The organism is Pontivivens nitratireducens, from assembly GCF_014235845.1.
GTDB classification, from domain to species: Bacteria; Pseudomonadota; Alphaproteobacteria; order Rhodobacterales; family Rhodobacteraceae; genus Pontivivens; species Pontivivens nitratireducens.
Genome location: NZ_JACJUQ010000011.1, coordinates 55,823 through 141,636 on the forward strand (window position 1 = coordinate 55,823; position 85,814 = coordinate 141,636).

Below are 85,814 nucleotides of genomic sequence, written 5' to 3' on the forward strand. Positions count from 1 at the left end.
TTGCCGATGCGCTGCGCGTTCCCGAACGCCCGCTGGGCGACTAGCCCGCCCCGCGCAGACCATGCGACAAAACCCCGCGCAGTGTTCGAGGTGCAGGGTTTGAGTTGACCGTGACCCCCAGTCCCGTCACACACGGCGCACCAGATATGGAGGGTCCGATGCCAGATGATATCAAGCCAACCCTGGATGCTCCGGGACAGGGGCGTCTGGCCCATGCCGATGCCGATCATCCGCCGATCCCGCGCGCCAGGGTCGCGGTGATCCTGTCCAATCTGGGCACACCCGACGCTACCGATTACTGGTCCATGCGGCGTTATCTGGGGCAATTCCTGTCCGACCGCCGCGTCATCGACTATTCGCCCTGGCTGTGGCAACCGCTGTTGCAGCTGGTGATCCTGACCAAACGGCCGTTTTCCTCAGGCAAGGCCTATGCGGGCATCTGGAACAAGGAGCGTGACGAAAGCCCGCTGCTGACCATCACCCGCAGTCAGGCGGAGAAGGTGGCCGAGGTCATGAAGTCCCGCTACGGCGATGAGGTCATCGTTGATTTCGCCATGCGCTATGGCAACCCCTCAACCAAATCGGTGATCGAGCGGGTCAAGGCGCAGGGCGCGGAGCGGATCGTGTTCTTCCCGCTCTACCCGCAATATGCCGGTGCCACGACGGCCACCGCGAATGACGAGGCGTTTCGCGCGCTGATGCAGATGAAGTGGCAGCCCTACATTCGCACCGTGCCCGCCTATTATGACCACCCGAAATATATCGAGGCGTTGGCCCTCTCGATCGAGGAGACCTATGCCAAGGTGGAGAGGCGGCCCGACATTCTGGTCGTGTCCTACCACGGCATGCCCAAACGCTATCTGATGGAGGGCGACCCCTACCATTGCCAATGCCAGAAGACGACGCGCCTGCTGCGTGAACGTCTGGGCTGGGATCAGACGCAAATCGTCACCACCTTCCAGTCGAAGTTCGGACCCGAGGATTGGCTACAACCCTACACTGTCGAGCATGTCGCGCGGCTGGCCGAGGAGGGGAAGAAGAACATCGCCGTCATGGCACCTGCCTTCTCTTCCGATTGCGTCGAGACGCTGGAGGAGATCAACGAGGAGATCAAGGAGAGCTTCGAACATGCGGGCGGCGAGGTGTTCACCTATATCCCGTGTCTAAACGACGCCCCGGCGCATATCGACATGATGGCCGCCATATTGGAGCGCGAACTGGCCGGCTGGCTGGAGTGACGCCAGATCACAGAACGAAAAGCGGGAGGCACAGGTGACTGGCCTCCCCCTTCGAGTTTCATGCGAACGGCAGGGTATCGGTCAGGTTACCGGATAGCCCTGCAACAGTTTTTCACCCACGCGGATCGTGATGCGACCATCCGTAAGCACTTCGACAAGTCGCCCTTGGGCGGCAATGTAGCGGCTGAGCATTATGGTGCGGAGCATGGGGTGTCCCTTCGTTATGTTTTTGTCCTCGAGTAAGCTCAGATTAGTGAATATCGCAGACCTGTCAATTTCATACGTAATATTGTTGCGTGAAATTTGGTATGAAGGGTAGTTTTATTGCGGTGCAGTAGGCTGTCTGCCGCAGTCTGAGCAGCCGCAAAGTCTTGCGGGACAGGCTTGTACGGCGTTTCGGTCCAAATCTGACAATGCTTTTGCTTCATGTTCTGATGCGGTGCAACACGGAAAATAACTCGATCCTCGCATAGGTATGGCTTTGTGACCTGAAATTCCTTCCATGAAATCTGATATGTCCGACACAAAAGTGTGGCCCCCGCAAATGTCTGGGACGAACAGGTGGCCCGATCCTGCGACAGTTATCGCGTCAAGCGTGACGTGATGCTGTCGCTGATGGCGCGAACGCTGCCTGAGGGCTCGCGCTGGTCCGAGCCGGAGGGCGGCATGTTCGTCTGGGTGACCTTGCCTGAGGGGATGGACGCCGCCGCAATCCTGCCGCGCGCGGTCGCGGATCATGGCATCGCCTTTGTGCCCGGTCATGCGTTTCATGCGGACAGGCGCGGGCGCAACACCATGCGGTTGAGCTTCTCGCTGCCCTCCACCGACGATATTGTCGAGGGGATGCGGCGGTTGCAGGCCGCGTTGCGTTAGAGCCAGTCGCGCAGATGCGCCACCAGCGGCACATCGGCGGCAGGCATCGGCAGGTCCATGAGCGCGTCGGCGCGGACCCATTTCAGGGCCTGCCCCTCACGCCCCTGCGGGATGCCCTTCCACTTGCGACACGCGAACAACGGCATCAGCAGGTGAAACGTGTCGTAGCTGTGACTGGCGAAGGTCAGCGGGGCAAGGCAACTGGCCCAGGTGTCGATGCCCAACTCCTCCTGCAGCTCACGGATCAAGGCCACCTCGGGGGTTTCGCCCGGCTCGATCTTGCCGCCGGGAAACTCCCACAGGCCCGCCATGCTCTTGCCCTCGGGGCGCTGGGCCATCAGCACGCGCCCGTCGGGGTCGATCAGGGCGACGGCGGCCACCAGAACGGTTCTGAGCGGCTGGCTCATGACCGGTAATCCGCGTTGATGCTGATATAGTCGTGGGTCAGATCGCAGGTCCAGACGGTCGCCTGCCCGCCACCGATGCCCATGTCCACGTTGATCTCGATCTCGGGCTGTTTCATCAGGGCAGCGGCGTCTTCCTCGCGGTAATCGGGCGCGCGCCAGCCGTTTTCGGCGACCAGCATGTGACCGAAGCGGATCGTCAGGGCGTCGCGGTCCGCAGGCTCCCCCGATTTGCCGATGGCCATGACGATGCGGCCCCAGTTGGGATCCTCACCCGCGATGGCGGTCTTGACCAGCGGTGAGTTGGCGATGGAGAGCCCGACCTTGTGCGCGGAGGTGTCGGAGGCCGCGCCGGTGACGTTGACGGCGACGAACTTTGTCGCCCCCTCACCGTCGCGCACGACCTGATGGGCGAGGTCCAGCATCACGGCGTGCAGGGCGTCGGCGAACTGCTCGGCGCGCGGGTCGTCCCGGCTTTCGATCCGATCGTTTCCCGCACGCCCCGTCGCCGCGATGACGAGGCTGTCTGAGGTCGAAGTATCGCCGTCCACCGTGATGGCGTTGAACGTGCGCTGGTTATGTTCGGACAGGATGGCCTGCAACACTGGCTGTGCGATTGCGGCGTCGGTAAAGATATAGACCAGCATCGTGGCCATGTCGGGGGCAATCATGCCCGATCCCTTGGCAAAGCCGGAGATGGTGACCTCCGCCCCCAGATCGACGGTGCAGAAGGCCCCCTTCACATAAGTGTCGGTCGTCATGATCGCTGCAGCGGCGTCCGCACCCGCATCGGGGGAGAGGGTGGAGACCAGCTCATCCAGCTTGGCGGTGATGCGCTCATGCGGCAGCGGCTCACCGATCACGCCGGTGGAGGCGGGAAAGACATGGGTCGCAGGGCAACCAAGCGCGGCGGCCGTCCGCTCCGCCAATGTCTGCGTGGCGTCGAAGCCGTTCTTGCCCGTGAAGGCGTTGGAATTGCCGGAGTTCACCAGAATCGCCGCGGTGCCGGCGCTGCCATCGAACTTCGCCAGATGTTCCTGACACATCAGGACCGGGGCGGAGCGGGTGGAGGATTTGGTGAAGACGCCAGCGATGGACGCCCCGGCGCAAATCTCGGCCAGCATGACATCCAGCCTGCCGGAATAGCGCACACCGGCCGCCACTGCGGACAGGCGTACGCCGTCGATGACGGGCAGGGCGGTCGCGCCCTCAGTCGGGGCGAGCGGGCCTGCATTCGCCCGGGGGGTCCGGGGCAAGAGACGGGTGATCGTGGTCATGGTGTCCTCCCGGACGCGACTGATGCTTTGTCCGGGAGGATTGAGGTCATTCGTTCGTCAGATCAAGGGTCGTGATCGCCTCGGGCGAAATTGCGACCTCGGGCGTCGTAATGTCCGCGCCCTCACGCAGGCTGTCGATATGCGCCTGAAGCGCGTCCTGATTGAGCTGACCCACGATCTCGGGCCGGATCTGCTCCAACGGGGGCAGGGGGCTGAGCCGGGTTTCGTTCACGACGATGACGTGCCAGCCGAACTGAGTCTGCACAGGCTCCGACACGGTGCCCACCTCCAGCGACTGAACCGCCGCATCGAACTCGGGAACCATCTGGCCCGGACCGAACCAGCCCAATTCGCCACCTGTCGGGCCGGACGGGCCGGTGGAGCGTTCCTGAGCCAACGTTTCGAAGTCACCGCCGTCGTTCAGGGCCGCGACCACTTCGAGGGCCTCCTCCTCCGTCTCCAGCAGGATATGGGAGGCATTGTATTCCGTGGTGCGCGTCATCTCGGCGGTCAACGCCTCGTATGCGGAGGTGATCTTGTCCTCGGTCACGGCATCCTCAAGGACGGATGCGATCGTCTCGTTCGACAGGACGCCGCGGCGTTCGTTGTCGAGCTGGACGCGGACGCGGCGCGTCTCGGCGGCGCCGGTTTCCTTCGCGGCCTCGGCCAGAAGCTGTTGATCGATCAACTGATCGACCAGACCGGGGAACAGAACCTCGGGCGGCAAGGAACGGTAATTCTCCGGCAGGCGGTCGCGCACGGCGATGACATGGGCGACCGTGATGTCGACGCCATCGACGGTGGCGACAACAGTATCCAGATCGTAATCCGTGGTAACCTCAGGGGTTTCCTGGGCGGGGGTCGTCGTATCCTGTGCGAAGGCGGTGCCCGACAGGGTGAGGGCGAATGCAATCGCGTAAGGTGCAATCAGCTTGTTCATAAGTTCTCCGAACTGCTCGGTATCGACCGGAGCGGTCTTCCTGAAATAGAGCGCGGCAGCGGTTCAGCCCGGTGCCGGTAACGTTGACAGTGTCAGGTGCGGGACTTACATCCCGATCAGCTTTTAGGGCCAGCCGCACCGCCGCCGCGCCAACCTAGATTGTCGATCGCTGTCGGGCAACCACCCGTTGGTATCAGTTTGGTGAACGACGCGGGCGGCCTGGCCGCAGGACGAGACGCGAGGATACTCTATGCTGGGACTGGCAACGGTGGCGAAAAAGGTGTTCGGCACCGCCAATGACCGCAAGGTCAAAAGCGTGCGATCACTCGTCGATCAGATCAACGGCCACGAGGCCGCGATGCAGGCGCTGGATGACACCGCGCTGAAGGCAAAGACGCAGGACTTCATCGAGCGGCACAACGGGGGCGAGACTCTGGACGCCCTGCTGCCCGAGGCGTTCGCCGCAATGCGCGAGGGGGCCGTGCGCGCGCTGGGAATGCGCCCGTTCGACGTGCAGTTGATCGGCGGCATCTTCCTGCATCAGGGCAATATTTCCGAGATGAAGACCGGTGAGGGCAAGACGCTGATGGCGACGCTGCCCGTCTACCTAAACGCGCTGACCAAGCGGGGCGTGCATGTCGTCACCGTCAACGACTACCTCGCCCGCCGCGATGCGGAGTGGATGGCAAAGCTGTATAACTGGATGGGGCTGAGCGTCGGCGTCGTGGTCCCCGGCATGGATGAGCCGGCCAAGCAGAAGGCCTATGCCTGCGATGTCGTCTATGCGACGAACAACGAGCTGGGCTTCGATTATCTGCGCGACAACATGAAGACCAGCGTCGACCAGATGGTGCAGCGCGATCACTTCTTCGCCATCGTGGATGAGGTTGATTCGATCCTGATCGACGAGGCGCGCACGCCGCTGATCATCTCGGGCCCGACGCAGGACCGATCCGAGCTGTATATCACGCTCGACAAATTCATTCCCGATCTGACCGATGAGCATTACGAGCTGGATGAGAAAGCCCGCTCCGCCACTCTGACCGAGGAAGGCAACGAGTTTCTGGAGGACAAGCTGAAGGAAGCCGGTCTGATCGAGGGGGAGGCAACCCTCTACGATCCGGAATCCACCACCATCGTGCATCACGTCACCCAAGCCCTGCGCGCGCACAAGCTGTTCGCCCGCGACAAGGACTATATCGTCAAGAACGACGAGGTGGTGCTGATCGACGAATTTACCGGCCGCATGATGACCGGCCGCCGCATGTCCGAGGGACTGCACCAGGCGATCGAGGCGAAGGAGGGCGTCAAGATTCAGCCCGAGAACGTCACCCTCGCCTCCGTCACGTTCCAGAACTATTTCCGCCTGTACGAAAAACTCGGCGGCATGACCGGCACCGCGATGACCGAGGCCGACGAGTTCGATGAGATCTACGGGCTGGGCGTGGTGGAAATCCCCACCAACCGCCCCATCGCGCGCAAGGATTTCGACGATCAGGTCTACCGCACCGCGCGTGAAAAATACGAGGGCATTGTCAAGACCATCAAGGAGGCCCACGCCAAGGGCCAGCCGATCCTGGTAGGGACCACCTCGATCGAAAAATCGGAGCTGATCTCTCAGATGCTGACCGCAGCAGGGGTCAAGCACAACGTGCTGAACGCCCGGTTCCACGAGCAGGAGGCGTCGATCATCGCACAGGCGGGCCGTCTGGGCGCCGTGACCATCGCCACCAACATGGCCGGACGCGGCACCGACATCAAACTGGGCGGCAATTCCGAGATGATGGCCGAGGTTGAAGCCGCCGAGCAGGGCATCACCGATCCCGCCGCCATTGCCGAGCTGGAGCGAAAGCACGAGGCGACCGTTCAGGCGGAAAAGCAGAAGGTGCTCGAAGCGGGCGGTCTGTTCGTTCTGGCCACGGAACGCCACGAATCGCGCCGGATCGACAACCAGTTGCGGGGCCGTTCGGGCCGTCAGGGCGATCCGGGCCGCACGAACTTCTTCCTCAGCCTCGAAGACGATCTGATGCGCATCTTCGGCTCCGACCGGCTGGACACCATGCTGTCCAAGCTGGGCATGGGTGAGGGCGAGGCGATCATCCATCCATGGGTGAACAAGGCGCTGGAGCGCGCGCAGAGCAAGGTCGAGGGGCGCAACTTCGACATCCGCAAGAATCTGCTGAAATACGACGACGTGATGAACGACCAGCGCAAGTCGATCTTCGGTCAGCGGCGCGAAATCATGGAAGCGACCGATCTGTCCGAGACGATCGAGGAAATGCGTCACGAGGTGGTCGAGAATCTCGTCTCCGAATACATCCCGGCCCGCGCCTATGCCGATCAATGGCAGACGCAGGAATTGGCTGAGCAGGTGAAGGAGATCTTCGCGCTCGACCTGCCCATCGCCGAATGGGCCGCGGAGGAAGGCGTCGACGACGACACCATCGAGGAGCGGATTACCACGGAGGTGGACAAGGCTGCGGCCGCCAAAGCGGAAAAGCACGGTCCGGAAACCATGCGCACCGTCGAAAAGCAGATCCTGCTGCAAACCATCGACAAGGAATGGCGCGACCATCTGCTGACGCTCGACCATCTGCGCTCGGTCGTGGGTTTCCGGGGGTATGCGCAGCGCGATCCGTTGAACGAGTTCAAGACAGAGGCGTTCGAGCTGTTCCGCAATCTGCTCGAAGGTTTGCGCGTGCAGGTCACGCGGCAGTTGTTCCACATACAGATCCTGACGGAGGAAGAACGCGCGGAGATCATTGCGAAGATGCAGGCGCTGGGCGTGAACCAGCAAAATCAGGGGCGGGCCGAAGGGACCAATCCACAGTCCGCCGCCCAACCGAACCAAGTGCCGAACCAGATGCCGAATCCCATGCCGAACGCGCCGCAATCGCGCAATCAACGTGATCCGCAAAATCCCGAAACCTGGGGTGTCGTGGGGCGGAATGAGCCGTGCCCCTGCGGTTCCGGTGAGAAGTACAAGCATTGCCACGGCAAACTGTGATCCGGGGCAGGGGCCTTAGACCTCAGCGTTGACATGCAAGGGGCGGCACCGCAGTGCCGCCCCTTCGTGTTTATCGTGCCCGATCAGGCGATCACGGCAAATTACAGGGTGGGATAATCCGTATATCCCTCACGCCCGCCGCCGTAGAACGTGCTCTGATCCGCTTCGTTCAACGGCGCGTTCTGGCGCAGACGCTCGGGCAGGTCGGGATTGGCGATGAAAGGCACGCCGAAGGCCACAGCATCGGCCTTGCCACTGTCCACCGCCTCGATCGCCATGTCGCGATTATAGCCGTTATTGGCGATATAGGTGCCTGAATACCGGGACTTGAGCGCCTCGATGCTCAACCCCTCGTCCAATTCGCGGCTGCCGCCAGTCTGGCCCTCGACCATGTGCACGTAGGCGATGCCCACCTCCTCGGCCGCATCCATCGCGGCGCTGAAGGTCGCCATCGGATCGCTGTCAGAAATCGCGTTTGCGTTCGAGAACGGAGAGAACCGCACGCCGGTGCGGCCTGCGCCGACCTCATCCGCCACGGCCGTCAGAACCTCGCGCAGCAGTCGCACCCGGTTTTCGACCGACCCGCCATAGGCGTCCTCGCGCTTGTTCGCGCCATCCTTGAGGAACTGGTCCAGCAGATAGCCATTGCCTGCGTGGACCTCGACCATGTCGAAGCCCGCGTCCATCGCATTGCGCGCGGCGGTGCGGTATTCCTGAATCAGGCGCGGAATCTCGGAGGTTTCGAGTGCGCGAGGGGTTGAGGTGTCGACGAAGCCCTTGCCGTCGAAGGTCTGGGCCTGCGCGGCGATGGCCGAGGGCGCGACCGGCGCCTGACCGTCCGGTTGCAAGGATGTGTGCGAGATGCGGCCCACATGCCACAATTGCAGCGCGATCTTGCCGCCCTTGGCATGAACGGCGTCGGTCACGGCCTTCCAGCCGTCGATCTGCGCCTTGGAGTGGATGCCCGGGGTCCAGGCGTAGCCCTTGCCCTCGGGCGAGATCTGCGTCGCCTCTGTGATGATCAGGCCAGCACCCGCCCGCTGGGCGTAGTAGTCGGCGTGGATGTCGTAGGGGGCGTCATCCTCGGCCCGGGCCCGGTTGCGGGTGAGGGGCGCCATCAGAATGCGGTTGGCGAGTGTTACATCACCCACGGTGATTGGATCGAACAACTTGGTCATGCTTAGCTCCTTGCACATGTAGCGGCACCACACTTGGGGGGTGGATCGCGCTTTGCAAAGGAAACACGTCGTTCTCAAATCCGGTGTAATGCGGACCAGACCCGTCCCGGCGTGTAGGGCGGCATGCATGGGGCGGCCCCGGCGCGGGCCAGCGCATCCTCCACCGCATTGGCCACGGCACCCACGGCGGCGACCGCGCCAGCCTCACCACATCCCTTGAGGCCGAGGGGATTGGACGGTGTCGGCACGCTCACCAGTTCGACGTCGATCATGGGCAGATCGGCGGCGCGGGGCATGGCGTAATCCATGAAGCTGCCCGACAGCGGCTGTCCGTCGGCATCGCGGATCATCTCCTCGCACAGGACCTGTCCCGCACCCTGCGCCACGCCGCCATGCACCTGCCCGGTGACGATCATCGGGTTGATGACATTGCCGAAATCGTCCACCACGCTATAGCGGGTCAGCGTAACATGCCCGGTTTCCGGGTCGACCTCAACCTCGGCGATATGGGCGCCGTTGGGGGTGGTGGTGACCACGGAATCGACCTCACCGACACCGTCGAGAGGGCCGGACTGCGCCGCGATTTCGATCAAGGTCATCGCGCGGTCGGTGCCGGTGACGCGCACAGTGCCGTCGCGAAATTCCAGATCGGTGCGCGCGACTTCCAGCAAATCCTCCGCCCGGATCAGCGCCTGTTCCACGACATCCTTCGCCGCGATCAGAAACGAGCGGCTGGCCTGCACGGCGGAGCGTGAGCCACCGGTGCCGCTGCCCCGGGGCAAGGATCCGGTGTCGCCGCGGCGCACAGTGATGGCCTCGAACGGGACGCCCAGTTGGTTGGCGACGATCTGAGCCCAGGCGGTTTCATGCCCCTGACCTGCGGATTCGGTGCCCACATCGGCGGTGATCGCGCCATCCGCTGCGATGTGGATGGTCGCCATCTCAACCGGGCCACCGCCGGTGCGTTCGTAGTAATACGCAACGCCCAGTCCGGCCAGCTTGCCGCGCGCGCGGGCGTCGAACCCGGCCACATCCGCCAGTTCGGCGGCCCGGTTCAGGATCGCGGGCGCGTCGATCGCGTCGAAATCCACACCGCCGGCCGTGCGATAGGGGATCTGATCGGGGCGGATCAGGTTGCGCTGGCGTATGGCGACCTGATCCAGCCCCAGTTCGCGCGCGGCCGTGCTCATCAGACGTTCCATCACGTGCAGGACTTCGGGCTTGCCCGCACCACGATAGGCATCGACGGGAGTCGTGTTGGTCACCACACCTTCGACCACGTGATGCACCGCGCGCACATCGTAGACACCGCCGATCAGGTGGGCGGAAAAGGATGTGTGCACCCCCGCGCCGAAACCCGGCGTGAATGCGCCGACATTCGAGGTGGAGCGCCAACGCAGGCCCAGCAACGTGCCGTCCGGGTCGAATGCCGCTTCGGCGCGTGTCATCAGATCGCGGGCCTGGACATCGCTGAGCAATGCTTCGGCACGGGTCGATGTCCACTTGACGGGGCGGCCGGTCTGCTGCGCGGCAAGGGCACACAGGGCGTATTCCGGGTGGTCGATCAGCTTCATCCCGAAGCCGCCGCCCACATCGGGCGCGTGCACGCGCAACCGGTCGGGCGTGGTGCGCAGATCGCGGGCGATATCGCTGCGCGCCGAATGCACCCCCTGGTTGGAAACCCAGATTTCCCAGCCCTGCGCATCGTATCGCACGACGATGCCGCGCGGCTCGATCGGCGTCACGGCGAGGCGCTGGTTGCGAACGTCAAGTTGCACGATATGCGCATTGTCAAAGGCCCGGGCAACCGCATCGGGATCGCCGACCTCCCACCGGTAAATACGGTTGCCCTCCAGCCCCTCGTGAATGGGGGCGGCATGCAGGGCGTCCTGCGCGCTGACAACGGCGTCTGAGGGCTCGATTCCAACCGCGACAGCCTCCGCCGCATCCAGGGCGGCTTGGCGGCTGTGCGCGAAAACGATCGCAACCGGCTGTCCGACATAGGCGACGGTGTCTTCGGCCAGATGCGGGTGCGGTACATCCACGAACGGGCTGCCGTCGGCCTGCACCATGCCCATGCCCGCACTGATCGGCGCCAGCCGCCCCGCAATGTCGGCAGCGGTGTAGACCAGTGCGACCCCGGGCATTCGCCGCGCTTCCTCCGCATCGACCCCGAGCAGCCTTCCAGCCGCGAAATCGGACCGGACGACCTGCGCAAACAGCATTTCGGGCAGGTCGATATCATCGACGTATTGCCCGCGACCCGTCAAAAATCGTGGATCTTCGGTGCGCTTCACCGCCTGACCGATGCCGAATTTCATGCGATTTCCTCCGATTTCCCAGGTGCCGCGAGTTTGCGACAGAACGATTTATGGGCCGAACACAGGCTAGAGTGCAGCGTACTGGTCACACAGGTGGCATTTTGATATGTAATTGGAACAATGAGGGTCATTCGAGTTTTGCCGGATTGAAATCGAGTTTCATTTATCGGTTAATACCTCAAAAGGAGTGAGCTTCACTCGTTAAAGATGATTCGTGGGGGATCAGCTTATGAAGGCCGATGATCGGCTCATGGTGGTATTGACCGCTGTCGTGCTCGTGGTGGCGATTGGCACCATGGCGCAACGCAGCGAATTTATCATGGCCGCTTTCGGTTCCGTCGATGAATACGAGGCGGTCGACGATGCCTTTACGGTTCGTGCCGGGCGGACACAACCGCTGGATGTTCTGTCCAATGACATCAATGCGCAGGAGGGCGATGCAGATCGCATCCTCATCGTGCAGCAACCGGTGTGCGGAACCGCGCGTCGCAGTGGCGGGCGTATCGAGTATTTCAACAGTGACGCATGTGGCGGCCGCATGGTGTTCACCTATTGCGTCATCCAGGGCGATACCTGCCCCAGCGCGCAGGTCGTGCTGAACGTCTCACTGCCCGAGGCGCTGCCGGGGCGCGACGGCATGGCCGTGGCTGCGGGTGCCACCGGGTTTCCGACCTTGCGCGCACCTTCGCTGGCAACGCCGGACAGCGATGTCGGTCTGGCCCCTGCGGAGGCGACTGCCGCGATTCGCAACCGCGATGTGCAGCCGGTTCGGATCGGTCGTCCAGCCACGGGCGCTGGTGCCGGTATCGCTCCTCAGCAAAGCGCCGCCGTCTCCATCGGCGGGGCAGGGGTTTCAGGCGGGTTCGGTGCAGCGACACCCGATGCCGAGTCAGGCCTGCCGAATCTCAGCCGCGGCGACACGCCGGAGCGTGTGACCATCGCACGGGGTGCAACACCGCAATTGGGCAGCGTCGGGCGTGACTTTGCCGCCAATGTGCCATCAACCCCGGTCCGTGCACGGCCAACCGGGCTGGGCACGCCGCCCGCGCCTTCGCAGGCCGGTGTGCGCGTATCCGGGTCTACCACGCCGCCCGTCATCAGTTCCGACCAATCTCAACTCGCCTCGGCCGCATCCGAAAGCGGTGCCGCGAACCAGCGCAACGCGGGGCGTCTGACGCTGCGGTCCGTCACCTCGATGTTCCGCCCCGTCGGCGCCACGGTCGAGGATGAGACGCCGACCGTGACCGCACAGGCGAGCGCGCGGCCCCGCGTCAACTTGAACCCGGGGCTGCAAGGCTCCGCTGTCGTGACGGAGCGTGCAGCCCAGATCATCGTTCCCGTGGCGACGGAAACCACTGCTGTGCGCAGCGGATCGTCGCCGCAAGCACCCTCGATGCCGGTCGAACAATCCATCGCCTCGCTCGGCGGCGGGATGGTTCCGCAGACGCCCAGTTTTGGCGGCTCGTCACCGAACGAACCACCTGTGCGCTCCGCATCGCTGGGCGGGGACATGCCGGACATGCCTACCATCGATGCAACACCGCGAACCGCACGAGCGGAGGCGACATGCAACGCCAACCTGGTGACTTCCTCCAAGCTGGGTGAGATGCTGGCCCTGACGCTGACCTCACCCTGCCGGCCAGACAGCGAAGTGACCATCAGCTATTCGGGCTTGAGCTTTACCGCGATAACCGATGCAGATGGATCATTGCAGATCGACGTGCCTGCATTCGACGAACAGACGGCCATCACGGCGGAGTTCGCGGACGGCACCTCCGCCAGCTCGGACATCACGGTGCGCGGGGTCGACCGCATCGCACGGGTTGCCATCGCGTGGGAGGGGGACGCCAACCTCGACCTTCACGCATTCGAATACACAGCGGCCGAAAATTCCGAGGGCCACGTCTGGGAAGGGAACGCGCGCAGCTATCGCGCTTCGCGCCGCAATGGCGGGGGCTATCTGACCCGTCTGGGCCTGCCCGGTGCGCGTCAGGCCGAGGTCTACACCCTGCCCGTGTCGCGGCGCACGCAGAGCGGTGTCATAGATACCCAGATCCGGTTCACCAATGATGCGGATATCTGCGACGGACGTATCGAAGTCCTTTCACTTTACAACAATCAGGCTTTGCGTGCTGACCATCGAAGCGTCAGTATCGAAACCGCACGGTGTACCGAGGACAGTAAAGTGGTCTCGATCGATGCGGCTGTTCGGAGTATCTCCGTAGCCGCCCGCTAAGCGCAAGCAATCCAAGGCGGTCAACGCCAATAAACAGAATACCAAGGACGAGGGACGGGACATATGACATCGATCAAGACGGCACGCAGCGGGCTGATCCGCGTCGGCTTCTCTGCGGCTATGGCACTGATTGCCATACCGGCAGTGGCACAACAGGTCACATTGCAGTCCTATGACGGCTCGATCACCCTGCGGGGAAACCTCGTCGAATTCGATGGACAGAACTACCAGATTGCCACGGCCATTGGCGCGATCACCATCGACGCCTATCAGGTCTCATGCGAGGGGGAGGCCTGTCCCGACCCGTCGCTGCTGCGCTCCGAGTTTCGCATCGCGGGCTCCGACACCATCGGGGCCGATCTGATGCCTGCGTTGGTCGAGGGGTATTCCTTCGCGCTGGACGCCGACATTGCCTCGAACGAGATCAACGCCGACGGCTCCATCGGTCTGGCGATCGAGGATCTGAGCGGTGGACGCATCGCCGATATCGAGATCGCATCGCTGTCGGGGGAGGGTTTCGACGCATTGCTCGACGGCACCGCCTCCATCGGCATGGCCTCCCGCCCCGTCCGTCCGCGTGAGGCGCAGGCCTTCAATGATGCCAATCTGGGCAACGTCACCGACCCCACGCAGGAGCATATTCTGGCGCTCGACGGCATCCTGGTGGTGCTGGCGCGCTCCAACCCGGTGCGCAATCTGTCGATCGAGGAAATGGCGGGCATCTTCGCTGGTGAGATCACGAACTGGTCGCAGGTCGGTGGCGCGAATGCCCCGATCAACGTCTATATTCGTGAGGAGGGGTCGGGCACCCGCGCCGTGTTCGAACAGAACGTCATGGACGTGATCGGTGCCAGCATCTCCTCCACCGCCGAAGTGATCGAGAACAACGCGGATTTGTCTGACGCGGTCGCCTCCGATCCGTTCGGCATCGGCATCACCGGCTATGCCAGCGCCCGCAACGCGCAGCCTGTCGGGATCGAGGAGGTTTGCGGTATCGTCACGCAACCCTCCGCCTTCAACATCAAGGCTGAGGAATACCCGCTGGCCCGTCGTCTGTATCTGTACACGACCAATGCCGCATTGCCGAACCACGCCCGCAACCTGATCGAGTTCGTGAACTCCGACGCGGCGCAGGATATCATCGCCGATGCGGGCTTCATCGATCAGGGTATCTCTGGCGCTTCGATGAATGAGCAGGGCCTGCGGCTTGCCTCCGCGATGATGGCGGCCGAGGATCTGGACCAGCTGTCTGACGTGCGGGATTTTGCCTCGCTGATGCTGAACGCCGAGCGTCTGTCCACGACGTTGCGCTTCCAGCCCGGCTCCTCGCTGCTGGATGCCAAGGCGCAGCGGGATGTGGTACGTATCGCTGAGTCGCTCTCGCGCGGCGGGTTCGACAACAAGGAAGTTCTGCTTGTTGGCTTCACGGACTCCATCGGTCGGCCGGACTTGAATCGCGCCTTGTCCGAGCGGCGCGCGGATCAGGTCTTGAGTGCGATCCTGAATGCCGCCCCCGGTGGAACGATCGACACGGATCAGATTTCGGTGCTGGGCTTCGGTGAGATTTCACCGGTGGGTTGCAACGAGACCTTTACCGGTCGTCAGGTCAACCGTCGCGTGGAAATCTGGGTGCGCGATCGCGTCTGAGCCCCATGGGCTGAACCTTGCGATTCCGGCGCCCCAGTGGCGCCGGTTTCGTTTCACTTTCCCCAAATATCCCCGCCGGAGGCGCATATCCTACAACAGGCCGCTGCCGCGAAAGCTCAGTTCCGCCCCCTTGCCGATGATCAAGTGATCATGCACGACGATGGATAGAGGCATCAGGGCCGCGACGATGGATTGGGTCATCGTGATGTCCGCCTCACTGGGCGATGGATCGCCGGAGGGGTGATTGTGCACCAGTATGATGGCCGTGGCCCCCAGTTCCAGCGCCCGGCGGGCGACCTCACGCGGATAGACGGGCACGTGATCGACGGTGCCCCTGGCCTGCGCCTCATCCGCGATCAGCACGTTCTTGCGATCCAGAAACAGGATGTGGAATTGTTCGGTATCCCGGTGGGCCATCATCGCGCGGCAATAGTCGAGCACGGCGTCCCAACTGCCCAGCACGTTCTTTTTCGCCACGCGGGTTTGGGCCAGACGATGGGCGGCGGCCTCCACGATCTTTAGCTCCTGCACAACGGCGGAGCCGACGCCCTGAACCTCGGTCAATCGGGCGGGCGGGGCGGAGATGACGGCGTTGAAGCCGCCGAACCGCGCGATCAACGCCTTGGCCAGTGGTTTTACGTCGCGCCGCGGGATCGCGCGAAACAGCACCAGTTCCAGCAATTCGTAATCCGGCAGCGCCGCCGCCCCGCCCTGCATGAACCGTTCACGCAGGCGCGCACGGTGGTTCATCTGGTCGGGCCGCGCGGCCCCCATCGTTGGCAGCGGCATTTCCGAGAATCCGGGAAGGGGCGGTCGCGCACTCATGCTTTTCACCATGGGGCGCAGGGGTTAACCGAACCTTAACCAGAAACGGGATATCTCAGATCGAGAAGTTGGGAGCGTAGACATTTGCCGGTGACAGGGTGAAGATCTCGCAGCCCTCCTCTGTCACGCCGATGGAATGTTCGTATTGCGCGCTGAGCGATCTGTCCTTGGTCACGGCGGTCCATTCGTCGGCCAGAATTTTCGTCTCGGGCCGTCCGAGGTTCACCATCGGTTCGATCGTGAAGAACATGCCGGGTTCCAGCTTCGCCCCCGCGCCGGCACGACCGTAATGCAGCACGTTGGGCGCGGAGTGGAACTGTCTGCCCAGCCCGTGGCCGCAGAAATCCCGCACGACCGAGCATCGCTGCGCCTCGGCGAAGCGCTGAATGACGTGGCCGATATCGCCGAAGGTGTTGCCGGGCTTGACGGCTGCGATCCCCTGCATCAGGGCGTCGTGAGTGATCTGGATCAGCCGCTCCGCCTTGCGGCTGGGCTTGCCTGCCCAATACATCCGGCTGGTGTCGCCGTACCAGCCATCGACAATGACGGTCACATCGATGTTCAGGATATCGCCATCGCGCAGCACCTTCGGCCCCGGAATGCCATGGCAGACCACATGGTTGATCGAGATGCACGAGGCGTGTTGATACCCCTTGTACCCGATAGTGGCCGAGGTCGCGCCGGCGGCAACAATACGATCCTGGATGAACTGATCCAGCGTGGCGGTGCTGACGCCCGGCACCACATGCGGCCCGATTTCGTCGAGGATTTCCGCCGCCAGCCGTCCGGCCTTTCGCATTCCGTCGAACATCTCGGCGGAGTGGATATAGATCCCGTCGCGGTTCGTCGGGATGGACAGTGCGGTATCGGCTCGGTTCATGGTGCGGTCCTCGGGGATTCGATCTTCTCTCATATAGGAGCTTTTATTGCAGGATGACAGGCAGGGCGCGGCCCAGACTTATGCCCGCGGTGGAAATCTGCGTGGCGCGGGCGATCATCCGAACCCCCGCCGCCGCGGCCTCCGCTGCTTTTGCAGCATAGGCGGGATCCAGATCGGCGGCGAAGCCTACCGCATCGCAATCGGTCCGTTGCACAACGTATAGCATCACCGCCCGGTGCCCCCGATCCACCATCTGCATCAGGTCGCCCAGATGCCGTGTGCCCCGCGCGGTCACGCAGTCGGGAAACTCGGCCAGCGTGCCATCCCGGCGCAGATGCACGTTCTTTACCTCCAGATACAGGTCGGGCAGTCCCGGTTCGCTCAACAGGAAATCCACGCGGCTGCGATCGGCATAGGGCACCTCGGCGCGGATGCCGGTATAGGCGGCAACCTCCGCGATCTGACCGGCGCGCAGGGCCTCACCGACGATGCGGTTCGGCAGGCTGGTGTCGATACCTGACAGGCCGCCGCCCTCCACCTCCGTCAGCATCCAGGACCATTGCAGCTTGCGCCTGGGATTGGTGCTGGGTTGCAGCCAGATCTTCGCACCCGTCTGCGCCACGCCGATCATGCGGCCGGGATTGGCGCAGTGCACCGTCACCTCGCGACCATCAGGCAGGATGACATCGGCAAGGAACCGCTTATACCTGCGGATCAGAACAGCCGGGATCAAAGGGGGATCGAATTCCATTCCCCCGCCTATCGCAGATGAAGGAACCGCACCATGCCCACAGCCGCAATGATCGTGATCGGAGACGAAATTCTGTCCGGCCGGACACAGGACGTGAACGTGCAGGTATTGGCTAAGGCACTGGGCGCGCGCGGCATCACGCTGAGCGAGGTGCGGATGATACCCGATGATGTGGATAGCATTGTCGCCACCGTGAATGCGCTGCGCGGACAGGTGGACAATGTCTTTACCTCCGGCGGCATCGGGCCGACCCATGACGATATTACCGCCGATTGCATCGCGCAGGCCTTCGGTGTCGGGATTTCGGTCCGCGACGATGCCCGTGCGATCCTCGCCACGAACTACGTCAATCCGGAGCGCGATCTGAACGAGGCCCGCCTGCGCATGGCCCGCATCCCCGACGGCGCGACCCTGATCGACAACCCGGTCAGCAAGGCACCCGGCTTTACCCTGGGCAATGTGCACGTGATGGCGGGCGTGCCCAAGGTCTTTGCCTGCATGGTGGAAAGCGTCATGCCGACCCTGACCGGGGGTGTGCCGATGCTGTCCGACGATGTGCTGATCGAAAAGGGGGAGGGTGCTCTGGCCGGTCCGCTGGCAGAGATCGCGCACCGGCATCCCGAAGTCTCCATCGGATCGTATCCGCGCGTTGTGAACGGCGGTTTCGTCGTCAACATCGTGGCCCGCTGCACGGATGCCGACCTGCTCGAAGCGGCGATGGTCGAACTGCGCCAACTCGCTTGACCCCGCCGCGCAGGCAGGCGACACAAACAAGGCCTGCCCGCTTGGTGGAATTGGTAGACACATGAGACTTAAAATCTCCCGGCCTCAGGCCGTGCCGGTTCGAGTCCGGCAGCGGGCACCAGAATATTGCTGACATGATACTGTGGCACCCTGACGGGACATGACCCGCCTGTGCCATGTGGCCAAGTCTCGGAAACGCTTGCATCGCACGGGTCCCCGGATCATCAAGGCGGATATGTCGATTTCGTCCGGTCCCCATGCTGTTTCTCTTGCCGATCTCGGATGGTCCGCGTTCTTCGCGGATCAGGTCCGGGAGGGGGAGGCTGGTCTGCTGCCGGCCCGTATCGCGACGGTCCATCGGTCGCGCATCGGGGCTGAGACAGCCTTGGGACAGATGCGGCTTATCCTTCTTTCGCCGATGAAAACAACGGATTTCGCGGTCGGCGACTGGGTGCTGCTGGGCGTCGGGGATGCCACCGTCGTGCGGCGGCTCGACAGACGCACCCTGCTTCTGCGGCGCACCGAGGGCGCGCGGGCGCAGCAATTGATCGCGGCGAACGTGGACACGCTGTTCATCGTCACCTCGTGCAACGATGATTTCAATCCTGCCCGGCTGGAGCGCTATCTGGCCCTGTCGAACGAGGCTGGCACCCGCCCGGTGATCGTTCTGACCAAGGCGGATAAGGTTATGGACGCGGCTTCCTATCAGGTCGAAGCCGCAGCGTTGCAGCGCGATCTGGCCGTTGTCAGCCTGAACGCAAAGTCGGTGGAGGCGACTGCGATCCTGTCACCATGGTGTGGCGCGGGGCAGACGGTGGCGCTGGTCGGTTCCTCGGGCGTTGGCAAATCCACATTGCTCAACACCCTGACCCGGAAATCGGACGCGGACGCACAGGCCACCGGCGGCATTCGTGAGGGTGACGCCAAGGGTCGGCACACGACCACGGCCCGCTCCCTGCACCCGATCGCGGGCGGTGGTCTGGTCATCGATACGCCGGGAATGCGCACCCTGCATGTCAGCGATGTGGCCGACGGGCTGGATATCGTGTTCGCGGAGATTACCGAACTGGCCCCCCGGTGCCGGTTTCGCGACTGCACCCATGCGCATGAGCCCGGATGCGCTGTCCAATCCGCAATCTCGGATGGAACGCTGGACCCGGCGCGGTTGGATCGTTGGCGCAAGCTATCGGACGAGAACCGCGACAACACGCCGGTCGTGACGGGCGCGCGGGGAAATAAGAGCACACGCTCCAGACGTCGGTAGGATGCCTGCGGCGCGGATATTTCGGGAAAGTGAAAGCCCCGCGCGGCGCGTGTATGCATAAGCCTTCCGCGCTGTGACCTGTCAGGTCCTGGCGGGAGTGACATGCCAAGCCACGGTCATTTCGTTGACCTTGGTGCCGGTTTCATCCGTGATGTCCACGATTACATTGAATTTGACGCGACCCTGGGTGTTCAGAGTTTCCAGTGCCTGCGCACTGGGGATTGAAGTGCGGGCGGTGGCGGTCAACTGTCCCTTTGCCAGCGCCAGATAGCTGATCCGGGCCTCTGCCGCGACGGGGCGCGATTGCAGGATAACCGGCGCCAGCGCACCGGCGGCCGCCCCGCCGCTGGCCGTTTCGCCCAGTGTAAAGACCGCCCCGGCATGTGGCGTGCCGATGTGATTGCAGGTCTCCGCCGTGGCGGGCAGGATCGCCTCCGCCACACCATCACCGACCGATGTGATCTGCACGCCCGCATGTGCTGCGAAGGGGATCGACTGGCTCAGATGCGCGCGGATCATGTCATAGGGGGTCATCAAGGGTTCCTCACTGATTTTCGCGATGATGCGCCGGGGCCGGTTTGCGGGCAACCGTGCCCTTGCGGCGAGCTATGCTGGCAGGTTGATTATTTTGGACCCGGAGGTTCCGCCCTTCGTGCCAGAGGAGGATTGCCCGGATTTGCGGGCGTGTGCACAATCGGAGCCGTTTCAATCCGATCCGGGTCGCGCTTCACGAATATCTCTCTATTCTGCGCGACGCGACGCTGGAACGGCCAGCAGAAACCCGGGATGGAGCCATGATGGCAGGCGCGACACTTTCGGCGATACCCAGCGACGGGCGAACCCGCACCTGCGGGCCAAGCCGGGGCTGTAGGGCATGATGCGTCTGGATCAGGCGCTGGTGGCGCGGGGGCTGACGCAAAGCCGATCCCGTGCTGCGCAACTGATCGACGCGGGTGTCGTATCGGTGAACGGGCGTACGGCGGGAAAGGCCTCGGCCAAGGTCGCTGCGGATGACGTTCTGAAGCTGACCCACGATCCAATCCCATGGGTCAGCCGCGCTGCGTTGAAGCTGGTTCACGCGGTGGAGGTTTTCGATCTGAAGCCGCAGGGCGATTGCCTCGATCTGGGCGCCTCTACCGGAGGGTTCACGCAGGTGTTGCTGACGCATGGCGCGGCGCGGGTCTTCGCGCTGGATGTCGGGCGGGACCAGTTGCACGCGGATGTTGCTGGCGACCCACGGGTCGTGCGGCTGGACGGGGTGAATGCGAAGGACATCACGCCGGACCTGCTGCCGCCGCTGGATTGGATCGTGACCGATGTCAGCTTCATCTCGCTGGAGAAAGCGCTGCCCGCGGCCCTGACCCTCGCCAAACCCGGTGGGCGGCTGGTGGCTTTGGTCAAACCGCAGTTCGAGGTGGGCCGTGCCCATGTGGGCAAGGGCGGCATCGTCACAGACGGCACCGCGCGGGCCGGTGCCCTGTCCCGGACCGAGGCATTCCTGGCGGCGGCAGGCTGGGGCGATATGCGCAGCACCACCAGTCCGATCACCGGCTCCGACGGCAATGTGGAATATCTACTGACGGCGGTGCGGGTGTAGCAGCTCACTACAGCAAAGCGGATCGTGGCGCGGGAACCGATCCCGCGCCCTGTCGTTCCAGCTGTCCTGTCGGGGCGGCTGGATTACAGCGATGCCGCCAGTTCCGAGCCCTGTTTGATCGCGCGCTTTGCGTCCAGTTCTGCGGCCACGTCCGCGCCGCCGATCACGTGCACGGTGCGGCCAGCTGCCTGTAACTGATCGGCCAGATCACGGAAGCTGACCTGACCGGCGCACATCACCACGGTGTCAACCTCAACCCAGCGGGGATTTTCGTGCGCCTCGCCGGAGGAGACCTGAATGCCCTGCGGCCCGATCCGCTCGTAATTTACGCCGGCGACCATCTGCACGTCCTTCATCTTCAATGCGGCGCGATGGATCCAGCCGGTGGTTTTGCCCAGACCGGCGCCGGGTTTCTTCGCCTTGCGCTGCATCATGGTGATGGCACGGGCGGAGTCCTGAGGTTGCGGGCCTTCGGGCCGCAGGCCACCCGCAACGTTCGCGGGATCGCCGACGCCCCATTCCGCCAGCCACTCATCCAGATGCAGGGTCGGGCTTTCGCCCTTTTGCGACAGGAATTCCGACACGTCGAAGCCGATGCCCCCCGCGCCGATCACCGCGACACGCTCCCCGACCTCGGCGGTGCCGCGCAGCACGTCCACGTAGCTGACGACGTTGTCGCCCTCCTGCCCCTCAATTTGCGGATCACGCGGCAACACGCCGGTGGCGATGACGACCTCATCGAAATCGGAAAGGTTCTCGACCGTTGCCTCCGTCTGCAAGCGGACATCGACGCCGTGCACGTCCAGCATCCGGCGGAAATAGTCCACCATGTGCCAGAATTCCTCCTTGCCGGGGATCTGCTTGGCCATGTTCAACTGACCGCCGATTTCCGCATCCTTCTCGAACAGCGTGACCTTGTGACCGCGTTCCGCCGCGACGAGGGCGGTGGACAGGCCCGCCGGACCTGCGCCGACAACAGCGATGGATTTCGCGGTGCTGACCGGTTCGTAGTTCAGCACGGTTTCATGGCAGGCACGCGGATTGACCAGACAGCTGGTCAGCTTCATTGCGAAGGTGTGGTCCAGGCAGGCCTGATTGCACGCGATGCAGATGTTGATCTGATCGGCCTTACCCTCCGCCGTCTTGCGCATGAAATGCCCATCGGCCAGCCAGGGCCGTGCCATGCTGACCATATCCGCGCAGCCATCGGCCAGAACCCCCTCCGCCGTTTCGGGATTGTTGATGCGGTTCGAGGTAATCAGCGGAATCGACACCTCGCCCATCAGCTTCTTCGTGACCCAGGTGAACGCCCCCCGCGGGACGGAGGTGGCGATGGTCGGCACCCTGGCCTCGTGCCAGCCGATGCCGGTATTGATGATGGTAGCGCCTGCCGCCTCGACCGCCTTGGCCAGTGTGACGACCTCCTGCCATGTGGAGCCGTTGGGGATCAGGTCGATCATGCTGAGGCGATAGATGATGATGAAATCCGTGCCGACGGCCTGCCGCACGCGGCGCACGACCTCCACCGGCAGACGCATCCGGTTCTCGTAGCTGCCGCCCCAGCGGTCCGTGCGCTTGTTGGTGTGGGTGACAAGGAACTGGTTGATGAAATATCCCTCGGAGCCCATGATCTCGACCCCGTCATATCCGCATTCCTGGGCACGGGTGGCGCAGGTGACGATATCCGTGATCTGCTTTTCGATGCCGTCCTCATCCAGTTCGGCGGGGGGGAAAGGACTGATCGGGGATTTGATGGGGGAGGGTGCGACGCATTTGTGGGTGTAGGCGTAGCGCCCGGCATGCAGGATCTGCATCGCGATCTTGCCGCCCTTGCCGTGAACCGCGTCCACGACCTTGCGGTTGTTGGCCATATCCTCGTCCGAGAACAGCCCCGCCCCGCCCGGCAGAACGGCGCCTTCCTCGTTCGGTGCCATGCCGCCGGTCACGATCAGCGCGGCGCCCCCCTCGGCCCGTTCCGCGAAATAGGCGGCCACGCGGTCGAAATCTCCGACTTCCTCCAACCCGGTATGCATGGACCCCATGATCGCGCGGTTCTTCAGCGTCGTGAAACCCAGATCGAGCGGTTCGAGCAGGTGAGGATAATTGGACATGGCATGCTCCCTGAAGGCGTATGGGCCTTTGCGACCCGTTCGCCTCAACTTACGTGCACGTCAGGTTGAGTAAACCGAAACGCAACGGCAAGGGGTCCAGAACCTGCATCCGGCCCGACGAATCGTGCATCCCCCCGTGAAGTCCGAACGAAGGCTGCGGCTATACACAGCCGAGCCCAGGTTTCGGGTTCACGAGGATGGAATCGACCGGATTGAACGGTCAATGACGGAATCCCATGCGCTTAATGCCGTAACGGCCATCAGGCGTGTGAGTTTCAGCAACATACCGGGTCTCCGCCTCCATGATCAGACAGATAAGGATCGCGCTGTCCGACACCACAACAACGCGCGATTGCGTGATCGGTTGCGAGGGTGCTACTTAGCCGCACCTGACTGGAGAGCCCGATGCACATTACCCTGCGCCGCCCCGATGACTGGCACCTACACCTGCGCGACGGCGCGATGTTGCAGGGGATCGTGCCGGAAAGCGCCAGGGATTTCGCGCGTGCGATTGTCATGCCAAATCTGGTGCCCCCCGTCGTGACCGGCGCGGATGCTGCCGCCTATCGTGACCGGATCGTCGCGGCCCTGCCGCCGGGCGCGGATTTCACCCCGCTGATGACCCTCTACCTGACCGAGGGGACCGACCCCGATGATCTGGCCGAGGCCGCACGATCCGGCCTGATCACCGCGGTCAAGCTGTACCCGGCGGGGGCAACCACCAATTCCGACAGCGGTGTGCGCGATATCGAGAAGGTCATGCCCGTGCTGGAGCGTATGGCCGAAATCGGGCTGCCCCTGTGCGTTCACGGCGAAGTCACCGATCCCGAGGTGGACATCTTCGACCGGGAGGCGGTGTTTCTGGAGACTGTGCTGGACCCGCTGCGCGCCCGCCTGCCGGAACTGAAGGTTACGCTGGAGCATGTCACGACCAGCAACGGAGTGGATTATGTGCGCGGGGCGGATGCCAATCTGGCCTGTACGATCACCACGCATCACCTGATTATCGACCGCAATCACATGTTGGTCGGCGGAATCCGGCCTCATTACTACTGCCTGCCCATCGTCAAACGTGCGGCGCACCGGCTGGCGTTGCGTCAGGCGGCGACCTCGGGCGATGCGCGGTTCTTCCTCGGGACGGACAGCGCGCCACATGTGGACGCGGCCAAGGAGACCGGCTGCGGCTGTGCCGGTGTCTTCTCCGCCAGCAACACGATGCCATTGCTGGCGCAGGTGTTTGAGCAGGAGGGCGCGCTGGACCGGCTCGAAGCGTTCACCTCACTCAACGGTCCGGCCTGGTACGGGTTGGCTCCGAATGACACGCAGATGGTGCTGGAGAAAAAGCCCGGCAATTTCCCCACGCGGATCGAGACAGGCGCTGGCCCCGTCACAGTCTTCGACCCCGGTTTTGATATCGAATGGCGCGTGCGCCGCTGACCCCATTCCGCCACCCCGCCAACTGGCGCTGTGAAAGGACCCCAGATGTTCCAGAATTCCTATCCCTCCGACGCGGAGATGGCTCGACTGACGGCGCGAATGCTGCTCGAAATCGGTGCGGTGCATTTCCGCGCGGATGAGCCGTATATCTTTACCTCCGGCATCGCCGCGCCGGTCTATATCGATTGCCGAAAGCTGATTTCCTTCCCCCGTATCCGTGGCGCGCTGATGGATTTCGCGGTCGCGAAACTGTACCGAAATGCCGGGTTCGAGGCGTTCGATGCCGTCGCAGGGGGGGAGACTGCGGGCATCCCCTTCGCCGCCTGGATCGCGGAGCGTATGGCCCTGCCGATGCAATATGTGCGCAAGAAGCCCAAGGGCTTCGGTCGTGATGCGCAGATCGAAGGTCTGATCGAGGAGGACCAGCGCGTCCTGCTGGTCGAGGATCTGACCACCGATGGCGGCTCCAAGGTCAAGTTCGCCGAGGCGATCCGCAAGGCGGGCGCCAAATGCGATCACACCGTTGTCGTGTTCTATTACGATATCTTCGCGGATGCGCCGGACAAGCTGCGGGAGCATGGTCTGGAATTGCACTGGCTGGCCACATGGTGGGATGTGTTGGCCGAGGCGCGCACGCAGGGCCATTTCGACACGGCAACACTCGATGCGGTTGAGGCGTTCCTGAACGCCCCGCTGGACTGGTCCGCCGCACATGGTGGCGTGTCCGAAACCTCTGTCTGAGGACGTCAGGCATGAAAAAGGCCCGGCTGAGGGATCAGCCGGGCCTTCGTATCAGCCGGGAATGGATCAGCCGTTCGGCGTGATGACCAGTTCCACGCGACGGTTCTGCGCGCGGCCCGAGGATGTTCCGTTGGATGCGATCGGCTGCGTTTCACCCGCGCCGGAAACCACCAAGCGGTTCTGGGATACGCCATTGGCGACCAGCACGTTCGCAACGGCCTGCGCACGACGCTCGGACAGACGCTGGTTATAGGACGCCTCACCCGAGGAATCGGTGTGACCGGTAATGCGCACGGAGGAACCCGGATAGTTTCGCAGGCTGTTCGCCACGACGGACAGCTGGTTCTGGAAGCCGGGCGCGACGGTCGCGCTATCGGTTGCGAAGCTGATCGATTCGGGCAGAGTCACGACCAGCTGGTCGCCGGTGTTCTGAATGCCAACGCCGGAATTGGCCAGATCGCGGCGCAGTTCTTGCTCCTGCCGATCAAGTGCCACACCAACTCCGCCACCAGCCGCTGCGCCCACGGCGGCACCGATCAGCGTACCTTGCGTGTCACCACCGATGGCCTGACCTGCGGCTGCGCCCAGTGCGGCACCTACCAGAGCGCCCTGGTTGCGGTTGGCGTTCGGGCCGGTGGACATCGAGCCCTCGGCACAAGCGGTGAGCGTGAAGCCTGCGACCAGAAGTGCGCTGGTGGTTTTCAAAGCGATAGACATAAAGGCATCCCCCTTAATTTAAGTTGTCTCTGCCATAACTCCCCAGTCGATAAGTCGTTCCGAGGAAGTTTCAGCGAGCAGGTGACAATGCAGTTAAATTCCGCAGGCGGGTCCAGCCCCGATGCAATATGTCACGCATTCGTGTGCTCGATTTCTTTCAACTCCTCCATCACGGCAACCAGTTCGGCGGTGATGCCGGGTTCGGACAGGGCATGGCCCGCTGTTCTGATCGAGCGCAATTCGGAATCCGGCCAGGCCTGATGCAGCGACCATGCGCCGATGGGCGGACAGACCATGTCATAGCGGCCCTGCACGATATAACCGGGAATGCCCTTGAGCTGTCCGACCTCAGCGAGAATCTGGCCCTCACGAATCCAGCCGCGATTGCTGAAGTAGTGATTCTCGATCCGGCTGAAGGCGCGGGCATATTCACCCGACCCGCCGGAGGAGCGTCCGTAGCTTTCCAATGCGGCCAGATTCGATTCCCACGCGGCCCATGCGCGGGCATAGCGCACCTGCTCGGCGCGGTCCTCTCCGAACAGACGGCGGCGATAGGCCGCGATCATGTCGTGGCGCTCGTCCTCCGGGATCAGTCCGGTGAAGCGTTCCCATTCCTCGGGCCAGAAACGGGCGACGCCGCCGTTGTAGAACCAGTCCAGCTCGGGTATGGTCATCAAAAACACGCCCCGCAGAATCAGACCGCGCACCCGGGCGGGATGGGCCTGCGCATAGAGCAGCGCCAGTGTCGCCCCCCAGCTGCCGCCGAACACATACCAGCGGTCGATGCCGAGATGTTCACGAATACGCTCGATATCTTCGATCAGATCGTGGGTGGTGTTGTTCTGAACGCTGGCATGGGGGGTGGACCGGCCGCAGCCGCGTTGATCGAACAGGATCGAGCGGTAATGCTGCGGATCGAAGAAGCGGCGCATCGCCGGGCTGCATCCGCCCCCCGGTCCCCCGTGCAAGACCACGACGGGCACACCGTCGGCGCGGCCCGATTGCTCGACATATAACCGATGACCACCCGACACCTCCAACGCCAATTGCGCCGTCGGTTCGCGGGGGGGGTAGAGGCTGCGCCGATAGGGCGCGCTATTTCGACTTCCGTGTTCACGCATTTTCGCACTATGTCCTACTGCAACGGAGATTAAAACTCATCGAAGGTGATAATCATGTCTGCATCCACTGCGCCACAAAGTAGCGTGAACGACGGAGAGATCGCTAAATTTCAGGCGATGGCCGATGAATGGTGGGATGAGGGGGGCAAGTTCAAGCCGCTTCACATGCTCAACCCCACCCGGCTGGACTATATCACGCGCCAGATCGCGGCGGAGTTCGGGCGCGATCTGAGTGAGGAGCAGCCCTTCGCCGGTTTGCGCATCCTCGATATCGGGTGCGGTGGTGGCCTGCTGGCCGAACCGATGGCTCGCCTGGGTGCCACGGTGGTCGGTGCCGACGCGGCGGAGCGCAATATCCCCGTCGCACGTGTGCATGCCGAGCAATCCGGGCTGCAGATCGATTATCGCCACACCACGGCGGAGGCCATGGCCGCCGAGGGGGAGCAGTTCGACGTCGTCCTGAACATGGAGGTGGTCGAACATGTCGAGGATCCCGCCAGTTTCCTTCGCACCTGTCAGGAATTGCTCAAGCCCGGCGGGCTGATGGTCTGCTCCACCCTCAACCGCAACCCCAAGAGTTTCCTGTTCGCCATCCTCGGCGCGGAGCAGATCATGCGCTGGCTGCCCAAGGGCACGCATGAGCACTCCAAGTTCATCACGCCGGACGAGTTGTTCAGCCTGTTGCGCGGCGCGGGGTTGGAGCCGGTGGACCGCACCGGGTTCAAGTTCAACTTCGCCCGCTGGGACTGGTCGCTGGACCCGCGCGATCTCAGCGTGAACTACGTCACCTCCAGTGTGAAACCCTCGGCGTAAGGGCGTTATCGCCGGATCATCGCAGGATTGGCGGCTTGTCGGGATCGCTGCCGGGGGCCGTCACCTCGCGCACGGTTTCGTGGCGTTGCGGGATTTCGAAGCCGAGCCCCTTGGACCGCAGGGCAGGCAGGGCCTTCGCCCCCTCATCCAGAAAGACGATGTCGAGCTGCCCCGCGTCCAGCCCCGACAGGCGCAGCGCCTCGGACAGGGCGTCCGCGATGGCGTCTCGGGCCGGGGGCAGGGCGTCGATCACAGCCAGCATGTGGCCCTGCGTGCCGTCGCGATATGTCACGCCGACCAGCCAGCTTTCGCGCGCCAGCCCTTCGAGGGTGGGCAGCTTTTCTGCGATGGCGTCAAGCAGCACGTCCGGCACATTCTGTGGCCGGTTCACATCACGAACGGAGGCTTCACGCACCACGGTCAGATCGGTCAGGCGATCCACCGCCCACCGCAGCGCATCCACCGGCAGGATCGTTTCGGACGGTGCACCGCCCAGATTCAGGGCGAGGGCGATGTCCTGTTCGACCAGCAGTTTGATCAGCCGACGTCCCGACATGGCGGCGAATTCCGACGGTCCCTCCATGAACTCGCCCAACCGAACCTCGCGGTCGAAGGACAGCGCGATGCGCCCCTCGGCCGTGTCGAGGATGACGGGTCGGATCGTCTCGCCCTGTGCTTCTTCCTCCAACGGCACGAACAGTTCCGTTTCCAGCAGGCGTGACCAGAAGCGCGGGCGGCGGGCCTCATCTGCTTCGGCGTCGATATGGGCGGAGTCGAGGGGCGTAATCTCTGTCATAAGTGAGATGTGTCAGGCGCGCCCGTCCAGTGCAAGGGACACCGCGTCGCGCAGGCGCGGAACGACCTCCTGCTCGAACCACGGGTTGCGGCGCAGCCAGCCGGTGTTGCGCCAGCTTGGATGGGGCAGGGCGAAGGTGCCCTCCGGGTGATCCCGCCAGCTTTCCACGGTCTGCGTCACGTTCTGCCGGGTGCCCAGATGCCATTTCTGCGCGTAGCCGCCGATCAGCACCTTCACCCGGACCTGCGGCATCGCCATCATTGCCGGTGCGCGCCAGGTGGCGGCGCATATCCTGGGCGGTGGCAGGTCGGAACCCTTCGCGTCATAGCCCGGAAAGCAGAACGCCATGGGCAGGATCGCGAACTTGTCCCGATCGTAAAAGTCCGCCCGCTCCACCCCCAGCCAGTCGCGCAGCCTGTCGCCGGAGCGGTCGTCGAACGGCAAGCCCGAGGCGTGCACCCGCGCACCCGGTGCCTGACCCGCGATCAGGATCGGTGCGCGGTTTGACAGCCAGACGACGGGGCGGGGCCGGTGCGCAGTGCGCGTGGCCGCGAATCGTTCGGCACACAGGGTGCAGCGTTCGGCCTGATCGACCAGTTCGGATAGTTCAGCCATTCGACACCCCTTCGTTCAGCACCCGGGCTACGTCGCGTCGCAAATGCGGCAGCAACTCCGCCTCGAACCACGGGTTCCTGCGCAGCCACGGTGTGTTGCGCCAACTGGGATGCGGCAGGGGATAGGTGCCGGCGGGCATGTCGCGCCACGCGCGCACGGTCGGGGTCATCGCGCGCGCGTCCGGCATAACGCGCTGAGCCATCGCGCCGACGACCAGCGTCAGACGCCGGCCCGGCAGCGCCGCCATCACCGGGGCGTGCCATGTTTCGCGACAGATCGCGGGAGGCGGCAGATCACCGCCCGCCGCATCGTTGCCCGGAAAGCAGAACCCCATGGGCGCGATGGAGATGGTGCGGGGGGCAAAGAACTCCGCCTCTTCCATCCCCATCCAGTCGCGCAGCCGCCGCCCCGACGCATCGTCGAACGGTATGCCCGACAGATGCGCCTGCCGACCCGGTGCCTGCGAAACGATGACAATCGGTGCATCCGGGTGCAGCCGCACGATGGGGCGCGGCGCATGTGCGCTGGCCGTGGCGGCAAAACGCTCCGCGCACAGGCGGCAGGTGCGCAGGCGGGCGAACAGGCGGCAGGTGCGCAGGCGGGCGAACAGGGCGGGGGCGTCGGGGCTCATCAAGTTCAAGATAGGCACCATGCCGCGCATTGCGAGATCAGACATGACTTGATAATCCGGGTATCGAAACCGATTTGAGCAAGGGGCCATCGATGTATCGCGTCTGGAACTATCTGAGCGAATATTCGCTTCTTCTCATCCTTGGTGCATTGCTCGCGCTGGGATGGGCCAACATCGATTACGACAGTTACCATCACTTCGTGGAATACCCGCTCTGGGATCACGCACCGATCGGGCAATTGCATGATGGCTACCGGACGCTGACGCTGCATTATCTTGTCAACGACCTGCTCATGGCGATGTTCTTTGCCATCGCGGGCAAGGAGGTCTGGGAGGCCATCGCGCTCAAGGACGGGTCGTTGCGCGGCAAGAAGGCGCTGACGCCGCTGATCGCCACTTCGGGCGGTATGTTGGGCCCGATTGCGGTCTATCTGGGTCTGGCGCTGCTGATGGGCACGGATACCTATCAGGCGGTGGCGAATGGCTGGGCGATTCCGACAGCGACGGATATCGCGTTTTCCTATCTTATCGGGCGGCTTATCTTTGGTGCCGGTCATCCGGCGGTGGGTTTCCTGCTGCTGCTGGCGATTGCCGACGATGCGGCGGGATTGATCATTCTGGCTGTGTTCTACCCGTCGGGTGAACTGGCACCGGAATGGTTGCTGCTGTCACTGGCGGCGGCAGTTGTGGTGTTCTTCGCCTTCAACTCGATCCCCCGTCGGCTGGACCGGCACAAGCAGCATCGCCCCAATTCCACCTGGATGCGTGAGAAGCTGGGCGTCTGGCCCTATGTGATCGCGGGGTGCCTCAGCTGGTATGGCTTTATGCGCGCAGGGATCCATCCCGCGTTGGGTCTGCTGCCTATCGTTCCGACGATCCCGCACGCCGACCGCGCATTCGGTATCTTCGCCGAGGCGGAGCGTCACCTGACCGACCTGCTCAACACGCTGGAACATGTGATGAAGGGCCCGGTCGAGGTCGTGCTGCTGTTCTTCGGCCTGGCCAATGCCGGCGTGCTGTTCAACGCGGTCGGCGATGCGACCTGGCTGGTTCTGGCCGGTCTGCTGGTGGGCAAGCCGCTTGGGATCTTCATCATGGGCTGGATTGCGGCGAAACCGCTGGGACTGGGCCTGCCCAAGGGAATGGGGCTGCCGGATCTGCTCGTTCTGGGCTTCGTGGCGGCGATCGGCTTTACCGTTTCGCTGTTCATCGCCTCGGTGGCCTTCGCTCCGGGTCAGGTTCAGGATGCAGCCAAGATGGGTGCGCTTCTCAGCTTTGGCGCGGCGATCGTGGCGTTCGGCGCTGCTGCGATCTTCAAGATCGAGAAGATTTCGGGCAACGACGATTAAGCGGATGTTCATGATCGGGGCGATAAACCGTTCTGGAACCGGGCGGGACTGGCAACGATGATCGAGTTTCGCAATGTGAGCAAATCGTACTGGACCGGGGTTCGCCGCAAGGTGATCCTCGACCAGGCGACCTTTCGCATCGAGCTTGGCCAATCGTTGGGCATCCTCGCCCCGAACGGAACCGGAAAAACCACGCTGATCAACATGATGGCGGGGATTACCAAACCTGATGAGGGGTTTATTCTGCGCGAAAGCCGCATTTCCTTTCCCATGGGGTTCATGGGGGTGGTGGATTCCAGCCTGTCGGGCGCGGAAAACGCGCGCTTCGCGGGCCATTTCTATGGCGTCGATCCCGATTATGTCGAGGCATTCTGCCGCTGGATGTGCAATCTGGAGGAATATTTCGAGCAGCCCGTCAGCACCTATTCGTCGGGCATGGCGGGGCGCCTGTCGCTGGCGCTTCTGCTCAGCCTCGATTTCGACATCTATCTGGTGGACGAAGGGATGCCGACCATGGCCGATGCCGAATTCGTGCGCAAGGCGGGCGAGGTGTTTCGACAGCGACTCAAACATGCGACACTGGTGATGGTGTCACACATGCCCAAGCAACTCGAAGCCTATGCGCACAAGGCCGCAATCCTGAAAAACGGACGTCTGAAATTTTACGACAGTCTCGAAGAGGCCAAGCAGTTCTATGACTACACCCGCTGATCAGTCGGACCAGTCCAAGCCTGCCGACGCGGAGGCGAGCGCAGCGCCCGTGGACAAGAGCAAGGCGGCAGCAAACGCCCGACGCGCCCGGCGTCGCGCGCGCAAGCTGATGACGGAGGCGGACAGCTGGGAGGAACATTCCGCCAGCGATGGCAAGGTCCCCCCCCCCGATGGCGGCACCTCACCGATCAAGAAACGGCAGGACGTGATGTCAGTCGTCAACGCCCAGATACGCGCCGAAAAGGAAAAAGAGGCGCAGGAGGATAAGCAACTCCCCGCGAAACGGCGTGAGCAGGGCGTCGCCAAGGTCGAGGTCGGCAATACCGGGGCTTCCGCCTCAACCGAGATTGATCCCCGCGACGCGGAAATCGAGGCGATCCAGCGTGAGCTGGTGCAGCGGCGGCGGCGGCGGTTCCTCATGCTGTGGCTGCGTCTGGCCTTCTTCGTCGTTCTGCCGACGGTGCTGGTCGGAAATTACTACTACAATTACGCGACACCGTTCTATTCTTCGGAATCCAATGTGTTGCTGAACCCTGCCGCCGCGACGCTGAACTCAGAGTCTGCGGTAGGAATGGCCGCATCCGCGAACCTGCTGCGCGATTCGATTGCGGTACAGGACTTTCTGACATCGCGTGAGGCGATGCGGATACTGGATCAGGAACTCGGTATCATCGCCCATTATTCGCAGACCAGCATTGATCCGATTCAACGCCTGGCCGCCGACGCCACGGAAAACGAGGCCTATGCGTTCTACAAGGACCGGGTGCTGATCGGATTTGACACGCTTGAGGGGATCCTGCGGATCGAGGTGATTGCCGCCTCTCCCGATATGGCCTTTGCGATTTCGAACCGTCTGATCGAACTGGCCGAGGAACGCGTGGACACCATGTCCGACCGCAACCAGCAAAACGCGCTGGCCAGTGCGCAACTGGTCTTGGAGGACGCGCAGGAGAATCTTCAGGAGGCATATGAACGGGTTCTGACGCTTCAGGAACAACGGGGCATCTTCTCCGCCGAGCTGGAGGTCAGCCTGGTACAGGGGCAAATTTCCGGCCTGACCGCCGCGTTGGAGGAGCGTCGCCTCAGTCTTGCCGCCTTGCAGGACAATGCCCGCCCGAATCAGGCACAGATGCGCGTTTTGAACGCCGAGATTGCCCGTCTGGAAGATGCGATCGCCGAGCAACGCCAGATCATCGTCAACGCCCAGGCGGATCGCGGCTCGCTGGCGCGCATCAGCGCGGAAATGGCTCAGGCGGAACAGGAACTCGAAGTGCGCACCATCATGGTCACTTCCGCAGTTGAAAGCCTGGAGGTCGCGCGTCGGGATGCGTCCCAGCAGTTGATGTTCCTGTCCCGCGCCGTAAACCCGGTGCGTCCGCTGGTGCCCAGCTATCCACGGGCCTTCGAATATACCGCGCTCGCTTTCGTGATCTTTTTCGCGACTTACATGATGATTAGTCTGACGATCTCGATCCTGCGCGAGCAGATGTCTTATGGGGACTGAATGATGAAAACCGTTGAAATACGCGATCTGAAGATCGGCAATGACCAGCCGCTGACCATCATCGCGGGGCCGTGTCAGCTGGAAAGCCGTGATCATGCGTTCATGATCGCGACGAAGATGCAGCAGGCCTGCGCCGATGCCGGCGCGCAGTTCATCTTCAAGGGCTCGTTCGACAAGGCGAACCGCACTTCACTGTCAGGCAAGCGGGGCCTGGGCATCGACGAAGGCTTGCGGATATTCGAGGCCGTTCAGGCCGAATTCGGGTGCCCCGTCATCACCGACGTCCATACCGAGGATCAGTGCGCGACCGTTGGCGAAATCGTCGATGTCCTGCAAATTCCCGCGTTCCTGTGCCGCCAGACGGACCTCCTGCTGGCGGCGGGCCGTACCGGACGGGGGGTCAACGTCAAGAAGGGCCAGTTCCTGTCGCCGCCCGAAATGTCCACGGTCGCGGACAAGGTGGCGAGCACGGGGAATGAGAAAATCCTGTTGTGTGAACGCGGCACGACCTTCGGCTACAACAATCTGGTGGCGGATATGCGCGGTCTGCCGACCATGGCGCGCACGGGCTATCCTGTGGTGATGGATGCCACCCATGCCGTGGCGCAGCCCGGCGGGTTGGGCGCCTCGTCCGGCGGGCAGCGTGAGTTTGCCCCGGTTCTGGCCCGCGCGGCGGTCAGTCTGGGTATCGCCGCGGTGTTTATGGAAACGCATGAGGATCCCGACAACGCGCCCTCCGACGGGCCGAACATGATCTATCTGGATCAGATGCCGAAGGTCGTCGCCTCGCTTATGGCCTTCGACCGGCTGGCAAAGTCGGACCCCCTGCGGGTCTGAGCTGCTCAGCGACCGCCAAGCGCCTGCGCGGCGGCCCACCCTGACGACCAGGCCCACTGGAAGTTGTAACCGCCCAACCAGCCGGTGACGTCCACGACCTCACCGATGAAATACAGGTCGGGCATGGATTTCGCGGCCATCGTACGGCTGTCCAGCGCTTCGGTGTCCACGCCGCCCAGCGTGACCTCCGCCGTGCGGTATCCCTCGGAGCCGCTGGGGATCAGTTGCCAATTGTGCAGCCGGTCGGCAAGCGCGCGCAGCGCCGCGTCGTTCAGATCCGCGATATTGCCATCCTCGGGCGCCAGATAGGCCGCCAGTCGTTTCGGCAGAACAGCGCTCAATGCAGTGCGCACGGTTTGACGCCCTGCGCTGTGACGGGCGTTGCGCAGAACCTCGAACGCATCGTCACCGGGCAAAACGTCTACGCGAATGCCGTCCCCCTCGCGCCAGTAGGAGGACGCTTGCAGGATTGATGGCCCGCTCAGCCCGCGATGGGTAAATAACAACCCCTCGCGGAACCGTGCCGCGCCTGCCGCGACGCTGGCGTCCAGACTCAACCCGGCAAGTGCCCCGAATCCGCTCTCGCCGAATGTCAGCGGCACCAAGGCAGGCCGGACATCCGTCACCGGCAGGCCGAATTGCCGGGCGATGTCATAGCCGAAACCGGTGGCCCCCATCTTGGGGATCGACTTTCCCCCGGTCGCTATGACCAGCGCCGCGCTGCGAAACGTTCCCTGTTCGGTGGTAAGAGTGAAGCCGTCTGTCCGCTCGACAGTCCTGATGCCACAGCCGGTTCTCAGCTCACCCCCCGCCTTCGCCAGTTCATTGACCAGAATCGCAACGATCTGTTTGGCCGAGCCGTCGCAGAACAGTTGTCCTAGCGTTTTTTCGTGCCATGCAATTCCGTGGGCGTCGATCATTTCGATGAAATCGTACTGGGTATAGCGGCGCAATGCGGATTTGACGAAGTGCTTGTTGCCGCTCAGAAAATTCTCGGGTGCTGTGTGCAAATTGGTGAAATTGCAGCGCCCGCCGCCGGAGATCCGGATTTTCTCCCCCGGTGCTTTCGCGTGGTCGAGCACGAGCACGCTCTTGCCCAGCCGCGCAGCATTGAGGCCGCAGAACAATCCTGCGGCCCCGGCACCGATGATGATGACATCGTACTGAATCGGTTCGTCCCCCGGCCCGATTTAGGCGGGAACGGTCCGCTCCGAGAAGAACAGAGCCTGACTGACCGTCGCGCGCACCTGTTCCTCGGTGAACGGTTTGGTGATCAGGAAGGCAGGCTCGGCCCGCTGGCCTGTCAGCAAACGTTCGGGATAGGCGGTGATGAAGATGATCGGCTGGTCCGGCCATTTCTCAAGAATATCCGCTGCCGCGTCCGCGCCGCTGGAACCGTCGGCCAGGTGAACGTCCATCAGGACCAGACCGGGCTGATGCGTGTCGAACATCGACAACGCTTCCTCATGCGTGCGCGCGTTGCCCACGACCTTGTGACCCAGAGCGCTGACGATAGCCTCCAGATCCATTGCGATCAGGGGTTCGTCCTCAACGATCATGATGTTCGATGCGAGCCCGCTGTCCAGTTCGTTGGCTCCGATGCGCACCAGGTCACGCGCATCCTCTGCGCTCAGATCCATAATCTCACCGACTTCCTCGACCGAGAATTGTTCCATGACCTTCAGCAGCAACGCCTCACGCGCGCGGGGGGTCAGTTTGTCGAGCCGGGCGGCGGCGATCCGCTCCTCCCCCTCGACATCGCCATCGGTACGGGTGTTCGTGTCACCCTGGGCGATCCAGATCGAATGGAACACGGCAAAAAACCGCACGAGGAAACGCCCCTCGGTCCGCATCAGGGACATATCGGTGATGATCGCCTCCAGCGTACTGGCGGCCAGGGCGTCACCACGGGTTTGGGAGCCGGTCAGCGCACGGGCATAGCGCCGCAAATATGGCAAATTCTCTTCGATATGACCAACGATCGAGCTGTCGTCCGGCATCCTTGCCATCCTCCTAGGGTAGTTTTCGGCCTGATATGATTTCGGCCAAGCCACTATCTAAGCGGCTTTTCGTGAAAGGCCACCGTATCACTTGCACTGTAGCGCAAAATCTTCAAAAAGTTTGGAACGATGCAAAATTCCAAGCGTTAAGTCGCAAGCCCCGAGATGCAAATCGTCGGTAATTTCTCATGCCTGCCAGATAGAGGTGGAATGAAACGATCCCGTTCCAGCTTTTTCAACCGAATGTCATTGGCGTGGCAGATCGTTGTCCTGTTGAGCATCGCATTGCTTCCCATCGGGGGATTGGCGGTTTTCGAGGCGATGCGCGCCAACGACCGGGCCAAATCCCTTGCCGCCTCCGATTTGCTGGCCGATGCGCGCCAGGCGGCGGAGACGGAGCGTCTGGAGATCGCCGAGGGTTTCGGCGCCGCACGTACGCTGGGCCGAAATTCTAGGGTCTATGACGGGACCAGCGAGGAATGTTCGGCCGAACTCGCACGTTTCATAGGGGAGTCCGAGCGGAACATCTTTGCGGCATTCATCGGTGCGAACGGCTTGATGAAATGTTCATCCCTCAGTTCCATCCAGAGGGATTTTTCGGAGTCCGAGAGCTATCTGCTGCAACGTGAGGAACCGCGACGCACGGTCAGTGTGGTGGAATCGGGTAACGTGACCAGTCGCGCGGTCCTCATCATCTCCCACCCGGTTATCGTCGATGGCACATGGCGCGGCACGATCTCGCTGTCGGTTCCGCGTGAGGTCATGTCGGTTTTCTCAGAGGATGACGCCGAGGATGCTTTGAACGTCGCGCTGATCGACAATGAGGGTAAGGTCCTGTCGCGCAATGTCACGGATAGCGAGCAGGCGTGGTGGCTGCCGGTCGGGTTGTCGAACAACTACGTAAACAGCAACGAGGCCATCGTATTCGAAGGGGTCGATGCCTTTGGCGGAGTGCGGACCTATGCGCGCGTGCCCATTGTCGAGGATGAGATCGCGGGCCTGTTCTCCAAGCCCGACGGTGATCTGGGCGCGGCGGCGCTGATGTCCGTGCTCAGGGCTATTCTGCTGCCAAGTCTGGTCTGGGTCCTGTGTATCGCACTGGCTTATTTTGCCATGCGCAGACTGGTGGTGTCCGGCATCCAGCGCATCCAGCGATCTGTCGTGGCGTTCAAGCGCGGCGACCGTGAGCGTGCGATGCGCCCGATCGCGGGCGCATCCGGTGAGTTGGAGGAACTGTCGAGCAGTTTCGTGGAGATGGCCCGCGCCGTCGATGCCGGGGAGCAGGAACTGTCCGATCTGGTGGAGGAAAAGACGGTCCTTCTGCTCGAAGTCTATCACCGGGTGAAGAACAACCTTCAGCTGATCATTTCGATCATGAACATTCAGGTGCGCGGTGCGCAGGATGAGAGGGAGCGCATGGCGATTCGCACCCTGCGCGAACGTGTGATGGGCCTCGCGCTTGTGCATCAGCGGCTTTACGAAACGCCGAACCTGACCAGTGTGCCCGCAGACAAGCTGGTGCGCGAAATCGTCAGCAACCTGTCCGATGCGAAGGCCGGGGAGAGCGGTGCGACCATCCTGTCCGATCTGGCCACGTTCAATCTGCATCCCGATCAGGCTGTTCCGTTCTCTCTGTTGGTGACGGAGGCGATGATGAACGCCCTGAACTATTCGGGGCGTGGAACGGACGACTGGCGCATCGAGATATCTCTGAGGCTGACCCCGGAGGACGTGGTCGAGCTGAACGTCACGAACACCGTACCGGAGGATGAGACCATCGAGCCGCCCGAACCACGCTCGGGCATGGGCAAACCGCTGATGCGGGCCTTCGTGATGCAGTTGGCCGGCACGATGGAAATCAGCCATCCGGAGGGCAAGTACGCCCTGGATGTCGCCTTCAAGCGTGCCAGTCTGGACGAACAGGGTGGTCAGCGGATCGGGATGCCCGGCCAGAGCAAGGCCGAGTATCGCGCCAATGAACGTGCCGCTAGAGAACCAGCCGCGTAATCCACAGACCGATCACAGCCGAGATGCCGCTGAGAAAACCGCCCCAGGCCGTGTCCATCGCCACCATGGTCCAGTCCCAGTTCTTCATCACCGACATGCTGGTGAATTCATACGTGCCATAGGCCAGCAAGCCCAGAATGGCGCCGTTCACGAACACAGCAGTATAGTTGCTGCCGCCATTAATTGCCGGGGCGCTGGCGAAATACAGGATGCCGATCACGAAGGCCGCGTAAAATCCTGCCGCGACCCCGATCAAGGGCTGGTCGCGCATCATCGTGCCGATCCTGCTTTCGAATATGTCGAGGACGACCAGTTTCAGCCAGACGAAGTCGATGCCCAGAAACACCGCCAGCGTCGCCACGTACAGGATGAGATAAGTTGAAATTCCAGCTTCCATGTCATGCTCCCTTTTGCCTGGTGAAGCATGTGTCGCGGCCCGCCGAAGTAAAGCGGGCCGGATCGTCGCAGGTCTGATCTGAACAGATCAGGCCAGAACGGTTCGTTCGAGGAACCAGTAGAAGCCGATGGCACCGATAATCACCGATCCGGGAATCACGATCGCGGCGCGATACCAGCTCTTGTTGCGAAACCAGATTCCGACGGCCAGGAAGCACAGCGCAATGACCGTTAGCTGACCAATTTCCACCCCGACATTGAACGCAATCAGCGAGGCGAAGAAGTGTTCTCCGTTCAGGCCCACATCCCCCAGAACGCCTGCGAAGCCCAGACCATGCAGCAGGCCGAACAGGAATACCACGACCGGGCGCCACCAGTGCATCTTGTGCGCGAAGATGTTCTCGACACAGACATATGTGATGGACAGCGCGATCAGCGGTTCGACGACGCTGGCGGGCAGGTTGATCACGCCGATGGTTCCCAGTGCCAGCGTGACAGTGTGGGCCGCAGTGAACGCGGTGATCTGGGCCAGCAGCGGACGAACCCGTGCCGCCAGAAGGAACAGGCCGACGACGAACAGGATGTGGTCGAGGCCCTTGGGAATGATATGCTCGAACCCGTGCACGCCGTAGTTCACCAGCACCGGCCACAAACCCTGCCGTTCGGCTCCTGTCAGGTCAAACGCAGCCGATGTGGCGCCGGCGTTCAGAAATTCCTGATGGACGGGTTCGCCATCGGGCCCATCCACGACGATGATCGCAGGCCCGCCATCCGCGATCCATGACATCTGCGCCGACGTAGCAGTAGGGGCGGGGGCGACCAGCGTGATGACACTGTCGCGCGCGACCTCCAGATTGCCGACGGGCGGGATCGCGGCGCTTTGCACCGTGAACGCCACGCTGGTATCGCCGACATCCAGTTGCACGAACCGCATGTCGGCCTCACGCAGCATATCCTCCAGCTCCTGCGGGGGCAGGGCGCGCAGGGTATCGTAGAGATCCGCCTCAGGCGCGTCGGACGTATCCTCATGCTCCCCGCTTATTCCTGCCAGAGCAGCTTCGAGGTTGAAGTCTATCACCAGTTCCAGCGTGTCGGGCCCGGATGTCAGGGTCGCGACGGCAGGTCGCATTTCATGGGCGTTGAGCGGCGCGATGCCCAGCACCGTGAACAGGAGCAGAATGCGAGCGAGGATCGAGATCATGTAAAGGTCCAGATTTTTAGATTTCGGTGACTGTAAGCCAATACCGCAGCAACCAATCAAAGCGAGGTTTTTCTGCCCTTGGTAACGAAGAATTATGGAACAGACGCGATACAGGTCCGCATGACAGTGAGAGGAGGACGCGATGACGGAAATTCTGTTGCCGGAAACGGCCGATGCACAGGTCGCGATCACGACGCGTGCGCAAATACTCGACGCGCCCGAGGATTTGCGGGTCATCATCGACGCCAGCGCCGTTTCCGTCCTCTCGACCCCCATGGTGATGGTGCTGCTCAGCGCGGCGCGGCGGACTGGCGGTCTGACCTTGCAACGTCCGTCCGAGGGGCTGGTCGATGGCTTTTCCACCCTCGGCCTGTTTGCCGAAATGATGAAGATGGAGATGACATCATGAAACGCGTTCTGGCCGTAGACGACACCCGCAGCATGCTGGGAATGCTGGTCGAATGTCTGGAGGATGGCGGCCATACGGTCTTCTCCGCCAATGATGGGGTGGAGGCTCTATCCGCCCTGTCCGAACATCGGCCCGAGATCGTCATCACGGATCTGAACATGCCCAACATGACGGGCCTGGAATTTATCGAGGCAGCACGCCAGCGGCCCGAGGGGCAACTGGTTCCCATGCTGTTGCTCACCACAGAAACCGCGCAGGAACTCAAGGATGAGGCCCGGCGTATCCATGCAACCGGCTGGCTGTGCAAACCTTTCGACCCCGACCAGATCCTCGGTCTCGTCGATCAGTTGACGTGACCGCAGATGGATCAGGACGAAGATTACAAGGATCTGTTCTTCACCGAGTGTGACGAACTTCTGGCCGAATTGCAGGACCACCTCACGTTGATGAGCAGCGGCGAGCACGGGCGCGATATCGTGGATGCCACCTTTCGCGCGGTTCACTCGGTCAAGGGCGGGGCGGCGGCCTTCGGGCTGGACGCTCTCACCGGTTTCGCTCATCGGTTCGAGGCGGTGATGGACGCCTGTCGCGCCGGTCGCCTCGATGTGGACGATACGACCTTGCCGATCTTGTTCCGTGCGTCGGATATGATGCAGGAACTGGTGGAGCACAGCCGCAGCGACGCTCCGCTGCGCGACGACGTCCTGCAACAGATCACCCGGTCTCTCGATGGGCTGGTAGGCATGGATCCTGAGCCGTCCGCCGTGGTCGCTGCGGACACAACCGGGCAAACACCACCGGCCGCAGGTGGCGAACCCATCGTTGTCACGTTCCGCCCCGAACCCAATTTTCTGGCCAGCGCACACGATCCGCTTCGCATGTTGCGAGGAGCCAGCCGCATCGGTTTGATGGAGGTACGGGTCACGGGCGACCTGCCCCCGCTTGAGGACCTGGACCCGATGGTCTGTCCATGGACATGGCACCTGACGTTCGCGCTGGCCGAACCTTCGGTCTTGCGGGACTTCTTCTCGATCTATGACCTTTCGGCACGGATCGACGGTGTGCCAACGGCGGATGCACCTGCAACGCTTCCCTTGCGGACTTCACAGGCCAGCGAGGGCCCGCGTGTACCGACCACCGGTGGAGGCACCGGGGGAGGTTATGTAAAATCGCTGCGCGTGCCGCTCGACCGGATTGATCGACTCGTCAATCTGGTGGGGGAGATCGTGATTACCCAGGCTGCCGTCGCGCAGGTCTTGTCGCAGCCCCGGCATGGCGTCGAGGATACGCTCGCCCACAGCATCGAGGCGCTCTCGCGGCAGGTGCGCGAAATGCAGGACAGCGTCATGGCAATCCGCGCCCAGCCGATCAAATCCGCGTTCAGCAGAATGCCCCGCATCGTGCGCGATCTGAGCGCCACTCTGAAGCGGGAAGTGCGTATCGAAGTGTCGGGGGAGGAAACGGAGGTGGACACCTCCGTGATCGAGGAACTGATAGAGCCCCTCACTCACATGATCCGCAACGCGATGGACCACGGGATAGAGCCGCCGGACGAACGTTTGGCCGCAGGCAAGGCGCGCGATGGCTTGCTGCGGCTCACCGCACAACACCGCGGCGAACGGGTGCTCATAACGCTGGAGGACGACGGACGTGGCCTGAACCGCGACAAGATCGTCGATGTGGCGCTGCAGCGGGGGTTGATCCCATCGGCGGATGGCCTGACGGCGGAGGATATCGACAACCTGATTTTCCTCCCCGGTTTTTCCACCGCGTCGGAGGTGTCGAACGTCTCGGGGCGCGGCGTGGGCATGGATGTGGTGCGGCGCAAGATTCAGGCTCTGGGCGGGCGCTGCCTCATCCACTCCACCCCGGGTCAGGGCACCCGGTTCCAGGTCGCCTTGCCACTGACGCTGGCTGTGCTGGAGGGGATGATCGTCGAGGTCGGGCAGGAACGCTACGTCGTGCCTCTCAGCACAGTGATCGAGGCTGTGCAGTTGCGTGACGGCAATGTCGAGCGGCTTCACAACGGTCAAATCCTCGTCGCGCGGCGCGGTGAGTATCTGCCGGTCTACAGCCTGGCCGATCTGTTCGGCAGTCGGGAACAGACATCCGCTCGCGGTGAGATGGCCATTGTGGTCGATACCGAAACGGACGGCCAGATTGCCTTGTTCGTCGATGCACTGATCGGCCAGCGACAGGTCGTGCTCAAGGGGTTGGAGGAGAACTATCGCGCTATTGCCGGTGTCTCCGGCGCCACGATCCTGGGCGATGGACGGGTCGCGCTCATCCTCGACATACCCTCACTGATCGAGAGGCGGAAACTGATGTTCAAGCATCAATCCAAACACAGACAGGAAACGGCATGAGTTCGAATGCAGCCCCTTTGGAAGAAGCAGACACGCATCATTTGACCAGTCCCGAAGGCGATGACACCTGCCAGTTTCTGAGCTTTGTCGTGGACGGTCGACCCTATGGCGTCAGAATTCAGGATGTGCGCGAAATCCGTCAATGGATGCGCACGACCTCGCTTCCGAATCAGCCACCGCATAACCTCGGCGTACTGAACCTGCGCGGTTCCATCGTGTCGATCCAGGACTTGCGCATCCGCCTCGGTGCCCCGGCGCCTGCGCCGGATGATACGAATGTGATCGTGATCGTGCAGACGGACGGCCGGCGCGTCGGCCTGCTCGTCGATGCGGTGTCGGACATCCTGACCTTGCAACGTGCGGACATTCAGCCCGTTCCGCCCAATCGGGGTGGCGGCGACGAGCGTGCCATGCTGACCTCGATCATCATGTCGGGGGAGGTGATGGTCGGCATCGTCGATCTCGATCGGGTCATGGACCCCGGATTGTCCGAATAGATCGATGCTTGAAAGCCCGCAATATATGTCCGCTGACCCAGCTGAGCAGAGGATTTCCGCCCTAGTGTCCCGGCGTTTCGGCATCATCATGCGCGCGCGTCATGCCGCCAAGGTTTGCGCTGCTTTGCATGATCGAGCCGCGCGGCGGGGGCAGGATTTTAGACAATACATAGAGGTATTGGAGGCAGGCGGGTCACACGAAGACAACGACCACCTGATCGCGCAGGTCACGACGAACGTAACGGCGTTCTACCGCGAGCCGCATCATTTCGACAGTTTGCGACGGCACGTGATGGATCTGCCCAAGGACAGGGCCGTCAGGTGCTGGTCTGCTGGATGTTCGACGGGTGAGGAGCCATGGTCGGCCCTGACGACGATCGCGCCGTTGTTGAGCGACGAAAAGCGCGATCTCCTTCTGGTTCTGGGAACGGATATAGATGCGGCAGCCTTGGAAAAGGCCCGGACCGGCCTCTATCCACTCAAGGCGCTGGACGAGATTCCCTTATCTTCCCGGCTTTATTTCGAGGTCAGCGGCGGAGCCGTCATGCCGCATCGGAAATTGCGGCCATTGATGCGGATTCGAACGCTGAACCTGATCGAGCCATTTCCATTCAAGGCCCAGTTCGACGCGATTTTCTGTCGCAACACGCTGATCTATTTCGCGCCCGCTCAACGGCAGGATGTGGTGCGCAGACTGACGGCACGTCTGAGGCCGGGCGGGCTGTTGATGCTGGGGCATTCTGAGACCCTGCATCATTTGCCTGACGGGTTGGAACCAGCGGGCCTGACAACCTATCGCCGCGTCGAATGACAGGGGAACCTATGCGCAAGCTCTATATACTCGTGGTGGATGACAGCCGTTTGATGCGTCGCATGATCGGCGACATCCTGGCGGAGATGCCGCAGGTAGGGCGCATCGCTTTCGCCAACGATGCCGTCTCGGCTCAGAGCCTGCTTCAGGAGGAGCAGCCCGACGTCATGACTCTGGATATCGAGATGCCGGACATGAACGGGATCATGTTTCTGGATCGCATCATGGCCGGGTGCCCGCTGCCCGTCGTCATGGTGTCGGCGCTGACCTCCGCGGGGGCGGAGGCGTCTTTGACCGCACTCGAAAAGGGTGCGGTCGAGGTTGTGGCCAAACCGACCGGACTGGACGGCATGACCCGGTTTCGCGACGAATTGGCGGATGCGGTGACATTTGCCGCATCAGCACACGTGGATGGTGTCACCCGCGGGGCCATAGCCTGCCGTCAGGTAGGGGAGGAGCGGCCATTGGCCGAACCCGAGCTGATCGGTATCGCCGCGTCCACTGGCGGCGTGGCCGCGCTGGCTACGATCCTGCCTGCTCTGCCCGCAAATTTTCCGCCCATCGTGGTGTCACAGCACATGCCCGCCCCCTTCGTTGAAAGGTTGGCGAGCCGCCTGCAACTGCGCCTCTCACGAGACATTGCGGTCGCGAAGGATGGGGAAAGGCTGAGGCGCGGAATGATCCGGTTTGCGCCGGGGCATCGACATTTACTCCCGATGGCGGGGAAGAAAGGACTCCTCTGCACCCTGTCGGACGCGCCGCCGCCGCTCGGGCATACTCCATCCGCCGATCTGATGTTTGCGGCAATGGCTCGATTGGGGCTGCCAACGATCGGTGTCGTATTGACCGGTATGGGCCGGGACGGGACGATCGGATTGAGTGAGCTGCACGCGACCGGCTCCTCGGTCATCGCGCAGGACCGTGACAGTTGCGTGGTCTACGGAATGCCGCGCGCAGCGGTCGAGGCAGGCGTTGTGGATGAAATCTTGCCTTTAACTGCAATCGCAGCGCGAATCTCCACCTTTTGGCAACCTTCTGTCGGCAAGGTCGCAGGACAATGATGAGGGATTTCTGATGCCTACGGCAAACTCACTCACGATTTTGGTCGTGGACGATCAACAAAGTATGCGAGGCCTCGCGCGGCAATGCCTTTCGCGGCTCGGGGTGCAGTCCGTGGCCCTTGCCGCGACCGGGCAAAGCGCGCTTGAAATGATGGCGGAGCGGAAGTTCGATCTGGTGATCTCCGACCTCAACATGCCTGGGTTGAGCGGCGTGGAGCTGGCGCGAAAGATAAAATCGCATCCTGTCTTTGCGCGAATCCCGGTTTTTCTCGCCACATCTGACGCGTACCGGGATGAGGCCGAGGATGAGACGGTGGACCACTTCGTCGCCAAACCCTTTTCCGTGGCGGACATGCGAAATGCTATCGAAACCCATCTGGGGCAACTTACATGATCCTGATTTTTACCAATTGATAAAAAATCGACCCTGTGCAACGATTTTCGAAATCGTAACCCAGGGAGGTTGATCTTGACCCGAGGCACACGGATCGACGGCATCGCCGCAGGCAGGCTGGACGAACAACAATATACGCAGAACTTCGGCGATCTTTACGCGCCACTCGATCGTCACGAGGCACAGGTCGCATCGGATCGCTGCTATTTCTGCTATGACGCACCTTGCGTCACTGCCTGTCCCACCTCCATCGACATCCCGTTGTTCATCCGGCAGATCGCGACGGACACACCGGAGGCGGCGGCAAAAACGATCTTTGACCAGAACATCCTCGGCGGAATGTGCGCCCGCGTCTGTCCGACTGAACAATTGTGCGAGGAGGCCTGCGTGCGGGAGGCGGCGGAGGGCAAGCCGGTGCAGATCGGTCTGCTGCAACGCTACGCCTCCGACACCGTGATGGCGCAGGGCAAGCACCCGTTCAGCCGCGCCGCCCCGACTGGCAAGACTGTTGCCGTTGTAGGTGCAGGCCCCGCCGGCCTGTCAGCCGCGCATCGCCTCGCCCTGCACGGCCATGAGGTGGTCCTCTACGATGCGAAGCCGAAACCGGGCGGCCTGAACGAATACGGCATCGCGGCCTACAAGACGCCTGATGATTTCGCGCAGAAGGAGGTCGATTGGTTGATGCAGATCGGCGGCATCACCTTCCGTCACGAGCAGAAGCTGGGCGCGCAGATGACGCTGGACGGTCTGGCCGACGCGCATGACGCGGTGTTCCTGTCCATCGGCCTTGGCGGGGTGAATGCGCTGGGCCTGGCGGATGATGGGCTGGACAATGTTGTCGATGCGGTGCGGTTCATTGAAACCTTGCGCCAGTCCGAGAAATCCTCCGTTCCCATCGGGCGCAACGTCGTGGTGATCGGGGGCGGCATGACGGCGGTGGACGCGGCCGTGCAGTCGCGCCTGCTGGGGGCGGAAAACGTCTCCATCGTCTATCGCCGGGGGCAGGACAGGATGAGCGCCAGTGCCAAGGAGCAGGATCACGCCAGGCATGAGGGGGTGCGCCTGATCTGCAACGCCCAGCCGGTCGCGGTTCATGCCGATGGGGTCGATTTCGAATATACCGCCGACGGGCCGGACGGCTTGACCGGCACGGGAGAGGTGTTCCGCCTCGCCGCCGATCAGGTGTTCGTGGCCATCGGTCAGACGCTGGGCGAGGTGGGCCTTGATCTGGACGGACGCAAGATCGCGGTGACCGGTCCCGGCCGCACCTCACGCGCTGGCGTCTGGGCCGGGGGGGACTGCGCGGCCGGTGGCGAAGACCTGACCGTGACCGCCGTGGCCGAAGGCCGCGACGCCGCCGAGGATATTCACGCAACCCTGATGAACGGAGCCTGAGCCATGGCTGATCTGAGCATCGATTTCGCGGGCATCAAATCGCCCAACCCGTTCTGGCTGGCCTCTGCTCCGCCGACGGACAAGGAATACAATGTCCGTCGCGCGTTCGAGGCCGGCTGGGGCGGCGTTGTGTGGAAAACGCTGGGCCTGGACCCGCATATCGTCAACGTCAACGGCCCGCGCTACGGCGCGATCTATGGCGCGGATCGACGGTTGCTGGGCCTTAACAACATCGAACTGATCACCGACCGTCCACTGCAGACCAATCTGGAGGAGATCAAGGCCGTCAAGCGCGACTGGCCCGATCGCGCCATGGTGGTCAGCCTGATGGTCCCGTGTGAAGAATGGGCCTGGAAACAGATCCTGCCCCTGGTCGAGGATACCGGCGCCGACGGGGTCGAACTGAACTTCGGCTGTCCGCATGGCATGTCCGAGCGGGGCATGGGTTCCGCCGTCGGGCAGGTGCCTGAATATATCGAGATGGTCACCCGTTGGGTAAAGCAGAACACCCGGATGCCGTGCATCGTCAAGTTGACGCCCAACATCACCGATGTGCGCCAGCCGGCGGAGGCTGCTTATCGCGGCGGGGCCGATGCCGTCAGCCTGATCAACACGATCAATTCGATTACGTCCGTGAACCTCGACCTGTTCGCGCCGGAACCGACCATCGACGGCAAGGGCGCGCATGGCGGTTATTGCGGCCCGGCGGTTAAGCCCATCGCCCTGAACATGGTCGCGGAGATTGCGCGCAACACGGAAACGGCCGACCTGCCGATATCGGGCATCGGCGGCATCACCACCTGGCGCGACGCGGCGGAGTTCATCGCGCTGGGCGCGGGATCCGTGCAGGTCTGTACTGCGGCGATGACCTACGGCTTCAAGATCGTGGAGGAGATGAAATCCGGCCTCAGCCAGTGGATGGACGAGAAGGGGCACACCTCCATCGCCGCCATTTCAGGCCGCGCCGTGCCGAATTGTTCCGATTGGAAAAACCTGAACCTCAACTACGTGGCAAAGGCCAAGATCAATCAGGACCTGTGCATTTCGTGCGGACGTTGCTTCGCGGCGTGCGAGGATACTTCGCATCAGGCCATCGGGATGAGCGCGGACCGCACCTTCACCGTGATCGACGAGGAATGCGTCGCCTGCAACCTGTGCGTCAATGTCTGCCCGGTCGAGGATTGCATCACGATGGAGGCGATGGCCCCGGGCAGCGTCGATCCGCGCACAGGCAAAGTGGTTGAGGAAGGTTTCGCGGACTGGACGACCCATCCCAACAACCCGGCGGCGGTCGCTGCGGAATGAACGCGCTGCATGGTCATGCGGCCATGCTGCTCTTTGCGTTTCTGGTTGCGGGATCGTTCAGTTTGGGGGGGCTGATCGCACGAATGGTGGACCCGACGGTCCTGACATTGGTGCGATTCATCCTGGCGGCGGCGGTGCTGGGGGGCATCGCCGCCGTCACGGGGCGGATCAAGGCGTGGCATTTGCGGGCAAGCTGGCGTTATCCGCTGCTCGGCGGGATCTTCGCGATCTATTTCATCCTCATGTTCGTAGGTTTGCGCACGGCCTCCGCCATCAACACGGCGGCGATGTTTACCCTGACGCCGATTCTGTCGGCGGGCTTTGGCTATGTCCTGCTGGGTCAGCGCACGACGCCGCGCATGGCGGCGGCGCTGATGCTGGGCGGGGCGGGGGCGTTGTGGGTGATCTTCGATGCCAGTCCAGAACGTTTGCTGGCCTTCGACATCGGAACGGGGGAGGCGATTTTCTTCCTCGGGGTCGTGGCGCACGCGCTCTACACACCTTTGGTGCGAAAGCTGAACCGGGGGGAGCCGCCGCTGGTGTTCACGCTCGGGATGTTGCTGGGGGCCATCGTTCTGATGGCGCTCTATGCCGGAGGGGACGCGCTGGCCACCGATTGGACGGTTCTGCCGCCGATTTTCTGGCTGGTGCTGGCCTATCTGTCGATCTTCGCCAGTGCCACGACATTCCTGTTGCTGCAATTCGCGACCTTGCGCCTGCCCAGCTCAAAGGTCATGGCCTACACCTACCTTACCCCGGCGGTCGTTATCGTGTGGGAGGGCGCGCTGGGCAACGGCTGGCCGCAGCCTGTGCTTGCGGTCGGCGTGATGGCGACCATTCTGGCCCTGCTGATGCTGCTGCGCGACGAAGGTTAGCGCGGCAGCAGACCCTTGAAGAACAACGTCTCGATTGTCGCGGCCGCATCGTGGAAGCGTGCCTCATCGTTCGAGCCGAGCACGGCCTGCACCTGCACGTCGAAATCGGCGTAGTGCTGCGTGACGGCCCAGATCGCAAAGATCAGATGCTGCGGATCCATTCGCACGATCCGCCCCTGCGCCATCCACTGTCGCAGCACGACGCTCTTGTCCTCGACCAGCGCGCGCAGCGGCCCGGACAGTTCTGACCCAAGTCGTGGCGCGCCTTGCAGGATCTCATTGGCGAAAAGCCGGCTTTCGCGGGGATAATCGCGTGAGGCTTCGAGCTTGCGCTGGATATAGCCGCGCAGTTCGGTCAGCGGGTCGCCGTCTGGGTCCATCTCTCGCAGGGGGTTCAGCCAGGTATCCAGCAGGCGGTCCATCAACTCGGCGTGGATCGCTTCCTTGCTCTCGAAATAATACAGCAGGTTCGGCTTGGACAGGCCCGCTGCCTCAGCGATCTGGTCCAGCGTCGCGCCGCGAAAACCGTGAGCGGAAAAGACATCCAGCGCCGCCTCGCGGATCAACTCACGCTTTTGCATCTGAATGCGGGTCGGTTTGCGTTGCGCGCCGTCGGCCATCTCTGCTCCGTCTCCATCCCGTGCTTGACTGGCCTTCTGACGCCGCCTAGCGTTCTGACCAATTGGTCAAAAGACCATACCCGCCCCGGGAGACGGCGCAACGCTTAATCCCGCAAGTCAAAGGATCAGCGGCCATGTCGGATCGCACGAACGTAGCGCCCAACGACCTCAACGCATTCTGGATGCCGTTTACCGCGAACCGCCAGTTCAAGAAGAATCCGCGGATGTTCGTCGCAGCCAAGGATATGCATTACACCACCTCGGACGGGCGGCAGGTGCTGGACGGCACGGCGGGTCTGTGGTGCTGCAATGCGGGGCACGCGCGGCCCAAAATCGTTGAGGCCGTGGCCGCCCAGACGGCGGAACTGGACTACGCCCCCGCCTTCCAGATGGGCCACCCCAAGGCGTTTGAACTGGCCAACCGCCTGATCGATATCGCGCCGGACAACATGGAACATGTGTTCTACACCAATTCCGGTTCCGAAAGCGTCGAGACCGCGTTGAAAATGGCCATCGCCTATCACCGGGCGCGGGGTGAGGGGACGCGCACCCGTCTGATCGGGCGCGAGCGGGGCTATCACGGGGTCAACTTCGGCGGTATCTCCGTCGGCGGCATCGTCAAGAACCGGATGCATTTCGGCTCCATGCTGACAGGGGTGGACCACCTGCCGCACACGCACCTGCCCGAACAGAACGCCTTCACCAAGGGTCAGCCGAAGCATGGCGCCAACCTCGCCGACGATCTGGAGCGGATTTGCGCCCTGCACGACCCCTCCACCATCGCCGCCGTGATCGTGGAGCCGCTGGCCGGTTCGACCGGAGTACTGGTGCCGCCCAAGGACTACCTGCAACGCCTGCGCGCGATTTGCGACAAGCACGGAATCTTGTTGATCTTCGATGAGGTCATAACCGGGTTTGGCCGCCTCGGCACGCCCTTCGCGGCGCAGAAATTCGGTGTGATGCCGGACATGATCACCACGGCGAAGGGCCTGACGAACGGTGTCATCCCGATGGGCGCAGTGCTGACCACCGCCGATATTCACGATGCCTTCATGGACGGTCCCGAAAACCTGATCGAGCTGTTCCACGGCTATACCTATTCCGGCAACCCGATGGCCTGCGCTGCGGGGCTTGCCACCCTCGACACCTACCGGGAGGAGGGGCTGCTGCAGCGCGGGGCGGAGTTGGAGGAGTACTGGCAGGATGCCGCGCATTCGATGCGCGACCTGCCCAATGTCATCGACGTGCGAAACCTCGGCCTGATCGCGGGGATTGAGCTTGCGCCCATCGAGGGCAAGCCCACGGCCCGCGCGTTCGAGGCGTTTCTGCGTGCCTATGACAAGGGCATCCTGATCCGCACCACCGGCGATATCATCGCGCTCAGCCCGCCGCTGATCATCTCGAAGGCCGAGATCGACCAGCTGTTCGGCACCCTTTCCGATGTGCTGCGCGATTTGCCCTGACATTTCACCTGCCTTTGGCCGATCCAGGGGCAGCCACCGGATTTTCCGGCAAGACCACGAAAGTAAACGATGACCTACAGCATTCAGAACGCGATTGGCGGAGCCCTTACGGACAGCACGTCGGGACGCACGCAACCCATCTATAATCCCGCCACGGGTGAGGCGGTCGGAACGCTGCCGCTGTCCTCGGTCGAGGAGGTAAATCAGGCCGTCGCGAACGCCAAGGCGGCCTTCCCGGCCTGGCACGCCACGCCCCCGCTGAAACGCGCGCGGATCATGTTCAGGTTTCTGGAACTGCTGAACAGGAACGCCGACAAGCTGGCCCGCGAATTGTCGCGTGAGCATGGAAAGACCCACGATGACGCGATGGGGGAGGTTCAGCGCGGTCTTGAAGTGGTCGAGTTCGCCTGCGGCATTCCGCAACTTCTCAAGGGTGAGTTCTCACGCAATGTCGGCCCCGGCATTGACAGCTATGGCGACCGGCAGGCGCTGGGCGTGGTGGCCGGGATCACCCCGTTCAACTTCCCCGCGATGGTGCCGATGTGGATGTATCCCATTGCAATCGCTTGTGGAAATACCTTCGTGCTGAAACCTTCGGAACGCGACCCCTCCGCCCCGATGTTCGCGTGGGAACTGCTGAAGGAAGCGGGCCTGCCCGATGGCGTGCTGAACATCGTGCATGGCGACAAAACTTGCGTCGATGCTCTGCTCGACAATCGCGACATCAAGGCGGTCAGCTTCGTTGGTTCCACCCCGATCGCTGAATATGTCTACGCTCGCGGAACGGCCAATGGTAAGCGTGTTCAGGCCCTTGGCGGGGCCAAGAACCACATGATCGTCATGCCGGACGCCGATATGGATCAGGCCGCCGATGCGCTGATGGGTGCGGGGTACGGCTCCGCCGGGGAGCGCTGCATGGCGATCTCGGTCGCTGTGCCGATCGGTGCCGAAACAGGTGAGAAACTCATCAAGGCGTTGAAGCCGAAGGTGGAAGCCCTGAAGATCGGTCCCTCCACCGATGCAGACGCCGAGATGGGCCCCGTCATCACGGCGGAGGCGAAGGCCCGCATTTGCGGCCTCATCGACAGCGGTGTGGAACAGGGTGCCGATCTGGTCGTGGACGGGCGCGGGTTCTCTCTGCAAGGTTATGAGAACGGATATTTTCTGGGCGGATCGCTGTTCGATAAGGTGACACCGGACATGGACATCTACACCACCGAAATCTTCGGCCCGGTGCTGTCCGTGATGACGCCGCAAACCTACGATTCCGCCGTGGACCTGATCAACGATCATGAATACGGCAACGGCACCGCGATCTTCACCCGCGACGGCGACGCCGCGCGTGATTTCGCGGATCGGATCGAGGTCGGCATGGTCGGCATCAACGTACCGATCCCGGTGCCTGTGGCGTATCATTCCTTCGGCGGCTGGAAACGCTCCAGCTTCGGCGATCATGCGATTTACGGGCCGGAGGGCGTGCGCTTCTACACCCGGCTCAAAACCGTCACGCAACGCTGGCCCGACGGGATCAAGGCGGGTGCCAGCTTCAGCTTTCCAACTTGAATTTTACCAATCCACAAGGAGATAGGCCCATGCCAGCCCCAACCAACGCGCCGGGTGAGAACCTGAAGATCAACGCGGATCGGCTGTGGGACAGCCTGATGGAAATGGCGAAGATCGGCCCCGGCGTGGCGGGCGGCAACAACCGCCAGACCCTGACCGACGAGGATGGCGAGGGCCGCGCCCTGTTCCAGAAATGGTGCGAGGATGCGGGCTGCACCATGGGCCTCGACCAGCTTGGCAATATGTTCGCCACCCGCGCGGGAACGGACCCGGACGCGCTGCCGGTCTATGTCGGCTCGCATCTGGATACCCAGCCGACCGGAGGCAAGTATGACGGCGTGCTGGGCGTTCTGGGCGGGTTGGAGATCATCCGTACCCTCAACGATCTGGGCATCAAGACAAAGCACCCCATCGTCGCCACCAACTGGACGAACGAGGAGGGCACACGCTTCGCCCCGGCCATGCTGTCTTCCGGTGTTTTTGCGGGCATTCACACGCAAGACTGGGCCGAGGGCAAGACCGACGCGCAGGGCAAACGCTTCGGTGATGAACTGGACCGCATCGGTTGGCGTGGGGACGAAGAGGTTGGCGCGCGCAAGATGCACGCCTTCTTCGAGCTGCATATCGAACAGGGACCGATTCTGGAGGCGGAACAAAAGGATATCGGCGTCGTCACCCACGGTCAGGGCCTGTCGTGGACACAGGTCACGATCACGGGCAAGGATTCGCACACCGGCTCCACCCCGATGCCGATGCGAAAGAATGCGGGCCTGGGCATGGCGCGGATCCTCGATCTGGTGGACGAAATCGCTTGGTCGCACGCGCCCCACGCGGTCGGCGCTGCGGGGCATATCGACGTCTTCCCGAACTCACGCAACGTGATCCCCGGCAAGGTCGTGTTCACCGTCGATTTCCGCTCCCCCGACCTCAGCGTGATCGAGGACATGGAGCGGCGGCTCAAGTCCGGCGGGCAGGCCATCGCGGATGACCTCGGCCTGGGCATCGAGTTCGAGAAGGTCGGCGGCTTCGACCCCGTCGAATTCGACGAAGGCTGCGTGACGGCCGTGCGCAACGCCGCCGAACGCCTCGGCTATTCTCACCGCGACCTGATCTCGGGCGCGGGCCATGACGCCTGCTGGATCAACCGGGTCGCACCGACAGCGATGGTCATGTGCCCTTGCGTGGACGGGTTGAGCCACAATGAGGCGGAGGAGATCAGCAAGGATTGGGCGGAGAAGGGCACGAACGTGCTGTTTCATGCAGTGGTCGAAACGGCGGGGATATTGGGATGAAATCAATATTTTTAATAGTCCTTCTAGTGATAGCAGGTTGCTCCAGGTCACTTAGTTATAATGATCCAATCGGGAGGTTGGATGCTATCGCCAGCCTAGAATACCTCCCAGGGGGACCAATCTTTTTGAATGGTCCATTGCAATATGCGCAAACAAGTGAGGGGACATATTCAACATATTTGCTCCGCGAATTTCAAGTAAATGGGTCAAATTTTATTCAGTTGTATGCTACTCTAAATCATAATCATGGACTTTTATTGAGAAGGGGTTCTGTAAACGGCTACGATGAAAAGATAGTATTAGATATTGATTATGATGTCTCATGTAGTAGTTTTGTTAGATGCGATGAGTACCAAACGCTAGGACTTTTTATTTCGGAGGAAGAGCTTCTTTCTGGTCTTTCGGAGGGCTTACAGGTGGAATTTCGGAATAGGAATCAATTAGTATTTGAGATTCCGGCATCTTATATCCGGGATTTTCAAAATCTCCGTACCGCTAGTGGAACATAAAGCATTCAAGGAGGCCAAACCAAATGACCAAAGTCATCAAGAACGGAACCATCGTCACCGCGGATCGCCAGTGGAAGGCGGACGTCCTGATCGATGGTGAGAAGATCGTCGAGATCGGTGAGAACCTCAAAGGGGATGAGGTGATCGACGCCACCGATGCTTACGTCATCCCCGGTGGCATCGACCCGCATACGCATCTGGAAATGCCCTTCATGGGCACCACGGCGGCGGAGACGTTCGAGTCCGGCACCTTCGCGGCGGCGGCGGGTGGCACCACGATGCTGGTGGATTTCTGCCTGCCGGGCGAGGACGGCTCGCTGCTCAACGCCATCGATGCCTGGGACCGGAAATCCAAGGATCAAATCTGCACCGATATCAGCTATCACATGGCGATCACCGACTGGAACGAGACCATCTTCGATGAGATGGAGGCGGTCGTTAAGCAGCGCGGTATCAACACCTTCAAGCATTTCATGGCCTATAAGGGCTCACTGATGGTCGAGGATGATGAGATGTTCGCCTCGTTCCGGCGCTGTGCCGAGCTGGGCGCGCTGCCGCTGGTCCATGCGGAAAACGGCGACATCGTGCAGGCCATGCAGGAGCGTCTGCTGGCCGAGGGGCAGACCGGACCCGAGGCGCACGCCTATTCCCGCCCCCCCGAGGTCGAGGGCGAGGCCGCCAACCGCGCCATCATGATTGCGGATGCCGCCGGTACGCCGCTCTACATCGTGCACGTGTCGTGCGAACAGGCGCATGAGGCGATCCGCCGTGCCCGTCAGAAGGGGATGCGCGTTTATGGTGAGCCGCTGATCCAGCACCTGACACTGGATGAGGGCGAGTATTTCAACAAGGATTGGCAATACGCCGCCCGCCGCGTCATGTCCCCGCCCTTTCGCAACAAGATGCATCAGGACAGCCTGTGGTCGGGTCTGTCCGCCGGTTCGCTGCAAGTTGTGGCGACCGATCATGCGGCATTCTCGGACGAGCAGAAGCGGATGGGTCTGGACAACTTCACCCAGATCCCGAACGGCACCGGCGGTCTTGAGGAGCGCATGGCGATGCTCTGGACTCAAGGGGTCGAGACAGGTCGCCTGACACCGGAGGAGTTCGTGGCCGCGACCTCCACCAACATCGCGAAAATCCTCAACATCTATCCCACCAAAGGCGGGATCATGGTGGGCGGCGACGCGGATATCGTGGTCTGGGACCCGTCGATCAGCAAGACGGTGTCCGCCTCTACCCAGAAATCCATCATCGAATACAATGTCTTCGAAGGGTTCGAGGTGAAGGCGCAGCCTCGCTACACGTTGAGCCGCGGCGACGTGATCTGGGCCTACGGCCAGAACTCGCAACCGCAGCCCGGACGCGGCAAGTTCGTGAAGCGGCCTGCATTCGCCAGTGCGTCCAAGGCGCTGAGCAAGTGGAAATCGCTGAACACGCCGAGGAAGATCGAGCGCGATCCGTTGAACATTCCGAGCGGGGTTTGAGTGTGGACAAAAATCCCTAGTCAGAAACTCTTAAGGTTCAGCAGGCTCCAGCCTGCTGGGCTCCGTACGTTGCTTGCGGAACGGTAAATTGCTCACCGTGGGCCGAAGAAAGCTGATCAATCAAGCCCTGACAAGAGAACCCCATCATTTTGAGGTACTCATCTGCGGAGCGCGACGCTTGCTCATTCCAATTCACAAAGAGACTATCCACCGCCACCGTAGCATCTGTAATATCAAACTGTTCTCCAAATTCTGAAGAAAGTTGGTCGATTAATCCTTGTCGTGAGAAGGCAGAAAACGAAAGGTAGCTTTCGGCTAACCTCACCGCGTTTTTCTGTTGATTATTTAGCGTTTGCGGGAGCGCAGCCGAGGCCATAAAAGCTGACACAAAAAAGCACAAAATAGATATATTTTTATTCATACTTCCAGTCCTTTGCTCACTTAACGGAGTGTAGGGTAATTTGGAGGGAGCTCGCAATTGAAATTTATTTGGCAACTGGGAGGGGATGATCGTAACCAGGTGTCTTTGATACACGCATGAAAACAGAAGTGTTCAGGCCCCTTGACCACCCGGTCAAAAATTGTGTCACTTGCTTGACCAACTCGAAGGACGTGCCTTGCAAGCCAACGTTATCTCAGCCCGCAATCTCTCCCTGACCTTTCAGACCAACGATGGACCGGTTCACGCGCTCAAGGACGTGAACGTCGACATCGGAAAGGGGGAGTTCGTCAGCTTCATCGGGCCCTCGGGCTGTGGCAAGACCACCTTCCTGCGCGTCGCTGCCGATCTGGAGCAGCCGACGGCGGGGGCGATCACCGTTAATGGCATGTCCCCGGCCGAGGCGCGCAAATCCCGCGCCTATGGCTACGTCTTTCAGGCGGCGGGCCTGTATCCGTGGCGGACCATCGGTGGCAATATCCGGTTGCCGCTCGAAATCATGGGCTATTCCAAGGCCGAGCAGGCGGAGCGCGTGGCGCGCACGCTGGAGCTGGTGGACCTTGCCGGGTTTGAGAAGAAATACCCGTGGCAACTGTCCGGCGGAATGCAGCAACGTGCCTCGATCGCGCGGGCGCTGGCCTTTGACGCGGATATCCTGCTGATGGATGAGCCGTTCGGCGCGCTGGATGAAATCGTGCGTGATCACCTGAACGAACAGTTGCTGAAACTGTGGGCGCGGACGGAAAAGACCATAGCCTTCGTCACCCATTCCATTCCCGAGGCGGTGTACCTGTCCACCAAGATCGTCGTGATGTCGCCCCGCCCGGGCCGTGTGACGGACTTGATCGAAAGCACCCTGCCGCGTGAACGCCCGCTGGAGATTCGCGACAGCCCCGAATTCATCGCCATCGCCCACCGGGTTCGCGAAGGCCTGCGCGCGGGGCATGAGGATGTATAGCGCAACCTGCCACCCCAAGGAGGGGGACGGGGCGACAGGCCGACTTCGCTCACGGCCATCGGCTTCCCAGCCTGTTCCGCACCGTCCGTTCAATCAGGCAGATCTTACTTTGCTCTTAAAATATCCAGAGTCCATCCTACAGACCCGCGCGGGCGGTGGTGAGGGCAGGAGCCTCCGCCCGGCGTGTTCGACGACAACCAGGAAGGCAGCGGCATGAGGTCCATCGTTCCCATCCTGACCGTTTTGGCGGCATTGATCGCGATCTGGTATGCGGGCGCGGTCGCGTTGAATGCGGACTGGGCACGTCAGCAGGCGGAGCGGCAGGACAGGACGCTGACGACTTCGGAGTTGATTGTGGAGACCTGGAATCAGGACCGGCCCCGTCTGCCCGCCCCCCATCAGGTCGCGGTGGAGCTATGGGACACGACGGTCGAGAAGAAGATCACGTCCAAGCGCAGCCTCGTCTATCACGGTTGGGTGACGCTCAGCGTGACACTCGCCGGGTTCGGGTTTGGCGCGGCGCTGGGCATCGCGCTGGCCGTGGCCATCGTCTATAGCCGAACCATGGATCGCAGCGTGATGCCGTGGGTCATCGCCAGTCAGACGATCCCGATCCTGGCCATCGCGCCGATGATTATCGTGGTGCTCAATTCCATAGGGATGCAGGGCTTCATCCCCAAGGCGATCATTGCCACCTATCTCAGCTTTTTCCCCGTGACCGTGGGCATGGTGAAGGGGCTGCGCGCGCCCAGTGCGATGCAACTCGACCAGATGAAGACGTGGAACGCCAGCGGCCTGCAAGGGTTCTTGCGCCTGCGCCTGCCCAGTTCGATGCCCTATCTGTTCACCTCGCTGAAGATCGCGGTGGCGGCCTCGCTGGTCGGCACCATCATCGGTGAACTGCCGACCGGCGCCGTCGCCGGTCTGGGCGCGCGATTGCTGGCGGGCAGCTATTATGGGCAGACCGTGCAAATCTGGTCAGCGCTGTTCGGGGCGGCTGTCCTCGCGGCGCTGCTGATCCTGGCCGTCGGCGTGTTTGAGCGGATCGTGACCAGACATATGGGGTTCGGACGATGAGCTTTGCCGTAATCTTCGCCGCGCTGATGATCTGGTTCGGTGGCTGGTGGATGAATGCCCGCCTTGCCCGGATCCGGGGGGGCAGGGGGGCGGGGGCCCTCGCGCCGATCCTGTTCGGGGTTACGGTGCTGGTCCTGTGGGAATTGCTGGTCCGCGGGCTGGGCGTGCCGGGTGCGATCCTGCCGCCGCCCTCGGCCATCGGGCAGGCCTTTGTCGCGAACCTGCCGACCCTGTGGGCCGATTTCGTCCAGACCTTCGTGAAGGGCGCGCTGTCTGGCTATGTCATCGGATGCTCAGTGGCCTTTGCCATGGCGCTGGCGGTGGACCGTTCCGATTTCCTGAAGCGGGGCCTGCTGCCGGTTGGCAACTTCATGGCTGCGCTGCCCATCATTGGCATGGCGCCGATCTTCGTGATGTGGTTCGGCTTCGGATGGCAGTCAAAGGCGGCGGTGGTCGCGGTGATGTGCTTTTTCCCGATGCTGGTGAATACGGTGCAGGGGCTGGCGGCGGCGGACCGGATGCAGGCGGATCTGATGCGGACCTATGCCGCCTCCCCCTTGCAGACGTTGATGAAACTGAAACTGCCAGCCGCAGGGCCGTTCATTTTCAACGGTCTGAAAATCTGCACGACTCTGGCGTTGATCGGTGCCATCGTGGCGGAGTTCTTCGGCTCACCGACGCTCGGCATGGGCTTTCGTATTTCCACTCAGGTCGGTCGGCTGGCGCTCGACATGGTCTGGGCGGTGATTCTGGTCGCGGCCCTTGCGGGCTCGGCCTTTTACGGTGTGGTAACGCTGCTGGAGAGAGCGGCCACCTTCTGGCATCCGTCACAAAGGGGAAGGTGACGGGGGCCCCAACAAGGAGAGAACTATGAAATTGCTCAAGACTTTGGCCGCAGCGACCCTGCTCGCCACGCCCGCGATGGCGCAGGACGAGGTGACGTTGCAGTTGCAATGGGTCACGCAGGCCCAGTTTGCCGGGTACTACGTCGCGCTCGATCAGGGTTATTATGAGGATGAAAACCTCGATGTCACGATCCAGCCCGGCGGCCCCGACATCGCCCCGCCGCAGGTCCTGGCCGGTGGCGGCGCGGACGTCATGCTCAACTGGATGCCCTCCGCCCTGGCCGCGCGTGAACGCGGCGTGCCCGTCGTCAACATCGCGCAGCCGTTCAAGACGTCCGGCCTGATGCTGACCTGCTGGGCCGATGCGGGCATCGAGACGCCCGAAGATTTCCGTGGCAAGACCATCGGCGTCTGGTTCTTCGGCAACGAATATCCGTTCCTGAGCTGGATGAGCCAACTTGGCATTCCCACGGATGGCGGCGAGGACGGCGTGACCGTTCTTCGGCAGGCGTTCAACGTCGATCCGCTGTTGCAGCGGCAGGCGGACTGCATTTCGACCATGACCTATAACGAATACGGTCAGGTTCTGGACGCCGGTGTGGGTGAGGACGAACTGATCACCTTCAAATATGAGGATCAGGGCGTCGCAACGCTTGAGGACGGCATGTACGTGCTTGAGGAAAACCTCGACGATCCCGAGTTTGTGGACCGGATGGTCCGGTTCGTCCGCGCCTCGATGAAGGGGTGGAAGTGGGCCGAGGAAAACCCCGAGGAAGCCGCCGAAATCGTGCTCGACAACGACGCGACCGGCGCTCAGACGGAGGCGCATCAGGTCCGCATGATGAATGAGATCGCCAAACTGACCGCAGGCTCGAACGGCGCGCTGGATGTGGCCGATTACGAACGTACCGTGGCCACACTGCTGGGCGGCGGGTCTGATCCTGTCATCACGATGGAGCCTGAGGGCGCGTACACATTGGAGATCACCGACCAGGCGCTCGACTGATCCTGGGCTGGACTGATCCGGGGGGGGGGCGACCGGCCCCTTCACTTTCTGAAAATATCCCCGCCGGAGGCGCAGCTTCATGAACGCGCCTCCGGCGGGGATGTGTCACGACGCCGAAACGTCACTCGCGCAGGGCAGCGCGGATCGCGTGGTAGCTGTCCTTGGGCGTACGCTCCAGCGTATCGAAATCGACATGGACGAGGCCGAACCGTTTATCGTATCCGGCCGCCCATTCGTAATTGTCCATCAGCGACCAGACGAAATACCCCCTTAGCGGCGTTCCCTCGGCAATTGCCTGTCTGGCTGCGGCGAAGTGGTCGCGCAGATATTTGATGCGCTGCGGATCGGGGCAGGTGCCGTCGAGCAGATAGTCATGCCCTGCCATGCCGTTTTCCGTCACATATATCGGCAGGTCGCCGGAATATTCGGTCGCCGCCCATGTCAGGAAATGGCGCAACTGATCGGGATCGACCTCCCAGTCAAAGGCGGTCTTCTCCAGCGGGCCGGGCGTGTATGCGATCTGCGGCCATGCGCCGCCGGCATTCACCACGCGTTTGCGTGTGTAGTAGTTGATGCCCAGCCAATCGACCGGGGCCTGAATGGTGGGAAAATCGTCCTGCCAGCCTTGCGGCAGATGCGGCTCCAACCCTTCGAGCGCGGCCTTGGGATATTCGCCTTTGAACACGGCCGACAGGAACCATTCGTTGTACAGGGCGTGGTTGCGTTCATGCGCGGCAATGGTCTCAGGCCGGTCGTCCACGGGGGTGGAGCCTTCGAGGTTGGTGACGATCCCCAGATTGTTCAGGCCCATGCCCCGCATCACTTCGACCGCGCGACCATGCGCCAGAAGAACGTGGTGCATGGCGCGAGCGGCGGCGCGGATGTCGCGCAAGCCGGGGGCGTGGGCCCCGAAGAAGTGGCTCAGCCATGCGACGCACCACGGCTCATTGATCGTGGCTGTCGCCTCCACCCGGTCCCCGATTTTGCCCATCACGGTTTCTGTGTAGTCCGCGAACCAGCTTGCCACGTCGCGATTGCGCCAGCCGCCCTTGTCCGCCAGCGCGGCGGGCAGGTCCCAATGGTAGAGCGTCGCATAGGGCCGTATGTTGCGTGCCAACATGCCGTCCACCAGCCTGTCGTAGAAATCGAGCCCCTCGGGGTTCACGCGCTGCCCGTCGGGCATCACCCGCGCCCAGTTCATTGAAAACCGGTAGGCGTCGAACCCCGCATTGGCGATCAGGTCCAGATCGGGCTGCCAGCGGTTGTAGTGATCGCAGGCGAGTGCTCCGTCCTCGGCCCGCTCCACATTGCCGGGAGTGGCGGCGAAGGTGTCCCAGTGCGACGGGCCGCAGCCACCGAATTTCACCCCCTCGATCTGATAGGCGGAGGTGGCGGTGCCGAAGGCGAACCCCTCGGGAAAATCGGCGCGGGTAAAGCCAAGGCCGGTCATGGTCAGGTCTCCTTCGGCGCGGGGCCGGTGGAGCGGCCCTCGATGAACTCACAGTCCCAGATCTCGCTGCTGACCTTCTTGCCAGCAATGTGGTCGATCAGCATTCGGGCGCATTTCGCCCCCGCATCCCGGACCGAGGAGCGTTGCACCGTGAATGGCGGCGGATCGCCCTCGTTCGCCATGAACGACAGATCGTCGTCATGACTGATCAGTGAGACATCGACCCCCAGTTCCAGTCCCGCATCGCGCACGGCCCGCGCCACACCCAGCGCGGAGATCGTGCTGGAGGTCAGGATCGCGGTGGGGGGCTGCGGCTCACGCAGCCAGCGGCAGGTCACGTCATATGCGTTCGTCTCCGTCATCTCCATGTTCACCATCCGGCTGGCCGGGGCCCGCAGGCCCTGCGCGTCCAATGCCTGCTCGAACCCGAAACGGCGGCGGCGGGCGAAACTGATCGTCTCTATCCCATTGAGCAGGGCAAAGCGGCGGTGCCCCAGTTCGATCAGGTAGTTGGTTGCGAATTCGAACGACCGGCGATTGTTGATGTCCAGATAGACGGGGCGATCCTCATCTATGTCCACCGAGCGGCCATGCACCACGAAGGGCAGGCCCAGTTCACGCAGCAGATCGACACGCGGATCGTCCAGGCGCGGGGTGTGCACGATCAGACCGTCCACGGACCGGCGGCGGGCAAGTTCGCGGTAGGTCTGGACCTCGTTCGCCTGCGGCACGGCGGACAGCAGGGTTTCGTAGCCTTCGGAGCTGTAGATCTCGGACGCGCCCGCCATGAATTCCGCGAAGATCGGGTTGATCATCTGATGGGCGCTCAACGGGATTACATGCCCGATCGCCATGGACCGCCCCGTTGCCAGCTTTCGCGCCATGGTATTCGCGCGATAGCCGTATTCGCGGGCTGCGGTCACAATTCGCGCGCGGGTATCTGCATTGACCTCGGGATAGCCGTTGAGTGCCCGCGACACCGTCGTCGGAGACAGCTCCAACCGTTCGGCGAGTTCCTTGAGTGTCATTGCTTCGCGTTCCTCTCAAAGCGTTTTGACGATATGCCTAGTTTGATTTGCGCTGGTAGCGCAAGCGTTCAGCCCTACCATTACGTCGCTTGACTTCGCGGGCTGGCGTTCGCATCGTGATCGAACCTCAAAGCGGTTCGACCAGCAATCCGCCCGCCGCGAAGCCGAAATTATCATAAGCCGCCGAAGTGCGGATAAAATGGGAGAAACAACATGAAGCGCAATTTGCTCGTGGGTGTCGCAGCCGCCGCTCTGATCGTCGGTCCGGCCTTTGCTCAAGACAATCTGATGTTCACTCCGGGTGAGGGAGACCAGTTCACATGGTCATCCTACGAGGAGTACGTCGCGAACGCCCCCGACCTGTCGGGTGAGACCGTGACCGTCGCCGGCCCGTGGCTGGGCCCGGACAAGGATCTGATCGAATCAGTGCTCGCCTATTTCACCGAGGCGACGGGCGCCACGGTCGAATATGCCGGTTCCGACAGCTTCGAACAGCAGATCCGCATCGACGCGCAGGCCGGATCCGCCCCCAATGTCGCGGTGTTCCCGCAACCGGGCCTGCTGGGCGATATGGCGCGTGAGGGTCTGGTCGCCCCCCTGACCGAGGAAGATGCCGCCTGGGTCGCGGAAAACTACGCCGCCGGTCAATCCTGGGTCGATCTGGCGACCTTCGACGGGGAGCTTTACGGCTTTTTCTACAAGGCGGACGTGAAATCCCTCGTGTGGTTCGTGCCCGAGAACTTTGAGGATGCCGGCTACGAGGTGCCCTCCACCATGGAGGGGCTGAAGGAGCTGACCGATCAGATCGTCGCGGATGGCGGCACGCCGTGGTGCATCGGGCTGGGTTCAGGCGGTGCGACGGGCTGGCCCGCGACCGACTGGGTCGAGGATATGTTGCTGCGCACGGCCGAGCCTGCGGTCTATGACCAGTGGGTCGCCAACGAGATTCCATTCGACGATCCGCGCATCGTCGCCGCGATCGAGGAATTCGGCTACTTCGCGCGCAACGACGATTATGTCGCGGGCGGCGCTGCTGCCGTTGCCACGACCGATTTCCGCGACAGCCCCAAGGGCCTGTTCTCGTTCCCGCCCGAATGCTACATGCACCGTCAGGCCTCGTTCATTCCCGCCTTCTTCCCCGAGGGGACGGAAGTGGGGCTCGACGTCGATTTCTTCTATTTCCCGTCCTACGAGAGCAAGGATCTGGGCACCCCGGTTCTGGGCGCGGGCACCGTGTTCGGCATCACAGAGGACAGCCCCGGCGCACGTGCGCTGATCGACTTCCTCAAGACGCCGATCGCGCATGAGGTCTGGATGGCGCAGGGCGGTCTGCTGACCGCGCATTCCGGCGTCAACACGGATGCCTATGTCAATGACGCGACCCGTTCGCAGGGGCAAATCCTGCTGGATGCGACGACATTCCGTTTTGACGGGTCCGATCTGATGCCCGGCGGTATCGGGGCAGGCGCGTTCTGGACCGGCATGATCGATTACGCAGGCGGTGCCGATGCCGAGGAGGTAGCAGGCTCGATCCAAGAAACCTGGGACGCGCTGAAGTAATCCGGCCCCTCTCACGATCACAGCCGGGGCGCGCAAAGCGCCCCGGTTCCGGCCAGGTAGGCGCGGCAGACGCAGGCGGGCCATCGACATTACGGGAGAATACGCGATGAACCCTATCGTTCTGGCGCTGTTGACGGTCGTACTGGGCGTGATCGCCTGTGCCGCGTATTTTTTCGGCTCGAACTGGCTTCTGGATCGGGCGCTTCCTGACGAGGGGCCGAATGCAGGGCGCAACATCAACCGCGCCAATGCCATTCGCCCGTGGCTGTTTCTGTTTCCGGCGATCGCCATTCTGGGCTTGTATCTGGTTTATCCGGTCTTCAACTCGATCTGGTTGAGCATGATGGACCGCAGCCGCGAGAATTTCGTCGGGCTGGACAATTACCGCTGGATGATCGCGGACGACAAGTTTCGCGAAAGCCTGTTCAACAACGCGATGTGGCTGATTATCGTGCCTGCGGCGTCCACGTTCCTGGGCCTGGTCGCAGCCGGTCTGACCGACCGGATCTGGTGGGGGAATATCGCCAAGTCGCTGATCTTCATGCCGATGGCGATTTCTTTTGTCGGGGCGTCGGTAATCTGGAAATTTATCTACGACTATCGCGGCGAGGATCAGACGCAGATCGGCTTGCTTAACTCCATCGTTACCGGGCTGGGCGGCGATCCGCAGGCATGGATTACGCTGCCATTCTGGAACGACATCTTTCTGATGGTGATCCTGATCTGGATCCAGACCGGCTTCGCGATGGTGATCCTGTCCGCCGCCCTGCGCGGCATACCGGAGGAAACGGTGGAGGCCGCCGTGCTGGACGGGGCCGGTCCGCTGACCGTGTTTTTCAGGATCAAGATACCGCAGATCGCAGGCACCATCGCCGTGGTCTGGACGACAATCACGATTCTGGTGCTCAAGGTGTTCGACATCGTGTTCGCCATGACGAATGGCGAATGGGGCACGCAGGTTCTGGCCAATTACATGTACCGCATGACCTTTATCGACGGGCATGACGGGCGGGGGTCGGCCATTGCGCTGACCATCATGGTTCTGGTTATCCCGATCATGGTCTGGAACATCCGCAACGCGATGAAGGAGAATTCGTGATGGAGGGGTCCGCAGGCAAGAGCCCGGCTCTGATCTGGGTCGTCAATCTTTCCGCCATTCTGCTGGTGGTGCTCTGGACGATCCCGACATTCGGCATTTTCGTGTCTTCGTTCCGGGACCGTGACGCGATCTCTACCTCGGGCTGGTGGACCGCGCTCAGCGCGTCCGAACAGTCGCTGGTCGCGCGGGCGGGTGCGCCGGATGACGCGGTGCCGGTCGGGTCGGAATGGGTGATCTCCGGCTCCGTCTTCGACGAAGGGATGTCGGGTGAGGTGACGGCCTTCGGGTCGCGCGCGCAGGATCCCACCTCGAACGAACCGGGTGAGCCGCTGGTGCTGCGCGACGATGGCGTGCTGCAAGTCGCGGAGGATGGCACTTACACCATCACCTACGCGGAACAGCCCGAGGGCCGGCGCGGGGCGCGCATCTTCTACACCACCGAGGTCGCGCCCGAGATTACGCTCGATAATTACCGGACCGTTCTGGGGTCGGAGGGTGTGGCGCAGAGCTTTCTCAACTCGCTGACCGTGTCGATCCCCGCCACGATCATCCCCATCCTGATCGCGGCCTTTGCCGCCTATGCGCTGGCGTGGATGGAGTTTCCGGGGCGTGTCATGCTGGTCGCGCTCATCGTTGGCCTGCTGGTGGTTCCGCTGCAACTGTCGCTGATTCCGCTTCTGAAATTCTATGGCGTGGTGGGGGAGGCGTTCGGCGTTTCAGCCAAGGGTTATGTCGGTATCTGGCTGGCGCATACCGGTTTCGGCCTGCCGCTGGCGGTGTACCTGCTGCGCAATTACATGGCCGGTCTGCCGCGGGAAGTGATCGAGAGCGCGCGCGTCGACGGCGCGACGGATTTCGGCATCTTCATGCGGATCGTGCTGCCCCTCAGCTTTCCGGCGCTGGCGTCTTTCGCGATCTTCCAGTTCCTGTGGACATGGAACGACCTGCTGATCGCCAAGGTGTTTCTGGGGCAATCCGACAACCAGATGGTTCTGACGGGGCGTCTGGTGGAGCTTCTGGGCTCCCGCGGGGGGGATTGGGAAATCCTGACGACATCGGCATTCATAACGATCATCGTGCCGTTGATCGTATTCTTTTCAATGCAAAAATACCTGGTGCGCGGCCTGCTGGCCGGCTCGGTCAAGGGTGGCTAAATGAATCTTGCCGTATCCGTAGAATCCAACAGCGACATGCTGGTCGATCCCGACTGGTGGCGCGGTGCCGTGATCTATCAGATTTATCCCCGGTCCTATCAGGACTCCAACAGTGACGGGGTGGGGGACCTTTCGGGGATCATTCATCGCCTGCCGCACATCGCCAGTCTGGGTGTGGATGCGATCTGGATTTCACCGTTCTTCCGTTCCCCCATGCTGGATTTCGGCTATGACGTGTCCGATTACCGCGACGTGGACCCGCTGTTCGGCACGCTGGGCGATTTCGACGCGCTGATCGCGCGGGCACATGAACTGGACCTGAAGGTGATGATCGACCTCGTGCTCAGCCACACGTCGGATCAGCATGCGTGGTTTCAGGAAAGCCGCTCGTCGCGCGACAACCCCAAGGCCAACTGGTACGTCTGGGCCGACGCGAAGGAGGACGGCACGCCGCCGAACAACTGGCTGTCGATCTTTGGCGGTTCGGGGTGGGAGTGGGACAGCGAGCGCCAGCAATATTACATGCACAACTTCCTCAAGCAGCAACCGGACCTGAACTTCCATGAGCCGGAGGTGCAGGACGCCCTGCTGGACGTGACGCGCTTCTGGCTGGAGCGGGGGGTGGACGGCTTCCGGCTGGACACCATAAATTTCTACATCCACGACAAGCAGTTGCGCGACAATCCGGTTTGCCCGGTCGAGGATCGCAATGCCTCCACCGCGCCTGCGGTCAATCCCTATAATTGGCAATTGCACGTGCACGACAAGAACCAGCCGGAGAATCTGGAGTTTCTCAAACGCTACCGAGCGTTGCTCGACGAATATCCGGGCAAGACGGCCGTGGGTGAGGTCGGGGATTCCCAGATGGGCATGCAGATACAGGCGCAATACACCTCGGGCGGGGACAAGGTGCACATGTGCTACGCCTTCGACTTCCTCGCGCCCGAGGCACCGAACGGCACGATGATCGCGGATGTCCTGACCCGGTTCGAGCAGGTCGCGACCGACGGCTGGGCCTGCTATGCGTTTTCCAACCACGACGTGGTGCGCCATGCCAGCCGCTGGAACCTGGGTGAGGCGGCGCAACGGCTCTACGCTGCATTGTTGATGAGCATTCGCGGCTCCGTCTGCCTGTATCAGGGGGAGGAACTGGGCCTGACCGAGGCCTATGTCAGCTATGAGGAATTGCAGGACCCCTACGGCATACGCTTCTGGCCGAAGTTCAAGGGGCGCGACGGCTGTCGCACGCCGATCCCGTGGTCCTCGGACGGGCCGACGGGCGGGTTCACCGATACGAAACCCTGGCTGCCCGTCGCGATGGAGCATCTTTCGAAATCGGTGGCTGAGCAGGATCGTGACGATCACTCGATGCTCAATTTCTATCGGCAGATGGTCGGGTTCCGAAAGGCGCAGCCGGCGTTGATAAACGGCAGCTTCGAACTGGTCGCCGCGCGCGACGACATGGTGTCGTTCATCCGGCAGGCCGATGACGGGCAGCGTGTCTTCTGCGCCTTCAACCTGTCCAATAGCGCGGTTCCGATAGATTTGCCCGCAGGGAGCTGGCGCCAGGACATGGCGGCACCGTTCCGCCCGTCGATCACGGACAAGTCCATCACGCTGCCGCCGTATCAAGCATATTTCGCCCATGAGGACCGTTGAGTTCAAAAATGATCAGGGCATTCACATCTAGGGGAGAGTGAGACATGGCATCGTTGGTGCTGGAGAATATCGCCAAGTCCTACGGGTCTGTCGAAGTGCTCAGGAATATCGACCTGAACATCCGGCAGGGCGAACTGATCGTCTTCGTCGGCCCTTCGGGGTGTGGCAAGTCCACTCTGCTGCGCATGATTGCGGGGTTGGAGAAGATCACCGGAGGCGATCTGTATATCGACGGGCAGCGGGTCAACGACACACCCCCGTCCAAGCGCGGCATCGCGATGGTGTTCCAGTCCTACGCGCTTTATCCGCACATGACGGTCTACGACAACATGGCCTTCGCGTTGAAGGTCGCGAAGATGCCCAAGGCCGAGATCGACGAGCGTGTGCGCAACGCGGCCAGGATATTGCAACTGACCGACTATCTCGACCGGTTGCCCAAGGCGCTGTCGGGCGGGCAACGCCAGCGGGTCGCCATCGGCCGCTCGATCGTACGCGACCCCAAGGTCTACCTGTTCGATGAGCCGCTTTCGAACCTGGACGCCGCCCTGCGCGTGGATACCCGGATCGAGATCGCCCAGCTCAAGGAAAACATGCCCGACAGCACGATGATCTACGTCACCCACGATCAGGTGGAGGCGATGACGCTGGCAACCCGCATTGTCGTGCTCAACAACAAGACCCACACCGTCGCCCAGTTCGGCAGCCCGCTGGAGCTGTACCAGCGGCCCCAGAACACCTTCGTGGCGCAGTTCATCGGCTCGCCCAAGATGAACCTTTTGCCCGCGACCATCACAACCCCCGGCGACACGACCAGCGTCGCGGCGGTGGCAGGGGGCATAGCCACCGTTCCCGTGGGGTCCGCCGGGATGGAGAGCGGCACGCCCGTGCAACTGGGCGTGCGACCAGAGGATTTCGTGGTCGCCAATCCCGACGATCCGGTGATTTTCGAGGGGGAGGCGTCCTACACCGAAAAGCTGGGTGAGGTCACGGTGGTCTACTTCACCCCGCGAGAGGGCGAGGATTCGGTGATCGCCAAGATTCCGGGAATTGCAGACGTGTCCCGGGGCACGTATCTGCGCCTGACAGCTGCGGCAGACAAACTGCATCTGTTCGACGGGGACGGGCACAGCTTCTTTTACAAATAATCCTTGCCAATTTGCTTTCGAAGCGATTTGAGGCCTATGTACGGCGCGTTTCATGATACGCGCCGTGCTCGTACCGGTCCCTGGCCGAACACCCTAACTTTGCCCTTGCTGGGGTGCGATCCGACGGAGCAGACATATGTTTCTGATTTGCGGCGACAATCTATTCGATGTGTTCATGCAGCCGGGCGACGATCCCGCGCGCGCGATGTTCGCGGCCCGCGCCGGTGGATCGCCGTTCAATGTGGCGATCGGCATGCGCCGGCTGGAATCGGCCGCCGGATATTTCTCCGCCCTGTCCACCGATCCGCTGGGGCGAAAGCTGCGCCGCGTGCTGGAGGATGAGACCGTCGATCTGCGCTATACGCTCGACACCCCGCGCAAGACCACGTTGAGCCTGATCACGCTGGATGAGGAAGGCGTGCCCGCCTATACCTTCTATTCCGAAAACGCCGCCGATACCGGCGTCACCCCCGCCGATGTGCCTGAGTTGGGGGCGGAGGTGCGCGGCGTGCATTTCGGCTCCTATTCCCTCGTCACGACGCCCTGCGCCGACGCGCTGCATGCATTGGCCGAGCAGGCGAAGGATCTGGTGATCTCGCTGGACCCCAACATCCGCCCCACGGTCGAGCCGGACATGAGCGTCTGGCGCGCCCGGTGCGACGCGCTGCTGCCGATGGTTACTGTCCTGAAGATCTCCACCGAGGATTTGGAGATGATCTATCCCGGCATGTCCGCGCCGAAATTCGCTCTCAAGATGCTTGAGGCTGGCGTGAAGCTGGTCGTTGTCACGGATGGTGGCGACAGTGCGATGGGGTGGACCGCCACCGGGGTGGAGGCGAGCGTGAACCCGCCCGCGGTCGCGGTTGTGGATACGGTGGGCGCAGGTGACACCTTCATGGCCTCCCTTCTGACCCAATTGTCGAAGGCGGACGACATTCACACGTATATCGCGACGCTTGATACGACATCGCTTGAGCATTTGCTCAGCTTCTGCGCAAATGCGGCTGCAATAACCTGCACTCGGCAGGGGGCCGATTTGCCCCGTCTTTCCGACCTCTGACAACAGGACAGTCGCCATGGTTTCGCGCGTCATTCCGGTACAACCCTTCGATCTCGTCATATTCGGCGCCACGGGCGACCTTGCCCGGCGCAAGATCCTGCCCGGCCTTTATCGTCGCATGGTCGCGGGTCAGATGCCCGGGGATGCGCGGGTCATCGGCGCGGCCCGCTCCAACCTGACCCTCAAGGCGTTCCGCACCATGATCGGAGAGGCGCTGGAAACCTATATCGGCAAGGACAAGCTGGATGAGGAAGTGCGGTCCAAATTCCTCTCGATCCTCGATTACGTCACCATCGACGCGACCGGCACCAGTGGGTGGAGCGATCTGGGCAAGAAGCTGGAAAAGACCAGCGATCACACCCGCGCGTTCTATCTGTCCGTCGGCCCGTCCCTGTTCGGCCCGATCGCGGCCCGCCTGCAGAGCACCGGCATTGCCACCAGCAGCAGCCGTATCGTGGTTGAGAAGCCGCTGGGCCACGACCTCGAATCGGCCCGCGCGCTGAACAAGCAGTTGAGCGAGAGCTTCGATGAGACGCAAATTTACCGGATCGACCATTATCTGGGCAAGGAGACCGTCCAGAACCTGATGGCGGTCCGCTTCGCCAATACCTTGTTCGAGCCGCTGTGGAATGCCCGCCATGTCGATCACGTGCAGATCACCGTGTCCGAGAGCATCGGTGTCGCCGGTCGGGGCGGATATTACGACAAATCCGGCGCGATGCGTGACATGGTGCAAAACCACCTGATGCAGTTGTTGTGCCTGACCGCCATGGAACCCCCGGCGCGATTTGACGCCGACCGGGTGCGTGACGAAAAGCTGAAGGTCATCCGCTCGCTGGAAACGGTGGATATTGAGGACACCGTACGCGGCCAGTATCGCGCGGGCCCCGACGGCCCCTCCTATGTCGAGGACGCGGAAAATCCCGACAGCCGCACCGAGAGTTACGTCGCGCTGAAGGTCGAGATCTCGAACTGGCGCTGGACCGGCACCCCGTTCTATCTGCGCACAGGCAAGCGTCTGCGCGCCCAGTTGAGCGAGATCGCCGTCGTCTTCAAGGAACCGCCGCACTCGATCTTTCCCAAGTTGCCCGCGCATCAGACCAACGCCCTGATCATCCGCCTGCAACCGGATGAGGGGATCACCCTGCGCATGACGATCAAGGAGCCGGGGCCCGGCGGCATGCGCTTGGCCGATGTGCCGCTCGACATGACGTTCGCGGATGCGTTGGGCCCGGCAGCCGAATCGATGCCGGATGCGTATGAGCGTCTGATCATGGATGTGATCCGGGGCGACCAGACCCTGTTCATGCGCGGGGACGAGGTCGAGGCCGCGTGGGAGTGGACGGACAGGATCCTAGACGATTGGTCCGAGAAGAGCGAAAAACCGGTCGCATACGACGCTGGCGGCTCCGGTCCCGAGGATGCGCTGGGCCTTATGCACCGCGACGGGCGGCGGTGGCGGAGTATCGAGATATGAACCGCTATGACAGCCGCCAAGCATTGATGACCGCGATGGCCGGAACCGTCGCGGGTCAACTGGGAAAGGCGCTCGACGCGCAACCCTTCGCGACCCTCGCCGTTCCCGGCGGCACCACGCCTGCACCGTTCCTGACCGCGCTGTCCACGGCACCGCTGGACTGGTCGCGCGTGCGGGTGATGCTGACGGATGAACGGTTCGTACCGGAAAGCTCCGAGCGGTCGAACACGCGCCTGCTGCGCGGGACGCTGTTGCAGAATGCCGCCGCCGCCGCGACCATGATCCCTTTCTACATGCCGGGCGACACGCCCGAGGACGTGCTGGGCGATCTGACCGCAGGCATAGCACTGGCCCTGCCGCTGGATGTCTGTGTGCTGGGCATGGGGGCGGACATGCACACGGCCTCGATCTTTCCCGGTGCCGATCTGCTGACCGAGGCACTGGCCGTCGATGCGCCGACCCTGCTGCCGATGCGGGCCCCCGGTGCGCCGGAGCCGCGCCTGACACTGACCGCTCCGGTCCTGTCCGCCGCGCGAAACCTGCATGTTCTGATTCAGGGTGAGGACAAGGCCGAGGCGCTGGACCGCGCCCGATCCGCCGCGACCACGGCCGAGGCCCCGATCCGCATCGCACTGGACGCGGGCGCGACGGTTCACTGGGCTGCCTGACCCGTCATCACCTTCTCCGAACGATGCCGCTCCTGATGTCGCGCAGCGTCGCCCTTGACCCGCCGCGCCGCGATGTCACGATGTGCGAAAATTCACGGGAGAGAATGCCATGTCCGACGTCGTCACCATCACGCGCAAGGGCGCAGTCGCCATCGTCACCATCGACAATCCACCGGTCAACGCGGTGGGGCAGGCGGTCCGTCAGGGGTTGTGGGATGCTGTCACCACGCTAGAGCCGGACACGCAGGTTGAGGCGGTGATCCTTGCCTGTGCGGGCAATACCTTCATTGCAGGCGCCGATATTCGGGAGTTTGACGGCGGATCGATGGAGCCGTGGTTGGCCGATCTGATCGACCGCATCCACTCCAGCGCGAAACCGTGGATCGCCGCCCTGCACGGCACGGTTCTGGGCGGGGGGCTGGAAACGGCGCTTGGCTGTCATTATCGCATTGCGGACCGTCGGACGAAGATCGGCTTGCCCGAGGTTTCGCTCGGCATTCTGCCCGGAGCAGGGGGCACACAGCGCACGCCCCGCCTGACGGGGGCCGCCGCTGCGGTGCAGCTCGTGACCACCGGCGTGCCTGTTTCCGCCGAAAAAGCGCTGGAATTCGGACTGATCGACCGGGTGACCGATGATCTGGACGCGGATGCGATGACCTTCGCCCAACATGCGGCAGGTCAACCGGTGCCGCGCCTGGACCCCGCCCCTGCCGAAAGCAACCTGTCGCAGGACGATTGGGACAATTTGCGCAAGCAGGTGGAAAAGCAGGCGCGGGGGCAACTGTCCCCGGTGCGGGCCTTCGACGCGGTGCGCCTCGCCTTTGAGACCCCTCTGGCCGAGGGGATGGACGCGGAGCGTGACATCTTCATGGAGCTGAAGGAAACCGATCAGTCCAAGGCACTGCGCCACGCCTTCTTTGCCGAGCGGGCGGTGGGCAAGCCCGCCGCGCTGAAATCCGGCACCCCGCGCGACATCGCGCGCCTTGCCGTCATCGGTGGGGGGCTGATGGGGTCGGGGATCGCCACGGCGGCCCTGTCCGCCGGCTATACCACCACGATCGTGGAGCAGAGCGCCGAGGCCGCGACCACCGCGCGGGGAAGTGTGGCGGGCAACCTCGCCTCCGCCGTCAAGCGTGGCAAGATCACCGAGGAGGCCCGCGACGCCACCCTCGACCGTCTGACCACGACGGATGATTTCGATGCCGTCGCCGACGCCGATCTGATCATCGAGGCGGTGTTTGAGGAATCCGACGTCAAGCGCGCCGTGTTCGACAAGCTCGCCACTGCCGCGCGACCCGATGCGATCCTTGCCACGAACACGTCCTATATCGACCCGACCACCTTTACCTCTCAGGTGCCCAACCCCGAGCGGATCATGGGACTGCACTTCTTCTCCCCCGCGCACATCATGCGCCTGGTCGAGGTTGTGCGCACGCCTGACACCCATCCCGATGTCCTCGCCACGGGGTTCGCGATGGCCAAGAAGATGCGCAAGGTCGCCGTGCTGTCCGGTATCTGCGACGGGTTCATCGGAAACCGCATTCTAGGCGCCTACGGACGCATGGCAGGCTATCTGTTGGAGGACGGTGCCTCCGCCGCGCAGATCGACGGCGCGATGAAGGATTTCGGGATGCCGATGGGCCCGTTCGAGATGTTCGACATGGCCGGGCTGCAAATCGGCTATTCCAACCGCAAGCGTGAGGCCGCGACCCGCGATCCGAATATGCGGTATTCGCGGATTGCCGACCTGATCGTCGAGGATGGCGCGACCGGCCAGAAGACCGGGCGCGGCTTCTATCGGTATGAGCAAGGCAGTCGCGCGGCTTTGCCCTCACCCGAAACCGAGGCCCTGATTTCCGCCGAACGGGCGGCGAAGGGCATCACGCCGCGCAGTTTCGAGGATTCCGAAATCGTGGCGATGCTGCACGCCGTACAGGTCAATGAGGCCGCGAAGATCCTGCAGGAGGGGATCGCGGAACGTCCCCTCGACGTGGATGTGGTCAAGATGATGGGCTACGGCTATCCGCGCTGGCGTGGCGGTCCGATGCAGGAGGCGGACGCCCGCGGCACGGCGCAGGTTCTGTCCACGATGCAATCCATCGCGGAGGCCGATCCCGGCAGTTGGCACGTCGCGGACCTGTTGCAGAAGATTGGCAGCAAGAACGGGCGTTTTGCCAACCTCAACACATGATCCCAGCCGCGTCATCGTATCTGTCACGTTGACGCGGCACGCACGTTCCTGGCCCACAATGCGGGTCCGATCCGTGTAAATTCGCACAATCATGAGATGTATGAGAAACGAAAAACGACCGCGCCTTGGCAAAAGGCGCGGTCGTTTCAAAGTCTCACCCTCGACAAATCAGCCCCCGATTTCGGGGGCTGCTATCAGGCGTTGACGGAATCCTTCAGGGCCTTCGCGATCGTGACTTTCACGGCGCGGTCGGCATCCTTCTTCATCTGCTCACCCGTGGCAGGGTTGCGCACCATCCGCTCAGGACGGTCACGGCAGAAGACCTTGCCAACGTTGGGAATGGTCACGGCGCCACCGTCGGAAACCTCCTTGGTGATGATCGCGGACAGCGCGTCGAGAAATTCGCCTGCCGATTTCTTGTCACTGTCGGTGCTCTCGGCGAGTGCTGCGACCAGCTGAGTCTTCGTCATCGGTTTTTGTGTCATGGGTATCCCTATGCTTTTTTTCTCTTCTAATCTTACGGCCAGCCCGGCTTCGGGGAATAATGACCTTATAAACTACGTGTCCGCAATGGGTTTAATGCCCGCTTTTTGCTTTGCGGTGTCCCGCATCGGCGGGACGTACCTACAGAAACGCGGTTTCGTCGAAACTCCGCAATTTGCGGGAGTGAAGCTTCTCCAACGGCATTTCACGCAACATTTCCAGCGCGTGGATGCCGATCTGCAAGTGCTGCGCGACCTGCCGCTTGTAGAAGTCGGTGGCCATGCCGGGCAGTTTCAGTTCCCCGTGCAGCGGCTTGTCCGATACACATAGCAACGTACCGTAGGGAACGCGGAAGCGAAACCCGTTGGCGGCGATCGTGGCCGATTCCATGTCGAGCGCGACCGCCCGGCTCTGGCTCAGACGCTGAACCGGGCCGGATTGATCCCGCAACTCCCAGTTGCGGTTGTCGATCGTCACGACGGTGCCGGTGCGCATCACGCGCTTCAGCTCATAGCCCTCCAGCCCGGTGACCTTTTCCACCGCATCTTCCAGCGCGACCTGAATTTCAGCGAGCGCGGGGATCGGTACCCAGACCGGCAGATCGTCGTCCAGAACGTGATCCTCACGCACATAGGCATGGGCGAGCACGTAATCGCCCAGGCTCTGACTGTGACGCAGGCCAGCGCAGTGGCCCAGCATCAGCCAGGCATGGGGCCGCAGCACCGCGATGTGATCGGTCGCGGTCTTCGCGTTGGAGGGGCCGACACCGATATTGACCATGGTGATGCCGTTCCCGTCCTCACGTGTCAGGTGATAGGTCGGCATCTGCGGCATCTTCTGGATGGGCGTTCCGGTCGTTCCGTCGCGGGTGGTCACGGCATTGCCCGGCTCAACGAAGGCGACATAGCCGCTGTCGGGGTCCGCGACCTGCATTTTTGCCCAGGTGACGAACTCCTCCATGTAGAACTGATAGTTCGTGAAGAGGACGTGATTCTGGAAATGCGCCGGGCTGGTGGCGGTGTAATGCGCCAGCCGCGCCAGCGAGTAATCCACGCGCTGCGCAGTGAACGTGGCCAGCGGACGGTGGCCCATCGCATCGCGCCCGGCCGTGCCGTTGACGATATCGTCGTTCGTCGTCTCCAGATCGGGCACGTCGAACACGTCGCGCAGCGGTCCGCCGAGGCGATCCTCGATCGAGCCTTCGACATGTGCGCCCTCGGGCAGGGCGAAATGCAGCGGGATCGGCGTGTCCGAGACGCTGACCTGCACCGGAACGTTGTGGTTCTTCATCAACAACCCGATCTGCTGGGTCAGATAGTTTCTGAACAGATCGGGCCGCGTCAGGGTGGCGAAATAGGTGCCCGGCTCACTGACATGGCCAAAGCTCAACCGGCTGTCCACCCAGGCGAAGCTGGTGGTCGTCATCTCCAGCCGGGGATAGAACGCGCGGTAGCGGCCCTGCGGTTCCTCCCCCCCCATCACGGCGCGAAACTGCGTGCGCAGGAACTCCGTCGCCTCATCGTAGAGCTCGATGATATAGGCGACCGCCCTGGCGGGATCGTCGAAACTTCTGGGTTGCTGCGGCACCGGGCTCAGCACGGGGACTTCTGCGGGGGCGTAGGGAACGCGCATTCTGGTATCTCCGGTTCGGCGGGTATGGACCTGCCTGATTTCTTTCGTAACGCCAGTGCGATCTGCCGTTCGGGATACGACCCTGCGCTATCATCTTTCGCAGGCGAAGGAAATGCCCGCTCAGCGAATGAACAGGTCCACCTTCTCGAACCGGGTGACGTCCACCAGACCCACATCCGAGATGCGCAATTCGGGAATCACCACCAGCGCCAGCAGGGAATGTTGCATATAGGCGTTGTTGAGCGTGCATCCACAGGTTCGCATCGCATCCATCATGCCCTGCGCACTGGCCGCGACGGTGGCCGCGGGCGCGTCGGACATCAGGCCCGCGATGGGCAGTTCGACCATGGCGATCTCCACCCCGTTTTTGAACAGGCAAATGCCGCCGCCGACCGCGCGCAGCCGGTTCGCGGCGAGGGCCATGTCGGATTTGCTGGTGCCGACCACGATCATGTGGTGGCTGTCATGCGCCACGGTTGAGGCCATCGCCATGTCGCAATCATAGCCGAAGCCCGAAACGAAGGCATTCGTGACACCGCCCGTGGCGCGGTGCCGCTCGACCAGCGCGATCTGGCAGATGTCGTTGCCCCGGTCCATCTGGACGAGGCCGTCGCGCACGCTCAAATCCGCCTGCAACGCCTTGGTCGGGGCCTGATTTTCAACCACACCGATGACGCGCGCGCGAACGGAGTCGCCCTCAGAGGGGATGTCGAAATCCGTCGGGTCCAGATCGCGTTTCATGTTGATGGTCGCGCGGCTGTGCTCGGGCCAAGTGAAATCTACCTCCTGCGGCACGATCACGCCGTCGCGGGCGACGATTTTGCCCCGCGCGATCACGACCTCGATGGGCAGGCTGCGCAGGTCCGATGTCAAGATCATGTCCGCCCGCCGTCCCGGAGTGATGGAGCCGATGTCGCGCTCCATCCCGAAATGCGTTGCCGTGTTGATCGTGGCCATCTGGATGGCGATCACCGGGTCCAGGCCGCAGTCGATGGCGTGGCGCACGACACGGTTCATGTGCCCGTCCTCGACCAATGTGCCGGAGTGGCAATCATCCGTGCACAGGATGAACGAACGGGGGTCCAGCCCGCGTTCCGTCACGGCTGTGACCTGTGCCTCCACGTCATACCAGGCGGAGCCGAGGCGCATCATCGCCCGCATTCCCTGACGCACCCGCGCGATGGCGTCCGCCTCGCTGGTGCCCTCATGATCGTCGGCGGGGCCACCGGCCACATAGGCGTGGAAGGCCGGCCCCAGATCGGAGGAGGCGTAATGCCCGCCCACGGTCTTACCGGCTGCCTGCGTGGCCGCAATCTCACCCAGCATGGCTTGCGAGCCGTTGATGACGCCGGGGAAGTTCATCATCTCCCCCAGCCCTACGATATTGGGCCAGGCCATGGCCTCCTCAACCTCCGCCGGGCCAAGCTCGGCACCGGTATTCTCCAATCCCGGGGCGGAGGGGGCGCAGGATGGCATCTGGACGAAGACGTTGACCGGCTGGGCCAATGCCTCGTCATGCATCATTCGCACACCGGGCAGGCCCAGCACGTTGGCGACCTCGTGTGGGTCCACGAACATCGTGGTGGTGCCGTGAGGTATGACGGCGCGCGCGAACTCGGTCACGGTCAGCATGCCGCTTTCGATATGCATATGCGCGTCGCACAGCCCCGGCACCATGAAGCGGCCCTGCGCCTCGATTACTTCGGTCGTCTCACCGATGCAGTGTGACGCATCCGGCCCGCAATAGGCGAAGCGCCCGGACTTGATGGCGATGTCGTGCCCTTCGAGCAATTCGCGCGTATGCACGTTCACCCAGGTGCCGCCCCGCACGACCATATCCGCAGGGGCGCGGCCCGCTGCCACCGCGACCAGATCCGCCGCCACGTCTTGCCAAGCTGGAAACATCGGGGTTCTCCTCTCAGGATTGTGCAACAGGCACGTTCAGCGCAGGAAGCCCATCGCCGCTGTCGGTGTCAACTTGCGCGCGCGCAGGAAGGCGGCCAGCTTGTCGGGGTCCGGCTGGGTAACGGTGCCGGTATCCTCGGCGGCAAGACCGCCGGTGATGAACAGCGTGTCCATCCCCTCACCCATGCCGCCGGCGATGTCGGTGTTGATGCCGTCACCGATGCACAGGATGCGGTCGTCCGCGACGGGTTCGCCGCGTGCGGCCTCCAGCCTGCGGCGGGCGAGTTGATAGACCGGCGCGTGCGGTTTTCCGAAATAGCGCGCGTCGCCGCCGGCCTCCTCGTAAGCCTGCGCGATAGCCCCCGCGCAATAGATCCGTGTCTCACCCCGATCGACGAAGATGTCGGGGTTGGCGCACAGCATCTTCAGCCCCTTGTTCTGGCCGTAGAGGATGATCTCGCGGTAATCGGCGGGGGTTTCGGTTTCATCGTCGAACAGGCCGGTGCACACGATGCCCTCGGCGTCCTCCATCGCGACACGCTCGATATCCTGGCCGTGATAGAACTCGTCATCCGAGACCGCGGCGAAGAATCCGTCGTCGCGGGCGGGGCCTATGTGGAACACCTTTCGCCCGAACATGCCCGAGGCAAGCGCATCTATCGCCGCATCGCCCGACGAGGCAACCGCGTGATACAGGTCGCGCGACACGCCCAGACCGTCCAGCTGCTCGATCACGCCCGGCGTCGGACGGGGGGAGTTGGTGAGCAGGACGACAGTGCCACCGCCATCGCGAAACCCCTCCAGCGCCGCAACGGCCGCCTCGAACGGGCGCACGCCGTTGTGCAGGCAGCCCCACAGATCGCAGAACACCGCCTGATAGCGGTCGGAGATCTCCGACAGATTCTCGATGATTTGGGTCATTCGCTCACTTCTCCGTCCAATATGATCCGGGTGATGTCAAAACCTTCGCGCTCCAACAAGCGCAAGAGTCCGCCCTCACCGCCCAGATGCAGCGCGCCGACCGCGATCACCGCGGGGCCTTGGCTGGCTGCGTCCAGTATGGGTTTCATCCAGTTGCGGTTGCGCTGTTCCAACAGAGGTTCCATCACCGCCTCGTTCATCGCCGCCACCGCATCGGGGGGCATCTGACGGCTGGCGATTGCGTTGGCCAGCGCCTGTACCTCAGCTATGCGTCCCTCGCGGTACTGCCGCGCGGCGGTCATGAAGACATCCTCGGCCATTTCGACGCTCATCAGACTGCTGCGCAGAAAGTCGATCTGGGTCCCGCGCGACATGGCGTCGAACATGCCGAGCACATCCTGCGCCGTCTCCAGCCCCGCGACGGGAATGCCCGCCTCATGGGCAAGTGCCTCGACCTTCATGTCCAGCGGTTTCGCGCCACCGGCCTGTTGCATCATCTCGCATGGGGGGATCGCCATCATCGTCGCGGCGAACCAGGGTTGCAGATGCTCCGCGACCTCGGGCTGCAATCCCAGCGGGTGCAGCGCATCGGTCAGGGCCTGCCATTCATCGGTCGTCAAATCGGCATTCAGGCCGGGGCCGGTCAGATTCATGATCAGCCCCGGATCGGTCTGCATTCGCGCTTGCAATGCTGCGGTCTGATCCGACGTCACCTCGACAAACAGGGACCGTGCGCGGGCAATCTCATCGCCCACCACAGGCGGGACGGGGCCCGCCGCCGCACTGTGAAAGGTGCCAAACAGGAACAGCCGTTCGTCGCCTCGGATTGCCCTGAAGGCCCGACCCACACCATATGGCCAGTCCGCGACCTGCCGGGCGATGGCGTGCCGCTCCTCCACGCTCAGATCGTCGCGTATATCGGCCGGGTTGCATTGCGCGGACAAGGGTAGGGCGGTCATCGCGGCGAGCAGGAATATCAGAATGGGTTTGATCACGTCGGGCGGTCCACGGTTGTCTTTACAGTTATCGGTCCACAGATAGGGCGTTGGCGGCCCGGTGCGCGCAGGCTGGCGAAAAACTTCGTCGCCGTCCATGCCCCGACCGGTTGACAGGCCGCATACCGCTCTCTAGATCGCTGTTAGCACTCCGGGGTGGTGAGTGCTAAATCCCCCCACCCGTAAACGCAACTGAGCCTTTTGTAGGAGAGTCTCATGAACTTCACTCCGCTGCACGACCGCGTACTGGTCCGCCGCATTGAAAGCGACGAAAAAACCAAGGGCGGTCTGATCATTCCTGATTCCGCCAAGGAAAAGCCCGCCGAGGGTGAGATCATCGCGGTCGGCGCCGGCGCGCGCGACGAGGCAGGTGCCCGCATCGAGATGGACGTCAAGGCTGGCGACAAGATCCTGTTCGGCAAGTGGTCCGGCACCGAGATCAAGATCGACGGCGAAGACCTGCTGATCATGAAAGAGAGCGATATCCTCGGCCTGCTGGCCTGAGCGGACGCCTCTGCCTTTCAACGCTATTCAAGGAGCTAAAACATGGCTGCTAAAGACGTAAAATTCGGCACGAACGCCCGGAACAAGATGCTCGACGGCGTCAATATCCTGGCCGACGCTGTCAAGGTCACGCTGGGCCCGAAGGGTCGCAACGTGGTTCTGGACAAATCCTTCGGCGCACCGCGCATCACGAAGGACGGTGTCTCCGTCGCCAAGGAAATCGAGCTTGAGGACAAGTTCGAGAACATGGGCGCGCAGATGGTCAAGGAAGTCGCTTCGCGCACCAATGACGAAGCAGGCGACGGCACCACCACCGCCACCGTTCTGGCTCAGGCCATCGTCAAGGAAGGCGCCAAGTCCGTTGCCGCCGGCATGAACCCGATGGACCTCAAGCGCGGCATCGACCTGGCCACTGCCAAGGTTGTCGAGCAGATCCGCGCGATGGCCCGTCCCGTGAACGACTCCGATGAAGTCGCTCAGGTCGGCACCATCTCCGCCAACGGCGAAACCGAGATCGGCCGCCAGATCGCAGACGCCATGCAGCGCGTCGGCAACGAGGGTGTCATCACCGTCGAGGAGAACAAGGGCCTCGAGACCGAGACCGAAGTCGTCGAGGGCATGCAGTTCGACCGCGGCTACCTCTCCCCCTACTTCGTGACCAACCCCGAGAAGATGGTCGCCGAACTGGAAGACGTCATCGTCCTGCTGCATGAGAAGAAGCTCTCCTCGCTCCAGCCGATGGTTCCCCTGCTCGAGCAGGTCATCCAGTCGCAAAAGCCCCTGCTGATCATCGCGGAGGACGTCGATGGCGAAGCCCTCGCGACCCTCGTTGTGAACAAGCTGCGTGGCGGCCTGAAGATCGCGGCCGTCAAGGCTCCGGGCTTCGGCGATCGTCGCAAGGCGATGCTGCAGGACATCGCCATCCTCACCGGCGGTCAGGTCATCTCCGAAGACCTCGGCATGAAGCTGGAAAACGTCACGATGGACATGCTGGGCACCGCCAAGCGCGTCTCCATCACCAAGGACGAGACCACCATCGTTGACGGTCAGGGCGAGAAAGCTGAGATCGAGGCGCGCGTCGCCCAGATCAAGCAGCAGATCGAGGAGACCACCTCCGATTACGACCGTGAGAAGCTGCAGGAGCGTCTGGCCAAGCTGGCAGGCGGCGTTGCCGTCATCCGCGTCGGCGGTGCGACCGAGACCGAGGTCAAGGAACGCAAGGATCGCGTGGACGATGCCCTGAACGCGACCCGCGCAGCCGTGCAGGAAGGCATTGTCGTCGGCGGCGGCGTTGCTCTGGTTCAGGCTGGCAAGACCCTCGAAGGTCTCGAAGGTCTCAACTCCGATCAGACCGCAGGCATCGCCATCGTGCGCAAGGCGCTCGAAGCACCTCTGCGTCAGATCGCTGAGAACGCAGGCGTCGACGGCGCCGTCGTTGCAGGCAAAGTGCGTGAGAGCGATGACAAGACCTTCGGCTTCAACGCGCAGACCGAGGAATATGGCGACATGTTCAAGTTCGGCGTGATCGACCCCGCGAAAGTGGTGCGCCACGCTCTGGAGGACGCAGCATCCGTCGCGTCCCTGCTCATCACCACCGAAGCCATGGTTGCCGACAAACCGTCGAAAGACGGCGGCAACGCCGGCGGCGGCATGCCCGACATGGGCGGCATGGGCGGCATGATGTAACACGCTCAGCGTGTTTGACTTCTAGCGAACCTAAGGGGGGCCGTGGCGAAAGCTGCGGCCCTTTTGCTTTGTGAGTTTCGGCCCAGCGGCCCTTCGAACACAATTAAGTTCTGCAGTGCAGCCTCCCTGAAGCAGACGTCGCGCCCAAGCGTGGAAACTACACCGCTTCACCGGCAGTAGACCGTTGCAGTGATAGGCTATTCTGTCGGCGTTGTGACTGGAGTATCGAACACTGGGCTCTATGGGCCTTCTTGGAGAGCCTCGCTTCTGCCAAATATCTGAGGCAAAGACGGCTGTTGCGAAATAAGCAAAACCAACAAGGTGATGACCAGTGTAACAGCCCAGCCTAAGAAGTTCGTCCAAACGGCGCGTAGAGTGCCAGTGCTATCGGAGATGTGTCTTTGTATCTCTGAAGTCGCAGTTTCAATGCGATCGAGCAGTGCTGAGTGCTGAATTTCTTCCGTTGCCTCATCAATTGCAGATGCCGCGAATGATTGCAGCTCTTGACGTGCCGCGCTACGATAAAAATCTACCACTTGGTCGGAGGGGTTCTTCGGGGTTCCAGCAGCACGCTGACCCTGGAGTACCTCGTCTCTAACCATCTGCTTGTAGCGGGCATATGCAACTAGGCCGATCAGATCGTTATGATCGCTTTTGGTCATCTTCTCAAAAGCGGTGCTGTAGTATAACTCGTCACCCCCTTCGCCTGTTTTATCAGTAGAAGGGTTTGCTTCCGCTTCACTGAGCTCGTATTTCTCGATCAACCTGCCTCAGCCATACTTTTGGATCGTGCGAGAGCACGATCAAGGGCGTCCTTGCGTACCACCCGAACCTTCTTGCCGGAGGGCAGCGTAAGCGTACGTACGACCTTTACATGGCCCTTAGAATCGCCATGGCGAACCTGAACGGCCCCATAAGTCTTTGACTCGAATTTATTTTTCCTAAATATGCGCATGACGTTCTCCTGCCTACACCTTCCAATATAGTGCAGAGGGTTCTTCATTTCATATAACTTTGTGAGCTTGAACTGATTTCATTGGAAGCGATTGCTGAAGATTCGTCCACGTCATGCCCTCAGGAGGCCGTACTGACTCGATGGAGAGAAGGGCGGCTTTACGCTAGGTGGGCAGCAATGGAACTCTGCCACGGCGAAGGTCGGCTCAATGTGCATCCTAGTCCTTCACGCGGCGCACAGCGAACGGCGGCTGTCCGCCCAAACTACCCACTGCACCACCTTCATCGCCTTAATACCCAACAAACCCTACGCAGCCACAGCGCAGCCGCATCGCATACCGAAAGCAGCCTGTGGATAACTCGCTTTTGACTGGTCATTTTCGCCCCGTCTGACACAAGGCGTCATGCGTCTGATTTTAACACTCGTGACCGTCCTGATCTTCTTCGCCGCGAACTCCGTGCTGGCCCGCGCGGGCTTGGTCGGGGGCGGGATTTCGCCTGCTGCGTTCACCGCGATCCGCCTTGCCTCGGGGGCGGGAATGCTGGCGATTATCGTCTCCTTTCAGGGGTATAGGCCGTGGGCCGCTGGCTCGGTCGAGGGGGGCGTGACCCTGTTCGTCTACGCCGCCGCCTTCTCGTTTTCCTATGTCGCCATCCCCACCGGCCTGGGCGCCCTGATCCTGTTTGGCGCGGTGCAGATCACCATGTTCGCAGGCGCGGTGGTCAAGGGCCAGCGCCCCGGCCCGAGGCGTTGGGTAGGCTCGCTTTTCGGCCTCCTCGGCCTCGCCGTTCTGGGCGCGCCGGGCGCGGAGTCCCCACCTTTATGGGCGGCCATGGCGATGGCAATTTCGGGAATTGCGTGGGGTCTGTATTCGTTAATAGGGGCCAAGGGCGGCGATCCCACCCGCGCCACCGCCGGAAATTTCCTCTACGCCGCTCCGCTGGCTTTGCTGGCCTGGCTGCTGCTGCCCGGAGAGGCCCCTGAAATCAACGGTGTCGTGCTGGCGCTGATGTCCGGCGCGATCACCTCCGGCCTCGGCTACATCCTGTGGTACGGAATTTTGCCCCGTCTCGAAGCCTCCACCGCGGCCCTCGCACAGTTGACCGTTCCGATCATCGCCCTGACCGGCGGTATGATCTTCCTCGCCGAAGCCCCCGACCTCCGCTTCGCAATCTCCGCCCTCCTGATCCTGGGCGGCATAGCCTTCGGCCTGCTGCCGCGAAAAAAGTTGCCCTGACCCCTCGGCCCTGTCACGATTTGGGAGAGCAATTTCAAGAGAGGACGGATCCCATGTCGAAACGCCAGGAACTGATCGAAAAATACGCCGATGCATTGCGCAAGATCGGTATGGATGTGGACACCGACCTGCTGACCGCAGTGACCATCGCGTGCGGCCCGTCGATCTACAATTCCGACAGCAGCAGCGTTTCGTCCTCCTCCACCAGCGAGTTGCAGACCGTTCAGAACAATTTCTGCATGAAAAAACTGGGCATGACGGATGCGGACTCCGCCATGGGGGCCGTACAAAAGGCGATCGAGACCTATGGCCGCTCCAACACCAACAAATACCGCGCGGTGCTGTATTACATCATCACCAAGCAGCAGGGCAAAGAGAGCGTTTTCGCCTAGGGTGTGTCCCCATAATCAGGCTTCCCCATTCGTTCGTCGCGTGATTCAGTATCTCCGACAGAGGAGGTTGTG

Annotated in this window: 78 protein-coding genes and 1 tRNA gene (1 of these 79 cut by a window edge); 49 read left to right on the top strand and 30 right to left on the bottom strand. The window is 62.4% G+C overall.

Going from position 1 to position 85,814, the window contains the following annotated elements:
• On the top strand, nt 1-44 hold the 3' end of the coding sequence (locus H1S03_RS12640; RefSeq protein WP_185804775.1) for a methyltransferase domain-containing protein. Its footprint begins 781 nt before the window's first position; the window shows 44 of its 825 coding nt (coding positions 782-825); the start codon falls outside the window, past its left edge; the stop codon is at nt 42-44.
• 114 nt (nt 45-158) lie between these two features.
• The gene (gene hemH, locus H1S03_RS12645; RefSeq protein ID WP_185804776.1) at nt 159-1,238 is read left to right on the top strand and encodes a ferrochelatase; all 1,080 of its coding nucleotides are present in this window, start codon (nt 159-161) and stop codon (nt 1,236-1,238) included.
• 81 nt (nt 1,239-1,319) lie between these two features.
• On the opposite strand, the gene H1S03_RS17655 is transcribed toward hemH, so the two are convergent.
• Nucleotides 1,320-1,445 (bottom strand): hypothetical protein, encoded by a 126-nt coding sequence (locus H1S03_RS17655; protein ID WP_283810362.1) that lies wholly within the window; start codon nt 1,443-1,445, stop codon nt 1,320-1,322.
• 324 nt (nt 1,446-1,769) lie between these two features.
• Between H1S03_RS17655 and H1S03_RS12650 the strand changes: the two genes are divergently transcribed.
• Nucleotides 1,770-2,111 (top strand): aminotransferase-like domain-containing protein, encoded by a 342-nt coding sequence (locus H1S03_RS12650; protein WP_185804777.1) that lies wholly within the window; start codon nt 1,770-1,772, stop codon nt 2,109-2,111.
• Here H1S03_RS12650 and H1S03_RS12655 read toward each other — a convergent pair.
• From H1S03_RS12655 to H1S03_RS12665, 3 genes are read right to left on the bottom strand one after another with little or no spacing between them, the layout of a single operon-like run.
• A complete protein-coding gene (locus H1S03_RS12655; protein WP_185804778.1) occupies nt 2,108-2,518 on the bottom strand; it encodes a (deoxy)nucleoside triphosphate pyrophosphohydrolase in 411 nt (136 codons plus the stop codon). The two genes, H1S03_RS12650 and H1S03_RS12655, sit on opposite strands and share 4 nt — an antisense overlap.
• Complete coding sequence (argJ, locus tag H1S03_RS12660; RefSeq protein ID WP_185804779.1) at nt 2,515-3,792, bottom strand: bifunctional glutamate N-acetyltransferase/amino-acid acetyltransferase ArgJ; 1,278 nt, start codon at nt 3,790-3,792, stop codon at nt 2,515-2,517. Before argJ ends, H1S03_RS12655 begins: the two co-directional genes overlap by 4 nt.
• A 46-nt stretch (nt 3,793-3,838) precedes the next feature.
• Nucleotides 3,839-4,732 carry a peptidylprolyl isomerase gene (locus tag H1S03_RS12665; RefSeq protein WP_185804780.1) on the bottom strand — a complete coding sequence of 298 codons (894 nt, stop codon included), beginning with the start codon at nt 4,730-4,732 and terminating at the stop codon, nt 3,839-3,841.
• A gap of 250 nt (nt 4,733-4,982) precedes the next feature.
• On the opposite strand from H1S03_RS12665, the gene secA reads away from it, so the two are divergent.
• Nucleotides 4,983-7,739 (top strand): preprotein translocase subunit SecA, encoded by a 2,757-nt coding sequence (gene secA / locus H1S03_RS12670; protein ID WP_185804781.1) that lies wholly within the window; start codon nt 4,983-4,985, stop codon nt 7,737-7,739.
• Nucleotides 7,740-7,840: 101 nt separating this feature from the next.
• On the opposite strand, the gene H1S03_RS12675 is transcribed toward secA, so the two are convergent.
• Together H1S03_RS12675 and H1S03_RS12680 are read right to left on the bottom strand one after the other, a co-directional pair.
• The gene (locus tag H1S03_RS12675) at nt 7,841-8,917 is read right to left on the bottom strand and encodes an alkene reductase (protein WP_185804782.1); all 1,077 of its coding nucleotides are present in this window, start codon (nt 8,915-8,917) and stop codon (nt 7,841-7,843) included.
• A gap of 74 nt (nt 8,918-8,991) precedes the next feature.
• Nucleotides 8,992-11,238, bottom strand: a complete 2,247-nt coding sequence (locus H1S03_RS12680) for a xanthine dehydrogenase family protein molybdopterin-binding subunit (RefSeq protein ID WP_185804783.1) — start codon at nt 11,236-11,238, stop codon at nt 8,992-8,994.
• 229 nt (nt 11,239-11,467) lie between these two features.
• Here H1S03_RS12680 and H1S03_RS12685 point away from each other — a divergent pair, with 229 nt between their 5' ends.
• Together H1S03_RS12685 and H1S03_RS12690 are read left to right on the top strand one after the other, a co-directional pair.
• Nucleotides 11,468-13,474, top strand: coding sequence for a hypothetical protein (locus tag H1S03_RS12685; RefSeq protein WP_185804784.1), 2,007 nt, complete (start codon nt 11,468-11,470; stop codon nt 13,472-13,474).
• A 63-nt stretch (nt 13,475-13,537) separates the two neighbouring features.
• Nucleotides 13,538-15,121, top strand: a complete 1,584-nt coding sequence (locus H1S03_RS12690; RefSeq protein WP_185804785.1) for a substrate-binding domain-containing protein — start codon at nt 13,538-13,540, stop codon at nt 15,119-15,121.
• A 90-nt stretch (nt 15,122-15,211) separates the two neighbouring features.
• On the opposite strand, the gene radC is transcribed toward H1S03_RS12690, so the two are convergent.
• The 3 genes from radC to sfsA are packed head-to-tail and all read right to left on the bottom strand — an operon-like array spanning nt 15,212 to nt 17,577.
• Complete coding sequence (gene radC, locus H1S03_RS12695) at nt 15,212-15,946, bottom strand: RadC family protein (RefSeq protein ID WP_430700913.1); 735 nt, start codon at nt 15,944-15,946, stop codon at nt 15,212-15,214.
• A 55-nt stretch (nt 15,947-16,001) separates the two neighbouring features.
• Nucleotides 16,002-16,826, bottom strand: a complete 825-nt coding sequence (gene map, locus H1S03_RS12700; protein ID WP_185804787.1) for a type I methionyl aminopeptidase — start codon at nt 16,824-16,826, stop codon at nt 16,002-16,004.
• 43 nt (nt 16,827-16,869) lie between these two features.
• A complete protein-coding gene (gene sfsA / locus H1S03_RS12705) occupies nt 16,870-17,577 on the bottom strand; it encodes a DNA/RNA nuclease SfsA (protein WP_185804788.1) in 708 nt (235 codons plus the stop codon).
• A 33-nt stretch (nt 17,578-17,610) separates the two neighbouring features.
• On the opposite strand from sfsA, the gene H1S03_RS12710 reads away from it, so the two are divergent.
• From H1S03_RS12710 to rsgA, 3 genes are all read left to right on the top strand, one after another.
• Complete coding sequence (locus H1S03_RS12710; RefSeq protein WP_185804789.1) at nt 17,611-18,321, top strand: competence/damage-inducible protein A; 711 nt, start codon at nt 17,611-17,613, stop codon at nt 18,319-18,321.
• Nucleotides 18,322-18,356: 35 nt separating this feature from the next.
• Nucleotides 18,357-18,442, top strand: a tRNA-Leu gene (locus H1S03_RS12715).
• A 114-nt stretch (nt 18,443-18,556) separates the two neighbouring features.
• Entirely contained in the window at nt 18,557-19,585 is a 1,029-nt protein-coding gene (gene rsgA, locus H1S03_RS12720; RefSeq protein WP_185804843.1) for a ribosome small subunit-dependent GTPase A, read from the top strand.
• 81 nt (nt 19,586-19,666) lie between these two features.
• Here rsgA and H1S03_RS12725 read toward each other — a convergent pair whose 3' ends face one another.
• On the bottom strand, nt 19,667-20,119 hold the full coding sequence (locus H1S03_RS12725) for a PaaI family thioesterase (RefSeq protein WP_166187307.1): 453 nt from the start codon (nt 20,117-20,119) through the stop codon (nt 19,667-19,669).
• Nucleotides 20,120-20,459: 340 nt separating this feature from the next.
• Here H1S03_RS12725 and H1S03_RS12730 point away from each other — a divergent pair, with 340 nt between their 5' ends.
• The gene (locus H1S03_RS12730; protein ID WP_249777913.1) at nt 20,460-21,182 is read left to right on the top strand and encodes a TlyA family RNA methyltransferase; all 723 of its coding nucleotides are present in this window, start codon (nt 20,460-20,462) and stop codon (nt 21,180-21,182) included.
• Nucleotides 21,183-21,265: 83 nt separating this feature from the next.
• On the opposite strand, the gene H1S03_RS12735 is transcribed toward H1S03_RS12730, so the two are convergent.
• Nucleotides 21,266-23,293, bottom strand: a complete 2,028-nt coding sequence (locus H1S03_RS12735; RefSeq protein ID WP_185804790.1) for an NADPH-dependent 2,4-dienoyl-CoA reductase — start codon at nt 23,291-23,293, stop codon at nt 21,266-21,268.
• A 405-nt stretch (nt 23,294-23,698) separates the two neighbouring features.
• On the opposite strand from H1S03_RS12735, the gene pyrC reads away from it, so the two are divergent.
• Both pyrC and H1S03_RS12745 read left to right on the top strand, forming a co-directional pair.
• Nucleotides 23,699-24,730 (top strand): dihydroorotase, encoded by a 1,032-nt coding sequence (pyrC, locus tag H1S03_RS12740; RefSeq protein ID WP_185804791.1) that lies wholly within the window; start codon nt 23,699-23,701, stop codon nt 24,728-24,730.
• Between the two features lie 45 nt (nt 24,731-24,775).
• Nucleotides 24,776-25,471, top strand: a complete 696-nt coding sequence (locus H1S03_RS12745) for an orotate phosphoribosyltransferase (protein WP_185804792.1) — start codon at nt 24,776-24,778, stop codon at nt 25,469-25,471.
• Between the two features lie 66 nt (nt 25,472-25,537).
• On the opposite strand, the gene H1S03_RS12750 is transcribed toward H1S03_RS12745, so the two are convergent.
• Both H1S03_RS12750 and pip read right to left on the bottom strand, forming a co-directional pair.
• Nucleotides 25,538-26,188, bottom strand: a complete 651-nt coding sequence (locus tag H1S03_RS12750; RefSeq protein WP_166187298.1) for a YiaD family glycine zipper/OmpA-like lipoprotein — start codon at nt 26,186-26,188, stop codon at nt 25,538-25,540.
• Nucleotides 26,189-26,319: 131 nt separating this feature from the next.
• Nucleotides 26,320-27,309: a prolyl aminopeptidase gene (gene pip / locus H1S03_RS12755; RefSeq protein WP_185804793.1), complete on the bottom strand. Its 990-nt coding sequence runs from the start codon at nt 27,307-27,309 to the stop codon at nt 26,320-26,322.
• A gap of 54 nt (nt 27,310-27,363) precedes the next feature.
• Between pip and ubiG the strand changes: the two genes are divergently transcribed.
• On the top strand, nt 27,364-28,122 hold the full coding sequence (gene ubiG, locus H1S03_RS12760) for a bifunctional 2-polyprenyl-6-hydroxyphenol methylase/3-demethylubiquinol 3-O-methyltransferase UbiG (protein WP_185804794.1): 759 nt from the start codon (nt 27,364-27,366) through the stop codon (nt 28,120-28,122).
• A 16-nt stretch (nt 28,123-28,138) separates the two neighbouring features.
• On the opposite strand, the gene H1S03_RS12765 is transcribed toward ubiG, so the two are convergent.
• From H1S03_RS12765 to H1S03_RS12775, 3 genes are read right to left on the bottom strand one after another with little or no spacing between them, the layout of a single operon-like run.
• The gene (locus H1S03_RS12765) at nt 28,139-28,918 is read right to left on the bottom strand and encodes an SseB family protein (protein ID WP_185804795.1); all 780 of its coding nucleotides are present in this window, start codon (nt 28,916-28,918) and stop codon (nt 28,139-28,141) included.
• 12 nt (nt 28,919-28,930) lie between these two features.
• Nucleotides 28,931-29,533 carry a uracil-DNA glycosylase family protein gene (locus H1S03_RS12770; protein ID WP_185804796.1) on the bottom strand — a complete coding sequence of 201 codons (603 nt, stop codon included), beginning with the start codon at nt 29,531-29,533 and terminating at the stop codon, nt 28,931-28,933.
• The gene (locus H1S03_RS12775) at nt 29,526-30,164 is read right to left on the bottom strand and encodes a uracil-DNA glycosylase family protein (RefSeq protein ID WP_185804845.1); all 639 of its coding nucleotides are present in this window, start codon (nt 30,162-30,164) and stop codon (nt 29,526-29,528) included. The genes H1S03_RS12770 and H1S03_RS12775 overlap by 8 nt, the downstream gene beginning before the upstream one ends.
• A 92-nt stretch (nt 30,165-30,256) precedes the next feature.
• Here H1S03_RS12775 and H1S03_RS12780 point away from each other — a divergent pair, with 92 nt between their 5' ends.
• Genes H1S03_RS12780 through kdsA form a run of 4 tightly spaced genes read left to right on the top strand, consistent with a single transcriptional unit; the run spans nt 30,257 to nt 34,565 of the window.
• Nucleotides 30,257-31,513, top strand: coding sequence for a Na+/H+ antiporter NhaA (locus tag H1S03_RS12780; protein ID WP_185804797.1), 1,257 nt, complete (start codon nt 30,257-30,259; stop codon nt 31,511-31,513).
• A gap of 57 nt (nt 31,514-31,570) precedes the next feature.
• Nucleotides 31,571-32,224 (top strand): ABC transporter ATP-binding protein, encoded by a 654-nt coding sequence (locus tag H1S03_RS12785; RefSeq protein ID WP_185804798.1) that lies wholly within the window; start codon nt 31,571-31,573, stop codon nt 32,222-32,224.
• Entirely contained in the window at nt 32,208-33,728 is a 1,521-nt protein-coding gene (locus H1S03_RS12790) for a KpsE/RkpR family capsule polysaccharide export protein (RefSeq protein WP_185804799.1), read from the top strand. Before H1S03_RS12785 ends, H1S03_RS12790 begins: the two co-directional genes overlap by 17 nt.
• 3 nt (nt 33,729-33,731) lie before the next feature.
• On the top strand, nt 33,732-34,565 hold the full coding sequence (gene kdsA / locus H1S03_RS12795; RefSeq protein WP_185804800.1) for a 3-deoxy-8-phosphooctulonate synthase: 834 nt from the start codon (nt 33,732-33,734) through the stop codon (nt 34,563-34,565).
• A gap of 5 nt (nt 34,566-34,570) precedes the next feature.
• Here the strand turns inward: kdsA and H1S03_RS12800 are convergent, their stop codons facing one another.
• Entirely contained in the window at nt 34,571-35,734 is a 1,164-nt protein-coding gene (locus H1S03_RS12800) for an aminoacetone oxidase family FAD-binding enzyme (RefSeq protein WP_185804846.1), read from the bottom strand.
• A gap of 21 nt (nt 35,735-35,755) precedes the next feature.
• The gene (locus H1S03_RS12805) at nt 35,756-36,565 is read right to left on the bottom strand and encodes a response regulator (RefSeq protein WP_185804801.1); all 810 of its coding nucleotides are present in this window, start codon (nt 36,563-36,565) and stop codon (nt 35,756-35,758) included.
• A 210-nt stretch (nt 36,566-36,775) separates the two neighbouring features.
• Here H1S03_RS12805 and H1S03_RS12810 point away from each other — a divergent pair, with 210 nt between their 5' ends.
• Entirely contained in the window at nt 36,776-38,572 is a 1,797-nt protein-coding gene (locus H1S03_RS12810; protein ID WP_185804802.1) for a sensor histidine kinase, read from the top strand.
• Here the strand turns inward: H1S03_RS12810 and H1S03_RS12815 are convergent.
• On the bottom strand, nt 38,553-38,969 hold the full coding sequence (locus H1S03_RS12815) for a DUF2177 family protein (RefSeq protein WP_185804803.1): 417 nt from the start codon (nt 38,967-38,969) through the stop codon (nt 38,553-38,555). The genes H1S03_RS12810 and H1S03_RS12815 overlap by 20 nt on opposite strands.
• Nucleotides 38,970-39,056: 87 nt before the next feature.
• Nucleotides 39,057-40,169 carry a HupE/UreJ family protein gene (locus H1S03_RS12820; protein WP_185804804.1) on the bottom strand — a complete coding sequence of 371 codons (1,113 nt, stop codon included), beginning with the start codon at nt 40,167-40,169 and terminating at the stop codon, nt 39,057-39,059.
• 142 nt (nt 40,170-40,311) lie between these two features.
• Between H1S03_RS12820 and H1S03_RS12825 the strand changes: the two genes are divergently transcribed.
• The 10 genes from H1S03_RS12825 to H1S03_RS12870 all read left to right on the top strand — a co-directional run bounded on the left by H1S03_RS12825 (nt 40,312) and on the right by H1S03_RS12870 (nt 49,282).
• Nucleotides 40,312-40,578 (top strand): hypothetical protein, encoded by a 267-nt coding sequence (locus H1S03_RS12825; protein ID WP_185804805.1) that lies wholly within the window; start codon nt 40,312-40,314, stop codon nt 40,576-40,578.
• Nucleotides 40,575-40,934: a response regulator gene (locus H1S03_RS12830; protein WP_166187265.1), complete on the top strand. Its 360-nt coding sequence runs from the start codon at nt 40,575-40,577 to the stop codon at nt 40,932-40,934. The genes H1S03_RS12825 and H1S03_RS12830 overlap by 4 nt, the downstream gene beginning before the upstream one ends.
• Before the next feature lie 6 nt (nt 40,935-40,940).
• Nucleotides 40,941-42,944 (top strand): chemotaxis protein CheA, encoded by a 2,004-nt coding sequence (locus tag H1S03_RS12835; RefSeq protein ID WP_185804806.1) that lies wholly within the window; start codon nt 40,941-40,943, stop codon nt 42,942-42,944.
• Complete coding sequence (locus H1S03_RS12840; RefSeq protein ID WP_185804807.1) at nt 42,941-43,441, top strand: chemotaxis protein CheW; 501 nt, start codon at nt 42,941-42,943, stop codon at nt 43,439-43,441. The genes H1S03_RS12835 and H1S03_RS12840 overlap by 4 nt, the downstream gene beginning before the upstream one ends.
• A gap of 25 nt (nt 43,442-43,466) precedes the next feature.
• The gene (locus tag H1S03_RS12845) at nt 43,467-44,252 is read left to right on the top strand and encodes a CheR family methyltransferase (protein ID WP_185804808.1); all 786 of its coding nucleotides are present in this window, start codon (nt 43,467-43,469) and stop codon (nt 44,250-44,252) included.
• 11 nt (nt 44,253-44,263) lie between these two features.
• Entirely contained in the window at nt 44,264-45,313 is a 1,050-nt protein-coding gene (cheB, locus tag H1S03_RS12850) for a chemotaxis-specific protein-glutamate methyltransferase CheB (RefSeq protein WP_185804809.1), read from the top strand.
• A gap of 13 nt (nt 45,314-45,326) precedes the next feature.
• Nucleotides 45,327-45,707, top strand: coding sequence for a response regulator (locus tag H1S03_RS12855; RefSeq protein WP_283810363.1), 381 nt, complete (start codon nt 45,327-45,329; stop codon nt 45,705-45,707).
• A 75-nt stretch (nt 45,708-45,782) separates the two neighbouring features.
• Nucleotides 45,783-47,102, top strand: a complete 1,320-nt coding sequence (locus H1S03_RS12860) for an NAD(P)-dependent oxidoreductase (RefSeq protein WP_221892698.1) — start codon at nt 45,783-45,785, stop codon at nt 47,100-47,102.
• Between the two features lie 3 nt (nt 47,103-47,105).
• On the top strand, nt 47,106-48,407 hold the full coding sequence (preA, locus tag H1S03_RS12865) for an NAD-dependent dihydropyrimidine dehydrogenase subunit PreA (RefSeq protein ID WP_185804811.1): 1,302 nt from the start codon (nt 47,106-47,108) through the stop codon (nt 48,405-48,407).
• The gene (locus H1S03_RS12870) at nt 48,404-49,282 is read left to right on the top strand and encodes a DMT family transporter (RefSeq protein ID WP_185804812.1); all 879 of its coding nucleotides are present in this window, start codon (nt 48,404-48,406) and stop codon (nt 49,280-49,282) included. The genes preA and H1S03_RS12870 overlap by 4 nt, the downstream gene beginning before the upstream one ends.
• On the opposite strand, the gene H1S03_RS12875 is transcribed toward H1S03_RS12870, so the two are convergent.
• Nucleotides 49,279-49,902, bottom strand: coding sequence for a TetR family transcriptional regulator C-terminal domain-containing protein (locus H1S03_RS12875; protein WP_185804813.1), 624 nt, complete (start codon nt 49,900-49,902; stop codon nt 49,279-49,281). The two genes, H1S03_RS12870 and H1S03_RS12875, sit on opposite strands and share 4 nt — an antisense overlap.
• Before the next feature lie 134 nt (nt 49,903-50,036).
• Between H1S03_RS12875 and aptA the strand changes: the two genes are divergently transcribed.
• The 4 genes from aptA to hydA all read left to right on the top strand — a co-directional run bounded on the left by aptA (nt 50,037) and on the right by hydA (nt 56,216).
• Nucleotides 50,037-51,365 (top strand): omega-aminotransferase AptA, encoded by a 1,329-nt coding sequence (gene aptA, locus H1S03_RS12880; protein WP_185804814.1) that lies wholly within the window; start codon nt 50,037-50,039, stop codon nt 51,363-51,365.
• Nucleotides 51,366-51,434: 69 nt separating this feature from the next.
• Entirely contained in the window at nt 51,435-52,928 is a 1,494-nt protein-coding gene (locus H1S03_RS12885; RefSeq protein WP_185804815.1) for a CoA-acylating methylmalonate-semialdehyde dehydrogenase, read from the top strand.
• Between the two features lie 29 nt (nt 52,929-52,957).
• A complete protein-coding gene (locus H1S03_RS12890; RefSeq protein WP_185804816.1) occupies nt 52,958-54,220 on the top strand; it encodes a Zn-dependent hydrolase in 1,263 nt (420 codons plus the stop codon).
• Nucleotides 54,221-54,752: 532 nt separating this feature from the next.
• Complete coding sequence (gene hydA, locus H1S03_RS12895) at nt 54,753-56,216, top strand: dihydropyrimidinase (RefSeq protein ID WP_185804817.1); 1,464 nt, start codon at nt 54,753-54,755, stop codon at nt 56,214-56,216.
• Nucleotides 56,217-56,253: 37 nt separating this feature from the next.
• Here hydA and H1S03_RS12900 read toward each other — a convergent pair whose 3' ends face one another.
• Nucleotides 56,254-56,637, bottom strand: a complete 384-nt coding sequence (locus H1S03_RS12900) for an Ltp family lipoprotein (protein ID WP_185804818.1) — start codon at nt 56,635-56,637, stop codon at nt 56,254-56,256.
• 196 nt (nt 56,638-56,833) lie between these two features.
• Here H1S03_RS12900 and H1S03_RS12905 point away from each other — a divergent pair, with 196 nt between their 5' ends.
• From H1S03_RS12905 to H1S03_RS12920, 4 genes are all read left to right on the top strand, one after another.
• Nucleotides 56,834-57,613: an ABC transporter ATP-binding protein gene (locus H1S03_RS12905; RefSeq protein WP_185804819.1), complete on the top strand. Its 780-nt coding sequence runs from the start codon at nt 56,834-56,836 to the stop codon at nt 57,611-57,613.
• A gap of 213 nt (nt 57,614-57,826) precedes the next feature.
• Nucleotides 57,827-58,690, top strand: a complete 864-nt coding sequence (locus tag H1S03_RS12910; RefSeq protein ID WP_166187233.1) for an ABC transporter permease — start codon at nt 57,827-57,829, stop codon at nt 58,688-58,690.
• Between the two features lie 50 nt (nt 58,691-58,740).
• Nucleotides 58,741-59,535 carry an ABC transporter permease gene (locus H1S03_RS12915; RefSeq protein ID WP_430700915.1) on the top strand — a complete coding sequence of 265 codons (795 nt, stop codon included), beginning with the start codon at nt 58,741-58,743 and terminating at the stop codon, nt 59,533-59,535.
• Nucleotides 59,536-59,560: 25 nt separating this feature from the next.
• Nucleotides 59,561-60,541, top strand: coding sequence for an ABC transporter substrate-binding protein (locus H1S03_RS12920; protein WP_185804821.1), 981 nt, complete (start codon nt 59,561-59,563; stop codon nt 60,539-60,541).
• Nucleotides 60,542-60,662: 121 nt separating this feature from the next.
• On the opposite strand, the gene H1S03_RS12925 is transcribed toward H1S03_RS12920, so the two are convergent.
• Nucleotides 60,663-61,991 (bottom strand): GH1 family beta-glucosidase, encoded by a 1,329-nt coding sequence (locus H1S03_RS12925; RefSeq protein WP_185804822.1) that lies wholly within the window; start codon nt 61,989-61,991, stop codon nt 60,663-60,665.
• A 2-nt stretch (nt 61,992-61,993) separates the two neighbouring features.
• Nucleotides 61,994-63,019, bottom strand: coding sequence for a LacI family DNA-binding transcriptional regulator (locus H1S03_RS12930; RefSeq protein WP_185804823.1), 1,026 nt, complete (start codon nt 63,017-63,019; stop codon nt 61,994-61,996).
• A gap of 213 nt (nt 63,020-63,232) precedes the next feature.
• On the opposite strand from H1S03_RS12930, the gene H1S03_RS12935 reads away from it, so the two are divergent.
• The 9 genes from H1S03_RS12935 (at nt 63,233) to H1S03_RS12975 (ending at nt 75,032) form a co-directional block, all read left to right on the top strand.
• Nucleotides 63,233-64,579 carry an ABC transporter substrate-binding protein gene (locus tag H1S03_RS12935; protein WP_185804824.1) on the top strand — a complete coding sequence of 449 codons (1,347 nt, stop codon included), beginning with the start codon at nt 63,233-63,235 and terminating at the stop codon, nt 64,577-64,579.
• A gap of 106 nt (nt 64,580-64,685) precedes the next feature.
• Entirely contained in the window at nt 64,686-65,678 is a 993-nt protein-coding gene (locus H1S03_RS12940) for a carbohydrate ABC transporter permease (RefSeq protein WP_185804825.1), read from the top strand.
• Nucleotides 65,678-66,832, top strand: coding sequence for a carbohydrate ABC transporter permease (locus H1S03_RS12945; RefSeq protein WP_166187219.1), 1,155 nt, complete (start codon nt 65,678-65,680; stop codon nt 66,830-66,832). Before H1S03_RS12940 ends, H1S03_RS12945 begins: the two co-directional genes overlap by 1 nt.
• Nucleotides 66,833-68,491, top strand: coding sequence for an alpha-glucosidase family protein (locus H1S03_RS12950; protein WP_185804826.1), 1,659 nt, complete (start codon nt 66,833-66,835; stop codon nt 68,489-68,491). It begins immediately after the preceding gene.
• A gap of 44 nt (nt 68,492-68,535) precedes the next feature.
• Nucleotides 68,536-69,636: an ABC transporter ATP-binding protein gene (locus tag H1S03_RS12955; RefSeq protein ID WP_185804827.1), complete on the top strand. Its 1,101-nt coding sequence runs from the start codon at nt 68,536-68,538 to the stop codon at nt 69,634-69,636.
• 136 nt (nt 69,637-69,772) lie between these two features.
• Nucleotides 69,773-70,696 (top strand): carbohydrate kinase family protein, encoded by a 924-nt coding sequence (locus H1S03_RS12960; RefSeq protein WP_185804828.1) that lies wholly within the window; start codon nt 69,773-69,775, stop codon nt 70,694-70,696.
• Between the two features lie 16 nt (nt 70,697-70,712).
• A complete protein-coding gene (gene zwf, locus H1S03_RS12965; protein ID WP_185804829.1) occupies nt 70,713-72,173 on the top strand; it encodes a glucose-6-phosphate dehydrogenase in 1,461 nt (486 codons plus the stop codon).
• Nucleotides 72,170-72,841: a 6-phosphogluconolactonase gene (pgl, locus tag H1S03_RS12970; protein WP_185804830.1), complete on the top strand. Its 672-nt coding sequence runs from the start codon at nt 72,170-72,172 to the stop codon at nt 72,839-72,841. Before zwf ends, pgl begins: the two co-directional genes overlap by 4 nt.
• Nucleotides 72,842-72,950: 109 nt before the next feature.
• A complete protein-coding gene (locus H1S03_RS12975; RefSeq protein ID WP_185804831.1) occupies nt 72,951-75,032 on the top strand; it encodes a 3-hydroxyacyl-CoA dehydrogenase NAD-binding domain-containing protein in 2,082 nt (693 codons plus the stop codon).
• Between the two features lie 194 nt (nt 75,033-75,226).
• Here H1S03_RS12975 and H1S03_RS12980 read toward each other — a convergent pair whose 3' ends face one another.
• The 5 genes from H1S03_RS12980 to H1S03_RS13000 form a co-directional block, all read right to left on the bottom strand.
• Nucleotides 75,227-75,517 carry an HU family DNA-binding protein gene (locus H1S03_RS12980; protein ID WP_166187202.1) on the bottom strand — a complete coding sequence of 97 codons (291 nt, stop codon included), beginning with the start codon at nt 75,515-75,517 and terminating at the stop codon, nt 75,227-75,229.
• A gap of 139 nt (nt 75,518-75,656) precedes the next feature.
• A complete protein-coding gene (locus H1S03_RS12985; RefSeq protein WP_185804832.1) occupies nt 75,657-77,147 on the bottom strand; it encodes an AMP nucleosidase in 1,491 nt (496 codons plus the stop codon).
• 120 nt (nt 77,148-77,267) lie between these two features.
• The gene (ade, locus tag H1S03_RS12990) at nt 77,268-79,052 is read right to left on the bottom strand and encodes an adenine deaminase (protein WP_185804833.1); all 1,785 of its coding nucleotides are present in this window, start codon (nt 79,050-79,052) and stop codon (nt 77,268-77,270) included.
• A 36-nt stretch (nt 79,053-79,088) separates the two neighbouring features.
• Entirely contained in the window at nt 79,089-79,973 is an 885-nt protein-coding gene (locus H1S03_RS12995) for a TIGR01459 family HAD-type hydrolase (RefSeq protein WP_185804834.1), read from the bottom strand.
• Nucleotides 79,970-80,968: a TraB/GumN family protein gene (locus H1S03_RS13000; protein ID WP_185804835.1), complete on the bottom strand. Its 999-nt coding sequence runs from the start codon at nt 80,966-80,968 to the stop codon at nt 79,970-79,972. The genes H1S03_RS12995 and H1S03_RS13000 overlap by 4 nt, the downstream gene beginning before the upstream one ends.
• A gap of 216 nt (nt 80,969-81,184) precedes the next feature.
• Between H1S03_RS13000 and H1S03_RS13005 the strand changes: the two genes are divergently transcribed.
• Nucleotides 81,185-81,472 carry a co-chaperone GroES gene (locus H1S03_RS13005; RefSeq protein WP_166193710.1) on the top strand — a complete coding sequence of 96 codons (288 nt, stop codon included), beginning with the start codon at nt 81,185-81,187 and terminating at the stop codon, nt 81,470-81,472.
• Nucleotides 81,473-81,514: 42 nt separating this feature from the next.
• Complete coding sequence (groL, locus tag H1S03_RS13010) at nt 81,515-83,158, top strand: chaperonin GroEL (RefSeq protein WP_185804836.1); 1,644 nt, start codon at nt 81,515-81,517, stop codon at nt 83,156-83,158.
• Nucleotides 83,159-83,397: 239 nt separating this feature from the next.
• Here groL and H1S03_RS13015 read toward each other — a convergent pair whose 3' ends face one another.
• Entirely contained in the window at nt 83,398-83,922 is a 525-nt protein-coding gene (locus H1S03_RS13015) for a hypothetical protein (protein ID WP_185804837.1), read from the bottom strand.
• Nucleotides 83,923-84,516: 594 nt separating this feature from the next.
• Between H1S03_RS13015 and H1S03_RS13020 the strand changes: the two genes are divergently transcribed.
• Both H1S03_RS13020 and H1S03_RS13025 read left to right on the top strand, forming a co-directional pair.
• The gene (locus tag H1S03_RS13020; protein WP_185804838.1) at nt 84,517-85,350 is read left to right on the top strand and encodes a DMT family transporter; all 834 of its coding nucleotides are present in this window, start codon (nt 84,517-84,519) and stop codon (nt 85,348-85,350) included.
• Nucleotides 85,351-85,403: 53 nt separating this feature from the next.
• Nucleotides 85,404-85,742: a DUF2853 family protein gene (locus H1S03_RS13025; protein ID WP_166193699.1), complete on the top strand. Its 339-nt coding sequence runs from the start codon at nt 85,404-85,406 to the stop codon at nt 85,740-85,742.
• Nucleotides 85,743-85,814 lie beyond the last annotated feature (72 nt).

Bases quoted from the DNA above. Each gene is read 5' to 3' on its own strand.
- H1S03_RS12730 (WP_249777913.1), top strand. From the start codon at position 20,460: ATGATGCGTCTGGATCAGGCGCTGGTGGCGCGGGGGCTGACGCAAAGC.
- H1S03_RS12930 (WP_185804823.1), bottom strand. From the start codon at position 63,019: ATGACACTCAAGGAACTCGCCGAACGGTTGGAGCTGTCTCCGACGACG.
- H1S03_RS12845 (WP_185804808.1), top strand. From the start codon at position 43,467: ATGTCCGCTGACCCAGCTGAGCAGAGGATTTCCGCCCTAGTGTCCCGG.
- H1S03_RS12815 (WP_185804803.1), bottom strand. From the start codon at position 38,969: ATGGAAGCTGGAATTTCAACTTATCTCATCCTGTACGTGGCGACGCTG.
- H1S03_RS12820 (WP_185804804.1), bottom strand. From the start codon at position 40,169: ATGATCTCGATCCTCGCTCGCATTCTGCTCCTGTTCACGGTGCTGGGC.
- ubiG (WP_185804794.1), top strand. From the start codon at position 27,364: ATGTCTGCATCCACTGCGCCACAAAGTAGCGTGAACGACGGAGAGATC.
- H1S03_RS12935 (WP_185804824.1), top strand. From the start codon at position 63,233: ATGAAGCGCAATTTGCTCGTGGGTGTCGCAGCCGCCGCTCTGATCGTC.
- H1S03_RS12665 (WP_185804780.1), bottom strand. From the start codon at position 4,732: ATGAACAAGCTGATTGCACCTTACGCGATTGCATTCGCCCTCACCCTG.
- H1S03_RS12925 (WP_185804822.1), bottom strand. From the start codon at position 61,991: ATGACCGGCCTTGGCTTTACCCGCGCCGATTTTCCCGAGGGGTTCGCC.
- groL (WP_185804836.1), top strand. From the start codon at position 81,515: ATGGCTGCTAAAGACGTAAAATTCGGCACGAACGCCCGGAACAAGATG.
- H1S03_RS12680 (WP_185804783.1), bottom strand. From the start codon at position 11,238: ATGAAATTCGGCATCGGTCAGGCGGTGAAGCGCACCGAAGATCCACGA.
- H1S03_RS12985 (WP_185804832.1), bottom strand. From the start codon at position 77,147: ATGCGCGTTCCCTACGCCCCCGCAGAAGTCCCCGTGCTGAGCCCGGTG.
- H1S03_RS12780 (WP_185804797.1), top strand. From the start codon at position 30,257: ATGTATCGCGTCTGGAACTATCTGAGCGAATATTCGCTTCTTCTCATC.
- H1S03_RS12690 (WP_185804785.1), top strand. From the start codon at position 13,538: ATGACATCGATCAAGACGGCACGCAGCGGGCTGATCCGCGTCGGCTTC.
- H1S03_RS12870 (WP_185804812.1), top strand. From the start codon at position 48,404: ATGAACGCGCTGCATGGTCATGCGGCCATGCTGCTCTTTGCGTTTCTG.
- H1S03_RS12830 (WP_166187265.1), top strand. From the start codon at position 40,575: ATGAAACGCGTTCTGGCCGTAGACGACACCCGCAGCATGCTGGGAATG.
- H1S03_RS12980 (WP_166187202.1), bottom strand. From the start codon at position 75,517: ATGACACAAAAACCGATGACGAAGACTCAGCTGGTCGCAGCACTCGCC.
- H1S03_RS12750 (WP_166187298.1), bottom strand. From the start codon at position 26,188: ATGTCTATCGCTTTGAAAACCACCAGCGCACTTCTGGTCGCAGGCTTC.
- H1S03_RS12785 (WP_185804798.1), top strand. From the start codon at position 31,571: ATGATCGAGTTTCGCAATGTGAGCAAATCGTACTGGACCGGGGTTCGC.
- pyrC (WP_185804791.1), top strand. From the start codon at position 23,699: ATGCACATTACCCTGCGCCGCCCCGATGACTGGCACCTACACCTGCGC.
- pgl (WP_185804830.1), top strand. From the start codon at position 72,170: ATGAACCGCTATGACAGCCGCCAAGCATTGATGACCGCGATGGCCGGA.
- H1S03_RS12805 (WP_185804801.1), bottom strand. From the start codon at position 36,565: ATGCCGGACGACAGCTCGATCGTTGGTCATATCGAAGAGAATTTGCCA.
- H1S03_RS13020 (WP_185804838.1), top strand. From the start codon at position 84,517: ATGCGTCTGATTTTAACACTCGTGACCGTCCTGATCTTCTTCGCCGCG.
- H1S03_RS12885 (WP_185804815.1), top strand. From the start codon at position 51,435: ATGACCTACAGCATTCAGAACGCGATTGGCGGAGCCCTTACGGACAGC.
- H1S03_RS12735 (WP_185804790.1), bottom strand. From the start codon at position 23,293: ATGTCCAATTATCCTCACCTGCTCGAACCGCTCGATCTGGGTTTCACG.
- H1S03_RS12765 (WP_185804795.1), bottom strand. From the start codon at position 28,918: ATGACAGAGATTACGCCCCTCGACTCCGCCCATATCGACGCCGAAGCA.
- hemH (WP_185804776.1), top strand. From the start codon at position 159: ATGCCAGATGATATCAAGCCAACCCTGGATGCTCCGGGACAGGGGCGT.
- kdsA (WP_185804800.1), top strand. From the start codon at position 33,732: ATGAAAACCGTTGAAATACGCGATCTGAAGATCGGCAATGACCAGCCG.
- H1S03_RS12655 (WP_185804778.1), bottom strand. From the start codon at position 2,518: ATGAGCCAGCCGCTCAGAACCGTTCTGGTGGCCGCCGTCGCCCTGATC.
- hydA (WP_185804817.1), top strand. From the start codon at position 54,753: ATGACCAAAGTCATCAAGAACGGAACCATCGTCACCGCGGATCGCCAG.
- argJ (WP_185804779.1), bottom strand. From the start codon at position 3,792: ATGACCACGATCACCCGTCTCTTGCCCCGGACCCCCCGGGCGAATGCA.
- H1S03_RS12950 (WP_185804826.1), top strand. From the start codon at position 66,833: ATGAATCTTGCCGTATCCGTAGAATCCAACAGCGACATGCTGGTCGAT.
- pip (WP_185804793.1), bottom strand. From the start codon at position 27,309: ATGCGTGAACACGGAAGTCGAAATAGCGCGCCCTATCGGCGCAGCCTC.
- H1S03_RS12790 (WP_185804799.1), top strand. From the start codon at position 32,208: ATGACTACACCCGCTGATCAGTCGGACCAGTCCAAGCCTGCCGACGCG.
- H1S03_RS12920 (WP_185804821.1), top strand. From the start codon at position 59,561: ATGAAATTGCTCAAGACTTTGGCCGCAGCGACCCTGCTCGCCACGCCC.
- H1S03_RS13005 (WP_166193710.1), top strand. From the start codon at position 81,185: ATGAACTTCACTCCGCTGCACGACCGCGTACTGGTCCGCCGCATTGAA.
- H1S03_RS12955 (WP_185804827.1), top strand. From the start codon at position 68,536: ATGGCATCGTTGGTGCTGGAGAATATCGCCAAGTCCTACGGGTCTGTC.
- cheB (WP_185804809.1), top strand. From the start codon at position 44,264: ATGCGCAAGCTCTATATACTCGTGGTGGATGACAGCCGTTTGATGCGT.
- H1S03_RS12825 (WP_185804805.1), top strand. From the start codon at position 40,312: ATGACGGAAATTCTGTTGCCGGAAACGGCCGATGCACAGGTCGCGATC.
- rsgA (WP_185804843.1), top strand. From the start codon at position 18,557: ATGTCGATTTCGTCCGGTCCCCATGCTGTTTCTCTTGCCGATCTCGGA.
- H1S03_RS12685 (WP_185804784.1), top strand. From the start codon at position 11,468: ATGAAGGCCGATGATCGGCTCATGGTGGTATTGACCGCTGTCGTGCTC.
- zwf (WP_185804829.1), top strand. From the start codon at position 70,713: ATGGTTTCGCGCGTCATTCCGGTACAACCCTTCGATCTCGTCATATTC.
- H1S03_RS12725 (WP_166187307.1), bottom strand. From the start codon at position 20,119: ATGACCCCCTATGACATGATCCGCGCGCATCTGAGCCAGTCGATCCCC.
- H1S03_RS12945 (WP_166187219.1), top strand. From the start codon at position 65,678: ATGGAGGGGTCCGCAGGCAAGAGCCCGGCTCTGATCTGGGTCGTCAAT.
- H1S03_RS12915 (WP_430700915.1), top strand. From the start codon at position 58,741: ATGAATGCCCGCCTTGCCCGGATCCGGGGGGGCAGGGGGGCGGGGGCC.
- H1S03_RS12975 (WP_185804831.1), top strand. From the start codon at position 72,951: ATGTCCGACGTCGTCACCATCACGCGCAAGGGCGCAGTCGCCATCGTC.
- aptA (WP_185804814.1), top strand. From the start codon at position 50,037: ATGTCGGATCGCACGAACGTAGCGCCCAACGACCTCAACGCATTCTGG.
- radC (WP_430700913.1), bottom strand. From the start codon at position 15,946: ATGAGTGCGCGACCGCCCCTTCCCGGATTCTCGGAAATGCCGCTGCCA.
- H1S03_RS12855 (WP_283810363.1), top strand. From the start codon at position 45,327: ATGCCTACGGCAAACTCACTCACGATTTTGGTCGTGGACGATCAACAA.
- sfsA (WP_185804788.1), bottom strand. From the start codon at position 17,577: ATGGAATTCGATCCCCCTTTGATCCCGGCTGTTCTGATCCGCAGGTAT.
- H1S03_RS17655 (WP_283810362.1), bottom strand. From the start codon at position 1,445: ATGCTCCGCACCATAATGCTCAGCCGCTACATTGCCGCCCAAGGGCGA.
- preA (WP_185804811.1), top strand. From the start codon at position 47,106: ATGGCTGATCTGAGCATCGATTTCGCGGGCATCAAATCGCCCAACCCG.
- H1S03_RS12675 (WP_185804782.1), bottom strand. From the start codon at position 8,917: ATGACCAAGTTGTTCGATCCAATCACCGTGGGTGATGTAACACTCGCC.
- H1S03_RS13025 (WP_166193699.1), top strand. From the start codon at position 85,404: ATGTCGAAACGCCAGGAACTGATCGAAAAATACGCCGATGCATTGCGC.
- H1S03_RS12775 (WP_185804845.1), bottom strand. From the start codon at position 30,164: ATGAGCCCCGACGCCCCCGCCCTGTTCGCCCGCCTGCGCACCTGCCGC.
- H1S03_RS12835 (WP_185804806.1), top strand. From the start codon at position 40,941: ATGGATCAGGACGAAGATTACAAGGATCTGTTCTTCACCGAGTGTGAC.
- H1S03_RS12900 (WP_185804818.1), bottom strand. From the start codon at position 56,637: ATGAATAAAAATATATCTATTTTGTGCTTTTTTGTGTCAGCTTTTATG.
- H1S03_RS12940 (WP_185804825.1), top strand. From the start codon at position 64,686: ATGAACCCTATCGTTCTGGCGCTGTTGACGGTCGTACTGGGCGTGATC.
- secA (WP_185804781.1), top strand. From the start codon at position 4,983: ATGCTGGGACTGGCAACGGTGGCGAAAAAGGTGTTCGGCACCGCCAAT.
- H1S03_RS12910 (WP_166187233.1), top strand. From the start codon at position 57,827: ATGAGGTCCATCGTTCCCATCCTGACCGTTTTGGCGGCATTGATCGCG.
- H1S03_RS12875 (WP_185804813.1), bottom strand. From the start codon at position 49,902: ATGGCCGACGGCGCGCAACGCAAACCGACCCGCATTCAGATGCAAAAG.
- H1S03_RS12710 (WP_185804789.1), top strand. From the start codon at position 17,611: ATGCCCACAGCCGCAATGATCGTGATCGGAGACGAAATTCTGTCCGGC.
- map (WP_185804787.1), bottom strand. From the start codon at position 16,826: ATGAACCGAGCCGATACCGCACTGTCCATCCCGACGAACCGCGACGGG.
- H1S03_RS12960 (WP_185804828.1), top strand. From the start codon at position 69,773: ATGTTTCTGATTTGCGGCGACAATCTATTCGATGTGTTCATGCAGCCG.
- H1S03_RS12770 (WP_185804796.1), bottom strand. From the start codon at position 29,533: ATGGCTGAACTATCCGAACTGGTCGATCAGGCCGAACGCTGCACCCTG.
- H1S03_RS12890 (WP_185804816.1), top strand. From the start codon at position 52,958: ATGCCAGCCCCAACCAACGCGCCGGGTGAGAACCTGAAGATCAACGCG.
- H1S03_RS12840 (WP_185804807.1), top strand. From the start codon at position 42,941: ATGAGTTCGAATGCAGCCCCTTTGGAAGAAGCAGACACGCATCATTTG.
- H1S03_RS12745 (WP_185804792.1), top strand. From the start codon at position 24,776: ATGTTCCAGAATTCCTATCCCTCCGACGCGGAGATGGCTCGACTGACG.
- H1S03_RS12810 (WP_185804802.1), top strand. From the start codon at position 36,776: ATGAAACGATCCCGTTCCAGCTTTTTCAACCGAATGTCATTGGCGTGG.
- ade (WP_185804833.1), bottom strand. From the start codon at position 79,052: ATGTTTCCAGCTTGGCAAGACGTGGCGGCGGATCTGGTCGCGGTGGCA.
- H1S03_RS12995 (WP_185804834.1), bottom strand. From the start codon at position 79,973: ATGACCCAAATCATCGAGAATCTGTCGGAGATCTCCGACCGCTATCAG.